The following is a 113,942-nucleotide window of genomic DNA, read 5'->3' as shown; positions in this document are numbered from 1 at the left end:
TCTGTTCGCGCTGCAGGATGTCCAGCGTCGCCAGCGCCACCGCGCAGCTGACCGGATGGGCGGAGTAGGTGTAACCATGCGGGAATTCGAGCTGGTAGTCCGGCTCGCCGCCGTTCATGAAGGTTTGGTAGATCTCCGGCCGCACCACCACCGCGCCCATCGGCTGCGCGCCGTTGGTCACCTGTTTGGCTATGTTCATGATGTCCGGCGTGACACCGAACGCCTCGGCGCCGGTCATCGCGCCGCAGCGGCCGAAGGCGGTGATCACTTCGTCGAAGATCAGCAGAATGTCATGCTGGGTACAGATCTCGCGCAGGCGCTGCAGATAGCCGACCGGCGGCACGATCACCCCGGCGGAGCCGGAGAACGGTTCGACGATCACCGCGGCGATCGTCGAGGCGTCGCGCAGCGCGATGATGCGGTTGAGCTCTTCCGCCAGCTCCGCCCCCTGTTGCGGCATACCGCGCGAAAAGGCGTTGCCGGCCAGCAGAGTGTGCGGCAGATGATCCGCCTCGGCGCCGGCGCCGAACGCCTTGCGGTTGCCGGCGATGCCGCCGACCGAGATACCGCCGAAGTTAACGCCGTGATAGCCCTTTTCCCGGCCGATAAAGCAGGTTTTTCCCGCCTGGCCTTTGGCGCGCCAGTAAGCGCGCGCCATTTTCAGCGAGGTGTCCGCCGCTTCCGAGCCGGAGCCGGTGAAGAACACGTAATCCAGCCCCGCCGGCGTCAGCGCCTTGATTTTGTTGGCCAGCTCGAACGACAGCGGGTGGCCGAACTGAAACGCCGGCGAGTAATCCAGCGTCGCCAACTGGCGCTGGGCGGCGTCGGTGATTTCCTGCCGGCCGTGCCCCAATCCGCAGCACCACAATCCGGACAGGCCGTCGAAAATCTTTCTGCCGTCGTGGCTGGTGTAATACGCCCCCGCGGCTTGAGTAATGATGCGCGGCTGCGCTTTAAAATTGCGGTTGCCGGTAAAAGGCATCCAATGGGCCTCTAATCCTGCGGCATCGAGGTTATTTAGCGGGTGATTTTCAGCGGCCATGTTTTCCTCCGAACAGGAAAATAAGAGCGATTAATGAAATAAACTGAGTTGTTAACGAATTGTTGTGCGAAATTGACTATGTACCGCTTGTTCTCTACTGTGAATAATCATATGTCGAAACTTACTTAAGGTTTTATGCAAGTAAAAAAGCGCGCGCTGTTAGGACAATTGTCGGATATGGATCTGCGTTTGCTGCGGGTATTCAAGGCCGTGGTCGACTGCGGCGGCATGAGCGCCGCCGAACTGGAGCTGAATATCAGCCTGTCGACCATCAGCAAGCACATCAAGGATCTGGAACAGCGGCTGGGCCTGACGCTGTGCCAGCGCGGGCGCGAGGGCTTTGCGGTCACCGACGAGGGGCTGATTATCTACCAGGAAACCGTCAACCTGCTGGCGGCCACCGAGGCGTTCCGGCGCGGGGTGGACGAGGTGCACCAGCGCATGGGCGGGCAGCTGCACGTGGCGATATTCGACCATACGGTCAGCAATCCGCAGGCGCAGATCGGTCCGGCCATCGCGTTATTCAGCGAGCGCGCGCCGGAGGTTTCTTTGCAAATGTACGTGGAGCCGATTAATACCATTGAACGCGGCGTTATTGACGGGCAATTTCAGGTTGGCGTTATTCCCATGCACCGCAGCGCGGAAAGTTTATCTTATCATTCGTTATTCAGTGAGAGGATGTTCTTATATTGCGGCGCGCAGCATGAATTATTTTCCGCCCGCCATGAAACATTAAATTGGGATCTGCTGCACAATTATGCCTTCGCCGGATTAGGCTACCATTCGCCGAATATGGAACTGAGCCTGCAGCAACATTTGCATCGCAAGGCGACGGGGTTCGCGCAGGAGTCGATCGCCACGCTGATCCTGTCCGGCAAATACGTCGGCTTTTTGCCGGATCACTACGCGGCGTTTTTTGTGGCGCAGAACCTGATGCGGGCGATCAAACCGGCGCTGTTCCGCTATCACTGCGAGTACTCCAGCGTGCTGCGCCGCTCGCCGGTGCCGCAACGGGTGGTGAAGCTGTTCCATGAGTGCCTGCTGGCGGCCCACGGAACAGCGTGACGCTTACTGCTCTTTCTTCTTGCCGAAGATTCTGATCAGCGCGCCGACCAGGATGCCGACCGCGATGCCGGCGAAGATCCAGCCGATGATGCCCATTTCCTTACTCCTGCTAGTGCGTTGATCTAATTATACCCGTCATACTTGAAACTGCATCTGTGTTGGCTGCGAGTGCGTACGCCAGTCACTTACTTGAGTAAGCTCCTGGCGAGCCACCTCTTGCCGCCGGGATGCAGCTCCAACTATTTAGGGTAGAAATAATCATTCGACGCGAAACGCCTCTTCGATCATCCGTTGCCGCTGCGCCGGCGCATAGTCGATCCAGGAATTCTTGCTGTTGGATTTCTCCAGCGCCACCGCCAGCTCCTGGCCGGAAATCGGCAAATCGTCCTGCCAGAACGGCGCGATGGCGTGGCGGGTGATGAAATCGCTCAGGTAGCTCTCCGGGCTGCCCTGCCAGTGCGGGTACAGTCTGGCGGCCAGCTCGGCCATCAGCGCGCGCTGCTGCGGCTGTTCGCTGCTTTCCAACAGGGCGAGGAACGGCAGCAGCAGGCGACCGCAGACCTGCCCGTGGTGGTAGTCGCGCAGCGCGCCGATCTCGCCGGCGATGCCGTGAATGACCCCCAGCCCGGCGGCGCTCAGCGTCAGTCCGCCGAGGTAGGAAGCCTGCATAATGGCTTCGCGCGCCGCGTCGCTGCGGTTAAGCGCCGGCCAGGCGGCGAGGAAGTGGCGGATGCCGCTCAGCGACATGTCGCGCGTCATGGCGCCGGCGGTTTTCGACAGATAGGCCTCGAACAGGTGGGTGAAGGCGTCGATGGCGCAGTAGGCCAGCACCTTGTCCGGGGCGCCCGCCAGCAGATGCGGATCGAGAATGGCGGTGTGCGGCACGAAGTTGTTATGACGCAGCGAGGCTTTCACCTTGCTGACCTGGGTATCGGTGATCACCGCGTTCTGCGTCACCTCGCTACCGGTGCCGGCGGTGGTGGGAATGGCGATCAGCGGCAGGGTGGCGCCGCTGATTTTGCTGTCGCCCACCTTTTCCATATAGCGCAGCGTTGGCAGCGGGTGCTCAACCAGCGCGGAGAACGCTTTGGCGGCGTCCAGCACGCTGCCGCCGCCGATGGCCACCACGCGCCGCGCCTGGCCGCGCCAGCGCGCCACCCAGGCGTCGATTTCCTGCGGCGACGCCTCGTGGCTGACGATTTCGGTGCCGATGAGCAGCGGCGCCAGCGCTTCGCGCAGGCCGGCGTACACCGGGCCGTTGAGAAAAGAGCGGCAGCTGAACAGCAGCGTCGGCTGCGGATCGGCAAGCAGCAGCGGCGGCAGCTGCTGGATGCTGCCGTGGCCGAACCAGGTCTGGCGGTTGGCGATGATGTGGCTGACGGACATGAAGTCTCCTTGACGGCGTTGCAGGTCGCGATGCCACAGCATAAGCCAGCGGGCGCGGAGCGGCCACCGCTTTCCCCGCCGCGGCAACCTGTGAGTTGTTTAACATGTAAACGATCGCGCTCTTGCATTTCGGCGCTGCGGATGCTTTTTTTAACAGTACCGGCCGTCGTGCGGCCAACCCCATCCGAAATCGGTAGATTGTTAATGTGTTAATAATGGCGAGGCGGGTATGGAAATTCAGGTTGAACGCTTGTCTGCGGTGATCGATGCGGTGGCCAGCCCACGCTTTTATCCCAGCCTGTTGAACTGGCTGGAAGGGTTTTTCGCCTTCGACAACGCCATCGTCTATGCCTTCGAACGCGGCCGGCCGCCGCGCTGCCTGATTAAAACCGAGCGCGAAAACAGCGACGCGGTCAATCAGCTCTACCAGCAGGGCGCCTACCTGCAGGATCCGTTTTACCGCGCGCTGAACGACGGCGGCGAAGGTGAGGTGCTCACGCTGCGCCAGCTGGCGCCCTGCGGGTTTTATCACAGCGACTATTACCGTAACTTTTATCGCAAGACCGGCTGGCACGACGAGGCCGGCGTGCTGCTGCAATTGACGCCGGAGCGCGGGCTGGGGGTATTTTTCGGCTCGGCGCGCCGCACGGTGGCGGTGCGCTACCCGCAGCGGGCGGATCTGCGCAGCGCGTTGACGCTGGTGAAAAGCGTGGCGCGGCTGCACGGCGAAGTGGTGGCGGCGCCAGCCGAGGCCGCGACGGTGAACGATGACGGCGCCCAGGCGCGCTATCTGCTGACGCCGCGCGAGCGCGAGATTGTCGATCTGATCCTCGCCGGCTGCGGTTCGCAGCAGATTGCCGACCGGCTGTTCATCAGCCTCGGCACGGTAAAAAACCACCGCAAGAACATCTACGGCAAGCTGAACATCGGTTCGCAGGCCGAACTGTTCAGCCTGCTGCTGGCCGCCCCGCAGCGGCGCAGCGCGTGAATGTATCGATCTATCCCCTATAGCTTTCAAGCTACAGCTAGGCGGCCAGGACGAGCGTCCCCAGGAGCTTACTTAGGTAAGTGACTGGGGTGAACGTCAGCAGCCAACAACGCTGTAGTTTGAAAGATGAAGGGGACGAATGTCCCTAAGGGGACATAGCGAACGATCCCACCGCTCCCGATAATCCGATGTCATGGCATAGGCAATCGGGAGTGCGGCAGTGAACAACGAAATCGAGTCCTTAACCTACTACGCGGCGACCAAAAAATACGATCTGCGCTTCCCGACGCTGGAAGAGGATCTGGACGTTGACGTGGTGATCATCGGCGGCGGCTTCTCCGGCATCAACACCGCGCTGGAGCTGGCGGAGAAGGGCATCACCAACATCGCCATTCTCGAGGGTCGTTATCTGGGCTACGGCGGCACCGGGCGCAACGGCGGCCAGGTGATGGCCGGCATCGGCCACGATCTGGAGAAGATCAAACGCCACGTCGGCCCGTCCGGGCTGGAAACCATCTTCAAGATCAGCAACCTCGGCGCCGGCATTATCCGCGAGCGCATCAAGAAATATGACATCGACGCCGACTTCTGCTTCGGTTACGGCTACCTCGGCAGCAACGCACGCCAGGAGAAGACCCTGCGCGGCTGGCTGAAGGAGTTCAGGGCGGTGGCGCCGCAGGAAGAGATCGAACTCTACACCGGCGCGGAAGTGAAGCAGGTGGTGGGCTCCGACGCCTACACCTGCGCGCTGAAACACATGGGCGGCGGCCATGTGCATTCGCTCAATCTGTTGCTGGGCGAGGCCAAGGCGCTGAGCGGCTATGGGGTGAAAATCTTCGAGAACAGCAGCGTGCTCGACGTGGAGTATGGCCCGCGCATCACGGTGCGCACCGCCATGGGCTCGGTGCGCGCCAACAAGATGCTGTGGGCCTGCAACGGCTTTCTCAACGGCATGGAGCCGCAGATCTACCGCAAGACTATCAATACCTACGCCTTCCAGCTGGCCACCGAGCCGCTATCTGACGATCTGATCCGTCAGATCAGCCCGATCCGCGGCGCCTACAGCGACATCCGCCCGGTGATCGACTATTACCGGGTGACCAACGAGAACCGGCTGCTGTTCGGCAGCGCCACCCGCCTGATCGAATACTTCCCGTCGGATCTCAAGGCCTGGAACCGCAACCTGATGCTGAAGGTGTTCCCGTACCTGAAAGACGTGAAGATCGATCTGGCCTGGGGCGGCCCGCTGTGCTGCAGCGCCAACCTGTTCCCGCAGATCGGCACGCTGCCGGATCGCGACAACGTGTTTTACGTGCAGGGCTACTCCGGCTTCGGCGTGACGCCGAGCCACATCGTTTGCAAGGTGCTGGCGGAGGGCATGAGCGAAGGATCCGATCGTTACGATCTGATGAGCTCGATCCCGCACGTCAACATTTTCGGCAAGGACAAGCTGCGGCGGGTGATGACCACCGCCGGCAAGGTTTGGCACCAGACATCCGGCTACTGGAAAGGCCGCCGTTAACCCTCAGAGGAGAATCACATGAAACCGTTACTGCTTAAACAACCGCTGCCGGAACTGCTGGAGATCGGCAGCGTCAGCAACCTGGGCGCCACGGTGATCGCCGGCACGCCGAACGTCGGCGTGGCCAGCATCTTCGGCGAACCGACCGACAACCTGAACTGCGGCGTGTTCAGCTGCACCCGCGGCAGCTTCGTGATGGAGTACCCGTTCGCCGAGCACGCCACGGTGTGGGAAGGCAGCGCCACCCTGACCAACGAACGCACCGGCGAGTCGGTGCAGTATCAGGCCGGCGACTCCTGGTTCGTCGAGAAGGGCACCCCGGTGCGCTGGGACATCACCTCGGATCGCTTCGTCAAACACTACCTCGCCATCGTCGAGGGCTGACGCTTTTATGCCCCCTCAGCATGCTGAGGGGGAACGCCTTAGCCCAGCGCCCGCGCAATAAAATCGGTCACCCGCTTGAGGATCTGATCCTTATTGGTTTCGTTAAAGCTCTCGTGCCGCCCGCCTGCATTGATCAGCTGTTCGAAGTCGTCGCCCTGCAGACGATCGAGCGCGGTTTGCGTTTCACTCATCAGCACCAGCCGATCGTCGTCGCCGTGGATCCACAGCGTGGGCAGCGCGCCGAAGCCCGGCCCGGCGTTGATGGCGGCGAGCATCCGCTGCATGGCGCGCAGGGTGGGGCGCTTGAACGGCCCGTGCCACACCAGCGGATCCTCCTGATAGGCCGCGCCGACCGCCGGATCGCGCGCCAGGGTGGCGGTATCCAGCGGCGCGTCGGGGATCGTCGGCAGTTCGGCCAGATCGGAAATCGCCGTTCTGTCGCCGAGCAGCGGGCCGGACAGCACCAGCGCGCTCACCTCCTCGCCATGGCGCTGCACGTAGCGGGTGGCAATCATGCCGCCCATCGAGTGGCCGATCACCACCAGCGGCAAGGTGGGATATTGCTGCCGGAAATGGCTGACCACGCGCTGCACGTCGTCGACCACGGCGTCATAATCTTCGATCAGCACGCGTTCGCCCTGTGACAGGCCGTGGCCGAGATGGTCGGGGCCGAACACCCGCGCGCCCTGCGCCTGCAGCGTGCGCGCCACGTATTGATAGCGGCCGAGGTGCTCGCCGTAGCCGTGCACCAGCAACGCCAGATAGCGCGGCTTGTCGTTTCCCCAGTCGTGCACGGCGATGTCGCCGTGACGGCCTTTGATAAAGCTGACGGTTTGTTCGGACATGTTATTGTTCTCATTGTGGTAGGGTTGCCCTTCAGCGTAGCGGCTGGCGGCGAGGTTGTCAGGGGCGCCGGGTGCGGCGCCCGCAGAGAGGGGGGTTACAGGCCGAACTGGCGTGCCAACGCGTCGAGCGCTTCACGCTGGAAGCGGTTGAACGCGTCGCGCGGCTGCTGTTGCTGGATGAACGCCAGCAACGGATCCTGCACTTCCGTGCGCACGCCGCTCAGCTGTTCCATCACCGCCAGCCCGCAGAACGGCACGTAGGATTCGGCGTAGCCGCCTTCATGCACCATCACCAGTTTGCCGCCGCACAGCCGGTCGGCGGCCTCCTGCACCAGCGCGGTCATGGCGCGGAAGCTGTCGCTGTGCAGCTGCATGCGCGCCAGCGGATCGAGCGCGTTGGCGTCGTAACCGCAGGCGACGATGATCATCTCCGGCTCGAATTTTTCCAGCGCCGGGATGATGATGCGCCGCATGGCGTGCAGGTAGCCGTCGTCGCCGGCGCCGGCCAGCATCGGCACGTTGACGTTGCAGCCCGCCCCGTCGCCTTCACCGCGATCCCGTTCGCCGGAATAGCCCGCCGGGAAGCAGCCGTCCTGATGCAGCGACAGCGTCAGCACGTCGCCGCGCCGCCAATAGATGTGCTGGGTGCCGTTGCCGTGGTGCACGTCCCAGTCGAGCACCGCCACTTTTCCGAGGCCATAACGGGCCTTGGCGCGCTCGATGGCGATCGGGATATTGGCCAGGAAGCAGAAGCCCATCGATTGATCCGGCAGGCAGTGGTGGCCCGGCGGGCGCGACAGCGCATAGGCATTATCCAGCTCGCCCTGCAACACTGCCTCCACCGCCGCACAGGCCAGCCCGGCCGAGAGTTTGGCGATTTCATAGCTGCCCGGCCCCAACGGCGCCTCTTCCCCCAGCAGGCCGCCGCCGCTGTCGCTCACCTGTTTGAAGCGCTGCAGATAGTGGGCGGGGTGGATGCGCAGCAGGTCTTCTTCCGTCGCTGGTTCGGCGCTCAGCAGGGTGAGCTGGCGTGACAGGCCGGACACGTCCATCAGGTTCTTCATGCGCCGTTTGGTTTCCGGCGATTCGGCATGGCCGGCGCCCGAGGGCGGTTGCACCCAGCCGCCGACCGGCAGGGTGGTGGCGTGCAGGCCGGTGCTGTGCCAGAAACAGCGTTCATCAAACAAGAAACCGGTTGTTCTTTTCACCTTTCTCCTCCTGTTATATGGCGCGGTGCGCGCGGTGCAACCAGCGAAATCAACAGCAGCGACAGCAGCGCGCAGCCCAGCGCGCCGAACAGCAAGGCGTTGAAACCGCCGGAAGATTCGATCAGATAGCCGGCCAGCGTCGGGCCGATGGCCATGCCGCCGCCGATCACCAGGTTGATGCCGTTCATCAGCTTGCCGTCGTTATCCAACCCGGCGACCCGCGCCAGAATGAACGGCAGCACGAAGGTCCAGGTGAATTTGAACAGCAGGGCCGCCAGGGCGAAGCGCAGCAGCAAGGGTTGACCCGCCAGCAGCGCCACGCTGGCCAGCAGCAGGGCGTAACCGAGCGCGATCGGGCGCCCGCCGCCGAAGCGCGTGCCGATCAACGCTGCGGCGCCGGCGCCGACGATGCCGAGCAAGGTGGCGACGGCCAGCACCTGGCCGCTGTGGGCCGGCGACAGCCCGGCACCGGCGGCGATGCCGCCGATAAAGGTCCAGACCGCGCTCAGGCTGATGTAAAAGGTCAGCACCGCCAGCACGGCGCACAGCTTGCGCGTCGGCGAGGCGGCGGCTCCGCTGCGGGCGCTGCGCGCGGCGGTGAAACCGTTGGGAAACGCCGGGATGAGCGGCAGGCAGCACAGCATGATGGCGGCCAAAATCAGGTAGACCGCCATCAGGCCGAAGTGCGCGAACAGCGGCGGCAGCGCCAGCAGCCCCACCGCGCCCAGCACCAGCTGGCCGAGCACCCAGAAGGCATAGACCCGGCTGGGATTGGCGGTGCCGGCGGCGCAGGTGATGCACAGGATCATCAGGGTGCCGCCCGCCAACGAGGCGATAAAGCGCAGCGGCAGCAGCAGGGTGAAATCCTGCACCAGCGCCGAAGCCAGGTTGCCGGCGATAAACACCAGCGCCGACAGCGCAGCGACCCGCCGCCAGTTGATGCGCCCGATCCACCACCACGCCGGCAGCGTGGCCAGGCTCATGGCGCCGAGTTCGGTGGAGAACAGGCGGCCGATCTGCGCCGGGCCGAGCTGCCACTGCGCGGCGAGCTGGGCGGCCACGGCGGGGGCGGTCATCAGAATGCCCGGCGCGATGGCGGCGAAGACGATAATGGCGGTCAGCAGCCGCGGTGGGCAGGGGAGCGCCGCGCCGGCGGCGGGCGCGGAAACTGAATCACTGGACATAAACCTTATTCCCCAAGCGTTGAGTGACGATGAAATATCCCGCCCGGCCCGATTGCGGGCAGGGGGGAGCCGCGCCATAAATGGCGAATACGTTTTGGCGTTATTTTCCGGCCGCCGGCAGCGGCGGCCGTTATCGGACGTTAACCGTGGGCGAGAAAGCCGCCGGCGACCAGTTCGGTGCGGTTCACCACGTCGGTTTTGGCGAAAATGTTGCGCATATGGGTTTTCACCGTGGACAGCGAAATGCCCAGCTTCAGGGCGATGCGCTTATTGCTGGCGCCTTCGCGCACCAGGTTGACGATCTCTTGTTCCTTGGCGGTCAGCAGCTGCGCCTCGCTGTCGGGCAGCAGATCGCGCGTCGCCAGCTCGATCAGCGGCAGCACCGCGCGCAGGCGGCCGCGCTCCAATTCGGTAAACGGCGTATCGCGGATCAACGACACCCCGGCGACGATGCGTTTGCGTTGGCGAATGAAAATCTCCGTCATGTCGCGCATGTCGTTCGGCAGCATAAAGTCGTGGTAATAGCGGCGGTTGTCGGCGATCGCCGCCGGACTCATGCCGACCATGGTGATGTCTTGCCGATGGAAGTTGGCCGGCTGCAGCGGGTCTATTTGCTGGAAGTGGTTCAGGTATTGCTGATGCGTTTTATCGGGCATGCCGTGCAGGATGTAGTGATCCGGCCGCAGGTCGCGATCGACCAGATAAAACACCCCGGCGGACACCGGGATCAGGTGCGTGATGGTCGCCAAACAACTGTTGATAAAGGCATCGGATGCTGTGCTGTGCATGATTCGTATTCCTCCCTTTATCGTTCAATCTGGAGAATGTTGGCGGTCAATATATGAACGATACAAGCATAGTTGTAGCAATTTGGCAACACAATAAAAACATATTAACAACGTGAGGCCGATTGCAATAAAACACAGAAATAACAAGATGACACTGCGTTAATCAGGGCTTTTTTGTTCGGATTTATCGCGATTTTCATTAATAGGTTAATGAAATAATTCGACGTTTTTCTCGCTGAATTTACAACGCTTTTCAACGCCTGCCCGGGGGAGGCCATCGCCGCTGCGCGCGTGCTACAGCCGACGTCGCTTCCGCTGCCCCTCGTTCTTAAGAACGATGGCCAGGCTTTTCCGCCGTTGCGCATTGAAGATAGCGCCAGTCGGCGCCAAACGTATAAGACGAAAAAATGATGACCTTGCTTGGGCTGAGCCGATCCGCTTCATGCTGAGCGAGCGCGCCGCCGTGAGCGCGGCCGCAGGTTGAAACCGTCTCGTCCTTAAGGACGATAGTCAGCATTTTCCTTTCCTCTCTATAGTGAGATGACCGCCGCTGGCGGTGAAAAACCTGCAAGCACCTGCATGCATCAGGCCAAAACTATAAGAGGAAATAACCATGAACCTGTCGTCGCGGTTGCACGCCCACCTGGCTCGAGGCAAGGTCGGCTTTCCCACCACCCTGGCCAGTTCGGTCGGGGTGATCATGGCCAGCCCGGTGATCCTGACCGTTACCAGCGGCTTTGGCATCGGCGGCGACACCTTCGCGCTGGCGATGCTGATCGCTTTCGTCATGATGCAGGCGCAGCTCACCACCTTCTCCGAAGCGGCGGCGCTGCTGCCGACCTCCGGTTCCGTTTACGACTACATTTCCTGCGGCATGGGGCGCTTTTTTGCCATCACCGGCGCGCTGTCGGCCTACCTGATCGTGCATATCTTCGCCGGCACCGCCGAGACCATTCTCTCCGGCATTATGGCGCTGGTGAACTTCGAACACCTCAACACCCTGATGGAAAGCCACAACGCCTCCTGGATGGTCGGCGTCGGGCTGGTTGTCGTGTTCGGCCTGCTCAACGCGTTCGGTATCGAGGCCTTCGGCAAGGCGGAGATCGTGCTGACCTTCGCCATGTGGAGCACGCTGGTGATTTTTGGCATCGTCGGGCTGCTGTCGCCGCATGCGGTGCCGCTCGAAGGCTGGTTCGGCAGCACGTTGAACCTGAACGATCCCTTTGCGGTGTTCAGCCTGATCGGCATGGCGATGTTCATGTTCGTCGGCTGCGAGCTGGTGACGCCGATGGCGCCGGAGATCAAACGCTGCGATCGGGTGATCCCGCGGGCGATGGCGCTCGGGCTGTGCGGCGTGGCGGTGTGCATGGCGCTGTACGGCGCGGCGCTCAGCCACCAGGTGGAAAACGTGGTGATCGACGCCGCCAGCGGCACGCGCCTGCTGGAAACGCCGATGGCCATCCCGGCGTTCGCCGGCCAGGTGATGGGCCAGTTCGGCAAGTACTGGTTGGGCGTCGGCCTGCTGCTGGCGGGCGCGGCAACCATCAACACGCTGATGGCGGCGGTGCCGCGCATTCTGTACGGCATGGCGCTGGACGGCGCGCTGCCGCGCATGTTCGCCTATCTGCACCCGCGCTTTAAGACGCCGGTGGTCGGCATTCTGGTGGCGGTCTTGATCCCCTGCGTACATGCCTTCGCCATTCAGGGCAACCTCGACAAGATCATTCCGCTAGTGCTGGCGGCGGTGTGCGCCTGGGGCGTGGCCTACCTGCTGGTGACCTGCTCGGTGGTGATCCTGCGCCTGCGCCGCCCCGATCTGCCGCGTGCCTATAAATCGCCGTGGTTCCCGCTGCCGCAGATCGTCTCCAGCGTCGGCATCGTGCTGGCCATCGTCTACATCACGCCGCCGGGGATGAACCCGCGCGACGTCTACATTCCCTTCGGCTGGATGATCGGCCTGACCGCCGCCTATGCGCTGTTCTGGACGCTGTGCGTGCAGAAAGTGAATCCGTTCAAGCCGGTGCCGGTCGAGCAGGTGCTGGAGAACGCGTTCGCCAAGGGTGAAAACGAGGAGGCGCAGTTTGATCGGCTTACTTCCCTCACTTAATCGCGCCTGGCGGCGAGCGCCATCGGGCTATCGGCCGGGCGCCGCGCTGGATCGTCTGGCGCGCAACCTGGAACCCTACGCGTGCGAACGCCTGGCGCCGGGCCTGCTGCGGCTGACGCTGCCGCAGGGGCCGCAGATCGAGGTCAGCGAACAGGTGCAGGGGCTGTTTATGGCGCATATCGTCAGCCACCGCTTTCGGTTGCAGGGCACGTGCACAGCGCAGCCTCCGCTGACGCTGGACGTGGTGACCGGCGGCTGGCTGCGGCGGCGCGGAGTGCGCTATCTGCTGCGCCAGCGCCATGCGGCCGCGCAGCGGCTGTTGGACGGCCTGCTGCGCTACCCGCAGATCGGCGAGACGCTGGCGCAGCTGGATTTTCGCCGCGTGCGGCTGACGGTGAACGACGGGCGCTGGCAGGCGGATATCGAGCATTTCGCCGCCTCGGAGGTGGTCAGCCGCGTGCCGGCCGGCCGCCGCTATCTGCGGCTGGATGCCGAACAGCGGCGGCTGCTGTTGAGCAGCCTGCTGATGATCGGCCAACTGATGGAGAAGCTGAATCATGAATAGAGTGGTTGTGATTACCGGCGGCGGCACCGGCGTTGGCGCCGCCTGCGCCCGTTTGCTGGCGGCGCAGGGCGATCGGGTGTTCATCATCGGCCGCCGCCCGGAACCGCTGGCGGCGCTGGCGCAAGAGATCGGCGCGCAGGCGCTGGTGGGCGACGCCGCCAGCGGCGAGAGCTGGGCCCACACGCTGCTGCCGGCGATTCTGCGCGACGCCGGGCGCATCGACTGCCTGATCGGCAGCGCCGGCGGCATGGGCTTCAAGCGCATTACCGAGATGAGCGACGCGCAGTGGCAAGGGGCGATGGACAGCAACCTCAACAGCGCTTTCGCCAGCGCGCGCGCCTGCCTGCCGGAGCTGATTAAAAGCGGCGGCAACCTGCTGTTCGTGGCCTCTATCGCTTCGCTGGCCGCCGGGCCGGAGGTCTGCGGCTACGTCACCGCCAAGCACGCGCTGATCGGCCTGATGCGCTCCATCGCCCGCGACTATGGCCCGCTGGGCGTGCGCGCCAACGCGGTGTGCCCGGGCTGGGTGACCACGCCGATGGCGGACGAAGAGATGCAGCTGTTGATGGACGCCCATCAGATTTCGCTGGAGCAGGCTTACCAGATGGTCTGCCGCGACGTGCCGCTGCGCCGGCCGGCCAGCGCCGAGGAGATCGCCCGCGTCTGCCGTTTCCTCTGCTCCAGCGAAGCTTCAATCATTACCGGCGCGACGCTGGTGGCCGACGGCGGCTCCACCATTGTCGATGTGCCGACCCTGGCTTTCACTTCCCTATAAGGAGCATTCCATGAGTTCAGAAGCGGTATTCATTCAGGTTGGCGCGCTGGCGGAAGGCTTTGCGCCGCACAGCAATACGCTGGAACGCCAGCACGGTCTGGCGGGCACCACGCTGACGCTGCGTTTCAGCGACGGCGCGACGCAGCGCTGTCGGTTTACCGATGCGCAGACGCTGGAGTGGGGGGAGCGGCGCGGTATCGCCTATCGCGCCACCAGCATTCGCCCCGGCGTGCTATTCATCGATTTTCTCGATCCCGCCCGCGCCAACGCCAGCATTACGCTGGTATGCGACCGCAATCAGGGCAACTTCACTGCGGTATACGGCCAGCTGCCGGACGAAGCGCAGGCGCGGCTCGACGCCTTTAGCCGGGTGGAGCAGGGGCTGCCGCTGACCGCGGTCGAGGCCGAATTCCGCTTCGGCACGCTGGATGACGCCGACGCGGCGCCGCCGGGCTTTACCGATGAGCTGATCGGCATGCGCAACATGTACACCTACAGCCCGACCGAACGGTACGAGCACATCTACCTGAACGACAACTTTTACGCCTGGCAGTGTCTGGACGGAGTGGAGAAGGGGCTGGCGGACGTCGATCGCTGCCACTACGTGAAGGTGGCGGAGCAGCTTTATCTGTTCGTCTGGCGCGAGAAGATCATTCCGACGCTGGGCGTGGTGATGATCGATCTGCAGGGCATGCGCACCGACGGCAAGATCCTCGGTTATCAGGGCAGCGATTTCAGCGCGCTGAGCAACTTTGCGGTCGGTGCCCACGCACAGGTGCTGAACACCACGCGCCACCCGCGAGGATAGGCCGATGAGCGCAACCTATGCGGCCGAGGCCTTCGCCGGGCAGGCGGTGCTGGTGACCGGCGGCGCGCAGGGCATTGGGCTGGCGATCGTCAGCGCCTTTGCCCGGCTGGGCGCCGAGGTGACGATCGCGGACGTGCAGCTGCCGCAGGCGCAGGCGGCGGCGCAAACGCTGCGGGGCGAAGGGGGGAACGTACAGGCGCTGGCCTGCGATCTGGCCGAGCCGGGGCAGATTGCCGAGTTGGTGGCGGCGGTGGGCGAGCGGCACCAACGGCTGGACGTGGTGATCCACAACGCCGCCTATTTTCCGCTGACGCCGTTCGCCGCCATCGACGCGGCCCTGTTGCAACGCACGCTGAGCGTCAATCTGATGGCGCCGTTCTTTCTGGCGCAGGCGGCGCTGCCGTGGATGCGCCGCGCCGGCGGCGGCAGCCTGCTGGTGACCTCGTCGGTGACCGGCCCGCGGGTGGCGTATCCGGGGCTGGCGCATTACGCCGCCTCCAAGGCCGGGGTAAACGGCTTTATTCGCGCGGCGGCGCTGGAGTTGGCGGCGGAGAACATTCGCGTCAACGGCGTGGAGCCGGGGATGATCCGCACGCCGGCGATGGCCAACCTGGGCGACGCGCAGGTGAATCAGGCGATCGCCGCCGCGGTGCCGCTCGGGCGGCTGGGGGAACCGGAAGACATCGCCGCGGCGATGGTGTTTCTCGCCTCGCCGGCGGCGGCCTACATCACCGGCCAGACGCTGGTGGTGGACGGCGGCGCGCTGTTGCCGGAAACGAATGCTCACCGCTGATTTATAAGATTTTTTATGTATACAAATAAACCCCTTTTAAGGGGTTTATTTGTTAAGATGTTATTGTTATTGTATCTATACATAATCACCCCCAAATCGGGGAGGTTAGCAGGAGCGATACTGTGGATAAAATGACAGCCATCAATACGCTGGATAAATTCAGCAGGTTGGGAAAGCACATTTTTCTTACTCAAGATCTCGCCACCCTTTTCCCTGCCGAGTCGCCGCGAACATTGCAAAAATCAGTCGATCGTTTAGTGGCTGCCGGTATCCTTACGCGAGTGGCGAAGGGCGTTTATGCGAACGGCCGGGCTTCTCTGGGGGGGTACCCTCTTGAGAGCATCGCGATCAACCTCCGGCGGGGGGAATACAATTATATCAGCTTGGAATCTGCTTTATCTCAGTACGGCGTCATCTCACAGATTCCTATCGATAGACTCACTATCATGTCTACCGGCCGTTCTGGTGAATTCGTCACGCTCTGGGGCGTTATCGAAATCACCCATACCAGCAAGAAACCCATCGATATTCTTCGAGGCAGCCTTGAAGGCCGGGGCCCGCTCCGCATCGCGACGAAAGAAACGGCGATAAAAGATCTGTTTCGGGTCGGGAGGAATACGCACCTCATTCAACAGGGAGAGCTGACTGATGTCTGATTCCGTCGATTTTAATCAGCTGGTCGATGACATCGTCAGGTCAGGTAATCTGGCGTCCGTCAGGCCCGTGGTGGAAAAGGAGCTGTTGCATTATGACATTTTGTACGCGCTCGCGAATGCGGGATTCTTAAAGTCTCTGATATTTCAGGGGGGCACGTCGCTGCGCCTGTGCTACGGCTCTAACCGCTTCAGCGAGGACTTGGACTTTGCGGGAGGCCGTCATTTCTGCTCTGCAAACATGAAGGAAATTAAGGCGTGCATTGAGCGCTATGTCGGAAGTCGGTATGGCCTGGCAGTGACGGTTAAAGAGCCTGCGGAACTGAGACGGGAGCCTGACTACGTTGATGTTACCGTGGACAAATGGCAGATGTCGGTGACGACGTTCCCGGAACGAAAAGAATTACCGAAGCAACGTATCAAAATCGAGATAGCCAATATTCCAGCCTATACGAGCGATCCACGGATGCTGATAAGGAATTATTCTCAGTTGCCGGACGGTTATTCTGATTTGATTGTTCAGGTTGAGACATTGAATGAAATTATGGCTGACAAACTCGTTTCCCTGCCTGCGACTACGCGCCGCATCCGCTATCGCGACATCTGGGATCTGGCTTGGTTAAAGCAGCAAAATGTGGATGTTGATGCGGAGCTGGTGGCAAGAAAGCTGGCCGATTATGGCCTGGGTCCCAAGTTTGAAGCGCTGCTACAGGCTCGCATCGGTACCTTAAACGTCATTATCGAAAGCAGGGAACTCCAGGCTGAAATGAGGCGATTCCTGCCCGTTGAGGTTTATGAGCGCACCATCAGTCAGCCGCAGTTTATGCAATATCTTGAGACTACGTTGCGCGAGTTGCTGACTACCGTGCAAAGGCAACTCTACGATAAGCCTGCGGCTGTCCCACCGTTCAAAATGTAACGGCAATTTATCCCTCTAAGCCCGACGAGTTCGGGCTTTTTCTTGGGTAAAGGTTAGCCGCATAGTCAGTTGTCAATGGCGTATTCCGGCCAGTGGCGTCACTTCTTGGCGGGATGCGCGGTGACGTTGGCGGGCAGGCTGTCGCCCAGGGTGATCAGCTCGTCCAGCAACGTCATCAGCTGGTCCATTTTTTGCCGCGAAAAGGCGGATTCAATCTCGGCGTAGCCTTGTTCCACCTGATGGCGCGCCACTTCATACAGCTCCTGACCCTGCTGGGTCAGCGACACGTACAGCTTGCGCTGATCGTTGACCGGTTTAAGGCGGAAGATCAGCTTATCGCGCTCCATGCGCGACAGAATGCCGGTCAGGCTGGGACGCAGGATGCAGGTTTCCGCCGCCAGTTCGTGGAATTCGATCGAACGGCTGTTGGCCAGCACGCGGATGATGCGCCACTGCTGCTCGGTGAGATTGTGGCTTTTCAGGATCGGGCGGAAGAACCCCATGGCGGTTTCACGCGCCTGCAGCAGGGCGATGGTTAACGATTCATGCATAAGTTTGGCCTTAGCTATCAAGGTGTTCGTTGTTACGGCGCTCGTTATGGGGGCGCCTGCCCCGCAAAGCCCGATTTTGTTAATAACTTAATAGTAGCCAAAGTTACCCGTAGGGATAAAGCAAAAATGCGAGGCGCAGCTAAAAATGGCGTGAAAAATGGTTAATGCATTGAATAATCACGCTAATGTTCGTAATTTGTGAATATTTTGTTATCACGATCACAAATCACTCCAAGCGCGTTGCGTAAAAGCTGCACAGCGTATAAAAGTAATCATTAATATATTAATGAATGCCGGTTGTCATGTTTTTGCCATTGGAGGAGTTCGCATGAAAGGCACCGTATTTTCCGTTGCGCTGAACCACCGCAGCCAACTGGACGCCTGGGATCAGGCGTTTCACCAGCCGCCGTATCAAACCCCGCCCAAAACCCCGGTGTGGTTTATCAAACCGCGCAATACCCACCTCGCCAACGGCGGGGCGATCCCGTTTCCGGCCGGTGAAACCGTGCAGAGCGGCGGCACGCTGGCGGTGATCATCGGCGACACCGCGCGCAAGGTGCCGGCGGCGCAGGTGAGCCGTTATCTGGCCGGTTACGCGTTGGCCAACGACGTCAGCCTGCCGGAGAGCAGCTTCTATCGCCCGGCGATCAAGGCCAAATGCCGCGACGGCTTCTGCCCGCTGGGGGAGATGGGGCAGTTGGAGAACGCCGATCGGCTGGAGATCGTCACCGAGATCAACGGCGTGGAGCAGGATCGCTGGTCCACCGCCGATCTGGTGCGCTCGGTACCTGAGCTGATCGCCGCCATCAGCGATTTCATCACCCTGCAGCCGGGCGATGCGGTGCTGATCGGCACCCCGCACCAGCGGGTGGCGATCAAACCGGGGGATGAGGTGACGGTGCGCGCCGCCGGCCTGCCCACGTTGACCAACCGCGTCACTCAGGCAGGAGCCGCATCATGAAACATGCCCGTATTCGCCATCATGGCCAGATCGTCAACGTTCAGGTAGACGACCAGCTGCGCGTCACGCTGCCGAACGGCGAGGTGCTGCAGGAGCGTGAAGTGGAATGGCTGCCGCCGGCGCAGGGCACGGTGTTCGCCCTGGGGCTGAACTATGCCGACCACGCCAGCGAGCTGGAATTTAAAGCACCGGAAGAGCCGCTGGTGTTCCTCAAGGCGCCGAACACCCTGACCGGCCACCGTCAGGTGTCGGTGCGTCCGGCCGGCGTGGAGTACATGCATTACGAAGCCGAGCTGGTGGCAGTGATCGGCAAGACCGCGCGCAACGTCAGCCGCGAGCGCGCCATGGAGTATGTGGCGGGTTACACCCTGTGCAACGACTACGCCATCCGCGACTACCTGGAGAACTACTACCGGCCGAATCTGCGGGTGAAGAGCCGCGACACCCTGACGCCGATCGGGCCGTATATCGTCGATCGCGACGACGTCGCCGATCCGCATCGGCTGGCGCTCAGCACCTACGTCAACGGTGAGCTGCGCCAGCGCGGCAGCACCGCCGACATGATTTTCGACATTCCGTTCCTGATCGCCTACCTGAGCGAATTCATGACGCTGCAGCCGGGCGACATGATCGCCACCGGCACGCCGAAAGGGCTGGCCGACGTGCAGCCGGGCGACGAAGTGGTGGTGGAGATCGAAGGTATCGGCCGTTTGGTTAACCACATTATCAGTGAAAAAGATTACGAGGAGAGCCTGCGATGAAAACCATCAACCACTGGATCAACGGTAAGAACGTCGCCAGCAAAGAGTATTTCACCACCACCAACCCGGCGAACGGCGAGGTGCTGGCGGAAGTGGCCTCCGGCGGCCAGCTGGAGATAGACCAGGCGGTGGCCGCAGCGAAAGAGGCGTTCCCCAAGTGGGCGAATACGCCGATGAAAGAGCGCGCGCGCCTGATGCGCCGTTTGGGTGAACTGATCGACCAGAACGTGCCGCAGATCGCCGAAATGGAAACCGCCGACACCGGTCTGCCTATCCATCAGACCAAAAACGTGCTGATCCCGCGCGCCTCGCACAACTTCGAATTTTTCGCCGAGGTGTGCCAGCAGATGAACGGCAAGACCTACCCGGTGGACGACAAGATGCTCAACTACACGCTGGTGCAGCCGGTGGGGGTATGCGCGCTGGTGTCGCCGTGGAACGTGCCGTTCATGACCGCCACCTGGAAAACCGCGCCTTGCCTGGCGCTGGGCAACACGGCGGTGCTGAAAATGTCCGAACTGTCGCCGCTGACTGCCGATCGCCTGGGCGAGCTGGCGCTGGAAGCCGGCATTCCGGCCGGGGTGCTGAACGTGGTGCAGGGCTACGGCGCCACCGCCGGCGACGCATTGGTGCGCCATAAAGACGTGCGCGCGGTCTCCTTCACCGGCGGCACCGCCACCGGCCGGCGCATCATTGAAAGCGCCGGGCTGAAGAAATTCTCCATGGAGCTCGGCGGCAAGTCGCCGGTGCTGATCTTTGAAGACGCCGACATCGAGCGGGCGCTCGACGCCGCGCTGTTCACCATCTTCTCGATCAACGGCGAACGCTGCACCGCCGGTTCACGCATCTTCATTCAGGAGAGCATCTACCCGGAATTCGTCAAACGTTTCGCCGAGCGCGCCAACCGTCTGCGCGTCGGCGATCCGCAAGATCCCAACACCCAGGTGGGTGCGTTGATCAGCCCGCAGCACTGGGAAAAAGTCTCCGGCTATATCCGCCTCGGGGTGGAGGAAGGGGCGACCCTGTTGGCCGGTGGCCCGGATAAACCGGCCGGCTTGAGCCACGGCAACTTCCTGCGCCCGACGGTGCTGGCGGATGTCGACAACCGGATGCGCGTGGCGCAGGAGGAGATCTTCGGGCCGGTGGCCTGCCTGCTGCCGTTCAAATCAGAAGAAGACGGCCTGCGCATGGCCAACGACGTGGAGTACGGCCTGGCGTCGTACATCTGGACGCAGGATGTGAGCAAGGTTCTGCGCCTGGCCCGCGGCATTGAAGCGGGCATGGTTTTCGTCAACACCCAAAACGTACGCGATCTGCGCCAACCGTTCGGCGGCGTGAAAGCCTCCGGCACCGGCCGCGAAGGCGGGGAATACAGCTTCGAAGTGTTCGCCGAGATGAAGAACGTGTGCATTTCCATGGGTGATCACCCGATCCCACGCTGGGGTGTTTAATCAGACCCCGGCATCGTTCACGGAATCATTTTTGTTTCATGTGAGGACTTATGGGTAAGTTAGCGTTAGCCGCCAAGATTACACATGTGCCATCGATGTATCTGTCGGAAATCCCTGGGAAAAACTTTGGCTGCCGGCAGGCGGCCATCGACGGCCATAAAGAGATCGGCGCGCGTTGCCGCGAGATGGGCGTCGACACCATCGTGGTGTTCGACACCCACTGGCTGGTGAACAGCGCCTATCACATCAACTGCAGCGCGCATTTCTCCGGCGTGTACACCAGCAACGAGCTGCCGCATTTCATCCGCGACATGACTTACGACTACGACGGCAACCCGGCGCTGGGCCAGCTGATCGCCGATGAAGCCTGCAAGCGGGGCGTACGCGCCAAGGCGCACGACATCCCGAGCCTGAAGCTGGAATACGGCACGCTGGTGCCGATGCGTTACATGAATGCCGACAAGCATTTCAAGGTGGTGTCGATCTCGGCGTTTTGCACCGTGCATGACTTCGCCGACAGCCGCCGGCTGGGCGAGGCGCTCAAAAGCGCCATCGAGAAATACGACGGCACCGTGGCGGTGCTGGCCAGCGGCTCGCTGTCGCACCGCTTTATCGACGATCAGCGCGCCGAAGAGGGCATGAACAGCTACACCCGTCAGTTCGACCAGCAAATGGACGAACGGGTGGTCAAGCTCTGGGAAGAGGGGCGCTTTCGCGAGTTCTGCGAAATGCTGCCGGAGTATGCCGATTATTGCTACGGCGAAGGCAACATGCACGACACCGTGATGCTGCTGGGCCTGCTCGGCTGGGACAAATACGACGGCAAGGTGGAGTTCATCACCCCGCTGTTCGCCAGTTCCGGCACCGGGCAGGTCAACGCCGTGTTCCCTTTGCCCGCTGAAGCCTGAGGTGTGTGAATGCCCCATTTTTACGCTGAATGTACCGACAACATCCGCCGCGAGGCGGATTTGCCCACCCTGTTCGCCAAGGTCAACGAGGCGCTGGCGGCGACCGGCATCTTCCCGCTGGCCGGCGTGCGCAGCCGGGCCATCTGGCTCGATACCTGGCAGATGGCCGACGGCAAGCAGGATTACGCCTTCGTGCACATGACGTTGAAAATCGGCCACGGCCGCAGTCTGGAAAGCCGTCAGCAGGTGGGCGAGATGCTGTTTGCGCTGATCAAGGAACACTTCGCCGCGCTGATGGCGCAGCGTTACCTGGCGCTCTCTTTCACCATGGAAGAGCTGGATCCGGTGCTGAATTACAAACAGAACAATGTCCACGCGCTGTTCAATAAAGCGTGAATAAGGGGTCGTAAATGCTGGATAAAGAGCAGGTTAACCGCGCCGTGCAGCGCCTGCATCAGGCGGAAAAGAGTCGTGAGCAGATCCGCGCGCTGTCGCTCGATCATCCCGAGATCACCATCGAAGACGCCTACGCCATTCAGCGGCAGTGGGTGGCGCTGAAGATCGCCGAGGGGCGTGCGCTCAAAGGCCACAAGATCGGCCTGACGTCGCGCGCCATGCAGGTCAGCTCACAGATCACCGAACCGGACTACGGCGCGCTGCTGGACGACATGTTCTTCAACGACGGCAGCGATATTCCGATCGATCGCTTCATCGTGCCGCGGGTGGAGGTGGAGCTGGCGTTCGTGCTGGCCAAGCCGCTGCGCGGGCCGAACTGCACGCTGTTCGACGTCTACAACGCCACCGACTACGTCATTCCGGCGCTGGAGATCATCGACGCGCGCAGCCACAACGTCGATCCCGAGACGCAGCGGCCGCGCAAGGTGTTCGACACCATCTCCGACAACGCCGCCAACGCCGGGGTGGTGATGGGTGGGCGGCCGATCAAGCCGGATGCGCTGGATCTGCGTTGGATCTCTGCGCTGCTGTACCGCAACGGCGTGATTGAAGAGTCCGGCGTGGCGGCGGCGGTGCTCAATCATCCGGCCAACGGCGTGGCCTGGCTGGCCAACAAGCTGGCGCCGTATGAGGTGGAGCTGGAAGCGGGGCAGGTGATCCTCGGTGGTTCTTTCACCCGGCCGGTGCCGGCGCGGCGCGGCGATACTTTCCACGTCGATTACGGCCCGATGGGCTGCATCAGCTGCCGCTTCGTCTAATAAGCAGGCTCGGCGAACCGAGCCGCAATAACCGGGCGGGGGCCACGCGCCGCGCCCGCTTGTCAGGGAGAATACGATGTTAACTAACCACTTCAAGCGAGCGCTGCAGGAAAAACGCCCGCAGATCGGGCTGTGGCTCGGGCTGTGCAGCAGCTACAGCGCCGAACTGTTGGCCGGCGCCGGTTTCGACTGGCTGCTGATCGACGGCGAACATGCGCCCAACAACGTGCAGACTGTGCTGGGGCAGCTGCAGGCGGTCGCCCCTTACCCGAGTCAGCCGGTGGTGCGTCCGCCGTGGAACGATGCGGTGATCATCAAGCAGCTGCTGGACGTCGGCGCGCAAACCTTATTGATCCCGATGATTCAGAACGCCGAACAGGCGCGCGACGCGGTGCGCGCCACGCGCTATCCGCCGCATGGCGTGCGCGGCGTCGGCAGCGCCCTGGCGCGCGCCTCGCGCTGGAACCGGGTGCCCGATTACCTGCAGCAGGCCGACGAGCAGATGTGCGTGCTGGTGCAGATTGAAACCCGCGAGGCGGTGAAAAACCTGGAGGCGATCCTGCAGGTGGAAGGGGTGGACGGCGTGTTTATCGGCCCGGCGGATCTCAGCGCCGACATGGGCTTCGCCGGCAATCCGCAGCATCCGGAGGTGCAGCGCACCATCGATGACGCCATTGCGCGCATCCGCGCCGCCGGCAAGGCGCCGGGCATTTTGATGGCCAACAAGGCGCTGGCGCAGCGCTATCTGGAAGCCGGTGCGCTGTTCGTCGCGGTAGGGGTGGATACCACCCTGCTGGCGCGGGCGGCGGAAGCCCTGGCGAACGAGTTCAAACAGGGCGGGGCGCAAGCGCCTTCATCGGGAGTCTACTGAACCATGAACCACGTCGATTCGCTGCCGCCGGCCAACCCGGCGCAGCAACATAAAGCGTTAACCGCCGCCGAGCAATCGGTGATTAAAAAGTTGTTTCGGCGCCTGATTATTTTCCTGTTCGTGTTGTTTGTTTTCTCTTTCCTCGACCGCATCAACATCGGCTTCGCCGGGCTGACGATGGGCAAGGATCTCGGCCTCAGCTCGACCATGTTCGGGCTGGCGGCGACGCTGTTCTACGCCACCTACGTGATCTTCGGCATTCCGAGCAACATGATGCTGAGCCGGGTCGGCGCGCGGCGCTGGATCGCCACCATCATGGTGCTGTGGGGCATCGCCTCCACCTGCACGATGTTCGCCACCGGGCCGACCAGCCTGTATGTGCTGCGCATGATCGTCGGCATCACCGAGGCCGGCTTCCTGCCGGGCATTCTGGTGTACCTCACCTACTGGTTCCCGGCGTTTTACCGCGCCCGGGCCAACGCCTTGTTCATGATCGCCATGCCGGTGACCATGGCGATCGGTTCGCTGGTCTCCGGCTATATTCTGGCGCTGGACGGGGTGATGAACCTGAAGGGCTGGCAGTGGCTGTTCCTGCTGGAAGGGATCCCGTCGGTGCTGTTGGGCGTGGTGGTGTGGTTCTACCTCGACGACACCCCGGCCAAGGCCAAGTGGCTGACCGACGAGGAAAAAGCCAGCCTGAAGGCGATGATGGAGGCCGACAAGCTGCAGCTGGTGCAACCCAACGGGCCGAGCAGCCACCGCGCGCTGCAGCAGCGCAGCCTGTGGCGCGAGATCTTCACGCCGATCGTGCTGATGTACACGCTGGCCTATTTCTGTCTGACCAACACCCTGAGCGCGATCAACATCTGGACGCCGCAGATCCTGCAGAGCTTCAACCAGGGCAGCAGCAACGTGACGATCGGCATTCTGGCGGCGATCCCGCAGATCTGCACCATCGCCGGCATGGTGTGGTGGAGCAAACGATCCGACAGGCTGCAGGAGCGTAAGCATCACACCGCGCTGCCGTATCTGTTCGCCGCCGCCGGCTGGCTATTGGCTTCCGCCACCGATCACAGCCTGATCCAACTGCTGGGGATCGTGATGGCGTCGGTCGGTTCCTTTACCGCCATGGCGATCTTCTGGACCACGCCGGATCAGTCGATCAGCCTGGAAGCGCGGGCGGTGGGGATCGCCGTGATCAACGCCACCGGCAATATCGGATCGGCGCTCAGCCCGCTGTTGATCGGCTGGTTCAAGGACATGACCGGCAGCTTCAACTCCGGGCTGTATTTCGTCTCGGCGCTGTTGATCGTCGGCGCCGTGCTGGTGTGGCGCATCCCGATGAAGGATTCGCGCCCGAGAGCGACGCCTTGATACGCAGATAGGCAGGATTGCAGGAGGTAATGAGGTGCGGAAAAGTACCGGTTTTATCGCCAACATCGATATTTGCAAAGAGTATGACGCGCGCTACGCCGCCGACGAGGTGCACTACGAAACCTTCGCCGGGCTGGCGGCGTTCTTCGGCCGCGACATGCAGGTGCACTGGCACGACTGCTTCTTCCAGGTGCATTTTCTGGAGACCGGCAAGATAGAGCTGCAGCTCGACGATCAGCACTATTCGGTGCAGGCGCCGCTGTTCATCCTCACGCCGCCGTCGGTGCCGCATGCGTTCTTTACCGAACCGGACAGCGACGGCCACGTGCTGACGGTGCGTCAGGAGCTGATTTGGCCGCTGCTGGAGCGCCTGTATCCCGGCAGCAATCTGGCGCTGGACATGCCGGGCATCTGCCTGTCGCTGGCCGATGCGCCGCAGGAGCTGACGGCGCTCAGCCACTATTGGGCGCTGATCCGCCGCGAGTTCGCGCAGAACCTGGCCGGGCGCGAACAGACGCTGGCGCTGTTGGCGCAGGCGGTGTTCACGTTGCTGCTGCGCAACACCGCGCTGGAAGACAGCGCCAACAGCGGCGTGCGCGGCGAACTGCAGCTGTTTCAACGCTTCAACAAGATGGTGGACGAGCGTTTCCGCGAGCATCTGCCGGTGCCGGAGTATGCGCAGGCGTTGGGCGTGACCGAATCGCGGCTCAACGACCTGTGTCGGCGCTTCGCCAACCGGCCGCCCAAGCGGCTAATCTTCGATCGATTGCTGCGCGAGGCTAAGCGCATGCTGCTGTTCAGCGCCTGCACGGTGCATGAAACCGCCTACAGCCTCGGCTTCAAGGATCCGGCCTATTTCGCCCGTTTTTTCAATCGGCTGGAAGGCTGTTCCCCTTCAACCTACCGCGCGGCGCAACACGCCCTTTCGTAACCGCGATCACAGTTTGCCGCGAAAGCGGCAAACTGACCTGAAAAGTACCGGCGATTGCCGCAAAAGTCTCTTCTCGAAACCGGCTTTGGCAGCTTCAATTAAGCAACCAAAAGAAAACATTATTTTAACAAATGGCCGACTCCACGGCCTGAAAAATGCCGATTACGAGGAAGACCCGATGAAACCAGAAGACTTTCGTGCCGACAGCAAGCGTCCGTTCACCGGCGCCGAGTACCTGAAAAGTTTGCAGGACAGCCGCGAAATCTACATTTACGGCGAACGCGTAAAAGACGTCACCACCCACCCGGCGTTCCGCAATGCGGCGGCCTCGGTCGGCCAGCTGTACGACGCGCTGCACGATCCGGCCAGCCAGGATCGCCTGTGCTGGAATACCGACACCGGCAACGGCGGTTACACCCACAAGTTCTTCCGCTATGCCCGCAGCCCGGAAGAGATGCGCCAGCAGCGTGACGCCATCGCCGACTGGTCGCGCCAAAGCTACGGTTGGATGGGGCGCACGCCGGATTATAAGGCGGCCTTCGGCTGCGCGCTGGGCGCTTATCCGGAGTTCTACGGCCAGTTCGCCGACAACGCGCGCCACTGGTACAAACGCATTCAGGAAACCGGGCTCTATTTCAACCACGCTATCGTCAACCCGCCGATCGATCGTCATAAGCCGGTCAACGAGGTGAAGGATGTCTACATTCAGGTGGAGAAAGAAACCGACGCCGGCATCATCGTCAGCGGCGCCAAAGTGGTGGCTACCAACTCGGCGTTGACCCACTACAACTTCATCGGCTTCGGTTCGGCGCAGGTGATGGGCGATAATCCGGACTTCGCGCTGATGTTCGTGGCGCCGATGGACGCCGAAGGGGTGAAGCTGATTTCGCGCGCCTCCTACGAGCTGGTGGCCGGCGCGACCGGTTCGCCGTTCGACTACCCGCTGACCAGCCGCTTCGACGAGAACGACGCCATCCTGATCATGGATCATGTGCTGATCCCGTGGGAAAACGTGCTGATCTACCGCGATTTCGACCGCTGTCGCCGCTGGAGCACCCAGGGCGGTTTCGCCCGGCTGTTCCCGCTGCAGGCCTGCGTGCGCCTGGCGGTGAAGATGGACTTCATCACCGCGCTGCTGCAAAAGAGCCTCTCGTGCACCGGCGTGCTGGAGTTCCGCGGCGTACAGGCCGATCTGGGCGAAGTGGTGGCCTGGCGCAACCTGTTCTGGTCGCTGAGCGACGCGATGTGCGCCGAAGCCACGCAATGGGAAAACGGCGCTTACCTGCCGGATTCCGCCGCGCTGCAAACCTACCGCGTGATGGCGCCGATGGCCTACACCAAGGTGAAACACATCATCGAAAAGAACGTCACCAGCGGCCTGATCTACCTGCCGTCCAGCGTGCGCGACATGAACAACCCGGAGATCGACAAGTACCTGGCGCGCTACGTGCGCGGATCGGACGGCATGGATCACGTCGAGCGCATCAAAATCCTCAAACTGATGTGGGATGCGATCGGCAGCGAGTTCGGCGGGCGCCACGAGCTGTATGAGATCAACTACGCCGGCAGCCAGGATGAGATCCGCCTGCAGTGCCTGCGCCACGCGCAGGGATCCGGCAACATGGATCGCATGATGCAGATGGTCGACAAGTGCCTGGCCGATTACGATCAGCACGGCTGGAAGGTGCCGCACCTGCGGAACAATGACGATATTAATCAGTTGGATAATCTGCTGAAGTAATTCAGGAGGAGGTTGTATGTCTCAGGAAAATGAACAGCGGCTGCGCTTTCGCGACGCCATGGCCAGCCTGTCGGCGGCGGTGAATATCGTCACCACCGACGGCCCGGCGGGGCGCTGCGGCATCACCGCCACGGCGGTGTGTTCGGTGACCGATACGCCGCCGACGCTGCTGGTGTGCATCAACCGCAACAGCGCGATGAACCCGGTGTTTCAGGAAAACCGCAGGCTGTGCGTCAACGTGCTTAACCACGAGCAGGAGCTGATGGCGCGCCACTTCGCCGGCATGACCGGCGTCAGCATGGAAGATCGTTTCCGGCTGGAAGAGTGGCAGCTCGGCGCGCTGGGGCAGCCGGTGCTGCGCAATACCCTGGCCAGCCTGGAAGGGGAGATCGAGCAGATCCAGAGCATCGGCACCCACCAGATGTACCTGGTGCAGATCAAGCAGATCGCGCTGAGCGAAGCGGGCAACGGCCTGATCTACTTCAAGCGCAACTTCCATCCGGTGATTCATCAGATGGCGGTGCCGGCCTGACGCCTGGGGGCGCAGCCAGCTGCGCCCCTCATCTCAACTCTTGTTGGCCGCCAGATCGCTCACCAGGCGGTTGACCGGATCGCTCATGTTGGTGAACTTGCTCAGCTCCGAACGGGTCACCACCACGAACACCCCGACGTTTTTCGCCGGGATCATCGCCATGTAGGTGATGAATCCGCCGCCGCCGCCGGTCTTCTGAATGATGCCCGGCAGCCCGTCCTTCGGCGCCATATACACCCAGCCCAATCCCAATGCATCCGCTTGCCCCGGCACGTCCATGCCCTTCAGCGACACCAGATCGTGGCGCTGGAAGTACATGGTTTGCTCGCTGGCGGCGGTGGCTTTGCGCGGGCCGCTGGCACTGGAGGAGAGGAACTGCTGCATCCAGCGCTGCATGTCGCGCGGGGTGGAGTAGACGCCGCCGCTGCCGGCCGCGGCGGTGGTGTCGCGACAGGCGCTTGGGCCGGCCGCCGCCACCATCAGGCGCGAGCATTGTTCAGGGCTCGGCGTCAGCGTGGTGTCGACCATGCCGAGCGGTGCGGTGATTTTCTCTTTCAGCAGCGCGTTGTATGGCTTGCCCGCGGCGCGCGACAGCGCGTCGGCCAGCAGATCATAGGCCAGGTTGGAATACGTGGCGTGCACGCCCGGCGGCGTCGTGATGTTGGCATGCGCCAGCCACTGCCAGCGCTGGGCCTTGGTCGGCCAGGTGAACACCGGCGTTTTCGGCGGCTTCTTGCCCGGCTGCTCGCGCGGCAGCGCGCTGGTGTGGGTCGCCAGGTTCAATAAGGTGATCGGCTGGCCGGCGTTGTAAGCCGGCACATAGGCGCCCTTGGGGGCGTATTTGCGCAGCGGGTCGGTCAGCTTGACCTGGCCTTCCGCCGCCATCTTCACCATCACTTCGCTGGTCATCAGCTTGGTGATCGAGGCGATGCGGATCAGCGAATCCGGGCGCGGGCGCAGGTTGTTGCCGGGCTTGGTGTCGCCAAAGCTGCGGTTAACCACTTGATTGCCGTCGATCACCACCAGCGCCATGCCGGTGGCGCCGCTGTTGTAGAAAATATGTTCGGCATACTGGTCGACGATTTGCGAAGCCAGCTGCGGGGGCGCGGCCTGCACGGCCAGCGGCGCGGCGCACAGGCCCAGCGCCAGCAATAAAGCGGAGACAGAGTTCTTCAACGGTCGTTATCCATTTAACAATGCAGCGGGAAAGGGCGTTATTCGTCGCCCAGTGTAATGCCCCCAGGCCCCTGCTGCATGTAGAAAAAAGAGCGGTGGCGATAAAAATTTTTAACCGCCGCGGCCTATTGCGCGCGGGCGAAAATGGCGATCACTTCGTCCAGGTGTGCCTTCATCGCCTTGCGGGCGCCGCGCACGTCGCGCGCTTCAATTGCTGCCAGGATCGCCCGGTGTTCCAGCTCGGAACGGTGCGGCATGTCGTCCGGCGTATAGTGGCGCTGCAGCACGCGGAACATGCTGCCGTAACGGTGGCCGAGCAGGTGCCCGATGATGAACGCATAGGCCGGGTTGCCGCTGGCCTGGGCGATGCGGATGTGGAACAGCCGATCGCCGGGGTGGGTGGCGGAGCCGGCCCGGTTATCGCGGCAGTTCTGCTCATAGGCGGCGCGGATGCCCGCCAGCTCTTCGTCGGTGGCGTGGCGCGCGGCCAGCGCGGCGGTCTCCGGTTCGATCAACAGGCGGGTTTGCAGCAGTGAAAACGGCGGCAGCTCGGCGTTGAAATCCAGCTCGATATTCAGTTCGTCGTCGATTTCCGCCCACTGGTTGCGGCCGGCCTGGGCCATGACCGGTTCTTGCGACGCTGGCGGCGGCGTTTGCGAACGCACGATCACCCCGTTGCCCACCTTGACGTCCACCAGGCCAATCACTTCCAACGCGATCAGCGCCTCGCGCACCGACGCGCGGCTGACCTGCAACTGCTGGGCAAGATCGCGCTCCGAGGGCAGGCGGCTGCCCGGCGGAAATTCGTTGTTCTCGATAAGACGTTTGAGCTGGTCAGCTATCTGTCTGTAAATCCTTGGGTTTTCCAGTCGGGTAATCGGCATTTTTGACCTTTGACGATTCGGCGTTCAGTGATTTGGCGCACAATTATGCGACAAGGCGCTTGAGTAATCGTTATTCAAGTGTAAAAAAATGGTTAATTGAAATGCGGTTTCAAGGCTGTTTTTATTAACTTCTTCCCCCAACGATAACGCGTAAAGCGTCTTTTGTCATGTTAGAGGCCTGACCTTTAACCGCCTTTAGTGGCCTGACCATTAGACCTTTAGGCCGAGGAGTCAAGATGGATTTAACCGGGAAACGCGTACTGATCACCGCCGCCGGGCAAGGGATCGGATTCACCACCGCCAGGCTGTTCGCCGCCGCCGGCGCCGACGTGATCGCCAGCGACATCAACCTCGAGCGCCTGCAGGGCTGCGCCGGGATCCGCGCGCTGGCGCTGAACGTCACCGATCCGGCCGCCATTGCGGCGGCGGCGGAAGCGATCGGCCCGATCGACGTGTTGTTCAACTGCGCCGGTGTGGTGCACAGCGGATCGATCCTCGATTGCAGCGAGGATCAGTGGGCGTTCGCGCTCGATCTCAACGTGACCGCAATGTTCCGCATGATCCGCGCCTTCCTGCCGGGCATGTTGGCGCGCGGCAAAGGCTCGATCATCAACATGTCCTCGGTGGCCTCGAGCGTGAAAGGGGTGCCGAACCGCTTCGCCTACGGCGCCAGCAAGGCGGCGGTGATTGGCCTGACGCGCTCGGTGGCGGCGGATTACGTCACCCAGGGCATCCGCTGCAACGCCATTTGCCCCGGCACGGTGGAATCGCCGTCGCTGCGTCAGCGCATCGCCGAGCAGGCGCGCGAGCAGGGGCGTAGCGAGCAAGAGGTGTATCAGGCGTTCGTCGCCCGCCAGCCGATCGGGCGCATCGGCACCACCGAGGAAATCGCCCAGTTGGCGCTGTATCTGGCCTCCGACGCCAGTTCGTACACCACCGGCACGGTGCAGATCATCGACGGCGGCTGGAGCAACTGAGCCGCCATTTTTGAGAGAGGAACGCATGAAACTTTTACGTTACGGGGAACCCGGGCAAGAGCGCCCCGGCATGTTGGATGCGCAGGGCCGCCTGCGCGATCTGTCGCAGCATATCGCCGACGTGGGCGGCGCCGCGTTATCGCCGGCGTCGCTCGCCAAACTGCGCGCGCTGGACAGCGCCGCGTTGCCGCTGGTCGAGGGGCAGCCGCGCCTCGGCGCCTGCGTCGGCGGCATCGGCAAGTTCATCTGCATCGGCCTGAATTACGCCGATCACGCGGCGGAAACCGGCGCGGCCATTCCTGAAGAACCGGTGGTGTTCAACAAATGGACCAGCGCGGTGGTCGGCCCCTACGACCGGGTGGAGATCCCGCGCGGCTCGCAGAAAACCGACTGGGAAGTGGAGCTGGGCGTGGTGATCGGCCAGGGCGGGCGCTACATCAGCGAAGCGGACGCGATGTGCCACGTCGCCGGTTACTGCGTGATCAACGACGTCTCCGAACGCGAATATCAAATTGAGCGCGGCGGCACCTGGGACAAGGGCAAAGGCTGCGACACCTTCGGGCCGATCGGCCCCTGGCTGGTGACCGCCGACGAAATCGCCGATCCGCACAGCCTGAACCTGTGGCTGGAGGTGGACGGCAAGCGCTATCAGGACGGCAACACCAGCACCATGATCTTCCGCATTCCGCAAATCGTCAGCTACCTCAGCCGCTTTATGAGCCTGCAGCCGGGCGACGTGATCTCCACCGGTACGCCGCCGGGCGTCGGCATGGGGCAGAAACCGCAGCCCGTCTATCTGCGGGCGGGCCAGACGATGCGTCTGGGCATCGAAGGGCTGGGCGAACAGCGCCAGCAAACCGTACAGGCTTAACCGGGAGCGCCGCCATGACCACCATTACCGCACTGCGGGTTGAAGACATTCGCTTCCCCACCTCGTTGGGGCTGGACGGATCCGACGCCATGAATCCGGATCCCGATTATTCCGCCGCCTACGTGATCCTGGAGACCGATCGCACGGATCTCAGCGGCCACGGGCTGACGTTCACCATCGGCCGCGGCAACGAGATCTGCTGCGCGGCGATCCGCGCGCTGGAGCATCAGATCGTCGGCGAGCGGCTGGAGGATATCGCCGCCGACATGGGCGCCTTCTGGCGGCGCTTCACCAGCGACAGCCAGCTGCGCTGGATCGGGCCGGACAAAGGCGCCATTCACCTGGCGACCGGCGCGGTGGTCAACGCGGTGTGGGATCTGTGGGCCAAATCGGTCGGCAAGCCGGTGTGGCGGCTGGTGGCAGAGATGACGCCGGAGGAACTGGTGCGCTGCATCGACTTCCGTTACATCACCGACTGCATCACGCCGCAGGAAGCGCTGGCGCTGCTGAAACAGCGGGCCGAGGGCAAAGAACGGCGCCTGGAGCGGCTGCTGCAGGAAGGGTACCCCTGTTACACCACCTCCGCCGGCTGGCTGGGTTACCCGGATGACAAGCTGCGCCGTCTGTGCCAGGAAGCGGTCGACGCCGGTTTCTCCTACCTGAAGCTGAAGGTCGGGCGCGATCTGGAAGACGACATTCGCCGGGTGCGCATCGCCCGTGAGGTGATCGGCCCGGATCGCCGGCTGATGATCGACGCCAACCAGGTGTGGGAGGTGGGCGAAGCCATTCCGTGGGTGAAACATCTGGCGTTCGCCAACCCCTGGTTTATCGAAGAACCGACCAGCCCGGACGACGTGGAAGGGCATCGCCGCATCCGCGAAGGGGTGGCGCCGGTCAAGGTGGCCACCGGTGAGATGTGCCAGAACCGCATCATGTTCAAGCAGTTCATCATGCGCGGCGCGGTGGACGTGGTGCAGATCGACGCCTGCCGTCTCGGCGGCGTCAACGAAGTGCTGGCGGTGATGCTGATGGCGGCCAAATACCAGCTGCCGGTCTGCCCGCACGCCGGCGGCGTCGGGCTGTGCGAATACGTGCAGCACCTGTCGATGATCGACTACCTGTGCATCGCCGGCACCCACGAAGGGCGGGTGATCGAGTACGTCGATCATTTGCATGAACACTTTGTCGATCCCTGCGTGATCAACGGCGCGGCCTACATGCCGCCGAGCCGGCCCGGTTACTCGATCGAGATGCACCCGTCGTCGATCGAGCAGTATCGGTTCCGCGGGTGAGGCGGGAGGATCGCATGCCGCGCATCGACGCTCACCAGCACTACTGGCGCTACCACCCGCAGCACTACCCGTGGATCGACGAGCGGATGCGCGTGCTGCGACAGGATTTCGATCCGCCCCGGCTGCGGCCGCTGTTGCAGGAACACGGCTTCGACGGCGCGCTGGCGGTGCAGGCGCGCCCCAGCGAGGACGAGACGCTGGCCCTGCTGGCGCTGGCTGAGCAGAGCGAGGGCGTATGCGGCGTGGTGGGCTGGTTGGATATCGCCGCGCCGCAGCTGGCGCAGCGTCTGGAGGCCTGGCGGCCTTACAGCGCGCTGCGCGGGGTGCGTCATCAGGTGCAGGACGAAGCGGATCCGGCGGCCTGGCTGGCGCGGCCGGAGGTGGATCGCGGCATGCAAACGCTGCAGCGCGCCGGGTATGTGTACGAGATCCTGGTGACGCACCGGGATCTGGCGGCCGCGGCGGCGTTTGCCGGCCGCCACGACCAACACTGGCTGGTGCTGGATCACCTCGGCAAGCCGGACATCGCGCGCGGCGCGCGGCACTGGGCGCAGCAAATCCGGCCGTTGGCGGCGCTGCCGCACGTGGCCTGCAAGCTCTCGGGGCTGATCACCGAGGCGCCGGGTGGCCGGTGGCGCGCGGAAGAACTGCTGCCGTTCTTCGATGCCGCGCTGGAGGCGTTCGGCCCGCAGCGGCTGATGTTCGGCTCCGACTGGCCGGTGTGCCTGCTGGCCGGCGACTACCGCCAGGTGGTGCAACTGTGCGAACGGGCGCTGGCGACGCTGGGGGCCGCCGAGCAGGCGGCGATTTGGGGCGACACCGCCTGGCGAATTTACGGGTTAACGGAGTCTGGTTATGGATCTGTATCTGCAAGATAAGGTGGTGCTGGTCACCGGCGGCGGTGCCGGCATCGGCGCGGCGATTGCTCATGTGCTGGCCGAGGAAGGGGCGATCCCGGTGCTGGTTACCAACGCCGCGCCGGAGGCGGCGCTGCTGGCTGATTTGCAGCGGTTGCAGCCGCGCACCGGGGTGATCCTCACCGAATTGTGCGACGAGGCGGCCTGCCGCCGGGCGGTCAGCCAGACGCTGGCGACCTTCGGCCGCATCGACGGACTGGTGAATAACGCCGGGGTCAATGACGGCGTCGGGCTGGAGGCGGGGCGCGAGGCGTTCGTCGGCTCGCTGGAAAAGAACCTGGTGCACTACTACCTGATGGCGCACCTGTGCCAGGCGGCGCTGCGGGAGAGCCGGGGCGCCATCGTCAACATCGCCTCCAAGACCGCGCTCAGCGGCCAGGGCGGCACCAGCGGCTACACCGCCGCCAAGGGCGCGGTGCTGGCGCTGACGCGCGAATGGGCGGTATCGCTGCGCCATGAGGGGGTGCGGGTGAACGCGGTGGTGCCGGCGGAGGTGATCACCCCGCAGTACCAGCGCTGGCTCAACACCTTCGCCGAGCCGCAGCGGCAGATGGAGAAAATCACCGCGCGCATTCCGCTCGGACAGCGCATGACCACGCCGCAGGAGATCGCCGATACCGTGGCGTTTCTGCTGTCGTCGCGGTCATCACACACCACCGGACAGTGGCTGTCGGTGGACGGCGGCTACCTGCATCTCGATCGGGCGCTGACGTGAGCGGCGCGGCGGCAGGGCGGCGCCGTTTCTGCCAGGCGCTCGATCTGATTGACTCGCCGGCGCTGATTGCGGAGTACCAGCAGCATCATCAGCGCATTTGGCCGGGCATCGCCGCGCATTTGCGCGAGCACGGCATTCTGGACATGGAGATTTACCGGTTGGGCACCCGGCTGTTCATGATCGTGGAGGTCAGCGCCGATTTCGACGCCGCGCGTTTTGACGCCGCCAGCCTGAACAACCCCGAAGTACAGCGATGGGAAGCGCTGATGTGGCACTACCAGGCCGCCACCCCCTGGACGCCGCAGGGCGAAAAATGGGTGGAAATGGCGCGGATTTTCTCTCTGCAACAGCAATAACGCCAACATCATCATCGCCAAACGATACGAGGGTATCACCATGCTTGCTGAAAAAAGTGCGGCCTCCGCGCAGCCGGGCGTCCCCGTGACCGCCAATCTGCGCTGGGCCTTTATCCTGGTCACCAGCCTGTTCTTCATGTGGGGGCTGTCCTATGGCCTGCTGGATGTATTAAACAAACATTTTCAGGAGACGTTGCACGTCACCAAGGCGCAGTCGGGGCTGCTGCAGGCGGCGTACTTCGGCGCCTATTTCCTGGTGGCGCTGCCCGCCGGGTACTTTATGGATCGCAAGGGCTATAAGGCGGGCATTCTGGTCGGGTTGTGCCTGTACGCACTGGGCGCGCTGCTGTTCGTGCCGGCGGCGTCGGCCAACAGCTTCGGCGTCTTCCTGTTCGCGCTGTTCGTTATCGCCAGCGGCCTGGGCTGCCTGGAAACGGCGGCCAACCCGTACGCCACGGTGCTGGGCGACGCGCAGGGCGCCGAACGGCGGCTCAACCTGGCGCAGTCGTTCAACGGCCTCGGGCAGTTTATCGGCCCGCTGATCGGCGGCACGCTGTTCTTCTCCGCCGGCCAGTCCGTCGGCGGCGGCGATCAGAGCGCGGTGAAGATGACCTATGTGGCGATCGCCGCGCTGGTGTTGCTGATCGCGCTGTTGTTCAGCCGCACCCGGCTGCCGGCGATCCGCGAAGAGGAAAAACCGGTGCACGGTGTGATAGCGCAGGGGGTGTGGCAGCATCCGCATTTCGTCGGCGGGGTCATCACGCAGTTTTTCTACGTGGCGGCGCAGGTGGGCGTGGGGGCGTTCTTCATCAACTACGCCACCGAGCACTGGCGCGAGGTGTCTAACCAGAGCGCCTCTTACCTGCTGTCGATCGCCATGATCTGCTTTATGGTCGGGCGCTTCTTCAGCACCTGGCTGATGGGACGGGTCAAACCGGCGACGCTGCTGGCGGTCTATGCGCTGATCAACATTGCGCTGTGCGGTGTGGTAATGCTGAGCGTCGACGGCGTCTCGGTGGTGGCGCTGATCGCGGTGTTCTTCTTTATGTCGATCATGTTCCCGACCATTTTCGCCCTGGGGGTGAAAAATCTGGGCAAGCACACCAAGCGCGCCAGCTCGTTCATGATCATGGCGATCGTCGGCGGCGCCATCATGCCTTACTTTATGGGGGCGCTGGCCGACCGTTACAGCACCGCGCTCTCTTATCTGCTGCCGCTGTTGTGTTTCGCGGTGGTGTTGGTTTACGGCCTGCGGCAGCGCCGCGCCTGATTCACCCCGGCGGCGAATCGGCTTTCGCCGCCGTTTTCGGCCTCTGCCGCCGGGTCCCCATCAGGATGGCCAACGCCAGCAGCAGCACCAGGCCGGACAGCGCGCCGTTTATCGTCAGGCCGCCGGCATCCACCACCAGCCCGCCCACCAGCGAACCGCAGGAAATCGCCAGGTTAAACAGCGCGATATACAGTGAAGAGGCGACCTCGGCCGCATCGGGCGCCGCCTTGAGCATCCACGCCATCAGCGCAACGGAAACGCCGCCGTAGGCGATGCCCCACAGCAGCAGGAAGGCGCCGCCGCTCAGCGGCGTGTGGCCCAGCAGCGGCAGCAGCAGGACGGCGAGCGCCAGCCCGAGGGCGATCAGCGCCAGGGTGCGGCGCAGTCGTTTGGCGGCGGCCTGGCCGGCGATAAAATTCCCGACGAGGCCGGCGATGCCGTAGGCGAACAGCAGCGGCCCCACCCAGCGGCTCTCGATGCCGGAGACCGTCTGCAGCAGCGGACGGACAAAGGTGTAAGCCATAAAGTGACCGGCGACCAGCAGAAACGTCAGCAGCAGCCCGGTCAGCAGCCGGCGATTCGTGCGTTGCGCGGTGAACGACCGCCAGCCGATCGCCTGCGTGACCGGCAGCGGCGGCAGCACGCACACCAGCAGGAGCAGGGTCAGCGCCGCCAGAACGGCGACCGCCAGAAACGCCATGCGCCAGCCCAGCGCTTCGCCGAGGAATACCCCGAGCGGCACGCCGAACACCGAGGCCGCCGCTACGCCGCCGAAGATGATGGACAGTGCCAATCCGACGGAGGCCGGCGGCACCAGGCGTTCCGCCAGCCCGCCGGCGATGGCCCAGATACCGCCGATGCAAAAGCCCAGCAGGATGCGCGCAGCGAACAGCAGCGCCAGGGAGGTGGCGGCGGCGGCCAGCAGGTTAGCGGCGATCAGCAGCAGCAGAAAGCCCGCCAGCAGGTTGCGGCGGTCCGTGCGCCGGGCACCCAGCACCACCAGCGGGGCGAACAGCGCGGCGAACAGGGCCGGCAGGGAAATCAGCAGCCCGGCGCGGCCGATAGATGCGTTCAGGGTGCTGACGATCGGGGTCAGCAGCCCGACGGGCAGCATTTCTGCGGTGACGACGGTAAAGGTGGACAGGCCGACCGCGAAGGTCGCCAGCCACGCTTTTGCGCCGCCGTCGGCGTGTAAGGCACTCATAATGACTCTCCCAACAGATGAAGAACCCCAGTGTATCCGCGCCAAAATGGCTGATAAACTGGCCTGAATGCGCAACATTGGGGACAAATCGTGGCTAATTTACCGCCTATGCCGTTGGATAACCTGACCGACCTGCTGGTATTCATTCGCGTCGCCGACGCCTGCAGCTTCACGCTGGCGGCCGAGAGACTGGGCATCTCCCGATCGGCGGCGGGCAAATGCGTGAACCGATTGGAGGCGCGATTGGCGACCCGGCTGCTGCAGCGCACCACGCGCAGCGTCAGCCAGACCGAAGACGGCGCGGTGTTTTACGAATATGCGCAGCGCATCCTGTCGCAGGCCGAAGAGGCAGAAGCGGCGCTCAATACGCGGCGGCAAACCCCGCGCGGGCGGCTGCGGCTGGATGTGCCGGTCTCGTTGGGGCGGTTGCATATTTTGCCGATTCTGCGGGAATTTTTGGCGCAGTGGCCGGAGGTGGACGCCGACGTCAGCTTCTCCGACGATTACAGCGATTTGGTACGCGACGGTATCGACGTGGCGATCCGCGTCGGCGGCAGCGACGACAGTCGGCTGGTGCGGCGGGTGCTCGCGCCGCACCGCCTGATCACCTGTGCGGCGCCAGACTATCTGGCGCGCTACGGCACGCCTGCGACACCGGAGGCGCTGGGCGATCACGAGACGCTGGTCTTCAGCCACCAGGGATTGCCGGCGCCCTGGCGCTATCGGGTTAACGGCCAACTGCACGAACAGCCGGTGCGCGGCCGGATGCGTTTCAACAACGTCGAGGCATTGCGGGATGCGGCCGTCGCCGGGGGCGGTCTGTGTCAGGTAGGGGCGTTTCTGGTCGGTGAACAGATGGCGGCCGGCACGCTGGTGCCGGTGCTGGAACGCTATTGTCGCCCGGGGCCGCCGATCTGCGCCGTCTATCCCAGCCGACGCCATCTTTCCCCCAAAGTGAAACTGTTTCTGGCGGCGATCGAACGGCGCTGGCAGGGCAAGGCGATTTGGGAAACCGTTTAGCGTGTCAATTCCTGCGGTTGCAGCAGGGCGGGCTCGACGTTTTGCGCCAGCTGAATATTGTTGCGGCCGCTGTGCTTCGCCAGATAGAGCGCGGCGTCGGCTGCGCCTATCGCCGATTCGATGTCCAGTTTTTCCAGCGCGGAGATGCCGGCGCTGAGCGTCAGCGTGCCGCTGTGCTGCGGACTGGCGCCGTGCGGGATGTTCAGCTCCGCCACGCGCTGGCGTACCCGTTCGGCCAGCTGCGCCGCGTAGCCTTCGTGCACATTGGTCAGCAGCACCAAAAATTCTTCCCCGCCGTAACGCACCACGATGTCGCGCGAACGCACCGCATCGCGGATGGCGACCGCTACCTGCACCAGCGCCCGATCGCCCATGGCGTGGCCGTAGCTGTCGTTATAGACCTTGAAGTGGTCGATATCCAGCAACAGCACGTAATGGCGGCCGGTTTGCGGTTCCAGCAGCATCGTGATCTTATTCTCCAGCCCACGCCGGTTATAAAGGCCGGTCAGAGGATCGATCATGCTCAAATTATTGAATTTATCTCGCTCGTTATACAGGTTGGCCACCAGCGCGTGAGTAAAGATTTCACTGCGTTTCAACATCAGGTGGTGGATGGAGAAAGCGATAATAGGTAATAGCGTGGTGAATAATATCCGCAGGGTATTATGCATGCCGTCTAAAGCCAGGATCACCATTGCGGAAGGCACGGCGTGTAAACAAAAGGCGGTAAAGTTGTCCGTCAGGGAAATAGCGCTGATAAAAAAGATGCTAAACAAACTAATTAATAAAAAATCTTGGTTATTCGGTAGGCAATATTGACTTTTAACGTAAATATGTGCGGCCCAGAGCAGGCCGAGCACGCCGGCGAACAGGTTGAGTTTGCACAAGTACTTGCGTGGCGTTTGCAGGGACAATAGCGCTGCTGCCAGACAAAATAGTGGTATACATAATAAAGGTAGGGTAAATGAGGGCGTATCCCTAAAAGGGAACAATAATGTAAATACGGAAGAGGCGGCATTCATTATCAGAAAAAGAAATAATGCCAGGCGCTGCTTGCTGTTCAGTAATTCCTGATAAGAACGGGCGTTCATACGGAGGTCACTCTTTGCAAAGTCGTTCTGTCGAATAATTAAGGTTGAGAAGCATTCCTTTGGCGCGAATATCCACTTGAATTGCATGGTTGAGGATTGTGATTATTATCATGCAAACAGGACTAGGAATTTTCTTATGTCAAATTATCATTTTTTCATGCTGGTGTCATCTGGGTTTGGTTAGCGCAGTGAAAATGATGCGGCGGCCAAAAAAGTGTTATATGATATTGGTTATCATTATCACTTGAAGGGGGTTGTCATGCTCACCGCCATGATTGCCGCGTGCGGGCTGTGGGGCGTCAGTTGGTGCCTCGGGGATCGCCTGGCCAGCGCCTGGGGCGTTTTGCTGCCTTGTGCGCTGATGCCGCTGCTGGCCTTGATCGACCTGGATATGGTGCAGTTACGCACCCTGATCGTGATAGCGATGTTGGCCACGCTGGTGATGCTGTTCAACAGCCGGCTGCGCCACTATCTGCTGCTGCCTTCCTGTATGGCGCTGGCGGGCGGCCTGGCGGCTGTCAGTCTGAACTTCAGCTTCGGGTGAAACGCCGGAAACGGCAAAACCACGCTTAAGCGTGTGATTCATCAATGCGTTGGGATTTTTTCGAGGATACTGCCAGGGAGATCATCAATTGGTGCGAAGAGAGGGACTTGAACCCTCACGTCCGTAAGGACACTAACACCTGAAGCTAGCGCGTCTACCAATTCCGCCACCTTCGCACAGTCGATGTTGTTGCTTTGATTTATATTACGTCGCCAGCGTGGTGCGAAGAGAGGGACTTGAACCCTCACGTCCGTAAGAACACTAACACCTGAAGCTAGCGCGTCTACCAATTCCGCCACCTTCGCATCGATGCTGAGTGCAATATAAATCATGTGGTTATTTGGTGCGAAGAGAGGGACTTGAACCCTCACGTCCGTAAGGACACTAACACCTGAAGCTAGCGCGTCTACCAATTCCGCCACCTTCGCGTACCAGAAACATTACCGGAGTAACGTTACCACGGAGGCGAATTCTAGAGATTTTGGCGGACACGTCAACAGTTATTTCCCCGCTTTGCGGGCGTTTGCTGGAAAAACAGCCATATCGCCGCTTTTCTGCTGGTCAAACAGCCAAATCAGCCAATCAATCAACACTCTGACCCGCGGCGCCAGGAAACGGCCGGGCGGATACATGATGTAAATCGGCATCGGCGGAGGCGGCGTTTCCGCCAGCACTTCCACCAGTTCGCCCTGTTCCAGCCAAGGGGCAAGCGAATAGCGCGCCGCCTGTATCAATCCCATGCCGGCGCGCGCGCCGGCGATATAGGCGTCGGCGCCGCTGACGCTCAGCCGGGCGGGCAGTTCGCGCAGTTCCAGCTTGCCGCCGCGGCAAAACTCCAGCGGGTAATCGCGGTTGCTGGCCAGCGAAAAATACCCCACCGCGCGGTGCGGCGTCAGGCTATCGATGTCGAGCGGCGTACCGTGGGCCTGCAGGTAAGCGGGAGAAGCGCAGGTGACCTGCGGCAACTGGGCGATGCGCCGCGCCACCAGGCTGTCGTCTTCGGTTTCCCAGGCGCGCAGCACGCAGTCCACGCCTTCGCGCAGCAGATCGACGTGGGTGTCGTTGGCGCCCAGCGCCAGCGTGATGTCGGGATAGCGCCGGTAGAAGTCGTCCAGCGCCGGAATGACGACTTCGCGCGCCAGCGAATGGGGCATATCGATGCGCACTTTGCCGGACGGCTGCAGCTTATGGTGGCTGAACAGCGTGTCCGCCTCCTCCAGCGCGCCCAGCAACTGCACGCAGCGTTGATAGTAGAGACTGCCTTCGCTGGTCACCTGCACCTGGCGGGTGGTGCGGATCAGCAGGCGTACGCCCAGCCGCTGTTCCAGCCGTTTCAGCGCGTTGCTGACCGTGGCGCGCGGCAGCTGCAGGCGTTCGGCCGCCCGGCTGAAGCTGCCCAGTTCGACGATGCGGGTAAAAATGCGCATGGCTTGAACCTGATCCATGTCCACTCCGGATTGTTGGTGATTTTTGAACAGTGATGTGCAATCTGCATTATTTATCTTTGTCGCGTAAACAACCAGACTTTGCTGCGTTATCCATTCACCGCATGAGGGCAGCACAATGCAACAACGTAAACTCGGTTCCCACGGTCCCGTCGTCTCCGCCCTGGGGTTGGGATGCATGGGCATGAGCGACTTCTATTCCACCGGCGCCGATCGGCAGGAAGCCATCGCCACGCTGCACCGGGCGCTGGAGCTGGGCGTCACGCTGCTCGACACCGCCGACATGTATGGCCCGCACACCAACGAAGAGCTGGTGGGGGAAGCGATCAAAGGCAAGCGGCAACAGGTGTTCCTGGCCACCAAGTTCGGCATCCTGCGCGATCCGGCGGATCCTTCGGCACGCGGCGTCAGCAGCCGGCCCGAGTATATCCGGCGCTCCGTCGAGGGCAGCCTGCGGCGCTTGGGCGTGGAGGAGATCGATCTTTATTATCAGCACCGGGTCGATCCGCAGGTGCCGATCGAGGACGTCGTGGGCACGATGGCGGATCTGATCCGCGAAGGCAAGATCCGCCACATCGGCCTGAGCGAGGCGTCGGTCGCCACGCTGGAGCGGGCGCACAAGGTGCATCCGATCACCGCGCTGCAGACCGAATATTCGCTGTGGACGCGCGACGCCGAGCAGGGCGTGCTGGCGGCCTGCGAGCGCCTGGGCATCGGCTTTGTGCCCTACAGCCCGTTAGGGCGCGGTTTCCTCACCGGCGCTATCCAGCGGCCGGAGGATCTGGCCGAGGACGACTTCCGCCGCAGCAACCCGCGCTTCCAGGGGGAAAACTTCAGCCGCAATCTGGCGCTGGTGGAGAAGGTGAGCGAGCTGGCGGCGCAGAAGGACGTTAAACCTTCGCAGCTGGCGCTGGCCTGGGTGTTGGCGCAGGGGGAACACATCGTGCCGATCCCCGGCACCAAACGCCGTCGTTACCTGGAAGAGAACGTCGCGGCGGCGGAGATAACGCTGAGCGCGGCTGAGCTGGCGGCGATTGAAGCGGTGTTCCCGCTGAGCGCGGCGGCCGGCGATCGCTACGGCGCGGAGTCGATGACCTACATCAACGGTTAAAAAAAGCGCGGCCTGCAGGCCGCGCTCTGTCGTTTTCCGCCAACGGCGAATTATTTCTTCTTCGGCGCGCGCGGCGGACGGCCGACGGTCGCCTGGTACACCTTGAAGCGGCCGTTCTGCGCCAGCACTTCGTGGCTGCCGAAGGTGGCGTCCAGAATGTCCGGGTATGGCAGGAAGGCGTTGGCGACAATGCGCAGTTGGCCACCGATCGGCAGGTGCTTCACCGCGCCGCGGATCAGGGTTTCGGCGGCGGTCAGGCTGGTCTGCAGCCCGTCGTGGAACGGCGGGTTGGAGATGATCATGTCGAAACGGCCGGTGATGTCGGAGTAAACGTTGCTGACGATCACTTCCCCTTCGATGCCGTTGGCGGCCAGCGTCGCGCGGCTGGATTCCACCGCGGCGGCGTTGACGTCGCTGAGGGTCAATTTGACTTTCGGCGACAGCTTGGACATTACCGAGGCCATGACGCCGGCGCCGCAGCCGATGTCCAGCACCTTGCCTTTCATGTGTTTTTCCAGCGTCGACAGCAGCAGCGAGCTGCCGACGTCCAGACCGTCGCGGCTGAATACGCCCGGCAGCGTTTTCACTTCCAGATCGTGCAGCTGATAGCTGTCCCACCAGTCGTTCAGGTCGAACTCGGTCTGCGCGTCCAGACGGCCGTGATACAGGCCGCAGCGGCGCGCGCTGTCGATTTTCACCAGCGTGACGTGGCCTTCCAGCGTTGGCTCGGCGCTGCGCACGCCGCTGCGGTTTTCACCGACCACGAACACGTCCGCGCCCACCGGCAGCAGCGCCAGGAGGTTGCACAGCTGGAATTGCGCTTCCTGCTTGCTCTTCGGCCAGTAGTAAACCAGCGTGTCGCAGTCGGCGACGAAAGCGGGATCGACGGTCAAACCGAACTGCACGTTATCGCCCATCGTCCGGTTCAGTAACTGCCAGTGATGGTATTGCTGAGTGTGGACGCGCACGTCCGCGGCCTCGAATTGGGCCGGCAGGCTGTCCTGCAGGTCGCCGGCAAACAGCACGCGGCGTTCGATAAATTCATCACTGTGGCGCAGCATGACTTCACTGGCGGGGGTTAATGCAGACATCAGATATTGGCTCCTGGAAATGAGACCGGGGATTATAGAGCTTTGTGGCGATATGTTCGACGGGTTTGTTGGCGCGGGCTGCGCGGGTTTGTTAGCATAGCGCGGCGCATGGCAGGCATGGCGCACCACAACGGGTAGGAATCGGCATGGCATCAAAACGCGACTGGCTGTTACAACAACTGGGTATTACGCAGTGGACATTGCGCCGCCCGGGCGTGTTGCAGGGCGAAGTGGCGGTCAGTCTGCCGCCCGAGACGCGCCTGCTGGTGGTGGCGCAGACGCTGCCGGCGCCCGACGATCCGCTGTTTTGCGACGTGCTGCGCAGCCTGGGGCTGACGCCGGCGCAAACCTACAGCCTGACGCCGGAACAGGTGGCGATGCTGCCTGAAGAGACCGCATGCAACAGTTGGCGGCTGGGCGTGACGGAACCGCTCGCGGTCGCCGGCGCGCAGCTACACAGCCCGGCGCTGGCCGAGCTTTCCCAAGACGCGGGGGCCAAACGCGCCCTCTGGCAGCAGATTTGTCATCATGAACACGATTTCTACCCTGACGGCGGCCGACCTGGCCACGGCCTTCAACATTGAGCAAGCCAGCCACGCTTTCCCCTGGACGGAAACCACCTTTGCCAGCAATCAGGGCGATCGCTACCTTAACCTGAAGCTGAGCGCCGATGGGGAGATGGCGGGGTTCGCCATCACGCAGATCGTGCTGGACGAAGCCACGCTGTTCAACATCGCCATTCATCCGCAGCACCAGCGCCGGGGCTTTGGCCGCCTGCTGCTCAACGCGTTGATCGAACAGCTGGAGAGCCGCGGCGTGGTTACGCTGTGGCTGGAAGTCCGCGCCTCCAACCAGGCGGCGATCGCGCTGTATGAAGATCTCGGTTTCAACGAAGTCACCGTGCGCCACAATTATTACCCGAGCGCCCACGGCCGCGAAGACGCGATCGTGATGGCGCTGCCGTTGGGGTAATCAGCCCGGCCGGAAAAAGCATTGATTGTCACCGGTTGGCAAATCGGCGAAAATGCCCGGCTGTTATCTTTTATTCACCGCTTTGCCCGGCGCCGCGATCGGCGCGTTCTGATGATGTCGCAGGGCGGACTAACCGTAGAACCTGAAAACCATGTCTCCTAGTGAATTTGCCCGCGAAGTCTCCAAAAGAAGAACTTTCGCCATCATCTCGCACCCCGATGCCGGTAAAACCACCATTACCGAAAAAGTGCTGCTGTTCGGACAGGCGATCCAGACTGCCGGTACGGTAAAAGGCCGCGGCTCCAGCCAGCACGCCAAATCCGACTGGATGGAAATGGAAAAGCAGCGTGGGATCTCGATCACCACCTCGGTGATGCAGTTCCCGTATCGCGACAGCCTGGTCAACCTGCTGGATACCCCGGGGCACGAGGACTTCTCCGAAGATACGTATCGCACCCTGACCGCCGTGGACTGCTGTCTGATGGTGATCGACGCCGCCAAGGGCGTTGAGGATCGCACCCGCAAGCTGATGGAAGTCACCCGTCTGCGCGACACGCCGATCCTGACCTTCATGAACAAGCTGGACCGCGACATCCGCGATCCGATGGAAGTGATGGACGAAGTCGAGCGCGAACTGAAAATCGCCTGTTCGCCTATCACCTGGCCGATCGGCTGCGGCAAGCTGTTTAAAGGCGTTTACCACCTGTACAAGGATGAAACCTACCTGTACCAGACCGGTAAAGGCCACACCATTCAGGAAGTGCGCATCGTCAAAGGCCTGAACAACCCGGAGCTGGATGTCGCCGTAGGCGAAGATCTGGCGGCGCAGCTGCGCGATGAGCTGGAGCTGGTGCAGGGCGCTTCCCACGAGTTCGATCAGGCGGCGTTCCTGAGCGGCGAGCTGACCCCGGTGTTCTTCGGTACCGCACTCGGCAACTTCGGCGTGGATCATATGCTGGACGGCCTGGTGGCCTGGGCGCCGGCGCCGATGCCGCGCAAAACCGACACCCGTGAAGTGACGGCGGCGGAAGAGAAATTCACCGGCTTTGTGTTCAAGATCCAGGCCAACATGGATCCGAAGCACCGCGACCGCGTGGCCTTTATGCGCGTGGTGTCCGGCCGTTACGAGAAGGGCATGAAGCTGCGTCAGGTGCGCACCGGCAAAGACGTGGTGATCTCCGACGCGCTGACCTTTATGGCCGGCGACCGTTCGCACGTGGAAGAAGCCTATCCGGGTGACATCATCGGTCTGCACAACCATGGCACCATCCAGATCGGCGATACCTTCACTCAGGGTGAAGACATGAAGTTCACCGGCATCCCGAACTTCGCGCCTGAACTGTTCCGCCGCATTCGCCTGCGCGATCCGCTGAAGCAGAAACAGCTGCTGAAGGGGCTGGTGCAGCTGTCGGAAGAGGGCGCGGTGCAGGTGTTCCGCCCGATCGCCAACAACGATTTGATCGTCGGCGCGGTCGGCGTGCTGCAGTTCGACGTGGTCGTGGCGCGTTTGAAGAGCGAGTACAACGTGGAAGCGCTGTATGAGTCGGTCAACGTGTCGACGGCGCGCTGGGTCGAATGCGACGACGTGAAGAAGTTCGAAGAGTTCAAGCGCAAGAACGAGATCAACCTGGCGTTGGACGGTGGGGACAACCTGTCCTATATCGCGCCGACCATGGTGAACCTCAACCTGACGCAGGAACGCTATCCTGACGTGACCTTCCGCAAGACCCGCGAACACTGATACATCGGCAGGGCGCCCGGTGCGCCCTGCCAATTCCCCGTATTCTCACTCCGCTAATTAATAAATCTTCCTCATATTTTATCCTGCGAATCGATGTCGCCCAGGCGAGACGCGATTGGCCTGCGTTTTCCGCCGCATGGTCTATCTTTAACGAGATGTCCGCACATTGCTTGAGAGTAAATCACTGTAATACGCTGATTGTTTGGTGAGTTATTCTGATGTGTTGCCGATAGGAGACAGTCTGTTTCCTTAAATATCAATGAGATGACTGTTTTATCGTTTCGTGTCACTTGGTCTGTCGTCAATAGGCGACAGTTTTTTGATTAAAAATCCGACTCAACGCTTTTTTTGTTTGATTTTTAAGGTGTTTATGGAGTTGGCACGGCGGTTGCAATATTCCTGTCGTGAACGCTTAATCGTATAGCGATGATGAAGTATTTACCGAGAGGCCGCGTGAAGGCGGCTGAAGGGTTCCGGCGCTCTGGCGCTAGGGCCCCCAACAAAAGGAAGAGATCGATGAAAAAGACCAAATTTGCACACTCGCTGATGGCTGTTGTTTTGGGTTCTGCTTTGGTGAGCGGCACTGCGCTGGCCGAAGACAGTCTGCTCAACAAGGCGTCTAACGCCGCGGACAGTGCCGGTGCCAAAATCGATAGCTCCATGAAAAAAGTTGACGGTTACATGGATGACAGCGCGATAACGGCTAAAGTTAAAAGTGCATTGGTGGACGATAAGAGCATCAAAAGCACTGACATTTCGGTGAAAACCGAAAAAGGCACCGTGATCCTGAGCGGGTTTGTCGGCAGCCAGGCGCAGGCAGAGCATGCGGTTGCGGTTGCCGGCAAGGTGGAAGGCGTCAAAACCGTCAGCGACAAGCTGCACGTGAAAGATGAAGCCAACCAGTCGATCAAATCGTATGCCGGCGACACCGCCACCACCAGCGAGCTGAAAGCCAAGCTGCTGGCCGATGACATCGTGCCGTCGCGCAATGTGAAAGTGGAAACCACCGATGGCGTGGTGCAGCTTTCCGGTGAAGTGAAAACGCAGGCGCAGTCTGAGCGTGCCGAAAGCATCGCCAAGGCTATCGACGGCGTGAAAAGCGTGAAAAACGACCTGGTGGTCAAGCAGTAATCCCGCCAGGCGCCCGTAACAAGTAACAACAAGCCGTATCTGTCGGGCCGTCAAGGCGGCCCGACGTGTACCACCAAAAAAAGAAACTGATTTGCCGTCGATGTCCCGTTGTCGGGGCGGTAGACGGCAGCGAATTTTTTCACAATGGTAAGGAGAAGCTTATGTTTCGTTGGGGCATTATCTTTTTAGTCATCGCGCTTATCGCTGCGGCACTGGGGTTCGGTTCGCTGGCGGGCACCGCCGCCTGGGCCGCCAAAGTCGTGTTCGTTGTCGGCATCATCCTGTTCCTGGTCAGTCTGTTCACCGGCCGTCGGCGCCCTTAGCCGGCCGGCATTTTCCTGCAAACTGTAACAAAGCTTAATTCCTTTTCTCACGTCGGGGAGGGCCGGCCATGAACAGCGACATCATCGTCGGGCGCTGGAAACAGCTGAAAGGTCAGGTATGGCAGGCTTGGGCCGAATGGTCCGGCAGCGATGGTGCCTGGTTGGCCGGCAGCAATGATTTCCTCGTCGGCGTGCTGCAAGAGGATTACGGAAGAGAGCGAGACGCGGTATCCTCGGAGAAAACGTCTCACTGAGGATGCCAAGTTGGGATACAGAATACCCATCACGCTCGGCAATATAGAACCGCTGGCGTCTAAACCTTTTCGACCAGGAAAAATGGCGTTGGTCTGCGAAGGCGGCGGCCAGCGCGGCATTTTCACCGCCGGCGTGCTGGACGAGTTTCAGCGCGCGGGCTTTAACCCTTTCGATCTGCTGATCGGCACATCGGCCGGCGCTCAGAATCTGTCTGCCTATATCTGCGGGCAGATGGGCTACGCGCGCCGGGTGATCACCCGTTACACCACTTCGGCACAGTTCTTCAATCCGCTGCGCTTCGTGCGCGGCGGGCATCTGATCGATCTCGATTGGCTGGTTGATACGGCGGCGGCGCAGATGCCGCTGGCGATGGACGTGGCGGAACAGCATTTTACCGACGGGCGCGAATTCCTGCTGTGCGCCTGCCGCAGCGACGATTTCGAACCGACCTATCTGCCGGCGCAGCGCGAACGCTGGCTGCCGGCCATCAAGGCGTCCAGCGCCATTCCCGGCTTCTACCGTCAGGGCGTGGAGTTGGACGGCGTCAGCTATCAGGACGGCGGCATCAGCGATGCGATCCCGGTGGAAGAGGCCTATCGCCGCGGCGCCGACACCATCGTGGTGATCCGCACCGTGCCTTCGCAAATGTACTACACCCCGCAGTGGATGAAGCGCATGGAGCATTGGCTGAGCGACAGCAGCCTGCAGCAGATGGTGCGCATCCTGCAGCATCACGAGCAAAGCTATCACCGCATCCAGCGCTTTATCGAAAAGCCGCCGGGCAAGCTGCGCATCTTCGAGATTTTTCCGCCGAAGCCGCTGGCCAGCAATGCGCTGGGTAGCCGATTGGGGGCGCTCAATCAGGATTATCACCTGGGGCGCCGCTGCGGCCGCTACTTCCTGGCCACCGTCGGCCAGTGGATGGCGCAGCAGGAGCCCGACGGCATGAAGGTACGAAAAGCGTTGTCGCGCCGCCTGATCCAGCCGGAGAACGTCAGAATGCCTTCGCCGATCGTGACCGACATCGCCATGCCCACCGAGCGGGCGGCGCAGCCGGAGGCCGCGGTAGCGGCGCCGAAAATCATCCTGCCGGGCGATCTGCCGCCGGGTGAAGGGGGCGCGCTGTGAGTTACGCCTTTACCGACACCCACTGCCATTTCGATTTCCCGCCCTTTACCGAGCATGAGGCCGAGAGCCTGGCGCGGGCGGCAAGCGCCGGCGTAAAGCGCATCATCGTCCCGACGGTCACCGCCGATCGCTTCGCGCGGGTGTTGCGGCTGGCGCAGGAGCATGCGCCGCTGTTTGCCGCACTGGGGCTGCACCCGCTGTATATCGCGCAGCATCATGAGCCGCAGTTGGAACAGTTGGCGGCGCTGCTGGCCGAACGGCCGCACAAGCTGGTGGCGGTGGGGGAGATCGGGCTCGATCTGTATATGGATAACCCACAGTTCGAGCGGCAGCAAAGCGTGCTGCTGGCCCAACTGAAGCTGGCGAAACAGCATGACCTGCCGGTGATCCTGCATTCGCGCCGCACCCACGACCAGCTGGCCGCCGCGCTGCGGCGCATGCAGTTGCCGCGCCGCGGCGTGGTGCACGGCTTTGCCGGCAGCCTGTCGCAGGCGCAGGCGTTTATCCGCCTCGGCTATTACATTGGCGTGGGCGGCACCATCACCTATGAGCGGGCGCAGAAAACGCGCGCCGTGATGGCACAGCTGCCGCTTGAGGCGCTGCTGCTGGAGACCGATGCGCCGGACATGCCGCTGGCCGGCTATCAGGGGCAGCCGAACCGCCCCGAGCGCGCCGCCGAGGTGTTTCACGCGCTGTGCGAACTGCGGCCGGAACCGGCCGACGAGATCGCCGCCCACCTGCAACGCAATACCCAAGCGCTGTTCGCCATGCCGAATTGAGGTCTGCATAACGTGACTTGCGTCACGTTATAAGATTTTCATTTGCGTCTCGTTGTATACATTTGTGACATAAATCGGTGCGAGGGTGACCTCGCTCAGTATAATCCCCCCGAAACACTCCAATAGCAGACCTCTCTTCATGAGCAGGGATGTATTTTATTTTTTGCAACAGGGAAACTTTGCATGCAACTCATCATGAGTCTGGTCGGGATGGCGGTGCTGATCGCCATTGCGGTGCTGCTCTCCAGCAACCGTCGGGCCATCAAACTGCGCACCGTGGTGTGGGCGTTCATCATTCAGGTCGGTATCGGCGCGCTGGTGCTGTACGTGCCGCTGGGCCGCAGCATCCTCGGCAGTATGTCTAACGGCGTGGCAAACGTTATCGCTTACGGAAATCAGGGCATTTCGTTCATCTTCGGCGGGCTGGTGTCCGACAAGATGTTCGAAGTGTTCGGCGGCGGCGGCTTCGTGTTCGCGCTGCGCGTCCTGCCGGTGATCGTGTTCTTCTCCTCGCTGATTGCGGTGCTGTACTACCTCGGCATCATGCAGTTGGTGATCCGCGTGCTGGGCGGCGGCCTGCACAAGCTGCTGGGCACCTCGCGCACCGAATCGCTGTCGGCGACCGCCAACATTTTCGTCGGCCAGACCGAAGCGCCGCTGGTGGTGCGTCCGTATATCGCCACCATGAGCCAGTCAGAACTGTTCGCCGTGATGTGCGGCGGCCTGGCTTCGGTGGCCGGTTCGGTGCTGGCGGGATACGCGCAGATGGGCGTGCCGCTGGAATACCTGATCGCCGCGTCCTTCATGGCCGCGCCGGGCGGGCTGCTGTTCGCCAAGCTGATGGTGCCGGAAACCGAGCAGACCCACGATAAAGACGATGCGATGAAGCTGATCGCCGAAGAGGATCGTCCTGCCAACGTGATCGACGCGGCGGCTTCCGGCGCGGCTTCCGGCATGCAGCTGGCGCTGAACGTCGGCGCGATGCTGCTGGCGTTTATCGCGCTGATCGCCTTGCTCAACGGCATTCTCGGCGGCATCGGCGGCTGGTTCGACTACCCGCAGCTGTCGCTCGAGCTGATCCTCGGCTGGGTGTTCTCGCCGATCGCCTTCCTGATTGGCGTGCCGTGGAGTGAAGCGATGACCGCCGGTTCGTTTATCGGCCAGAAGATCATCGTCAATGAGTTTGTCGCCTATATGAACTTCGGCGCCTATCTGCGCCCGGACGATGTGGTGGCGGCGGAAGGCCTGCAGGTGCTGTCAACGCACACCAAGGCGATCATCTCCTTTGCGCTGTGCGGTTTTGCCAACCTCTCCTCGGTGGCGATCCTGCTGGGCGGTTTGGGCAGCATGGCGCCCAATCGTCGCCATGACATCGCGCGTTTCGGTCTGAAGGCCGTGGCGGCGGGCACGCTGTCCAACCTGATGAGCGCCACCATCGCCGGCTTCTTCCTGGCGCTGTAAGCCCTCGCTGAGCCCGCGACGGCGCGACCGATCGCGGGACTCCGCCTATACTCTAAGCAACGCGGGTGTTCGCCGCATCCGCGATCTTCAGCCGCTTCTTTAGCGAATTTGTGAACGATATCGCGTTATTTTGTGATGTTCTTCACATATAATTCCGGTCTGTTACAGTGCTATTTCATATAGTGTGACGATGAACGCGAATCGCCCCCGGCATTCGTGTTCAAATAGCTATTACTGGCCGGCCGCAAGGCGGGTGGCCATGTGCGGTGAGAAGGATCTCAGTTGCCGCCGCGGGAACGCCGTTCCCCTGCGCTATCTTCATGGAACCAAGTCCGCTCGCCAACACCCAGGTACTCAGTTGGAGAGTTTTATGACCGAATTAACCGCAGCAGCGCAACGTGCGCTGAACTTGATGGATTTAACCACGCTGAACGATGATGACACCGACGAGAAAGTGATCGCCCTCTGTCGTCAGGCCAACAGCCCGGCCGGCCACACGGCGGCCATCTGCATCTACCCGCGTTTTATCCCGGTGGCGCGTAAGGCGCTGCGCGAGCAAGGCACGCCGGACATCCGTATCGCCACCGTGACCAACTTCCCGCATGGCAACGACGATATCGACATCGCGCTGGCGGAAACCCGCGCGGCCATCGCCTATGGGGCGGATGAAGTGGACGTGGTGTTCCCTTACCGCGCGCTGATCGCCGGCAACGAACAGGTCGGTTTCGAGCTGGTGAAACAGTGCAAACAGGCTTGCCAGGCGGCTAACGTGCTGCTGAAAGTGATCATCGAAACCGGTGAGCTGAAGCAGGCCGATCTGATCCGCAAGGCGTCCGAGATCGCCATCAAGGCCGGCGCCGACTTTATCAAGACCTCCACCGGCAAGGTGCCGGTCAACGCCACCCTGGAGAGCGCCGAGCTGATGATGTCGGTGATCCGCGATATGGGCGTGGCGAAGACGGTGGGCTTCAAGCCGGCCGGCGGCGTGCGCACCGCGGAAGACGCGCTGCATTATCTGCAACTTGCCGATCGTATTCTGGGCGAAGGGTGGGCCGACGCGCGGCATTTCCGCTTTGGCGCTTCCAGCCTGCTGGCCAGCTTGCTGGCCGCGCTGGGCCACCAAACCCAGACCGCCGGCGGCGGCTACTGATCGATATCGTTGGCGGGTGCCAGGCGCGCCCGTCTGCACCGACTCTCGGCGACACAGGGGGATGCCTTGTTCCTGGCTCAAGAAATTATTCGTAAAAAACGCGACGGCCAGCCGTTAAGCGAAGCGGAAATCCGCTTTTTCATCAACGGCATTCGCGACAATGTGGTGTCGGAAGGGCAGATCGCCGCGCTGGCGATGACCATTTATTTCCATGACATGAGCATGCCGGAGCGCGTGGCGCTCACCATGGCGATGCGCGATTCCGGCACCGTGCTGGACTGGAAGAGTTTGGCGCTGAACGGCCCGATCGTCGACAAGCACTCGACCGGCGGCGTGGGCGACGTGACTTCGCTGATGCTCGGCCCGATGGTGGCGGCCTGCGGCGGCTATGTGCCGATGATCTCCGGCCGCGGCCTGGGGCATACCGGCGGCACGCTGGACAAACTGGAAGCCATTCCGGGCTTCAATATTTTCCCGGACGATAACGCCTTCCGCAAAATCATTCAGGACGTCGGCGTGGCGATCATCGGCCAGACCAGCTCGCTGGCGCCGGCGGACAAGCGTTTTTACGCCACCCGCGATATCACCGCCACCGTGGATTCTATCCCGCTGATCACCGCCTCCATTCTGGCCAAGAAGCTGGCGGAAGGGTTGGATGCGCTGGTGATGGACGTGAAGGTCGGCTCCGGCGCCTTTATGCCGACCTATGCCCTGTCGCAAGATTTGGCGCAGGCGATCGTCGGCGTGGCCAACGGCGCGGGCTGCAAGACCACCGCGCTGCTGACCGACATGAATCAGGTGCTGGCTTCCAGCGCCGGCAACGCGGTGGAAGTGCGCGAAGCGGTGCGCTTCCTGACCGGCGAATACCGCAACCCGCGCCTGCTGGAAGTGACGCTGGCGCTGAGCGTAGAGATGCTGTTGTCCGGCGGCCTGGCACAAGATGAGGCCGACGCGCGCGCCAAGCTGCAGGCGGTGCTGGATAACGGCAAGGCGGCGGAGGTGTTTGGCCGCATGGTGGCGGCGCAGCAGGGTCCGATAGACTTCGTCGAACGCTACGATAGCTATCTGCCGGCGGCAACGCTGAGCAAGCCGGTGTATGCTGAAAAGCCGGGCATCATCAGCGCCATGGATACCCGTGCGCTGGGCATGGCGGTGGTGTCGTTGGGCGGCGGCCGCCGTCGGGCGAGCGACGCCATCGATTACAGCGTCGGCCTGACCGAGATGGCGCGCCTGGGCGATACGGCGGATTCCCAGCAGCCGCTGGCGATGATCCACGCCAACGATGAAGAGAGCTGGCAGCAGGCGGCCGATGCGGTGCGCAGCGCAATGACGCTGAGCGATAAGGCGCCGGAGGCGACGCCGGTGGTGTATAAGCGCATCACTCAAGCGTGATGACCCTCGTCTTTCAAGCCGTAGCGTTGTTGGCTGCACGCGTGCACCCCAGTCACTTACTTGAGTAAGCTCCTGGGGATACACGCGCTAGCCGCCTAGCTACAACTTGAAATCCATTGGGTATAAATTTAGAGAATAAGGGCGATTGCAGTTTTGCGGTCGCAATAGCGTGAGAACACGCAGGAGAGCACAGATGAAACGCACATTTATTATGGTATTGGACTCCTTCGGCATCGGCGCCAGCGAAGACGCCGAACGTTTTGGCGATCAGGGTTCCGACACCCTGGGCCACATCGCCGAGGTTTGCGCGCGCGGTGAGGCCAACGTGGGCCGTCAGGGCCCGCTGACGCTGCCTAACCTGAGCCGTCTGGGCCTCGGCAAAGCGGCGGAAGAGTCGACCGGCAACTTCCCGCAGGGGCTGGATCGCAACGCCGACATCATCGGCGCCTACGGCTACGCCAGCGAGCTCTCTTCCGGTAAAGACACGCCGTCGGGCCACTGGGAAATCGCCGGCGTGCCGGTGCTGTTCGACTGGGGCTACTTCAAGGACGAGCACAACAGCTTCCCGCAGGCGCTGCTGGATAAGCTGGTGGAGCGCGCCAATCTGCCGGGCTACCTGGGCAACTGCCACTCATCCGGCACCGTGATCCTCGATCAGTTGGGTGAAGAGCACATGAAAACCGGCAAGCCGATTTTCTACACCTCCGCCGACTCGGTATTCCAGATCGCCTGTCACGAAGAGACCTTCGGCCTGGAGCGCCTGTATGAGCTGTGCGAAATCGCGCGTGAAGAGCTGACCGAAGGCGGTTACAACATCGGCCGCGTGATCGCGCGTCCGTTCGTCGGCGACAAGCCGGGCCACTTCCAGCGCACCGGCAATCGCCACGATCTGGCGGTAGAGCCGCCGGCGCCGACCGTGCTGAAAAAGCTGGTGGACGAGAAGGGCGGCGAAGTGGTGTCGATCGGTAAAATCGCCGACATCTATGCCAACGTCGGCATCACCAAGAAGGTGAAGGCGACCGGCATCGACGCGCTGTTCGACGCGACCCTGATCGAAATGGAAAAGGCCGGCGACAACACCATCGTGTTCACCAACTTCGTGGACTTCGACTCCTCCTACGGTCACCGTCGCGACGTGGCGGGCTACGCCGCCGCGCTGGAGCTGTTCGACCGCCGCCTGCCGGAACTGCTGAAGCTGGTGAAAGACGAAGACATCATCATCTTCACCGCCGACCATGGCTGCGATCCGACCTGGAGCGGCACCGACCACACCCGCGAGCACATTCCGGTGCTGGTTTACGGCCCGAAAGTGAAACCGGGTTCACTGGGCCACCGCGAGACCTTCGCCGACATCGGCCAGACCGTCGCCAGTTACTTTGGCCTGTCGCCGATGGATTACGGTAAGACCCTGTTCTAAGCCCTGTCTTTCAAGCCGCAGCGTTGTTAGCTTCACGCGTGAACCCCAGTCGCTTACTCAAGTAAGCTCCTGGGGATTCCCCCGCCAGCTGCCTGGCTGCAACTCGAAATTCAAGGCTTGGACGTTTGACGTTTTTATTAAATAAGATTTCTAAAGGAAGAAAATTATGGCTACGCCGCACATTAATGCTGAGATGGGTGATTTCGCTGACGTAGTACTGATGCCGGGCGACCCGCTGCGCGCAAAATACATCGCCGAAACCTTCCTGGAAGGCGCGGTGGAAGTGAACAACGTGCGCGGCATGTTGGGCTTCACCGGCACCTACAAAGGCCGCCGCATCTCCGTAATGGGCCACGGCATGGGCATTCCGTCCTGCTCCATCTACGCGCGCGAGCTGATCGCCGAATTCGGCGTGAAGAAGATCATTCGCGTGGGGTCCTGCGGCGCGGTGCGTGACGATATCAAACTGCGCGACGTGGTGATCGGCATGGGCGCGTGCACCGACTCCAAGGTGAACCGTCTGCGCTTCAAGGACAACGACTACGCGGCGATCGCCGACTTCGACATGGTGCGCAACGCGGTCGACGCGGCGGCGGCGCAGGGCATCCCGGCGCGCGTGGGCAACATCTTCTCCGCCGATCTGTTCTACACCCCGGATCCGGACATGTTCCAGGTGATGAAGAAGTACGGCATCCTGGGTGTGGAAATGGAAGCGGCCGGCATTTACGGCGTGGCGGCGGAGCTGTACGAAGAGTTCGGCTGTAAGGCGCTGACCATCTGCACCGTGTCCGACCACATCCTGCGTCACGAAGCGACCACGGCGGCGGAACGCCAGACCACCTTTAACGAAATGATCGTTATCGCGCTAGAATCCGTGCTGCTGGGCGACAAAGCGTAATACCGCGGCGGGCGTCGTCATGGCGACGCCCGCCCGTCAATCTATTCACTCCGCACGGCCGTTTTTGGCTAACGATTTACCTTTCAATTGGATGTGGAGCCCGTTGTTACGGACAATCTATTCAGCGAAAGGACAAGAAAACGGCACGAACGCATTCAACGCCTGGCCTGAATTACCCCTGCTTAGGCGCTTCCTGTTTTTTCTCCGGCGTATCGTCTTCATCGTCTTCCACCGTATTGCCTTCTTCCAGTGGTGTGTTGGCGGTCAACAGGTAGGGCGACTGCTGCCAGCGGCTGCGGCGGTGTTGCAGCAGGGTACGCGCCAGAATGATGCCGATCGCCAGCGCCAGCAGGATCATCAGGCGCAGCAGGTTGGTGGTGTTGTCCACCTGTTTGGATTCGGTCGCCAGCACGTGGGTGTCGAGGGTGATGCGGATAAAGCCGATCGGGCCGTCTTTGCCCTGAATGGATTCGACCAACTGGTGGTTGAAGTAGCTGCCGGCGCGTTTGCCGTCGAGCGACAGGCGATCGCGTATACTTATCTGTTCCCCGGCGTGGGAGACCAGCGTGCCGTCCAGCTGATACACGCTGACGTCGAGAATGCGGCTGTGATCGGTGAGCTGCTTGAGGATGGCGTCGATGCGCGGATTGTTGCCGTCGTCGTCCAGCAGCGGCGCCAGGCTGTAGGCGACCTGTTTGGTCAGCGTCTGCGCCAGCTCTTCAACCTGCTCGGATCGCGCCATTTGGTGACTCAGGCTAAAATAAGAGGCGCCCTGCATCAGCAGCACCAGCAAAGCCAGGCAAATCAGGATAATAGCGGTGCGGTGCAGGCGAAATTTCAGTTTAGCGCGAGCCATGCAGGTTCCTTGGGCATCGGGGACACTTTATGTTGCCAGAACCGCTGGCGATAGGATAGCTTGATGCGTCGTTTTATCATGCAGCGTTTTTGTCCATTCAGGAGTCAATGATGTCAAACAGTCTGACCTATTGCGATCTTCCGGCGGAGATCTCTCAATGGCCGGGTCTTCCCCTTTCGCTCAGCGGCGACGAAGTGATGCCGCTGGACTACCGGGCGGGCAATACCGGGTGGCTGTTATACGGCAGGGAGCTGGACAAGGCGCGCATTACCCAATTCCAACGCAAACTGGGCGCGGCGATGGTGATCGTCACCGCCTGGGGCGTGGACGACTATCAGGTGGTGCGGCTGGCGGGCACCTTGACGCCGCGCGCCAAGCTGCTGGCGGCGGAGAGCGGGCTGGATGTGGCGCCGCTCGGCAAAATCCCGCACCTGCGCACGCCGGGGCTGCTGGTGATGGACATGGATTCAACGGCGATCGAGATCGAGTGCATCGATGAGATCGCCAAGCTGGCGGGCGTCGGCGAGCAGGTGGCGGAAGTGACCGAACGCGCGATGCGCGGCGAGCTGGACTTCACCGCCAGCCTGCGCCAGCGCGTCGGCACGCTGAAAGGGGCCGACGCCAACATCCTTAAGCAGGTGCGCGACGAGCTGCCGCTGATGCCGGGGCTGACCAGCCTGGTGGGCAAGCTGCAGGCGATGGGCTGGCATGTGGCGATCGCCTCCGGCGGCTTCACCTATTACGCCGAATACCTGCGCAACCGGCTGCGGCTGGTGGCGGCGGCGGCCAACGAGTTGGAGATCCGCGACGGCAAGCTGACCGGCGAAGTGCTGGGGCCGGTGGTGGACGCGCAGTTCAAAGCCGATACGCTGCTGCGGCTGGCGGAGAAGCTGGAGATCCCGTTGGCGCAAACCGTGGCCATCGGCGACGGCGCCAACGACTTGAAAATGATGCAGGCGGCGGGGCTGGGCATCGCCTACCACGCCAAACCGAAAGTGTATGAAAAAGCGCAGGTGGCGATCCGGCATGCGGATTTGATGGGCGTGCTGTGTATTCTCACCGGCAGCCTGAAACACGAAGTGCGATAACGAAAGATTGAGGTAAGACGTGGCAAAAGCGGCAAAACGGGCATTTGTGTGCAATGAGTGCGGGGCGGACTATCCGCGTTGGCAGGGGCAGTGCAGCGCCTGCCATGCCTGGAACACCATCACGGAAGTGCGTTTGGCCGCGTCGCCCACTGCGGCGCGCAACGATCGCCTCAGCGGCTATGCCGGCGACGCCGGTGTCAGCAAAGTGCAGAAGCTGTCGGAAATCAGCCTTGAGGCGCTGCCGCGCTTCACCACCGGCTTTCTCGAGTTCGATCGCGTGCTGGGCGGCGGTGTGGTGCCCGGCAGCGCGATTCTGATCGGCGGCAACCCCGGCGCCGGCAAGAGCACCCTGTTGCTGCAGGTGCTGTGCAAACTGTCCGAACAGATGAAAACCCTGTACGTCACCGGCGAGGAATCGCTGCAGCAGGTGGCGATGCGCGCCCACCGTCTGGGGCTGCCGACCGGCGGCCTGAACATGCTGTCGGAAACCAGCATCGAGCAGATCTGCCTGATCGCCGAGCAGGAACAGCCGAAGCTGATGGTGATCGACTCGATTCAGGTGATGCACATGGCGGACATTCAGTCTTCGCCGGGCAGCGTGGCGCAGGTGCGGGAAACCGCCGCCTACCTGACGCGCTTCGCCAAGACGCGCGGCGTGGCGATCGTGATGGTCGGCCACGTCACCAAAGACGGCTCGCTGGCCGGGCCGAAAGTGCTGGAACACTGCATCGACTGTTCGGTGCTGCTGGATGGCGACGCCGATTCCCGCTTTCGCACCCTGCGCAGCCACAAGAACCGCTTCGGCGCGGTCAACGAGCTGGGGGTATTCGCCATGACCGAACAGGGGCTGCGCGAAGTGAGCAACCCTTCGGCTATCTTCCTCAGCCGCGGCGACGAAGTGACCTCCGGCAGTTCGGTGATGGTGGTGTGGGAAGGCACCCGGCCGCTGCTGGTGGAGATCCAGGCGCTGGTGGATCATTCGATGATGTCCAACCCGCGCCGCGTGGCGGTGGGGCTGGAGCAGAACCGGTTGGCGATCCTGCTGGCGGTGCTGCACCGGCACGGCGGGCTGCAGATGTCGGATCAGGACGTGTTCGTCAACGTGGTCGGCGGGGTGAAGGTCAGCGAGACCAGCGCCGATCTGGCGCTGCTGATGTCGCTGGTCTCAAGCCTGCGCGATCGGCCGCTGCCGAACGATTTGGTGGTGTTCGGCGAAGTGGGGTTGGCGGGGGAGATCCGTCCGGTGCCGAGCGGCCAGGAGCGCATCTCCGAAGCGGCCAAGCACGGTTTCAAACGCGCCATCGTGCCGCACGGCAATATGCCGAAAAAGCCGCCGGCCAATATGCAGGTGTTCGGGGTCAAGAAGCTGGCGGACGCGCTGGACGTGCTGGAAGGGTTTTATTAATGTCGCCGACGGCGAGAAAGATATGCTATTTTGTTTAGCATACTAAACGGAGGTGGCCATGCCGCAATTTGATTACCTGAAGACGTCCATCAAGCAAAAGGGCTGCACGTTGCAGCAGGTGGCGGATGCCAGCGGCATGACCAAAGGCTATCTCAGCCAGCTGTTGAACGACAAGATCAAAAGCCCGAGCGCGCAAAAGCTCGAGGCGCTGCACCGTTTTCTCGGGCTGGAGTTCCCGCGCAAAGAGGTCAAAGTCGGCGTGGTGTTTGGTAAATTTTACCCGCTGCACACCGGCCACATCTATCTGATCCAGCGCGCCTGCAGCCAGGTGGATGAGCTGCACGTTATCTTGTGCCACGACGAGCCGCGCGACCGTGAGCTGTTCGAGAACAGTTCGATGTCGCAACAGCCGACGGTCAGCGATCGCCTGCGCTGGCTGCTGCAGACCTTCAAGTACCAGAAAAACATCCATATCCACTCGTTCGACGAGCAGGGCATCGAACCGTACCCGCACGGCTGGAACGTGTGGAGCGACGGCATGAAGGCCTTTATGGAACAGAAAGGCATCGTGCCGAGCTTCATCTATTCCAGCGAAGCGCAGGATGCGCCGCGCTACCGCGAGCATCTGGGCATCGAAACCATTTTGGTCGACCCCGAACGCTCGTTCATGAACATCAGCGGCAATCAGATCCGTCAGGATCCGTTCCGTTATTGGGATTACATCCCGACCGAGGTGAAACCGTTCTTCGTGCGCACCGTGGCGATCCTCGGCGGCGAGTCGAGCGGCAAATCGACGCTGGTCAACAAACTGGCCAACATCTTCAACACCACCAGCGCCTGGGAATATGGTCGCGATTACGTGTTCTCGCACCTGGGCGGCGACGAGATGGCGCTGCAGTACTCCGACTACGACAAAATTGCCCTCGGGCAGGCGCAATACGTAGATTTCGCGGTCAAGTACGCCAACAAGGTGGCGTTTATCGATACCGATTTCGTCACCACCCAGGCGTTTTGCAAAAAGTACGAAGGGCGTGAGCATCCCTTCGTGCAGGCGCTGATCGACGAATACCGCTTCGATCTGGTGATCCTGCTGGAAAACAACACGCCGTGGGTGGCGGACGGCCTGCGCAGTCTCGGCAGCACCGCCGATCGCCTGGCGTTCCAGCGCCTGCTGGAGGAGATGCTGCGCGCCAACAACATCGAGTACGTGCACGTTGAGTCCAGCGATTACGAAGAGCGCTTCCTGCGCTGTGTCGAGCTGGTGCAACAGCTGCTGGCGGCGGACGCCGGCCGGCTGGCGAATGCGCCCGCCCAGCGCCACGCCGCAGGCTGAGAAAAATTAGCGTAATGTGCGATCGCGCGGCAGAAACGGCCGCTCGGACGCACATTTAAAGGCTTGTTTAAACATGGTTCATTCGGTAGCGACTAAGTTAAGATTTTCTTTACAATAACGCTCAGAAGAAGACATGTCTTATCGCTTACTCGCTCTCTGGTTGATCTGCTATGCCGCAGCCTGGACGCTGCTGACCGTTCATCTCGATCCTACCCTGCCTTACGACGCCGTCGAGGCGCTCAATTGGGGCCTCAACGGCGAGTGGGGCTCACCGAAAAATCCTTGGTTGGTCGGTGCGGCGATGCAGCCGGCGATCTGGCTGTCGTGGCTGCCGCTGAACGTTTACTGGTACGGCGGGCACTTCATCGCCATCGCCATCGGCATGTTGGGCGTCTGGCTGCTGGCGCGACGTCTGAGCGGCAGCACTTCGCTAGCCTGGATGGCGCTGCTGACGCTCAACCTGTCCGGCATCATCAATTTCGACATCATTCCCTACAACGACAACTACCTGTTGGTGATGCTGTGGCCGTGGATGGCGCTGTTCTTCCACATGGCGATTTCCCGTTCGGCCAACTGGTGGCCGGCCTTCGCGTTGGCCGCCGGTCTGGCGATGATGGCGAAGTATTCGACCTTCGCCTTCGTCTATTTCGCGGCGCTGTCGACGCTGTTCGTGCCGCAGATCCGTCGCTGCTATCGCCAACCGCAGTTCTATCTGGCGGTGGCGATCTGGCTGGCGCTGGTGTTGCCGAACGTATTCTGGCTGTGGAACCACGACTTCGCCGCCTTTAAGTGGGTGGATTCGCAGATCAAGATGCAGCTCAATCTCGACATGCTGCAGTCGCTGCTACTGGTGTTCTATCCGTCGCTGGTGCTGTGGTGGATCCTGCGCCGCAGCGGGGCGGTGCTGGCCTGGCCGAAAGCCTTGCCGATGCGGGTGCTGCTGTGGATCTACCTGCTGCCGCTCGGCATCATCACCTTCTGGTTCTCCTTCAACGTCGGCGGCCGCTTGACCGAGTGGCTGCAGCCGTTCTTCATGCTGGCACCCGCGCTGCTGGTCGGCTGCGTGCGTCAGCCGCCGGTGCGTTCGCTGCGGGCGGCGACTATTGGGCTGATGTGCGCGGCGCTGGCGGTCTATCTGGGGTATGCCGCGGTGATGCTGGGCAACGTGCGCAATGCCGGTCAGAAGATGGTGGGCATCAAGGCGTTCAGCGCCGGGGTGGAACAGCTGTGGCAGGAGCGGTATGGCGTCAGTCTGCGTTACGTCGGCGGCGAATACCTGTCGCAGTGGATGACGGTGTATGCCGGTTCCCGGCCGCAGACCATTACGCGCTGGTCAAATCATACGCGGCCGAACATCTACAACGTCAACATCAGCTATCCGCAGATTGCGCAGCATGGCGTCGCCTTGTTCGGTCGGTTGGGTGAAGACTGCGCGCACAGCGACTTCGGCGGCGAACTGGCCCACTGGCCGAAGATGCGCCTCGACTGGCAGCAGACGCTGACGTTCCGCGCCGATCCGCAGAGCGACAAGCAGGTGCTGTGCGTCGGCTTCGTTCGCCCGCAGTAACGGCGGCGCAGAACGCCGCCGCGATGCGAACTCAGTAAGCGATAACCAGCTTGCCTTGCATATGGCCGCCGAGCAGCTGTTGGTGCGCGGCGGTCAGCGTGTCTACCGACAGCCCGTGCAGGGTTTCGCTCAGCGTGGTGCTCAGCTTGCCGTCGTCCAGCAGTTGCGCCACCTGCTGCAGGATCCGGCCTTGCTGCGCGATGTCCGGGGTGGTGAACATGCTGCGGGTGAACATGAATTCCCAGTGCAGCGCGGCGCTTTTCAGCTTCAGCGCGTTTTGATCCAACGGCTGCGCGTTCTCGACGATGGTGCAGATATGGCCGAGCGGCGCGATCAGTTCGGCCATCGCCGGCCAGTGGCCGTCGGTATCGTTCAGACAGAGGATGTAATCCACCTGCTCGATGCCGTGTTGCGCCAGGTTGCCCTTCAAATCGCGGTAGTCCACCACCAGGTCGGCGCCCCGCTCGCGGCACCAGGCGGCGGATTCCGGCCTGGACGCGGTGGCGATCACTTTCACCTTGCTGCGCAGCGCGGCCAGCGGAATGGCCAGCGAGCCGACCCCGCCGGCGCCGCCGATGATCAGCAGCGTCTTGTGCTCGGGCGCATCCTGAATGTTCAGGTGCTCGAACAGCGCTTCCCAGGCGGTGAGGGCGGTGAGCGGCATGGCGGCGGACTCCGCCCAGTTCAGGCTGCGCGGTTTGTGCGCGGCGATGCGCGAGTCGATCAGTTGGTGGCTGCTGTTGCTGCCGGGCCGGGTGATGTCGCCGGCGTACCACACTTCATCGCCGGGCTTGAAGCCGCTGACGCCGCTGCCCACGTCCAGCACGATGCCGCTGGCGTCCCAGCCGAGGACACGCGGCTGCTGCAGGCCGCTTTTCTGCAGACCGGCGTGTACTTTGGTATCCACCGGGTTGACCGAGGCCGCTTTCACTTCCACCAGCAGATCGTACTGGCCGGGCACCGGCATCTCCGGTGAGATTTCGATGAAACCGGCGGGGTTCTGCGGGTCTACGGCAATGGCTTTTATCGACATGATTGTGCTCCTTTCAAATGATGTCCCCAGTGTAGACCCGCAGCAGTGGGGTGATAAGATGGACAATATCTAACTGAGTGTTCGTCAGAGGTGAACAATGGAGTTCAAACAGCTGCAGGACATGGCGCTGTTCGCGCTGGTGGCGGAGTGCGGCAGTTTCACCGCCGCCGCGCAGCGTGTCGGGTTGCCGAAGTCCAGCGTCAGTCAGCGCATCAGCCAGCTCGAACAGACGCTGGGGCTGCGTTTGCTCAACCGCACCACGCGCCAGTTGAACCTGACCTTCGCCGGCGAGCGCTATCTGGAACATTGCCAGGCGATGATGTCCGCCGCCGAGCGGGCCGATCTGGCGCTGCAGCGGCTGCGCGACAACCCGAGCGGCCGCCTGCGCATCTCGACGCCGGCCGGGTTGGGGGCAACCCTGGTGGCGCGGCTGGCGGCGGATTTTCAGCGCCAGTACCCGGACGTATCGCTGGAGGTGTCGGTATCCGACGCCATGGTGGATCTGGTGCAGGAAGGCTTCGACGCCGCGCTGCGCACCGGCAAGCCGCAGGATTCTTCGCTGATCGGCCGCCGCCTCGGGTATGCGCCGCGCTATCTGCTGGCTGCGCCGTCCTATCTGGCGCAGCACTCGCCGATCGAGCACCCGCAGCAGCTGCAGCAACATCGCTGTATTGCCCACCGCGCCTGGACGGCCTGGAACCTGCGCTGCGGCGACGATTATTACCGCTGGCAGCTGCCGCTGGCGCACACCACCGACAATCTGCTGTATGCGCGCGAATGCGCTATCGCCGGCGCGGGGATCACGCTGCTGCCGGCGTTTCTCAGCCGCGAGGTGGTGGCGCAGAAGCTGTTGGTGGAGGTGTTGCCGGCCTGGCGCGCAGAAGGGAATGAACTGTATCTGGTCTACCCGAGCCGCAAGCTGAATTCCCCGGCGCTGGCCTGTTTCATCGATGTGGTATTGCAGCACCCGGCGTTTGACGACTACGCGCGCGAGCTGACGCGGGAGTAGGCCTGGCAGATGACGCCGACGCCTAATTTCTGTCGCCATCGTCCTAAAACCTTTGGCTGGAGCATGGCGCGGGCTATGCTCATGAAAGGGGCTTAGGGGGAGAGGGTATGGATCCGTTATCGGAAGTGCTTGCGCCATTGAACAGCCAGAATGCGTTTTTCGGCGGCCTGAAGGCCGGCGGCGACTGGGCCGTTCATTTTCCTGCGCCGCAGAGCGGGAAATTCAACGCGGTGGTGCGCGGCGGCTGTTGGCTGGCGGCGGAAGGGTTGGCCGAACCGCTGCGGCTGGCGGCCGGCGACTGCTTGCTGCTGACCCGCAGCCTGCCGGTCACTGTCGGCAGCGATCTGTCGCTGCCGGCGCTCGATGCTGACGTACTTTATCTGCAGGCGAAAAATGGTGTGGCGAGCTGCGGCGAGGCGGAGGATTGCCTGTTTATCGGCGGGAGTTTTACCTTCGGTGAGGAAGTGGAGCGGTTGTTGGGGAGTTTACCGGCGTTGATGGTGATCCGAGGCGGCACCGAAGAGGCCGCCGTGTTGCAATGGGCGTTGCAGCGGCTGGCGGACGAGCTGTTAAAGTCTTCGCCGGGTAGCGCGCTGATGACGCATCACCTGGGGCAAATCATGTTGACCCAGGCGCTGCGGATTTACCTGACGGGGGAGGAGGGCGCGGCCTCCGGCTGGCTGCCCGCCTTGTTCGATCCGCGCATCGGCACCGCGATGCAGGCAGTACACGCCGATCCAGCCCGTCGCTGGACGGTGGCGTCATTGGCCGATGCGGCGAGCGTTTCCCGTTCGACGTTGGCGCTGCGCTTCAAGCAGAAGGCGGGAATGGCGCCGCTTGAGTATGTGTCGCGTTGGCGCATGTTGCTGGCTGCGCGGGCGCTGCGTACCGGTGTTGAACCGGTATCCATCATCGCGCAACGTTTGGGGTACGATTCCGACAGCGCGTTCAGCCATGCTTTCAAGCGCGTGATGGCGTGCTCACCGCGCGATTATCGCCGGACGCGGGCATAAAAAAAGGCGCCGCATGCGGCGCCTTGGGGATTACTTGGCGATCTTTTTGTACTTGATGCGGTGCGGTTCGAGCGCATCGGCGCCCAGCGTACGCTTCTTGTACTCTTCGTACTCGGTGAAGTTGCCTTCGAAGAATTCCACCTTGCCCTCGTCCTGGTAGTCCAGGATGTGGGTGGCGATACGGTCGAGGAACCAACGGTCGTGCGAGATCACCATGGCGCAGCCTGGGAATTCCAGCAGGGCGTTTTCCAGCGCGCGCAGGGTTTCGATATCCAGGTCGTTGGTCGGTTCATCGAGCAGCAGCACGTTGCCGCCAACCTGCAGCAGCTTGGCCAGGTGCAGACGGCCACGCTCACCGCCGGACAGCTCGCCCACGCGTTTACCCTGATCGATGCCCTTGAAGTTGAAGCGGCCGACATAGGCGCGGCTCGGCATCTCGGTGTTGCCGATGCGCATGATGTCCTGCCCGCCGGAGACCTCTTCCCACACGGTTTTCGAACCGTCCATGCTGTCGCGGAACTGATCGACGGACGCCAGCTTGACGGTATCGCCCAGCACGATGCTGCCGGAATCAGGCTGCTCCTGACCGGACATCATGCGGAACAGCGTGGATTTACCCGCGCCGTTCGGGCCGATGATGCCGACGATCGCCCCTTTCGGCACCGAGAACGACAGGTCGTCGATCAGCAGGCGGTCGCCGTAAGACTTGCGCAGGTTGCTGACTTCGACCACTTTATCGCCCAGGCGCGCGCCAGGTGGAATGAACAGTTCGTTGGTTTCGTTACGTTTTTGGTATTCGGTGTTGTTCAGCTCTTCAAAGCGGGCCAGACGGGCCTTGCCTTTGGACTGGCGGCCTTTGGCGCCCTGGCGCACCCACTCCAGCTCTTTCTCGATCGACTTGCGACGAGCGGCTTCGGCGGACGCTTCCTGCGCCAGACGCGCGTCTTTCTGCTCCAGCCAGGACGAGTAGTTGCCTTCCCACGGAATGCCTTCGCCGCGGTCCAGTTCGAGGATCCAGCCGGCCACGTTATCCAGGAAGTAACGGTCGTGGGTGATCGCCACGACGGTGCCTTCGAAGTCGTGCAGGAAGCGTTCCAGCCAGGCCACGGACTCGGCGTCCAGGTGGTTGGTCGGTTCGTCCAGCAGCAGCATGTCCGGCTTTTCGAGCAGCAGGCGGCACAGCGCGACGCGGCGGCGTTCACCCCCGGACAGATGGGCGATTTTGGCGTCCCAGTCCGGCAGGCGCAGCGCATCGGCGGCGCGTTCCAGCTGCGCGTTGAGGTTGTGACCGTCGTGCGCCTGAATGATCTCTTCCAGGCGGCCCTGTTCAGCGGCCAGCTTGTCGAAGTCTGCGCCTTCTTCCGCGTACAGCGCGTACACTTCGTCCAGGCGTTTCAGCGCGCCGACCACTTCCGCCAGCGCTTCTTCCACCGACTCACGCACGGTGTGTTCGAGGTTAAGCTGCGGCTCCTGCGGCAGATAACCGATCTTGATGCCCGGCTGCGGGCGCGCTTCCCCTTCGATATCGGTATCGATGCCGGCCATGATGCGCAGCAGGGTGGACTTACCGGCGCCGTTCAGGCCTAGTACGCCGATTTTTGCCCCAGGGAAGAAGCTCAGGGAGATGTTTTTCAAAATATGACGCTTCGGCGGTACCACTTTGCCGACGCGGTGCATGGTATAGACGTATTGAGCCACGTTGCTCTAAGCCTCTCTATATCAGTATTTATAGGATGTCTGGCGGCATGAGTGTAGCCCGTTTCGATCTTGGATCCCAGACATCGCTCAGCGATCGCTAAGTATAACCGTTTATGCGCCGATAAAGGCGCATATTGGTGGCTTATGGCGTGACGACGATCGCGACGCGGCGGTTTTCCGCGCGGCCGCTGGAGGTGCGGTTGTCGGCGACGGGATCGCGCTTGCCCATGCCGCGGGTTTCGATGTTGGCGCGCGGAATACCGACGCTGGCCAGCAGATCGGCGACCGCATCGGCGCGGCGCAGGGAGAGCTGATCGTTATAGCTGTCTTCGCCGTAGTTGTCGGTATGGCCGTCCAGACGGAACTTGGTGATGCCGACGCTCAGCAGCGCGCGGCCCATCTTCTGCACCGTCTCGGTGCTTTCCGGGTTCAGCTTGCCGATGTTGTTGCCGAACAGCACTTTATCCGACAGGCCGAATTCCCAACCGTTGTCGGTCAGTTTGAAGCCCTGCGATTGCAGCAGCGCAACCTGCTCGGGCGTCAGGCCTTGCGGCTTGCTCTGGCAACCGGCGAGCGCCAGCAGGGCGACGAACGCCATCGTCAGCAGTGAAAAACGACCTTTAAACAGTTGCTGTATCATAGTCAAAATCCCTAGTTCAAGTGTTATAGCCGGGGCTCTTATTTATGTATAGCCAGCCGCCAGCCTCCGTTATAACGATGCTTTGCCTGATACATCGCATCGTCAGCTTCGTGCAAAAGACCCTGAGGCGTCGACGCGTGATCAGGGTACAGCGCAATGCCGATACTCAGAGAGGTAATGATCGTCTCGTCGTTCGGTAAAATAACCGGTTGCGTCATGCAATCGATGATGTTGTCGGCGATCTGCAAGACATCTTCCGTGCTGTGCACCGGCGCCAGCAGCACGGCGAATTCATCTCCTCCCAGGCGTGCGACCAGATCGGTTTCGCGCAGCTGCGCGCGAATGCGTCCGGCAATGGTGGTCAGCACCGCATCGCCCGCGGCGTGACCGTAACTGTCGTTCACTTCCTTGAAGCGATCGCCGTCGATAAACAGCACCGCCAATTTCGCCGGCGGCGCGATATCGCCCAGGGCGCGGCTCAGCCGGCCTTCGAAGAAGGCGCGGTTCGGCAAGCCGGTCAGGCTGTCGTGCGTCGCCCGGTGGGCCAGCGAGTCGTTTTCCTGCTTCAGATGGGCCTGCCAGGCCTCCAGTTCATCGAGCAAGCCATTGAAATCATTGCTGAGCTCATGCAGCTCGGCGATCGGCGCCGAGGGCACCCGCAGGCCGAAGGTGCGATCTCGCCGCACCGCATGCGCCACGTTGGCGATGTCGTCCAACGAACTGACGATGCCGACCAGCATGCGGCGCGACAACACCAGGGCGCACAGGGTACTGAGCACCATGCAGGCGATCATGCCGACCAGCCCGCGCAACAGGAAACGCAACAGGCTGCCGCCGTTGCCGCTCAGCCAGACCTGGCCGACCTGTTTGCCCTCGTGGGAGATAGGCAGGATGACCGGCTCGGGCAGTGCCCAGTGGGCGATAACCTGCTCCATGCCGTGCAGTGGGCCATCTTTGGGACGATGCCAACTGACCAGCACGTCACCGGCGTTGTTCAGAATTTTGGCCTCCGACACCTCTTCTTTGGCGGCGATCAGCACCATCGCCTCGCGAATGTAGGGGCGATCGCCAAACACCACTGCCGCTTCAACCGTATAGCTGATGGAGCGCGCGATCAGGTGCAGGTTGTGGTTGGCATAGGCGCGCAGCGCGAACAGCGCCACCAGCGTCAGAAAGATGCCGGCGGTGCCGACGGCGATCAATGCCAGCCCAAGATGCACCCGCTGCAGCACCCGGCCCAACGTCGGGCGCGCATTGCCGGAACGGTTTCTACGCAACAGCCTCATAGCGGCGGCGCCTGTTTGCGCGCCAGCTGCAGCACGTTGGGGTGAACGCGCACGCCGCTGCGCGCCAGGGCGTCCAGGTTGACCTTGAAGCCGGCCTGGTCGCCGTTGATCTGCAGGCAAAATGCGCTGCCGGCGGAGCATTCGCTATCGTTCTCGCTGATGCTGAGAATGGAGTTGCCGGAAATGCGCTGCATGAAATTTTGTCTCTGCGCGGCGTTGATGTTCCCTAAATAGATGACATCGCAGCCGGTACTCAGCGTCGGGCTGTCGAACGGCACGCGTTCGGTTTTAATCGGACGCGGCGCGCTGAGCAGGATCGGATCGAACAGCCCCTCGGCATACTGGGTGGGTGCGGTCACGCACAACCGGATCGGATTGGGTTCACGTGACCAGCGGGCGTAGCTGATGATGCCTACCACCACGGTCGTCACGGCGTGCGTGCGCTGTTGATAGGGATCATCGGCGGCGCGCGCAGGCCCGGGCAACGTCAGCAGCGCCAACAAAACGATCAGCAACAGGCGGCCGATATTCAGGCGTGCGGCAAGGAAGCCCGGCACGGGGCTTTTTGCGCAACGCATCGTTATCGCGGTATTACTCGCCATCTTCACCCGCCATTCCGGCCTGATCCACCGCCCGCAGGCCGTGGCCCGACAAGTAAAAATCCGGCCCGCTTGAAGGGACAATCGTTTTGCTGAAAGCTGTCAGTCGCACTGCCTAATGAACACTATCTACCCATAATTGGCGCGGATTGTATTATAAGATGTCTTCGTTGGGCGCTTTATGTGCTGTTTTCTCGGAATTATCCTACTTATTTTTGATAGTATAAAAATGCCCTCTCGGGTTTGCCACCGCTTTTCTGCAAAGTTGGCGCGTTTGGCCAGCTGTCAGGCGATTTGCGCAACGCCGGCGCTATCTCTTAAATGCAATAGTGTGATAACTAATAATTAGAAAGTATTTTACTTTTCCAATAAACGCCGTTGCGGCTAATAAAAATCCGGCCGGCGATAATATCCCGCCGCCCTGATTTGTCAGCCAAAGTAAACGTTTTTTACCTGGCTCCGATCATGGCGATACACTTCTTCTTCTACAGTATTGAATGGATGAGCGATTGCGCTGTCTATGGTAGATATCTGCGTCCGGGCCGTGCGCCCGGTTTTATTTTGTTCTGCGGCGCCGTGGCGCGGCGGTCACCGGGGAGCTGGGCGGCTCCCGCGGCACAATCAGTGAGGAAAGAGCGAGGATGGTCAAGGTGGACAAGCGACGGCTGTTGGCGATGGGGCTGTGCCTGACGGCGTTTTCCGGCGCGGCGCTGGCGGATTCTCTGGATGCGCAACGTCAGCGCTACCAGCAGATCAAGCAGGCGTGGGACGGCAATCAGATGGACGTGGTGGCGCAGCTGATGCCGACGCTGCGCGATTACCCGCTTTATCCTTATCTGGAATACCGCGAGCTGACTCAGGATCTGAGTCAGGCGGGGTTCTCCGAAGTGAACGACTTTATCAAACGCAACCCGACGCTACCGCCGGCGAAATCGCTGGCGCCGCGCTTCGTCAATGAACTGGCGCGGCGCGAAGATTGGCGTACCCTGTTGGCCTTCAGCCCGCAGCCGCCCAAACCGGTGGCGGCGCGCTGCAACTATTACTACGCCAAATGGGCCACCGGCGATCAGCAGGCGGCCTGGAGCGGCGCCGACGAGCTGTGGCTGAACGGCAAAACGCTGCCGGGCGCCTGCGATCGGCTGTTCAGCGTCTGGCGCGGCGCAGGCAAGCAAACGCCGCTCGATATTCTGGCGCGCATGAAGCTGGCGCTGAAAGAGGGCAACAGCTCGCTGGTCAGCAACCTCTACAGCCAGTTGCCGGCCGACTATCAAACCATGGGCAACGCTCTGGTGCGCTTGCAAAACGATCCGACCACCGTGGAAGCCTTCGCCCGCAGCGTAGGGCCGACCGACTTTACCCGTGCCGCCACCGGCATCGCCTTTGAGCGCCTGGCGCGGCAGGATGTGGAAAACGCGCGGGCGATGATCCCGACGCTCGCGCGGCTGCAGAAAATGAGCGACGAGGAGCGGCTGGGGCTGGAAGAGGCGGTGGCCTGGCGCCTGATGGGCAGCGACGCTACCTATGAACAGGCGCAGTGGCGCGATCAGGTGATTCTGCGCAGCCGTTCGCCTTCGCTGCTGGAGCGTCGGGTGCGTATGGCGCTGGGCAACGGCGATCGGCAGGGCGTCGCGACCTGGCTGGCTCGCTTGCCGGAAGAGTCGCGCAACAAGGATGAGTGGCGCTACTGGCGCGCCAGTCAGCTGATGGACGAAGGCAAACGCGCCGAAGGCGAGGAGATGTTGCGCAACCTGATGACCGAACGCGGCTTCTATCCGATGGTGGCGGCGCAGAAGCTGAACGCAACCTATCCGGTGATGGTGGCGGTGGCGGCCAAGCCGCGCGCGTCGCTGACCGACGGGCCGGAAGTGGCCCGAGTGCGCGAGCTGATGTACTGGAATATGGACAACCTGGCCCGCAGCGAGTGGGGTTCCTATGTCGCCAGCCGCAGCCGGCCTGAGCAAGAGGCGCTGGCGCGTTACGCCTTTGAGCAAAAATGGGCCGATCTGAGCGTACAGGCGACCATCGTCGGCAAGCTGTGGGATCATCTGGAAGAGCGTTTCCCGGTCGCCTGGCCGCAGGAGTTCCGCCGCGCCACCGATGACAAAGGGATCACCAGCAGCTATGCGATGGCGATCGCGCGTCAGGAGAGCGCCTGGAATCCGAAGGCGCAGTCGCCGGTCGGCGCCTCCGGCCTGATGCAGGTCATGCCGCGCACCGCGCAGCATACGGTGCAGATGTACAATATTCCCGGCTACGTCGGGCCGAGCCAATTGTTCGATCCGCAGACCAACATCACCATCGGCACCAGCTATCTGGAGTCGGTCTATCAGCAGTTCGGCCGCAACCGCATTCTGTCGAGCGCCGCTTATAACGCCGGCCCGTCGCGAGTGAACACCTGGCTGGGCAACAGCGCGGGGCGGATCGATCCGGTAGCGTTCATCGAAAGCATTCCGTTCTCGGAAACCCGCGGCTACGTCAAGAACGTGCTGGCTTACGATGCGTTTTACCGCTATCTGACGCACCGGCCGGCCAAGGTGCTGACCGACGCCGAGTGGCAGAGACGTTATTGATTTTGACGGCCCTATGGTATGCTGCTGTACTAGTTAAATAGTATGGTGGCTGCCATGACGCAATTATCGTTAAACGACCCCGCTCTTTCAGAACAAGGCAATGAGGATTGGCTGCGCTTCGTCGCGCTGCTGCAGAATTCGTTTGCGCAAGAACTGCATCAACCGCTGTTGCAATTGATGCTGACGCCGGACGAGCGCACCGCGCTGGGCACCCGGGTGCGGATCATTCAGGAACTGATGCGCGGCGAGATGAGCCAGCGCGAGCTGAAAAATGAACTGGGCGCGGGGATCGCCACCATCACCCGCGGTTCTAACAGCCTGAAAGCGGCTTCACCCGCGCTGAAACAGTGGCTTGAGCAGCAGTTGCTGCACGACGCGCCCTAGCAGACTCTGCGTTATTGCTGATAGATGGCGTTGTGGAACGGCACCAGCGCCAGCAGCAGCGCCTGATGATAAACGCTGGTGCGGCTCAGCCGGCCGTCGGTGAAGACGCCGATGGCGCCGCCCTGGCGCTTCACCTCGGCGTTGCCGGTGATCGTCGCCATTTCGCTGCCCAATTCGCGGCCTTCGCGAATACCTTGTAAGATGACTTCCGGCAGCATCAGGCTCGCCGAGCGGGATTCGCCGCGGATGGACGGGTTCTCGATGGTCATCCAGGCGAAGGTCATATTCTCTTCAATCCCGGCTTCCACGCCGACCCAAAAATCGGCCTCGGGCCTGACCTGGCGCGCTTCCATCACGCGTTGACGCGCACCTGTGCGCGTTTCGTGATTGCCTATCGGCTGCAGCGAAACGCCGCTGGCGACGTCGACGGGTTCAATGCGGTATTGGCCTGCGCCGAAGACGTCATCGAAGGCCAATTGAATAGCCTTGATCTTTGCCGGGTTGGTAGTTGCAGCGACAACATGGTACATAACGGGTTTGATATCCTTCTGGCCGATACGCCGGGCAGCGGCAAAAGCGCCGCCGGGCCGGGGATAAACGCAAATTTCACGCAGTATAACGGAAAACAAAAATGTTACAGGTATACCTCGTTCGCCACGGCGAAACGGAATGGAACGCGGCTCGCCGCATCCAGGGTCAGTCCGACAGCCCGTTAACCGCCATGGGGGAACACCAGGCCCGTCTGGTCGCCAGGCGCGTCAGCAAAGAAGGCATTACGCATATCATTACCAGCGACCTGGGGCGCACGCGCCGCACCGCGCAGATCATCGCCGAAGCCTGTGGCTGCGAAGTGATTGGCGATCCGCGTTTGCGTGAGCTGCACATGGGGGTTCTGGAAGAACGCCTGATCGACAGTTTGACGCCGCAGGAAGAACAGTGGCGCAAACAGATGGTCGATGGTACTCCTGACGGCCGTATCCCTCAAGGCGAATCCATGGAGGAGCTGGGCGAGCGCATGCGCGCCGCGCTGGAGAGCTGCCTGATGCTGCCGGAGGGCAGCAAGCCGCTGCTCGTCAGCCATGGCATCGCGTTGGGGTGTTTGATCAGTACGGTGCTCGGGCTGCCGGCCTATGCGGAACGCCGCCTGCGCTTGCGCAACTGCTCACTGTCGCGCGTCGATCACCAGCAGAGCCCGTGGCTGGCTTCCGGCTGGATCGTCGAAACGGCGGGCGATGTCACGCATCTGGACATGCCCGCGTTGGACGAACTGCAGCGTTAACGTCGAATCGGGATCAGGTAATCGCACTTGATCTCGGTAGGCGCCTGATGCGGACGGCGCTCGCCTTTCGGGTAGAAGCGCTCGATGTCGTGCCCTTTGCGGCGCGTCAGTTTGAGCTCCGGCAGGCAAGTGCCGTAGACCGTCAGGATAAAGTCCTGCAGGCCTCCGATGGGCCCTTCATAGCTGAACATTGCAAATTCGCCGCCCGGCAGCACCAGCGGTTGAACTTCCTGCACTTTATCAGGCACCTGATCCGGCTCCAGCGCCGTGGTGTACAGCACTTCCTGTTCGTCGTCCTTCTCCTGGCTCGGACGCGAGTGGTGCAACCCGTATAGCACCGGCGGCAAGGTTTCGACTTCGCCGAGGAACTGGCGCCAGAACTGCGAGCGCAGCTCGGTGCGCACGGTGGTGATCTGTTCCAGCGTGCAGGAGTAGCTTTGGGTCAGGCCGACCAGATGCTTATCCGGCAACGAGAGGAACTCGGGCTGCGGCAGAGTGAAGGCCCCCAGACGGATCGGCGGGCAGATGCCGAACGCGTTCCAGTCTTCGGCGCGGCGGTACAGCGCCGGCGTTTGCGCAAACTGTTTCTTGAAGGCGCGCGTGAAGGTCTGCTGCGAGTCGAAGCGATATTGCAGAGCGATATCCAAAATCGGCCGGCTGGTCAGGCGCAGCGCGACGGCGGCCTTGGACAGCCTTCTTGCCCGGATGTAAGCACCGATGGCATTACCGGTAATATCTTTGAACATCCGTTGCAGGTGCCATTTGGAGTAGCCGGCCTTGGCCGCCACGTTATCCAGCGACAAGGGTTGGTCCAAATGGCTTTCCAGCCAGCTAAGCAGATCACGAATGATACCGGCTTGATCCATAGATCTTCCTCGTAAAGCTTGGGGGTAGGAACCCGAACTGTTGATTCGTCACGCTGGTGCTGCGCTATCAGACCGATCCATGAGCCATTATGCGTTGCACTCTTTGCCTCTGCTGCGCATGCCGCGCCAGAGTTGGATTGGGGTACACCGTAGTGGGCGCAAAGAAATAACGACGCCGCATCATAGCAATTTTTTTCCTCCGCGACTCTCAAAGATTTTTGTCACGCTCTGTGCTAAAACGGACGGTGCGGACCCGTAAAAACCCGATTCCGTGAGCTTAGACATAAATAATGGTGATCGCCGAGCCCATTTTCGCGGCAAGGTTATATCGGAGTTAAGTAAATGAAAAAAAGCTGGATATTTTTATTCGGTTTGGTTTGCGCAACCGTGGGAAGCGCACAGGCGGAGCAAGTGGGTTCCGTTGATACGGTGTTTAAATTGTTGGGGCCGGACCACAAAATCGTGGTCGAAGCGTTCGACGATCCGGATGTTAAAAATGTAACTTGTTATATCAGCCGCGCCAAAACCGGCGGCATCAAAGGCGGGCTGGGCCTGGCGGAAGATACCGCCGACGCGGCCATTTCCTGCCAGCAGGTCGGGCCTATCGAGCTGAGTGACAAGATCAAAAACGGCAAGGCGGAAGGCGATGTGGTGTTCCAGAAACGCACGTCGCTGGTGTTCAAGAAGCTGCAGGTGGTGCGCTTCTACGACGCCAAACGCAATTCGCTGATCTACCTGAGCTACTCCGACAAGGTGATCGACGGCTCGCCGAAGAATGCGCTGAGCGCGGTGCCGATCATGCCGTGGGCTGAGGCAAAATAAAAAAACGGGGTTCAGCATGCTGAACCCCATTTTCATGACGGCAGGCTGGAATTACTCTTCCAGATCGCCGCAGAAGCGGTAGCCTTCGCCGTGGATGGTGGCGATGATTTCCGGCGTGTCCGGCGTCGATTCGAAGTGCTTGCGAATGCGACGGATGGTGACGTCCACGGTGCGGTCATGCGGCTTCAGCTCGCGGCCGGTCATCTTCTTCAGCAGTTCGCCGCGGGACTGGATCTTGCCCGGGTTTTCGCAGAAGTGCAGCATGGCGCGGAATTCGCTGCGCGGCAGCTTGTACTGTTCGCCGGCCGGGCTGATCAAAGAGCGGCTGTTGATGTCCAGCTCCCACCCGTTGAACTTGTAGCTCTCGACCAGGCGGCGCTCTTCGCCGAGGCTGCCCAGATTCATGGTGCGCGACAGCAGGTTGCGTGCGCGGATGGTCAGCTCACGCGGGTTGAACGGTTTGGTGATGTAATCGTCGGCGCCGATTTCCAGGCCGAGGATTTTATCCACCTCGTTATCGCGGCCGGTCAGGAACATCAAGGCGACGCTGGCCTGTTCACGCAGTTCGCGCGCCAACAGCAGGCCGTTTTTGCCTGGCAGATTGATGTCCATGATGACCAGATTGATATCATTTTCAGACAGGATATTGTGCATCTCTGCACCATCATTGGCTTCATGAACAATGTAGCCTTCCGCCTCGAAAATGCTCTTCAGGGTGTTACGAGTGACTAACTCGTCTTCGACAATCAGAATGTGCGGGGTCTGCATATTTGCTACCTAAAATTGCCAACAAAATAGAAAATAGGAAGTACAGAAGTCTCTGTTTTCTTAGAGGAGGGCAGAGATAGCGCCACGTTCCCTCTCAGCAAATGACTAAAGTACGTAAACTCGTTCTTGATGCACTTTCCATCTCATGTCAACAAGATCGCTAGCCTGGTGGGGATGCCGTTCCCTACAACCCCTTGGGTGCCAAAACGGCGCATATCCTAACCCCATTAACAGCAATATAACAGCGCGTGCCGAATTCATCACCCAACAAAACTACGCTTTGTTGACATATATCAAATTCAATTGTAGCACGTTAACAGATTTGTGAAAAACACTTACAGAAATGCCAGTTTAAGTCACAGAACCTCAAATTCTGTGAACGATTCAGCATTATCCGGCCCGATAGGATACAATTATTCACTTATTGATCATCGCGTTGTTTTAACTCATTGATAAATAAATGCAGTAAAACATAAGCATGAATAATGACTATTACGACAGGTTTATTAGCTCAACGAGCCGTTTAATCTTGTTTGTTGCTATTAACGCGTTTATTGTTACGCAATTGTAAATACATGCGGGCGCTGCGCTATCGTCAAAAACGCAGGCCCGCCTTCGGTGGAAGAGTGATGCAGCTTCATATTGTTCTAGTGGCTCCGGCGCGGCCGGAAAACGTCGGCGCGGCGGCGCGCGCGATGAAAACCATGGGTTTCGCTTCGTTGCGCATTGTCGACAGCGAGGCGCATCTGCAGCCGGCGGCGCGCTGGGTGGCACATGGGGCCGGCGAGATCCTCGACGGCGTGCAAACGTTCGCCACGCTGGAACAGGCGCTGGCGGATGTGGATTTCACCGTCGCCACCACCGCCCGCAGTCGCGCGCGTTTTCACTACTACTGCACGCCGCCTGAGCTGCTGGAACAGCTGAGTGAGCGTAAGCAGTGGGTCGGCCAGGCCGCGCTGGTATTCGGCCGCGAAGATTCCGGCCTGACCAACGAAGAGCTGGCGCTGGCGGATTTGCTGACCGGCGTGCCGATGCAGGCGGACTATCCGTCGCTCAATCTGGGTCAGGCGGTGATGGTGTACTGCTACCAGTTGGCGAGCCTGATGGGCGTCAACGCCGCGCCGCAGGAGGCTGCGGCGCCTGAAGGGCAACTCAGGGCGTTGCGCCGCCGCGCCGATGCTTTGTTGGATGCCCTGGAGGTCGGCGATGACCAAAAATTGCGCGACTGGCTGCACCAGCGCCTCGGTGCGTTGCCGCAGCGAGATACGGCGATGCTGCATACGCTGCTGCACGATATCGAAAAAAAACTCGCCAAGTGATAGCGGCTCCAGCAGGCGGTTACTCAGTGTGATCCACTATTAAACCGGCTTTAGGTTGTTTTTTTGTTCTGTCATTTTGCTTTTCACCTGTTGCATCGCGCATTACCGCCGCTGAACGGAAAATAAGCAAAAAAAAGAAATCGTTTGACTTGGGATAGCGATTGCTTTAACCAATAGAGGGGACAGAGTATTTCATGAGACAGACAGACAACATGCGCAATATCAGCCTGACTACCACAATTATTACCACCACCGATACCACAGGTAACGGGGCGGGCTGACGCGCACAGGAAACACAGAAAAAAGCCCGCACCTAATCAGTGCGGGCTTTTTTTTCGGCTTAAATTCGGAGAGATCACAAATGCGAGTGCTGAAATTTGGCGGAACCTCGGTAGCGAATGCGGAACGTTTTCTGCGCGTCGCCGACATCATGGAGAGTAACGCGCGTCAGGGACAGGTAGCCACGGTCTTGTCCGCCCCCGCAAAGATCACCAACCATCTGGTGGCGATGATCGACAAAACGGTGGCGGGCCAGGACATTCTGCCGAATATGAGCGACGCCGAGCGGATCTTTGCCGACCTGCTGAGCGGGCTGGCGCAGGCGCTGCCGGGCTTTGAATACGACAGGCTGAAAGGCGTGGTCGATCAGGAATTCGCGCAGCTCAAACAGGTGCTGCATGGCGTCTCGCTGCTGGGGCAGTGCCCGGACAGCGTGAACGCGGCGATCATCTGCCGTGGCGAAAAGCTCTCCATCGCCATCATGGAAGGGGTGTTCCGCGCCAAAGGCTATCCGGTCACGGTGATTAACCCGGTGGAGAAACTGCTGGCGCAGGGCCACTACCTGGAGTCCACCGTGGACATCGCCGAGTCTACGCTGCGCATCGCCGCCGCGGCGATCCCGGCCGATCATATCGTGCTGATGGCCGGTTTCACCGCCGGTAATGACAAGGGCGAGCTGGTGGTGCTGGGCCGCAACGGCTCCGACTATTCCGCCGCGGTGCTGGCCGCCTGCCTGCGCGCCGACTGTTGCGAGATCTGGACCGACGTCGACGGCGTTTATACCTGCGATCCGCGCACCGTGCCGGACGCCAGGTTACTGAAATCGATGTCGTACCAGGAAGCGATGGAGCTTTCCTATTTCGGCGCCAAAGTGTTACACCCCCGCACCATCACTCCTATTGCCCAGTTCCAAATCCCTTGCCTGATTAAAAACACCTCCAACCCGCAGGCCCCCGGCACGCTGATCGGCAAAGACAGCACCGATGCCGATATGCCGGTGAAGGGCATCACCAACCTGAACAACATGGCGATGATCAACGTCTCCGGCCCGGGCATGAAAGGCATGGTCGGCATGGCCGCACGGGTCTTCGCCGTGATGTCGCGCGCCGGCATTTCGGTGGTGCTGATCACCCAATCCTCTTCCGAATACAGCATCAGCTTCTGCGTGCCGCAGGGTGAACTGCAGCGCGCTCGTCGCGCGCTGGAAGAGGAGTTCTATCTGGAGCTGAAAGACGGCGTGCTGGATCCGCTGGACGTCATGGAACGCCTGGCGATCATCTCGGTGGTCGGCGACGGCATGCGCACCCTGCGCGGCATTTCCGCACGCTTCTTCTCCGCGCTGGCGCGCGCCAACATCAATATCGTCGCCATCGCCCAAGGGTCTTCGGAGCGTTCCATTTCGGTGGTGGTCAGCAATGATTCCGCCACCACCGGCGTGCGCGTCAGCCACCAGATGCTGTTCAACACCGATCAGGTGATCGAAGTGTTCGTCATCGGCGTCGGCGGTGTCGGCGGGGCGTTGATCGAGCAGATCTATCGTCAGCAGCCGTGGCTGAAGCAAAAACATATCGATCTGCGGGTGTGCGGCATCGCCAACTCGCGCGTGATGCTGACCAACGTGCACGGCATCGCGCTCGACAGCTGGCGCGACGCGCTGGCCGGCGCGCAGGAGCCGTTCAATCTCGGCCGTCTGATCCGGCTGGTGAAGGAATATCATCTGCTGAACCCGGTGATCGTCGACTGTACCTCCAGCCAGGCGGTGGCCGATCAGTACGTGGACTTCCTGGCGGACGGTTTCCATGTGGTGACGCCGAACAAAAAGGCCAACACCTCGTCGATGAACTATTATCAGCAGCTGCGCGCGGCCGCGGCCGGCTCGCACCGCAAGTTCCTGTACGACACCAACGTCGGCGCCGGTCTGCCGGTGATTGAGAACCTGCAAAACCTGCTGAACGCCGGCGATGAACTGGTGCGTTTCTCCGGCATCCTGTCCGGCTCGCTGTCCTTTATCTTCGGCAAGCTGGACGAAGGGCTGTCGCTGTCGGCGGCGACCCTGCAGGCCCGGGCCAACGGCTACACCGAGCCGGATCCGCGCGACGATCTGTCCGGGATGGACGTGGCGCGTAAGCTGCTGATCCTGGCGCGCGAGGCCGGTTATAAACTGGAACTGAGCGATATCGAGGTCGAGCCGGTGCTGCCGCCATCCTTCGACGCGTCGGGCGACGTGGACACCTTCCTGGCGCGGTTGCCGGAGCTGGATAAAGAGTTCGCGCGCAACGTGGCCAACGCCGCCGAGCAAGGCAAGGTGCTGCGCTATGTCGGCCTGATCGACGAAGGGCGCTGCAAGGTGCGCATTGAGGCGGTGGACGGCAACGATCCGTTGTATAAAGTGAAGAACGGCGAGAACGCGCTGGCCTTCTACAGCCGCTACTATCAGCCGTTGCCGCTGGTGCTGCGCGGCTACGGCGCCGGTAACGATGTGACCGCAGCGGGCGTATTCGCCGATCTGCTGCGCACACTGTCATGGAAGTTGGGAGTTTAATATGGTTAAGGTGTATGCACCGGCCTCGATCGGCAACGTCAGCGTCGGTTTCGACGTGCTGGGCGCGGCGGTTTCGCCGATCGACGGCACGCTGCTGGGCGACTGTGTCAGCGTCGAAGCCGCCGAGACGTTCAGTTTGCAGAATGCCGGGCGCTTCGTCAGCAAGCTGCCGGCCGAGCCGAAAGAGAACATCGTTTATCAATGCTGGGAGCGCTTCTGCCAGGAGATCGGCCGCGAAGTGCCGGTGGCGATGCGTTTGGAAAAGAACATGCCGATCGGATCGGGGCTGGGTTCCAGCGCCTGTTCGGTGGTCGCCGGGCTGATGGCGATGAACGAATTCTGCGATCGCCCGTTGGATAAGACGACGCTGCTCGGCCTGATGGGCGAGCTGGAAGGGCGCATTTCCGGCAGCGTGCATTACGACAACGTGGCGCCTTGCTATCTGGGCGGCCTGCAGCTGATGCTGGAAGAAGAAGGCATTATCAGCCAGGAGGTGCCGTGCTTTGACGATTGGCTGTGGGTTATGGCCTATCCGGGCATCAAAGTGTCCACCGCCGAAGCGCGCGCCATTTTACCCGCGCAATACCGTCGTCAGGATTGCATCAGCCATGGCCGCTATCTGGCCGGCTTTATTCACGCCTGCCATACCCGGCAGCCGCAGCTGGCCGCCAAATTGATGCAGGACGTGATCGCCGAACCGTACCGCACCCGGCTGCTGCCGGGCTTCGCCGAAGCGCGCAAGGCGGCGCAGGAGATCGGCGCGTTGGCCTGCGGCATCTCCGGCTCTGGCCCGACGCTGTTCGCCGTCTGCAACGACGGCGCCACCGCGCAACGCATGGCCGCCTGGCTGCAACAACACTATCTGCAAAACGACGAAGGTTTTGTTCATATTTGCCGTCTGGATACCGCAGGCGCTCGACTACTGGGATAACGCATGAAACTGTACAACCTTAAGGATCACAACGAGCAGGTCAGCTTCGCGCAGGCGATCAAACAAGGCCTGGGCAAGCAACAGGGGCTGTTCTTCCCGCTGGAGCTGCCGGAGTTCGAACTGACCGAAATCGACCACCTGCTGGAGCAGGATTTTGTCACCCGCAGCAGCCGCATTCTGTCGGCCTTTATCGGCGAAGAGGTGCCGGAAGCGGCGCTGAAGAAACGCGTGCAGGCCGCCTTTGAGTTCCCGGCGCCGGTGGCGAAAGTGACCGATGACGTCTCCTGCCTGGAGCTGTTCCACGGCCCGACGCTGGCGTTCAAAGACTTCGGCGGCCGCTTTATGGCGCAGATGCTGGCGGAAGTGGCCGGCGAGCAGCCGGTGACCATTCTGACCGCCACCTCCGGCGACACCGGCGCCGCCGTGGCGCACGCCTTCTACGGCCTGAAAAACGTGCGGGTGGTGATCCTGTATCCGCAGGGCAAAATCAGCCCGCTGCAGGAAAAGCTGTTCTGCACCCTGGGCGGCAACATTCACACCGTGGCGATCGACGGTGACTTCGATGCTTGTCAGGCGCTGGTGAAGCAGGCGTTCGACGATCAGGAATTGAAAGACGCGCTGCACCTGAACTCGGCCAACTCGATTAACATCAGCCGTTTGCTGGCGCAGATTTGCTACTACTTCGAAGCGGTGGCGCAGCTGCCGCAGGAAGCGCGCAATCAGCTGGTGATTTCGGTGCCGAGCGGCAACTTCGGCGATCTGACCGCCGGGCTGCTGGCCAAATCGCTGGGCCTGCCGGTGAAGCGCTTCATCGCCGCCACCAACGCCAACGACACCGTGCCGCGCTTCCTGACCAGCGGCCAGTGGCAGCCGCACGCTACGGTCGCGACGCTGTCCAACGCCATGGACGTCAGCCAGCCGAACAACTGGCCGCGTGTGGAAGAGCTGTTCCGTCGCAAGGTCTGGCAGTTGAAGGAGCTGGGTCACGCGGCGGTCAGCGACGAGACCACCAAAGACACGATGCGTGAGCTGGCCGAGCTGGGCTATATCTCCGAACCGCACGCGGCCATTGCCTACCGTGCGCTGCGTGACCAATTGCAGGAAGGGGAGTTCGGCCTGTTCCTCGGCACCGCGCATCCGGCCAAGTTTAAAGAGAGTGTGGAAGCGATACTCGGCCAGGAGTTGCCGTTGCCGAAAGCGCTGGCGCTGCGGGCTGAGCTGCCGCTGCTGTCGCACACGCTGCCGGCCAACTTCGGCGAGCTGCGCAAGTTCCTGATGGGGTTGCCGGCCTGAAGTTCGGCAGGCTAAAATGCGAAAAGCCGTCTTGCGACGGCTTTTTTTTTATGCCTGCTCCGGGCGTTTGAACACCAGTTCATTGCCTTGCGAGGCGGCTTCGTCGAAGGCGTAGCCTTCCAGGTTGAAGTCCGCCAGCTGCTCGCTGCGCGTCAGGCGGTTTTTGATGATAAAGCGGCTCATCAACCCGCGCGCTTTCTTGGCGTAGAAGCTGATGACCTTGAACTTGCCGTTCTTCTCGTCGAGGAACACCGGTTTGATCAGCGAGCCGTGCAGCTTGGCCGGCTTCACCGCTTTGAAATACTCGTCTGACGCCAGGTTGACCACCACGTTGTCGCCCTGTTGCTCCAGCGCTTCGTTGAGCTTTTTGGTGATCTGATCGCCCCAGAAGCTGTACAGATCTTTGCCCTTCGGGTTTTCCAGCTTGATGCCCATCTCCAGCCGGTACGGCATCATCAGATCGAGCGGGCGCAGTACGCCATACAGGCCGGACAGCATGCGCAGATGCTGCTGGGCGAAGTCGAAATCGGCTTCGTTGAAGTCCTGCGCCTGCAGGCCGGTATATACGTCGCCCTTGAACGCCAGCAACGCCTGACGGGCGTTGTCCGGGGTAAATGTCGGTTGCCATTCGCTAAAGCGCGCGGCGTTCAGCCCGGCCAGCTTGTCGCTGATGCTCATCAGGCTGGCGATTTGCGCCGGCGTCAGCTCGCGGCAAATGTTGATAAGCTGCTTAGACTTGTTCAGCAGTTCGGGCTGCGTGAAGCGTTTTGTCGCCAGCGGGCTGTCGTAATCGAGCGTTTTTGCAGGTGAAATAATAACGAGCATGGCCAGATCCTGTTTATCTAAGTGCGCATACTGTAGCAAAAAGCGCGGGAAAAAGGGGCTATCGGTCCAATAGGCGGGGCGCGCATCGCACGCGCCCCGGAATACTCAGCGCGGCGGCTGCTTGTCGTCCCACACGCCCGGCTCCAGCTGCGATTTCAGCTCCGGGTAACGGTTGGCGTCGAAGGTCGGCAGCTTGCCCAGGCGGCGCTGGCGATGGTAGTCGTCGGCCAGCTTCAGCGCGACCCGCGACAGCAGCAAGATAGCCGTCAGGTTGGTGATCGCCATCAGCGCCATGGAGGTATCCGCCATTTTCCACACCAGCGGCAGCTCCGCCAGCGCGCCGAACATCACCATGCCCAGCGCCACGCAGCGGAAAATCAACAGGCCGCCCGGGTGGTTGTGCTCGAGGAACACCAGATTGCTCTCGGCATAGGCGTAGTTGGCGATGATCGACGTAAAGGCGAAGAAGAAGATGGCGATGGCGACGAACGGAGTCCCCCAACTGCCGACGGCGGTCGACAGCGCGCGCTGGGTCAGATCGATGCCGCTGATGCTGTCGGTCGGCTGATCGAGAATGCCGGAAGAGAGGATGATCGCCGCGGTGGCGCTGCAGATGACGATGGTGTCGATAAATACCCCGAGCATCTGCACGTAGCCCTGTGAAGCGGGATGCGGCGGATAAGGCGAGGCGGACGCCGCCGCGTTGGGCGCCGATCCCATGCCGGCTTCATTGGAGAACAGGCCGCGCTGCACGCCCTGGGTCATCGCCTGGGAGATACCGTAACCGACGGCGCCGGCCGCGGCTTCCTGCAGGCCGAAGGCGCTTTTGAAGATCAGCGCCAGGATCGCCGGCATGTGCTCGATGTTATGGCCAATCACCCAGAGAGCCAGCAGCAGGTAGGCGCCGGCCATCAGCGGCACCACCAGCTCGGCCACTTTGGCGATGGAGCGGATGCCGCCGAAGATCACCACGCCGCTCAGCAGCACCAGGCCAATACCGACGTGCAGCGGCTGTAAATGGAAGGCGACGGCGGAGGCCTGCGCGATGGAGTTGGCCTGTACGGCGTTGAACACCAGGCCGAAAGCGATGATCAGGAAAATGGAGAACAGCACGCCCATCCAGCGCATGCCGAGTCCCTTTTCCATGTAATAGGCCGGGCCGCCGCGGTAGTTGCCGTTGTCGTCTTTGGTTTTGTAGAGCTGAGCCAGCGAGCTTTCCACAAATGACGTGGCCATGCCGATAAACGCCACCACCCACATCCAGAAGATGGCGCCGGGGCCGCCGGCGGTCAGGGCAATGGCGACGCCGGTCAAGTTGCCGGTGCCGACGCGCGCCGCCAGCGTGGTGCACAGCGCCTGGAAAGAGGAGATGCCGGCGCTGTCGCTTTTATTACTGTTTTTCAACACCGAGAACATGTGGCTGAAGTGGCGGAGCTGGATAAAACGGGTGCGCAGCGTGAAGTAAATGCCGGTGCCGAGCAGCAGATAAATCAGCACCGACCCCCACAAAATGTTGTTTATAAAATTCATCAGGTCCGTCAAGGGATCCCTCCTCCTTATCGAAATGTCATGCGCACCTGGCAGCATCCACCGCAGGTGAGAAATATTGGCCTATTTTTTACAAGAGCTTAGCTGGAATCGGTCCGGCGTCAGGCGATTAAGATTTTTCGCAGATTGGCGGACGAATTGCATCAATTTTTTCGAATTTAACATAATTTATTCGGGCGATAGCACGTTATTGCCTTTCCATCCGCTCGGTAATGGCGAAAGATATTGGCGTAAACGGTTGCTCGCCCAAGGATAAAACAGATGCTTGCGCGCCGCGGTTTTCCAGCCTTGCGCCGGGCTTGGCGCATGTTATTATCAGGGCAGGGCATGGTTGAACAATGCCAAAAGTTCATGCACAAACGATGAGATAATGCCAACATGACCGACAAATTAACTTCCCTGCGCCAGCTGACTACAGTGGTTGCAGATACGGGTGATATCGCGGCAATGAAGCTGTATCAACCGCAGGACGCCACAACCAACCCTTCGCTGATCCTCAATGCAGCCCAAATTCCTGAATACCGCAAACTGATTGACGAAGCCATCGCCTGGGCGCGCGGCCAGAGCAGCGATCGCGAGCAGCAGATCGCCGACGCCGCTGACAAGCTGGCGGTCAACATCGGTCTGGAGATCCTCAAACTGGTTCCGGGCCGCATCTCCACCGAGGTTGACGCGCGTCTGTCTTACGACACCGTCGCCAGCGTGGCCAAGGCCAAGCGCCTGATCAAGCTGTACAACGAAGCCGGCATCAGCAACGATCGCATTCTGATCAAACTGGCCTCGACCTGGCAGGGCATCCGCGCGGCGGAGCAGCTGGAGAAAGAAGGCATCAACTGTAACCTGACGCTGCTGTTCTCCTTCGCTCAGGCTCGCGCCTGCGCCGAAGCCGGCGTTTACCTGATCTCGCCGTTCGTCGGCCGTATCCTCGATTGGTACAAAGCCAACGGCGACAAGAAAGAGTTCGCACCGCACGAAGATCCGGGCGTGATCTCCGTGACCGAGATTTACCAGTACTACAAACAACACGGTTACAACACCGTGGTGATGGGCGCCAGCTTCCGCAACGTCGGCGAAATCATCGAGCTGGCCGGCTGCGACCGCCTGACCATCGCCCCTGCGCTGCTGAAAGAGCTGGCGGAGAGCGAAGGCGCGCTGGAGCGCAAACTGTCTTACACCGGTGAAGTTAAGGCGCGTCCTGCCGCACTGACCGAACCTGAGTTCTACTGGCAGCACAACCAGGATCCGATGGCGGTCGAGAAACTGACCGACGGCATCCGCAAGTTCGCCGTAGACCAGGGCAAACTGGAAAAAATGATCGCCGACCTGCTGTAATTCCCGCAGATCGCGCAGTAAAAAGGTGGCTCAGGCCACCTTTTTTTATGCCCGACGCTCCCGCCGGCGGGGGAAGCCCTTATACTCTCGGCAATGACAACAGAACGGGAGACGAACCCGTTCGGACCCCATCAGGCTGTAGAGGTTACGCATGGATATTTTACGTATTGGTTTGGTTTCCGTTTCTGACCGCGCTTCCGGCGGCGTTTACCAGGATAAAGGCATTCCGGCGCTGGAGGAGTGGCTGGCCGGCGCGTTGGCGACGCCGTTCAAGCTGGAAACCCGGCTGATCCCCGATGAGCAGACGCAAATTGAGCAAACGCTGTGTGAGCTGGTGGACGAAATGGGCTGCCATCTGGTGCTGACCACCGGCGGCACCGGGCCGGCGCGTCGCGACGTCACCCCCGACGCCACGCTGGCGATCGCCGATCGCGTGATGCCCGGTTTCGGCGAGCAAATGCGTCAGATCAGCCTACACTATGTGCCAACGGCAATTCTTTCTCGCCAGGTGGGGGCGATCCGCAAGCAGGCGCTGATCATCAATCTGCCCGGCCAGCCAAAGTCGATCAAGGAAACGCTGGAAGGGGTGAAGGACGAGCAGGGCAATGCGGTGGTGCACGGCATCTTCGCCAGCGTGCCTTATTGCATTCAGTTGCTCGACGGGCCTTATGTCGAAACGCATGCCGCAGTGGTAGCAGCATTTCGGCCAAAGAGCGCGCGTCGCGAGATAAACCTCTAAATTTCAGCAATCTGCGAGATCGGCTTCAGCCCGTTTGGTGTGAAAATAATTTGCCGCTATAGTAAGGATTCTTTTACAGAAAGCCTGCGGCTTTTATTTTTACAGCCTTTACCGACGGTGCCCTATGCCTCACGACACTAATCGCCGGCTGAACCGGCAAGACTACAAAACGCTGACGTTGGCCGCGTTGGGCGGCGCGTTGGAGTTTTACGACTTCATCATCTTCGTATTCTTCGCCGCCGTGGTCGGCGATCTGTTCTTCCCGGCGGACATGCCGGAATGGCTGCGGCTGGTGCAAACCTTCGGCATTTTCGCCGCCGGCTATCTGGCCCGCCCGCTGGGCGGCATCGTGATGGCGCACTTCGGCGATCTGGTCGGCCGCAAAAAGATGTTTACCCTGAGCATTCTGCTGATGGCGTTGCCGACGCTGGCGATGGGCCTGCTGCCGACCTACGCCAGCATCGGCATCGCCGCGCCGCTGTTGCTGCTGCTGATGCGCGTGCTGCAGGGGGCGGCGATCGGCGGTGAGGTGCCGGGCGCCTGGGTCTTCGTCGCCGAACACGTGCCGCGCCGGCGCATCGGTTTCGCCTGCGGCACGCTGACCGCCGGGCTGACGGTGGGCATTCTGCTGGGATCGGTGGTGGCGACGGTGATCAACACCACGCTTAGCCCGCAGAGCATTGCCGGCGGCGGCTGGCGCATTCCATTCCTGCTTGGCGGCATGTTCGGCCTGGTGGCGATGTACCTGCGCCGCTGGCTGCAGGAAACACCGATCTTCATCGAGATGCAGGCGCGCAAAGCGCTGGCCGAGGAGCTGCCGCTGAAATCGGTGGTGCTCAACCACAAACGGGAAGTGGCGGTGTCGATGCTGCTGACCTGGCTGCTCTCCGCCGGTATCGTGGTGGTGATCCTGATGACCCCGACCTATCTGCAAAAACAGTTCGGCATTGCGCCGGCCCTGACGCTGCAGGCCAACAGCATCGCCACCATCATGCTGATCGCCGGCTGCATCGTCGCCGGTTTGTCGGCCGATCGCTTCGGCGCCAGCAAAACGTTGGTGGTCGGCAGTTTGCTGTTGGCCGGCTGCAGCTGGCTGTTCTATCAGACGGTGGGCGTGCGCCCGGAAATGCTGTTCGCCTGCTATGCGCTGGTGGGTTTCAGCGTAGGCGTGGTGGGGGCCGTGCCGTACGTGATGGTGCGGGCTTTCCCGGCGGAAGTGCGGTTTACCGGTATCTCGTTCTCATATAACGTCTCGTACGCTATTTTTGGCGGTTTAACCCCTATTTTTGTGACGCTGATCATGAAATTAACCCCGTTAGCGCCCGCTTACTATGTGCTGGCGCTGTCGCTTATCGGGCTGCTGCTCGGTGTCTACCTGCATCGCGACCTGAACAGCGAAGCCAGCGAGCGGCGAGCCGGTTCCTACAGCTAAAAAAAAGCCCTGCATTGCAGGGCTTTTTCGTCAGGGGCGGGCGATTACGCCGTGACCGGCGATGCCGCGACGCGGGCCGAGGCCGGTTCGCCAATCGGCAGCACGGTGCGGCCGTATTGCTCGTTGAGCACTTCGGCCATCGCCAGGTAGATGGCGCTGGCGCCGCAGATGATGCCCTCATAACCGGCGAAGGTCAGCAGCGCGTGGTTGCCGGTGATGTTGCCGACGGCCAGCAGGGCGAACAGCAGCGTCAGGCTGGCGAACACGAACTGCAGCACGCGGTTGGCGCCCAGGGTGCCGAAGAACATGAACAGGGTGAAGACGCCCCACAGCGCCAGGTAGATGCCCAACACGTGCGCCTCGGTGGCTTCCGCCAGGCCCAAACGCGGCAGCAGCAGCAGGCCGACCAGGCTCAGCCAGAAGCTGCCGTAGGCGGTGAATGCGGTCATGCCAAAGGTGTTGCCCTTCTTGTACTCCAGCAGACCGGCCAGGATCTGGGCCAGGCCACCGAAGAAAATCCCCATGCTGATGATGGCGGAGTTCAGTGGGAAAAAGCCCGCGTTGTGCAGGTTCAGCAAGACGGTGGTCATCCCGAAGCCCATCAGGCCGAGAGGGCCGGGATTCGCCAACTTGTTGGTGTGCATAAGTCCTCTGCGATAACAGAAAATTAACGGAAACAGCGAAGTAAAATCATAAATGGTCTGAATGGCCAAAAAATCGAAGTTTTCCATCAGAGCGCGCGCATCATAATGATCCCCGCAGCCGGAAACAATGATCTGAATGACGATAAAAAAAGAAATTTTTTTTGCCTTGCCCCTTGATGCCGAGCTGGATGGCCCCATCTTATTTGCAACCGCAGCTGCTAACCGCGGGTCGCACTGAGATATCGGGCAGTTGAAAAGCAAAAAATCGCCCGCATATAGGTTAGCAACCTGACTGACTTATGAATTTTTTAGTGGAGACGTTTAGATGGGCAAAATTATTGGTATCGACCTGGGTACTACCAACTCTTGCGTAGCAATTATGGATGGTGCCAAGGCACGCGTGCTGGAAAACGCCGAGGGCGACCGCACCACTCCTTCTATTATCGCATATACCCAGGACGGTGAAACTCTGGTTGGCCAGCCGGCTAAGCGTCAGGCAGTGACCAACCCTGAAAACACCCTGTTCGCCATCAAGCGCCTGATCGGCCGCCGCTTCCAGGATGAAGAAGCGCAGCGCGACAAAGCGATCATGCCTTACAAAATCATCGAAGCCGACAACGGCGACGCCTGGCTGGAAGTGAAAGGCCAGAAAATGGCTCCGCCGCAGATCTCTGCGGAAGTGCTGAAGAAAATGAAGAAAACGGCGGAAGATTACCTGGGCGAACCGGTAACTGAAGCGGTTATCACCGTACCGGCTTACTTCAACGACGCCCAGCGTCAGGCGACTAAAGACGCCGGCCGCATCGCGGGTCTGGAAGTCAAGCGCATCATCAACGAACCGACCGCGGCGGCTCTGGCCTACGGCCTGGACAAAGAAGTCGGCAACCGCACCATCGCGGTTTATGACCTGGGCGGCGGTACTTTCGATATCTCCATCATCGAAATCGACGACGTTGACGGCGAAAAAACCTTCGAAGTGCTGGCGACCAACGGTGACACCCACCTGGGCGGCGAAGACTTCGACAGCCGTCTGATCAACTACCTGGTGGAAGAGTTCAAGAAAGATCAGGGCATCGATCTGCGCAACGATCCGCTGGCGATGCAGCGTCTGAAAGAAGCCGCCGAGAAAGCGAAGATCGAACTGTCTTCCGCTCAGCAGACCGACGTTAACCTGCCGTACATCACGGCAGACGCGACCGGTCCAAAACACATGAACATCAAAGTGACTCGCGCCAAACTCGAGTCGCTGGTTGAAGATTTGGTGGCGCGCTCCATCGAGCCGCTGAAAGTGGCGCTGAAAGACGCAGGCCTGTCGGTTTCCGACATCCAGGACGTGATCCTGGTGGGCGGCCAGACCCGTATGCCAATGGTGCAGAAGAAAGTCGCAGACTTCTTCGGCAAAGAGCCGCGTAAAGACGTGAACCCGGACGAAGCGGTTGCCGTGGGCGCTGCGGTACAGGGCGGCGTGTTGGCCGGTGATGTGAAAGACGTTCTGCTGCTGGACGTTACCCCGCTGTCGCTGGGTATCGAAACCATGGGCAGCGTGATGACGCCGCTGATCACCAAAAACACCACGATCCCGACCAAGCACAGCCAGGTGTTCTCTACTGCGGAAGACAACCAGTCTGCGGTCACCATCCACGTGCTGCAGGGTGAGCGTAAGCGCGCCAGCGATAACAAATCTCTGGGCCAGTTCAACCTGGACGGCATCCAGGCGGCACCGCGCGGCATGGCGCAGATCGAAGTCACCTTCGACATCGATGCCGACGGCATCCTGCACGTGTCTGCCAAAGACAAGAACACCGGTCGTGAGCAGAAGATCACCATCAAGGCGTCTTCTGGCCTGAACGAGGACGAAATCCAGAAAATGGTGCGCGACGCCGAGCTGAACGCTGAAGCTGACCGCAAGTTCGAAGAGCTGGTACAGACTCGCAACCAGGCGGATCACCTGATCCACGGCACGCGCAAACAGCTGGAAGAAGCGGGCGACAAACTGCCGGCGGAAGACAAAACGGCGATCGAAGCGGCGCTGAAAGATCTGGAAGCGGCGGTGAAAGGCGAAGATAAAGCCGAGATCGAAGCGAAGACCCAGGCGTTGGTGCAGGTTTCCGGCAAGCTGCTGGAAATGGCTCAGGCGCAGCAGGCTCAGCAGGGTGCTGACGCCGGCGCGGACAACGCGGCGCAGAAAGAAGACGACGTGGTTGACGCCGAGTTCGAAGAAGTTAAAGACAAAAAATAATCGCCCTTAAGCGGGCACGGGGCGGCGGAGATGCCGCTCCCGGAAACCAGCACGGGCGTCGAGGCAACTCTGCGCCCGTGCACGCATGTTAAGGGTAAGCGAAAGAATGGCGAAGAAAGACTATTACGAGATTCTCGGCGTCAGCAAGACGGCGGATGAACGTGAGATCAAAAAGGCGTACAAACGCCTGGCGATGAAATACCATCCTGACCGCAACCAGGAACAAGACGCCGAAACCAAGTTTAAAGAAGTTAAAGAAGCTTACGAAGTCCTGACCGACGACCAGAAACGCGCGGCTTACGATCAGTACGGGCACGCGGCCTTTGAACAGGGCGGCATGGGCGGCGGCTTTGGCGGCGGCGCCGACTTCAGCGATATCTTTGGCGACGTGTTTGGCGACATCTTCGGCGGAGGCCGCCGTCAGCGCGCCAGCCGCGGTTCCGATCTGCGCTATAACATGGAGCTGACCCTCGAGGAAGCGGTACGTGGCGTCACCAAAGAGATCCGCATCCCGACGCTGGAAGAGTGCGACGTCTGCCACGGCAGCGGCGCCAAGCCGGGCAGTTCGCCGGTCACCTGCCCAACCTGTCATGGTCAGGGCCAGGTGCAGATGCGTCAGGGCTTCTTCACCGTGCAGCAGGCGTGTCCGCATTGCCATGGCCGCGGTCAGATCATCAAAGATCCGTGCAACAAATGCCATGGCCACGGCCGGGTAGAAAAATCCAAAACGCTGTCGGTGAAAATTCCGGCCGGCGTGGATACCGGCGATCGCATCCGCCTGGCGGGTGAAGGCGAAGCCGGCGAGCACGGTGCACCGGCGGGCGATCTGTACGTTCAGGTGCAGGTGAAGGCACACCCGATCTTCGAGCGTGAAGGCAACAACCTGTACTGCGAAGTGCCGATCAACTTTGCCATGGCGGCGCTGGGCGGCGAGATTGAAGTGCCGACGCTGGACGGCCGGGTGAAACTGAAGGTGCCTTCGGAGACCCAAACCGGCAAGCTGTTCCGCATGCGCGGCAAGGGCGTGAAATCGGTGCGCGGCGGCAGCCAGGGCGACCTGCTGTGTCGCGTGGTGGTGGAAACCCCGGTCAATCTGAACGACAAGCAGAAGCAGCTGTTGCGTGAGCTGGAAGAGAGCCTGGGCGGCCCGTCCGGCGACAAGAACAGCCCGCGTTCGAAGAGCTTCTTCGACGGGGTGAAAAAGTTCTTTGACGATCTGACTCGCTAACCTTCTGTTTCTGTTAGCTTATGCGCGAACCCCGGGCTTCTGTCCCGGGGTTTTTATTTGCGCGCCAAACCGCTAATCCCCTATATAAATGTGACTTATTCGTGCTTTATGTCGGTTTTTTCGAGCTGTTTAGCATTTATAAACTTATTTTTTCGAACTAAAACGCCCTCTATACTCACTTCATGACTGTGCTTCGCAGGGCGCTACGCCTTGCTCAGATTTGGAGAGACGTATTGTGACCAACATCATTCGTCAATTTTTACGTCAGGAAGCCGCGGGCGGCATCATCCTGATCGCGGCGGCGATCGTCGCTTTGATCATGGCCAACAGCCCGGCGCAGGGGATCTACCAGGCATTCCTTAACCTGCCGGTGATGGTGAAGGTAGCTTCGCTGGAGATCGCCAAGCCGCTGCTGCTGTGGATCAACGACGGGCTGATGGCCATCTTCTTCCTGGTGGTGGGGCTCGAGGTCAAGCGCGAGCTGATGCAAGGCTCACTGTCCGGGCGTGACAAGGCGGTGTTTCCGGCGATCGCCGCACTGGGCGGCATGCTGGCGCCGGCGCTGATTTACCTGCTGTTCAACGGCGCAGATGAAGTCACTCGCCAGGGTTGGGCGATCCCGGCCGCGACCGATATCGCCTTCGCGCTGGGCGTGATGGCGTTGCTGGGCAATCGCGTGCCGACCAGCCTGAAAGTGTTCCTGTTGGCGCTGGCGATCATCGACGACCTCGGCGTGATCATCATCATCGCGCTGTTCTACACCCACGAAGTGTCGATGATCGCGCTGGGGGTGGCGGCGGCGGCGACGGTGCTGCTGGCGGTGATGAACTGGCGCGGCGTGGGCAAAACTTCGCTGTATATGATGGTCGGCCTGGTGTTGTGGGTGGCGATCCTCAAGTCCGGGGTGCACGCGACGCTGGCCGGGGTGATCGTCGGCTTTATGATCCCGCTGAACGTGAAGAAGGGGCCATCGCCGTCGGAGACGTTGGAGCATGAGCTGCACCCGTGGGTGGCGTTCATGATCCTGCCGCTGTTCGCTTTCGCCAACGCCGGGGTCTCTCTGCAGGGCGTATCGCTGGAGGGATTGACCTCGCTGCTGCCGGTCGGGATTGCGGCTGGCTTGTTTATCGGCAAGCCGCTGGGGATTTTCCTCTTCAGCCTGCTGGCGGTGAAAATGGGCATCGCCCGCTTGCCTGAGGGGATCGGCTTCAAACAGGTGTTTGCCGTTTCGGTGCTCTGTGGTATTGGTTTCACCATGTCGATTTTCATCGCCTCGCTGGCGTTCGGCGAGGCCGATGCGGCGCTCAGCACCTATTCCCGTCTGGGGATCTTGTTGGGCTCCACCGCCGCGGCGGTGGCGGGGTACGGATTACTGCGTCTGGCGTTGCCGCGCGTGCGTTAATCCTGTCGGTGCCCGGCAGGGGCGCACAATAAAATGGCTGGTCGGAGCTGTGCGGTATAAAATATGTGCAGCTTCGGCCGTTCTTCGTTGGGACTAATGGGGCTATACGTTGTCTGAAGCAGGGAAAGGAAGTTTGTCGCTCGTCACGGCACACCGTTTGCCGCTGCGAAACGTTGTTAAGGAGAGCCGCTCGTGAGGATGTCGCATATCAACTTTAATCACCTTTACTATTTCTGGCAGGTCTGCAAGGCCGGTTCCGTGGTCGGCGCCGCTGAAGCGTTGTTTCTGACGCCGCAGACCATCACCGGCCAGATCAAGGCGCTGGAAGAGCGGTTGGACGGCAAGCTGTTCAAGCGCCAGGGGCGGGGGTTGGTGCCTTCGGAGCTGGGGCAGTTGGTGTTCCGCTATGCCGACAAGATGTTTATGCTCAGCCAGGAAATGCTGGATATCGTCAACTACCGCAAAGAGTCGAACCTGCTGTTCGACGTCGGCGTGGCGGATGCGCTGTCGAAGCGGCTGGTCAGCCAGGTATTGGAAACGGCGGTGGTGGTGGACAACGAGCAGATCCACCTGCGTTGTTTTGAATCGACGCACGAGATGCTGCTGGAGCAGCTCAGCCAGCACAAGCTGGATATGATCCTGTCGGATTGCCCGGTGGACTCCAGCCAGCAAGAAGGGCTGTTCTCGCTGAAGCTGGGCGAGTGCGGCATCAGCTTCTTCTGCCGCCAGCCGGCGCCGGAGTTGCCGTTCCCGGCCTGCCTGGAGCAACGTAAGTTGCTGATCCCCGGCCGCCGCTCGATGCTGGGGCGCAAGCTGCTTAACTGGTTCAATACGCAGGGCATTCAGGTGGAGATCCTGGGCGAGTTCGACGATGCGGCGCTGATGAAGGCCTTCGGCATGTACCACAACGCGATTTTCGTGGCGCCGACGCTGTATGCGCAGGATACCTACAACGATGACAACGTGGTGGAGATTGGGCGCATCGACAGCGTGCAGGAGGAGTATTACATTATCTTCGCCGAGCGCATGATCCAGCATCCGGCGGTGCAGCGGGTGTGCAACAAAGACTTCTCGGCGCTGTTTTCCTGCTAGCGGTTCACTGAACGCAGGGCGTAAAAAAACCGGCCTGAGCCGGTTTTTTTATCAAGCAGATAACGAAATGCTTATTGCATTGCGTTGATGCGTGCAGTCAGGTTTGACTTATGACGCGCTGCTTTGTTTTTGTGGATCAGGCCTTTAGCTGCCTGACGGTCCACCAGTGGCTGCATTACCAGGAATGCATTTTGTGCTGCTTCTTTGTCGCCAGCTGCGATAGCTGCGTCTACCTTCTTGATGAAGGTACGCACCATTGAGCGACGGCTTGCGTTATGCTTGCGGCGTTTCTCAGACTGTACGGCGCGTTTCTTAGCTGATTTGATATTAGCCAAGGTCCAACTCCCAAATATATTCTATTGAGGACAATTCAAAGGCCGAGGAATATGCCCTTTTAGCCTTCGTTTGTCAATGGATTTGTGCAAATAAGCGCCGTTTGTACAGGCGGCACTCGCTACGTTGTGATGGCGCAGGATTTTACCAGCTTCGCTCTTGGGAATACAGTGTTTCGCGAGAAAATTCGCCAATGATTTGCCGCGGCGGGCGCAAGCCGTTGGCCGCGGTCGAGAATCGGCCCGGCGGCGCGGGATAAACTGCGGTGAAGCCGTTTCACGCGCAGATTATCTCCGGTATGGTATGTCTATTACATAAAGGCACCAATCGCGGGTTAACCTTACCGGCTGTACAAGGTATAATCCGCCGATTTCCACTGTTTTGAGCCAGCTATGGAGCTAATTCGCGGCATTCACAATATCCGGGCGCGCCACCATGGTTGCGTGCTCACCATCGGCAACTTTGACGGCGTACACCGCGGTCATCAGGCGCTGCTGGAGCAGTTGAAGCAACAAGGGCAACGCCTCGGGCTGCCGGTGATGGTCATGATCTTTGAGCCGCAGCCGCTGGAGATGTTCGCCGCAGACAAGGCGCCGGCCCGTTTGACGCGCCTGCGCGATAAGGCCAACTATCTGGCGCAGGCGGGCGTTGATTACCTGCTGTGCGTCAAGTTCGATCCGCGTTTTGCCGCCAACACCGCGCAGGCGTTCGTCGCCGAGCTGCTGGTGGAGAAGCTCGGCGTCAAATTCCTGATGGTGGGGGATGATTTTCGCTTTGGCGCCGGGCGTCAGGGCGATTTTCCGCTATTGCAGCAGGCCGGAAAAGAGTACGGCTTCGACGTGGTCAGCACCCCGACCTTCCGCGAGGGCGAGCGGCGCATCAGCAGCACCGCGATCCGCACCGCGCTGAGCGAGGACGATCTGCCGCTGGCGGAAACCCTGCTGGGTCACCCTTACAGTATTTCAGGGCGGGTGGTGCACGGCGACGAGCTGGGGCGCACCATCGGCTTCCCGACCGCCAACCTGCCGCTCAAGCGCCTGGTGGCGCCGGTGAAAGGGGTCTATGCGGTGGAGGTGTATGGCCTGGGGCCGCAGCCGCTGCCGGGCGTGGCCAACATCGGCACGCGCCCGACCGTCGCCGGCGTGCGCCAGCAGCTGGAAGTGCATCTGCTGGATGTCACAATGGATCTTTACGGGCGCCATATTGAGGTGGTGCTCCGCGCAAAATTGCGCAATGAACAGCGGTTTGCTTCGCTCGATGCCCTGAAGCAGCAGATCGCCAATGATGTGGTGACGGCCCGGAAGTTCTTCGGGCTACAGACACCGGTTTAATCTCTATAGCCGAAAACGGAACCGAGAATCTAATGAGTGACTACAAGAATACCCTGAACTTGCCGGAAACAGGGTTCCCGATGCGCGGCGATCTCGCCAAGCGCGAGCCTGGCATGCTGCAACGTTGGTATGAACAGGATCTGTACGGGATTATTCGTACTGCCAAAAAGGGCAAAAAAACCTTCATTTTGCATGACGGCCCTCCGTATGCGAACGGCAGCATTCACATTGGTCACTCGGTTAACAAGATTCTCAAAGACATTATCATCAAGTCGAAAGGGATGGCCGGCTTCGACTCGCCTTATGTGCCGGGTTGGGATTGCCACGGCCTGCCTATCGAACTGAAGGTTGAGCAGCTGTACGGCAAACCGGGCGAGAAGCTGACGGCGGCCGAGTTCCGCCAGAAGTGCCGCGAATACGCGGCCGAGCAGGTTGAAGGCCAGAAGAAGGACTTCATCCGCCTGGGCGTGCTGGGCGACTGGGATCGTCCATACCTGACCATGGACTTCAAAACCGAAGCCAACATCATCCGCGCGCTGGGCAAGATCATCAGCAACGGCCACCTGCTGAAAGGCGCCAAGCCGGTTCACTGGTGCACCGACTGCGGCTCGTCGCTGGCGGAAGCGGAAGTGGAGTATTACGACAAGACTTCGCCGTCGATCGACGTGTCCTTCCATGCGGCCGACGCGGCTGCCGTGGCGGCCAAGTTCGGCGTGAGCCACTTCAACGGCGCCATCTCGCTGGTTATCTGGACCACCACGCCGTGGACCTTGCCGGCCAACCGCGCGATCTCGCTGCACCCGGACTTCACCTATCAACTGGTGCAGGTTGACGGCCAGTGCCTGATCCTGGCGGCCGAACTGGTGGAAAGCGTGATGAAACGCGCCGGCATCACCGAGTGGACGGTGCTGGGCAGCTGCAAAGGCGCCGATCTGGAGCTGCTGCGCTTCAAACACCCGTTCATGGACTTCGACGTGCCGGCAATCCTCGGCGAGCATGTGACCCTGGACGCCGGTACCGGTGCGGTACACACAGCGCCGGGTCACGGCCCGGACGACTTCGTGATCGGCCAGAAATACGGCCTGGAAGTGGCCAACCCGGTAGGGCCGAACGGCTGCTACCTGACCGGCACCTACCCGCTGCTGGACGGCAAGTTCGTCTTCAAGGCCAACGATCTGATCGTCGATCTGCTGCGCGAGAAAGGCGCGCTGCTGCACGTCGAGAAGTTCCTGCACAGCTATCCGTGCTGCTGGCGCCACAAGACGCCAATCATCTTCCGCGCCACGCCGCAATGGTTCATCAGCATGGATCAGAAAGGCCTGCGTCAGCAGTCGCTGGAAGAGATCAAGGGCGTGCAGTGGATCCCGGATTGGGGCCAGGCGCGCATCGAAATGATGGTGGCCAACCGCCCGGACTGGTGCATCTCGCGTCAGCGCACCTGGGGCGTGCCGATGTCGCTGTTCGTGCACAAAGAGACCGAGCAGCTGCACCCGCGTACCGTTGAGCTGATGGAAGAAGTGGCCAAGCGCGTCGAGCAAGACGGCATTCAGGCCTGGTGGGATCTGGACGCGGCCGACATCCTCGGCGCGGAAGCCGCCGACTACGTGAAAGTGCCGGATACGCTGGACGTGTGGTTCGATTCCGGTTCTACCCACGCCTCCGTTGTCGACGTGCGTCCTGAATTCAACGGCCACGGCGCCGACATGTATCTGGAAGGCTCCGACCAACACCGTGGCTGGTTCATGTCATCGCTGATGATTTCCACCGCGATGAAGGGCAAGGCGCCGTACAAGGAAGTGCTGACCCACGGCTTCACCGTCGACGGCCAGGGCCGCAAGATGTCCAAGTCGATCGGCAACACCGTCAGCCCGCAGGACGTGATGAACAAGCTGGGCGGCGACATTCTGCGTCTGTGGGTGGCGTCGACCGATTACACCGGCGAGATCGCGGTGTCCGACGAGATCCTCAAGCGTTCCGCTGACTCTTACCGCCGCATCCGCAACACCGCGCGCTTCCTGCTGGCCAACCTGAACGGGTTCGAGCCAAGCACCGATTGCGTGGCGCCGGAAGACATGGTGGTGCTGGATCGCTGGGCGGTCGGCCGCGCGCTGGCGGCGCAGCAGGATATCGAGCAGGCTTATGCCAACTACGATTTCCACGAAGTGGTGCAGCGCCTGATGCAGTTCTGTTCGGTCGAGATGGGCTCCTTCTACCTGGATATCATCAAGGATCGTCAGTACACCGCCAAGAGCGACAGCGTCGCCCGCCGCAGCTGCCAGACCGCGCTGTATCACATCGTCGAAGCGCTGGTGCGCTGGATGGCGCCGATCATGTCGTTCACCGCAGACGAGATCTGGGGCTTCATGCCGGGCAAACGCGCGCAGTACGTGTTCACCGAAGAGTGGTACGACGGCCTGTTCGGGCTGGCGGAAGGCGAGCCGATGAACGACGCTTTCTGGGCTGAGCTGCTGAAAGTGCGCGGCGAAGTGAACAAGGTGCTGGAGCAGGCGCGTGCGGACAAACGCCTCGGCGGTTCGCTGGAAGCGGCGGTGACGCTGTATGCCGACAGCGAGTTGGCGGCGCGTCTGAACAGCCTGCAGGATGAGCTGCGCTTTGTGCTGCTGACCTCTGCGGCAAGCGTTGCGCCATTGGCGGAGGCGCCGGCCGACGCGCAGGCCTCCGAGCTGCTGAAAGGGCTGAAGATCGCCTTCAGCACGGCGCCAGGTGAGAAGTGCCCGCGCTGCTGGCATTACACCACCGATATCGGCCTGGTGGCGGAGCATGCAGACATCTGCGGCCGCTGTGTGAGCAACGTCGCCGGTGACGGCGAGAAGCGTAACTTTGCCTGAGAACTTGCGCCTGATGAGTAAACCAATTTGTTCGACCGGCCTGCGTTGGCTGTGGGTTGTAGTGGCGGTGCTGGCGCTGGATTTCGGCAGCAAACAGTGGATCCTCGCTAACTTTACGCTGGGCCAGTCCCAGCCGTTGATCCCGTCGTTCAACCTGTTTTACGCGCGCAACTACGGCGCCGCGTTCAGCTTCCTGGCCGATCATGGCGGTTGGCAACGCTGGTTCTTCGCCGGCATCGCCATCGCCATCGTCGCGGTGCTGCTGGTGATGATGTACCGCAGCGCGGCGCAGCAGAAGCTGAACAACATCGCCTACGCCTTTATCATCGGCGGGGCGTTGGGCAACCTGTTCGATCGCCTGTGGCACGGCTTCGTGGTCGATTTCATCGACTTTTACGTCGGTGACTGGCACTACCCGACCTTCAATCTGGCGGACAGCTTTATCTGCGTGGGCGCGGCGATGATCGTGCTGGAAGGTTTCCTGTCGCCGGCGAACAAAGGCGCAAAGAGCAAAGGTGAGTAATATGACGGCTCAGGTTATCAGTGACAGCGCGGTGCTGGTTCACTTTACGCTGAAACTGGAAGACGGTTCGACCGCCGAATCCACCCGCAGCAGCGGCAAACCGGCGCTGTTCCGCCTGGGTGACGGCAGCCTGTCGGCGCCGCTGGAAGAGCAGCTGCTCGGCCTGCGCGCGGGCGACAAGCGCGCCTTTACCCTGCAGCCGGAAGCGGCGTTCGGCGCGGAGAACCCGGATCTGGTCCAGTTCTTCTCGCGCCGCGACTTCGCGGAAACCGGCGTGCCGGACGTGGGCACCATCATGCTGTTTACCGCGATTGACGGCAGCGAAATGCCGGGCGTGGTGCGCGCGGTGGCGGAAGATTCGATCACCGTCGATTTCAACCATCCGCTGGCGGGCCATCCGGTTACCTTCGACATCGAAGTGCTGGAGATCGATCCGCAGCAGGAGGAGACGCATGCAAATATTGCTGGCTAACCCGCGCGGCTTCTGCGCCGGGGTTGATCGTGCGATCAGCATCGTGGAACGCGCGCTGGAGCTGTATGGCGCGCCGATCTACGTACGGCATGAAGTGGTGCACAACCGCTACGTGGTCGACAGCCTGCGTGAGCGTGGCGCCGTGTTTATCGAAGAGATCGCCGAAGTGCCGGACGGCTCTATCCTGATCTTCTCGGCGCACGGCGTGTCTCAAGCCGTGCGCGCCGAAGCCAAGGCGCGCGATCTGACCATGCTGTTCGACGCCACCTGTCCACTGGTGACCAAGGTGCATATGGAAGTGGCGCGCGCCAGCCGCCGCGGCACCGAAGCGATTCTGATCGGCCATGCCGGGCACCCGGAGGTGGAAGGCACCATGGGCCAGTACAGCAACCCGCAGGGCGGCATGTACCTGGTCGAATCGCCGGAAGACGTGTGGAAGCTGCAGGTGAAAGACGAAAACAACCTGTGCTTCATGACGCAGACCACGCTGTCGGTTGATGATACCTCGGACGTGATCGACGCGCTGCGTCAGCGCTTCCCGAGCATTATCGGTCCGCGCAAGGATGACATTTGCTACGCCACCACCAACCGTCAGGAAGCGGTGCGTAACCTGGCCGGCGATGCGGACGTGGTGCTGGTGGTGGGGTCGAAGAACTCTTCCAACTCTAACCGTCTGGCCGAACTGGCGCAGCGCGTGGGCAAACCGGCTTATCTGATCGATTCGGCGGCGGATATTCAGGAAAGTTGGCTGAGCGAAGCGCGCAACATCGGCGTCACCGCCGGCGCTTCAGCGCCGGACGTGCTGGTGCAGGAGGTGATCTCTCGCCTGAAAGCGTTGGGCGGCGTCGACGTGCATGAAATCAGCGGGCGTGAAGAGAACATCGTGTTCGAAGTGCCGAAAGAGCTGCGCGTTGACGTCCGGCAGATTGACTGAGGTGAGTGAGCGAATGACAACGGGGAGCTTAGGCTTCCCGTTTTTTTTGGAATGCCAGCGGCATTAAAAATAAAATGCTGAGCATATTCAAATTTTCTGCTAACTAAAGCCAAATTTATTCTGAGTATTTGAAATAGTGGTGGCGTTATTAATTATATAGGCTGAATGAAGTCATTAAATAGAATATCATTAGGCTGCGATCTAAATAGGGCCTGGTGTCGTCAACGTGATTACAATAATTACAATAGTGGTCTTGCAGATGTTTCTTATTTTATTCTTGTCGAATCTGTTCTAGGTCGTTTAATCCTTTCTCCTTTAAATAGAGCTTCATATGCTCCAGCAATCGCCGGACTTTTTATGGCTGGATCTCCCGTCGCGGCATAATGGCATAGCAATTAATTTCCGGTAATCGCCAGTCGGGCAATATTTCAATCAGCTCGCCGCTGTGCAACTCTCGCTCGACGTTGGCGAAGAAATTGCGAATGATGCCTTTGCCGGTCAGCGCCAGCTCCTTCATCGCCATGCCGCTGTTGGTGAACAGTCGCCCGGTCATGCGCATGCGGTGCTCGCCGCCGTCGCGATGGATCAGGCGAACAAACTGCGGATTGCCGAGCGGCGTAAAGGTGACCCAGTGATGTTGCGTCAGCGCCTGCGGCGAATCCGGCACCCCGTAGTTCGCCAGGTAGGCCGGGGAGGCGCACAGCACTTCGCGGCAGCGCGCCAGCCGCGTGGAGACGTAGCTGGAGTCAGCCAGCGCGCCGCCGCGTATCGCCAGATCGATGCGTTGCGCGATGAGGTCTATTCTCTCATCGTGGATTTCCAACCGCAGCGTGATGCGCGGGTGTTCGTCGAGGAAGCTCTGCAGCGCCGGCACCAGATAATGGGTGGCGAATTCGGTCGAGGTGGCGACGCGCAGTTCACCGACCAGCTCGCCGCGCAGCGCGGCGATCCGCTGTTGCCCGCGCTCGGCGGCGTGGATCATCAGCAGACAATCTTCATAAAAGCACAATCCGGCTTCGGTCAGGCTCAATGAGCGCGTCGATCGTAACAGTAATTGAATACCCAGATGTTCCTCCAGCTGGCGAATATGCTGGCTGACGGCCGATGTCGTCATGCCCAATTCTTTTGCCGCCATGCTGAATGCGCCACAATCGACCACTTTTGAGAAAATGGCCATGCGTTTTAAAATATTGCTCATAGTTTGTTAAGCACAACTTAACCTAGATTGTGAATTATACGGGCTAATAATATAGCACCATCTTTCCTATATTGCCTGAAGCATATAAACGCCGGGCTGATTATTATTTTGCATGCGCTTTATCTCTTTTTGATAAATCTTATTGCGCTTGCCAATAATACACCCGCGCCACATCGCAACAGGAGCTCATTGTGGATAGCGCACAGAAAAAAGAAGAGATAGGATTAAAAATCCTACGTGAATTATTGCAATATCGACGTCGCCTCATCGCCGACGATGCTTCTCTGGCTGAAGAGGAGCGGCAGGTCACTCAGGTGCAATTGCCGCGCATTCGGGCATTCATTGAAAACGACCAGCGCATCGAATTCGTGCTGCCGGCTTTTCCGACCAAGTCACCCAACGCCAATAAAGTGATAGGCGCGGTGCCGGACATGGCGGAGCGGCTGTCGCTGATCTTCCTCAACTCGCTGTGCCAGCGCATTCAACTCTATTACCCGCCGGGCGCGCATATCGTTATCTGTTCCGACGGCCACGTGTTCGGCGATCTGATCCGCGTCAGCGACGAAGCGATCAACCATTATCAACGTGAGATTGAAAGCCTGCTGCATGAAGTGGGCGCAACCCACCTGAGCGTGTTCAATCTTGGCGATGTCAAAGGCCTGGCGGAGCATACCGATGACTACGATCTGCTGCGCCGGCTGTTGGTGGACGGTTATGCCGAATCGGAAGAGGCGATCAAGCGTCAGCTGATGCAGGACGAGCAGGGATTAATGCTGTATCGCGCCATCACGCGCTTCTTGTATGAAGACAGCCTCCTGCCGGGCTACAGCGGTTCCAACGCCGCGCTGCAAAAAGACGCCAAACGGCGCGCCTGCGGCGTTATCCAGCGCAGCTGGGCCTGGGGCAACCTGCTGGCCCAGCATTTCCCGGCGGCGATCCGCCTGTCGATTCACCCGCAGCCGGCCGACAGCCTGAAGATAGGCATCCACATGATGCCGACCAAAGACGACTGGCTGACGCCGTGGCATGGCGTGGCGGCCAACGTGAACGGCCAGTTCGTGCTGATGAAGCGTAAAGACGCGCAGAGCCTGGACGGCGAGTTGGTTGAGATCCGCGGCACGCCGAGCCATTACCTGATCGAACAACCGCAGATGGCCTGAGGTCGCTGCATGCTTTTGCGCCCGAAATCCTGACGGGCGCCTTTTTGACGGCACGTTGCCGTGTGAGCAGCACATTCGATGCAAGGAGAATCACCATGAACAACCAACCGCTTAATTGCCACATTCAACCGAACACCCCGTTCGGCGCGATCCTGACGCCGCAGCATCCGGGGCAAAAGGTCAGCGAGCTGCCGGTGGCGGCGCTGCGAGCGCTGGCGCAGGAGCACCACTTGCTGGTGCTGCGCGGATTCGACTCCGGTTTCAGCGAGCCGGAAGTCCTGACTCGCTATGCCGAACAGTGGGGCGAGATCATGATGTGGCCGTTCGGTGCGGTGCTGGACGTGAAGGAACATCCGGACGCCAAGGATCATATCTTCGACAGCAGCTACGTCCCGCTGCATTGGGATGGCATGTATAAGCCGACCATCCCCGAGTTCCAGTTATTCCACTGCGTGGCGGCGCCGTCGCCGGACGAAGGCGGATGTACCACCTTCGTCGACACCACGCGCTTGCTGGCCAATGCGGACGAAGCGTTGCTGGAGCAGTGGCTGTCGGTGTCTATCACCTACCGCATCAAGCAGGTGGTGCATTACGGCGGCGAAGTCTGTTCGCCGCTGGTGGTGCAGCACCCGAACGGCAGAGGATTGATCATGCGCTACAATGAACCGCCGACGGAGGGAAAAAAATTCCTCAACCAGCACGCGCTGGAATATCACGGCGTGCCGGCGCAGCAGCAGGAACAGTTCCACCGTACTCTGCAGCAGCACCTGTACGATCCGCGTCACTATTATGCCCACCAGTGGCAACAGGGTGACGTGGTGGTCGCGGACAACTTCTCGCTGCTGCACGGCCGCGAGGGCTTTACCGCCCGTTCCGCGCGTCATTTGCAGCGCGTGCATATTCAAAGCAATCCGGTGTGCGCCAATCTGGCGCTGAAGCCGGCCAACGCAGAAGCTTAAAAGGAGCATTATGGCAAGGATACTGATGGCGGCGGTCGCCACTCCGGGGCACGTCTACCCGATGTTAGCCATCGCTCGCCACCTGATCGCCCAAGGGCATCAGGTGCGGGTGATGACCGGCGCGCTGTTCCGCGAACGCGCCGAAGCGGCTGGGGCGAGCTTCGTGCCGTTCGACGCACAGGTGGACTTCGACTATCGCCACCTGGAGGCGCATTTCCCCGAGCGCGCCGCGCTGCCGCCGGGCAATGCGCAGATGGCGTTGGCGCTGAAAGATTTCTTCGCCGCGCCGATTCCACTGTTGGATCGTCAGCTGCGTGCGGCCATCGCCGCCGAAAAGACCGATCTGCTGATGGTGGAGAACTGCTTCTACGGCGTGCTGCCGCTGCTGCAGTCCGCCGAACGGCCGCCGGTCTTCGGGATCGGCGTCACGCCGCTGTCGTATTCTTCGCGCGACGCCATTTTCTATGGCCCGCGCATCCCGCCGGCGCTGCTGCCGCGGGCGCTGACCCGCGAGCAATTGGTGGATGAAGCGACGCGGGTGTTGCTTGATGAGGTGCAGCAAAGCTTTGATGCCGCGCTGGTGCATGCGGGCGGGCGGCCGCTGAATCGCCCGTTTACCGATGCGTTGATCGGCGGCTGCGAGCGTTTCCTGCAGTTGGCCACCACGGCGCTGGAATATGAGCGCGATGACCTGCCGAGCGGCGTGCGGTTCGTCGGGCCGCTGCGCAGCGGTGGTCAACCGGCCGCGGAAGAGGCGCTGTGGGAGGAGGACGATCGTCGGCCGCTGGTGATCGTGTCTCAGGGCACGCTGGCCAATGTCGATCTGCATCAGCTGATCGTGCCGACGCTGCAGGCATTGGCGCATCTGCCGGTGCGGGTGTTGGCCACCACCGGCGGGCGGGCGACCGAAGGGCTGATGGACGCATTGCCGGACAACGCCCGAGTGCGGGCGTTTATCTCCTTCGAACACTGGTTGCCGCAGGCGGCGCTCTTGATCACCAACGGCGGTTACGGCTCGATCAACTATGCGCTGGACAGCGGCGTGCCGCTGATTGTCGCCGGCACCGGCGAGGACAAGCTGGAGGCGGCCGCGCGCGTGGTGGCCGCCGGTTGCGGCATCAGCCTGCATACCAGCACGCCAAGCACGGAACAAATACTGGCGGCAGCGACGCGCATTCTGCAACAGCCGATCTATCGCCGGCGCGCGGCGCTGGTGCAGGAGGACTATGCTCGCCACGATGCGCTGACGGCGATAGCCAACGAAGTGGCCGCCATTACCGCTTGACCCCGCCGCACTCCGTTCCTCAGGCGCCGTTTTCGGCGCCTTTTTTCTGCATTTTCTTGCAATGAAAACTGCATGATTATGTACAATCGTCGCAGGCCGCCAAATCGGTTGAATGTTAATCTCACGACAGCGCCGCTGATGAAAGAAGCGCAATATCATAATTTTCTAATTATGAAATGAATCCTCTGGCGGCGCTGCAGCGGGGCAGTTACCCTGAATCGATAGGTTAATGGGATACGCGTTACATCAAGAAGAGAGCAAGCATGAAAGATTCACAAATCCGCATTGCGATTGCGGGCGCCGGCGGCCGGATGGGCCGTCAATTGATCCAGGCGGTGCAGCAGGCGGAAGGCGTGGTGTTGGGGGCGGCGCTGTCACGCCCGGGATCGAGCCTGGTCGGCGTTGATGCCGGCGAGCTGGCGGGCATCGGCGCGCTGGGCGTCAAGGTGAGTGACAGTCTGGATAAAGTGGCGAGCGAGTTCGATATTTTGATCGACTTCACCCGTCCTGAAAGCACCCTGGGCTACCTGGAATTTTGCGTGGCGCACCATAAGGCGATGGTGATCGGCACCACCGGCTTCGATGACGCCGGCAAACAGGCGATCCGCGATGCGGCGCAGCATATCGGCATCGTGTTTGCCGCCAACTTCAGCGTCGGCGTCAATCTGGTGCTGAAACTGCTGGAGAAGGCCGCGCAGGTCATGGGCGACTATACCGATATCGAAATCGTTGAGGCGCACCACCGGCACAAAGTGGATGCGCCGTCGGGCACGGCGTTGGCCATGGGCGAAGCGATCGCCGGCGCGCTGGGGCGCGATCTGAAAAGCTGCGCGGTCTATGCGCGCGAAGGCCATACCGGCGAGCGCGATCCGAAGAGCATCGGCTTCGCCACCATTCGCGCCGGCGACATCGTCGGCGAGCACACCGCGATGTTCGCCGACATCGGCGAGCGGGTGGAAATCACCCACAAGGCCTCCAGCCGCATGACTTTCGCCAGCGGCGCGGTGCGCGCGGCTTCCTGGCTTCGGAGTCGGGATAAAGGTCTATTTGATATGCGTGACGTGCTGAGTTTGGACCGGATATAACTAAACTGAATACCATCGTGATGTGGTTGTGTTGATCATAATGCTATGATAATAGGGCAATAATTTTATTGTCCTTTTTTTTAACATGATAAATATCGTTTTGATGTTGTTTCATTGTCAAGGCTGGTATTTGTTTATGTTTACCTTGCTAGTTATCTGCTTTTTTTCCACCGTCGGCTTTTTTAGCGTCTTTTTTGGTCCATTCCGACGCCGTTTTCCGTCATTCCTCCCCGCAACCGTTTTCCAGCCCCGGTTTTCTGTGTTTTTATGGCAGCTCAAGCCGCTTGGGCATCGAGAACTGCAAAAATAAAACAAAAAATGGCGGTTTGGGTAGACAAGCGGAACACTCATCATTAAAATGCGCCCAATTTGCCAAAAATTGGCCTCGCGGACGGTTTTTGCATTGATTTAGATCGCGATATCTGAATTAATATGCAAATATTGTGATTGATTATTCCTCGGAGGATGTTTTGATAAAGTCAGCGCTATTGGTTCTGGAAGACGGAACCCAATTCCACGGTCGGGCCATCGGGGCAGAGGGAACGGCAGTGGGGGAAGTGGTCTTCAATACGTCGATGACCGGTTATCAAGAAATCCTCACTGATCCTTCCTATTCCCGCCAGATCGTTACTCTTACTTATCCTCATATCGGCAATGTCGGCACCAATGCTTCCGACGAAGAATCCTCCGCAGTACACGCCCAAGGCCTCGTCATTCGTGACCTCCCGCTGATCGCCAGCAACTACCGCAGTGAAGAAAGCCTGTCCGACTACCTCAAGCGTCACAACATCGTGGCGATCGCCGATATCGATACCCGTAAGTTGACCCGCCTGCTGCGCGAGAAGGGCGCCCAGAACGGCTGCATCATCGCCGCCGATTCGCCGGATGCCGCGCTGGCTTTGGCCAAGGCGCAAGGCTTCCCGGGGTTGAAGGGCATGGATTTGGCGAAAGAGGTCACCACTCAAGAGGCCTACAGCTGGCAGCAAGGCAGCTGGACGCTTGAAGGCGACCTGCCGGAAGCCAAAACCGCCGCGGAACTGCCGTTCCACGTGGTGGCTTACGACTACGGCGCCAAGCGCAACATCCTGCGCATGCTGGTGGATCGCGGTTGCCGCCTGACCGTGGTGCCGGCGCAGACCCCGGCCGACGAGGTGCTGAAAATGAATCCGGACGGCATCTTCCTGTCCAACGGCCCGGGCGACCCGGAGCCGTGCGACTACGCCATCGCCGCCATCAAACAGTTCCTGGAAACCGACATTCCGGTGTTCGGCATCTGTCTGGGTCACCAGCTGCTGGCGCTGGCCAGCGGGGCGAAAACCATGAAGATGAAGCTCGGCCACCACGGCGGCAACCACCCGGTGAAGGATCTGGACAACAACACGGTGATGATCACCGCGCAGAACCACGGCTTCGCCGTCGATGAAAACGACCTGCCGGCGAATCTGCGCGTGACGCACAAATCGCTGTTCGACCACACGGTGCAGGGCATTCACCGCACCGACAAGGCGGCGTTCAGCTTCCAGGGGCACCCGGAAGCCAGCCCAGGCCCGCACGACGCCGCGCCGCTGTTCGATCACTTTATCGAACTGATTGAGACTTACCGTTCTAACGCCAAATAATCAGGAGCAGTAAAAAATGCCAAAACGTACAGACATAAAAAGCATCCTGATCCTCGGCGCTGGCCCGATTGTTATCGGCCAGGCGTGTGAGTTCGACTACTCGGGCGCCCAGGCGTGTAAAGCGCTGCGCGAAGAGGGCTACCGCGTCATTCTGGTCAACTCCAACCCGGCGACCATCATGACCGACCCGGAAATGGCCGATGCGACCTACATTGAGCCGATCCACTGGGAAGTGGTGCGCAAGATCATCGAAAAAGAGCGTCCGGATGCGGTTCTGCCGACCATGGGCGGCCAGACGGCGCTGAACTGCGCGCTGGAGCTGGAGCGTCAGGGCGTGCTGGCCGAGTTCGGCGTCACCATGATCGGCGCAACTGCCGATGCCATCGACAAGGCCGAAGACCGCCGCCGTTTCGACGTGGCGATGAAGAAAATCGGTTTGGATACCGCGCGTTCCGGCATCGCGCACACCATGGAAGAAGCGCTGGCGGTAGCCGCTGACGTCGGCTTCCCGTGCATCATCCGTCCTTCCTTTACCATGGGCGGCACCGGCGGCGGCATCGCCTACAACCGCGAAGAGTTCGAAGAGATCTGCGAACGCGGTCTGGACCTGTCGCCGACCAACGAGCTGCTGATCGACGAATCGCTGATCGGTTGGAAAGAGTACGAGATGGAAGTGGTGCGTGATAAGAACGACAACTGCATCATCGTTTGCTCCATCGAAAACTTCGACGCCATGGGCATCCACACCGGCGACTCGATCACCGTTGCGCCGGCCCAGACCCTGACCGACAAGGAATACCAAATCATGCGCAACGCCTCGATGGCGGTGCTGCGTGAGATCGGCGTTGAAACCGGCGGCTCCAACGTGCAGTTCTCGGTTAACCCGAAAACCGGCCGCCTGATTGTCATCGAGATGAACCCGCGCGTGTCGCGCTCTTCGGCGCTGGCGTCGAAAGCCACCGGCTTCCCGATCGCCAAGATCGCCGCCAAACTGGCGGTGGGCTATACCCTCGATGAGCTGATGAACGACATCACCGGCGGCCGCACCCCGGCGTCGTTCGAGCCGTCCATCGACTATGTCGTGACCAAGATCCCGCGCTTCAACTTCGAGAAGTTCGCCGGCGCCAACGATCGCCTGACTACCCAGATGAAGTCGGTCGGCGAAGTGATGGCCATCGGCCGCACTCAGCAGGAGTCGCTGCAGAAAGCGCTGCGCGGTCTGGAAGTGGGCGCCACCGGCTTCGATCCGAAAGTTAGCCTGGACGATCCGGAAGCGCTGACCAAAATCCGCCGCGAGCTGAAAGACGCCGGTTCCGACCGCATCTGGTACATCGCCGACGCCTTCCGCGCCGGTCTGTCGGTCGACGGCGTCTTCAACCTGACCAACGTCGATCGCTGGTTCCTGGTGCAGATTGAAGAGCTGGTGCGCCTGGAAGAGCAGGTGGCAGAAGCGGGCATCAACGGCCTGGACAAAGACTTCCTGCGCACGTTGAAGCGCAAGGGCTTCGCCGATGCGCGTCTGGCCAAGCTGGCCGGCGTCGCCGAGAGCGAAATTCGCAAGCTGCGCCACAGCCACGGCCTGCACCCGGTGTACAAGCGCGTGGATACCTGCGCGGCGGAATTCGCTACCGACACCGCCTACATGTACTCCACCTATGAAGAAGAGTGCGAGTCCAACCCGACCAACGACCGGCCGAAAGTGATGGTGCTGGGCGGCGGGCCGAACCGTATCGGCCAAGGCATCGAGTTCGACTACTGCTGCGTGCACGCTTCGCTGGCGCTGCGTGAAGACGGCTACGAGACCATCATGGTCAACTGCAACCCGGAAACCGTCTCCACCGACTACGACACCTCGGACCGCCTGTACTTTGAGCCGGTGACCCTGGAAGACGTGCTGGAAATCGTGCGCATCGAGAAACCGAAAGGCGTTATCGTGCAGTACGGCGGCCAGACCCCGCTGAAGCTGGCGCGCGAGCTGGAAGCCGCAGGCGTGCCGATCATCGGCACCAGCCCGGACGCCATCGACCGTGCCGAAGACCGCGAACGCTTCCAGCAGGCGGTCAACCGCCTGGGCCTGAAGCAGCCGGCCAACGCCACCGTCACTGCCATCGAGCAGGCGGTCGAGAAGGCGGCGGGCATCGGTTATCCGCTGGTGGTGCGTCCTTCCTACGTGCTGGGCGGCCGGGCGATGGAAATCGTCTATGACGAAACCGACCTGCGCCGCTACTTCCAGACCGCGGTCAGCGTGTCCAACGATGCGCCGGTGTTGCTGGATCGCTTCCTGGACGATGCGGTGGAAGTGGACGTCGATGCTATCTGCGACGGCGAGCGCGTGCTGATTGGCGGCATCATGGAGCACATCGAGCAGGCGGGCGTGCACTCCGGCGACTCCGCGTGTTCGCTGCCGGCGTACACCCTGAGCCAGGAAATTCAGGACGTGATGCGTCGCCAGGTGGAAAAACTGGCGTTCGAGCTGCAGGTGCGCGGCCTGATGAACGTGCAGTTTGCGGTGAAGGACAACGAAGTTTACCTGATTGAAGTTAACCCGCGCGCCGCGCGTACCGTGCCGTTCGTCTCCAAAGCGACCGGCGTGCCGCTGGCCAAAGTGGCCGCGCGCGTGATGGCGGGCAAAACGCTGGTTGAACAGGGCGTGACCGAAGAGATCATCCCGCCGTACTACTCGGTGAAAGAAGTGGTGCTGCCGTTCAACAAATTCCCGGGCGTCGACCCGATTTTGGGGCCGGAAATGCGCTCTACCGGGGAAGTGATGGGTGTGGGCCGCACCTTCGCGGAAGCTTTCTCCAAAGCGATGCTGGGCAGCAACTCGGGCATGAAGAAACAGGGCCGCGCGCTGCTGTCGGTGCGCGAAGGCGACAAGGCTCGCGTGGTCGATTTGGCCGCCAGCCTGCTGAAGCAGGGCTTCGAGCTGGACGCGACCCACGGCACCGCGGTGGTGCTGGGCGAAGCGGGCATCAACCCGCGCCTGGTCAACAAGGTGCACGAAGGGCGTCCGCACATTCAGGACCGTATCAAGAACGGCGAGTACACCTACATCGTCAACACCACGGCAGGCCGTCAGGCGATTGAGGACTCCAAGCTGATTCGCCGCAGCGCCCTGCAGTACAAGGTGCACTACGACACTACGCTGAACGGCGGCTTCGCCACCGCGATGGCGCTGAAAGCGGATCCGACCGAGCAGGTTACATCGGTGCAGGAAATGCACGCGCGTATTGGTAAGTAACCGCGCGCGAACGCTACGCCAGGGCGCTGCAGATGCAGCGCCCTTTTTTATTCAGTGAATTTGTAGGCTGGCGTTAAAAATTTCCGCTATCAATCAGTGGGCAAACTGTCACTCTGTGTGATTGGTATATGCTTGGTGTATTGGCAAGGAACGAAGGAACGACGATAACAATGATTCTGATAATTTATGCTCACCCGTATCCCCGGCATTCGCATGCCAATCACCGCCTGCTGCAGGCGGTGAGGGATCTTCCCGAGGTGGAGGTGCGCTCGCTGTATGAGCTGTACCCCGATTTCAATATCGATATCAACGCCGAGCAACAGGCGCTGGAGCGCGCCGACATGGTGGTGCTGCAGCATCCGATGCAGTGGTACAGCTTCCCGCCGCTGTTGAAGCTGTGGATCGACAAAGTGCTGGAGCACGGCTGGGCCTATGGCCACGACGGCAACGCGCTGGTGGGCAAAGACTGCCTGTGGGCGGTGACCAGCGGCGGTGACGAGCACCATTTCGAACTGGGCGATTTTCCCAACTTCGCCGCGCTGGCGCAGCCGCTGCAGGCCACGGCGATTTATTGCGGCATGAACTGGCAGCCGTACTTCGCCCTGCACAACACCTTTACCTGCAACGAACCGGCGCTGATCGCCGCCGGCGAAGCCTACCGGCAGCGGTTGGTCGACTATCTGATGGAACATGCCGAAGCGGAAACCCGGGAGGCCAGCCATGGATAACCACCACATGATGATCGAGGGGCTGATCTATCTCGGTTCCGCCGCGCTGTTCGTGCCGATTGCGGTGCGCCTGGGGCTGGGTTCGGTGCTCGGTTACCTGATCGCCGGCTGCATTATCGGCCCCTGGGGGCTGAAGCTGGTGTCGGATGCCGAGTCTATCCTGACCTTCGCCGAGATCGGCGTGGTGCTGATGCTGTTTATCATCGGCCTGGAGCTGGATCCCAAG

At 61.2% G+C, this 113,942-nt stretch carries 108 protein-coding genes, 3 tRNA genes and 1 other annotated feature (2 of these 112 running past the window's edge); of the genes, 80 read left to right on the top strand and 31 right to left on the bottom strand.

Translation table 11 applies throughout. The features are described 5' to 3' along the window. Window positions 1-1,042, bottom strand: the 5' portion of a protein-coding gene (locus ACJ8PE_RS12675) for an aspartate aminotransferase family protein (protein ID WP_197793646.1). It extends 299 nt beyond the left edge of the window; the window shows 1,042 of its 1,341 coding nt (coding positions 1-1,042); it begins with the start codon at window positions 1,040-1,042; its stop codon lies off the left edge, out of view. Between the two features lie 135 nt (window positions 1,043-1,177). Here ACJ8PE_RS12675 and ACJ8PE_RS12670 point away from each other — a divergent pair, with 135 nt between their 5' ends. Continuing rightward, on the top strand, window positions 1,178-2,107 hold the full coding sequence (locus ACJ8PE_RS12670; RefSeq protein WP_197793645.1) for a LysR family transcriptional regulator: 930 nt from the start codon (window positions 1,178-1,180) through the stop codon (window positions 2,105-2,107). A 258-nt stretch (window positions 2,108-2,365) separates the two neighbouring features. Here the strand turns inward: ACJ8PE_RS12670 and ACJ8PE_RS12665 are convergent, their stop codons facing one another. Next, window positions 2,366-3,493 (bottom strand): iron-containing alcohol dehydrogenase, encoded by a 1,128-nt coding sequence (locus ACJ8PE_RS12665; protein WP_273873342.1) that lies wholly within the window; start codon window positions 3,491-3,493, stop codon window positions 2,366-2,368. 229 nt (window positions 3,494-3,722) lie between these two features. Here ACJ8PE_RS12665 and ACJ8PE_RS12660 point away from each other — a divergent pair, with 229 nt between their 5' ends. The 3 genes from ACJ8PE_RS12660 (at window position 3,723) to ACJ8PE_RS12650 (ending at window position 6,387) form a co-directional block, all read left to right on the top strand. Then, a complete protein-coding gene (locus ACJ8PE_RS12660) occupies window positions 3,723-4,481 on the top strand; it encodes a helix-turn-helix transcriptional regulator (RefSeq protein ID WP_046898053.1) in 759 nt (252 codons plus the stop codon). Between the two features lie 220 nt (window positions 4,482-4,701). Next, the gene (locus tag ACJ8PE_RS12655) at window positions 4,702-6,003 is read left to right on the top strand and encodes an NAD(P)/FAD-dependent oxidoreductase (RefSeq protein WP_033641752.1); all 1,302 of its coding nucleotides are present in this window, start codon (window positions 4,702-4,704) and stop codon (window positions 6,001-6,003) included. An 18-nt stretch (window positions 6,004-6,021) separates the two neighbouring features. Next, window positions 6,022-6,387, top strand: a complete 366-nt coding sequence (locus tag ACJ8PE_RS12650) for a cupin domain-containing protein (RefSeq protein WP_015376517.1) — start codon at window positions 6,022-6,024, stop codon at window positions 6,385-6,387. Between the two features lie 38 nt (window positions 6,388-6,425). On the opposite strand, the gene ACJ8PE_RS12645 is transcribed toward ACJ8PE_RS12650, so the two are convergent. From ACJ8PE_RS12645 to ACJ8PE_RS12625, 5 genes are all read right to left on the bottom strand, one after another. After that, window positions 6,426-7,232 (bottom strand): alpha/beta hydrolase, encoded by an 807-nt coding sequence (locus ACJ8PE_RS12645; RefSeq protein WP_197761318.1) that lies wholly within the window; start codon window positions 7,230-7,232, stop codon window positions 6,426-6,428. Between the two features lie 95 nt (window positions 7,233-7,327). Further along, window positions 7,328-8,440, bottom strand: coding sequence for a class II histone deacetylase (locus tag ACJ8PE_RS12640; RefSeq protein ID WP_033651377.1), 1,113 nt, complete (start codon window positions 8,438-8,440; stop codon window positions 7,328-7,330). Continuing rightward, complete coding sequence (locus ACJ8PE_RS12635; protein ID WP_404769013.1) at window positions 8,437-9,624, bottom strand: MFS transporter; 1,188 nt, start codon at window positions 9,622-9,624, stop codon at window positions 8,437-8,439. Before ACJ8PE_RS12635 ends, ACJ8PE_RS12640 begins: the two co-directional genes overlap by 4 nt. Before the next feature lie 140 nt (window positions 9,625-9,764). Then, on the bottom strand, window positions 9,765-10,412 hold the full coding sequence (locus ACJ8PE_RS12630) for a helix-turn-helix transcriptional regulator (RefSeq protein WP_033651375.1): 648 nt from the start codon (window positions 10,410-10,412) through the stop codon (window positions 9,765-9,767). A gap of 328 nt (window positions 10,413-10,740) precedes the next feature. Further along, window positions 10,741-10,929 (bottom strand): hypothetical protein, encoded by a 189-nt coding sequence (locus ACJ8PE_RS12625; RefSeq protein ID WP_197761322.1) that lies wholly within the window; start codon window positions 10,927-10,929, stop codon window positions 10,741-10,743. Window positions 10,930-11,025: 96 nt separating this feature from the next. Here ACJ8PE_RS12625 and ACJ8PE_RS12620 point away from each other — a divergent pair, with 96 nt between their 5' ends. The 7 genes from ACJ8PE_RS12620 to ACJ8PE_RS12590 all read left to right on the top strand — a co-directional run bounded on the left by ACJ8PE_RS12620 (window position 11,026) and on the right by ACJ8PE_RS12590 (window position 17,032). Beyond that, complete coding sequence (locus ACJ8PE_RS12620; RefSeq protein ID WP_197793642.1) at window positions 11,026-12,519, top strand: APC family permease; 1,494 nt, start codon at window positions 11,026-11,028, stop codon at window positions 12,517-12,519. Then, entirely contained in the window at window positions 12,494-13,084 is a 591-nt protein-coding gene (locus ACJ8PE_RS12615) for a DUF3156 family protein (protein WP_089192545.1), read from the top strand. The genes ACJ8PE_RS12620 and ACJ8PE_RS12615 overlap by 26 nt, the downstream gene beginning before the upstream one ends. After that, window positions 13,077-13,859 carry an SDR family NAD(P)-dependent oxidoreductase gene (locus tag ACJ8PE_RS12610; RefSeq protein ID WP_046688188.1) on the top strand — a complete coding sequence of 261 codons (783 nt, stop codon included), beginning with the start codon at window positions 13,077-13,079 and terminating at the stop codon, window positions 13,857-13,859. The genes ACJ8PE_RS12615 and ACJ8PE_RS12610 overlap by 8 nt, the downstream gene beginning before the upstream one ends. 10 nt (window positions 13,860-13,869) lie before the next feature. Then, window positions 13,870-14,667, top strand: a complete 798-nt coding sequence (locus ACJ8PE_RS12605; protein WP_033651371.1) for a molybdenum cofactor biosynthesis F family protein — start codon at window positions 13,870-13,872, stop codon at window positions 14,665-14,667. A 4-nt stretch (window positions 14,668-14,671) separates the two neighbouring features. Then, entirely contained in the window at window positions 14,672-15,460 is a 789-nt protein-coding gene (locus ACJ8PE_RS12600; protein WP_404769014.1) for an SDR family oxidoreductase, read from the top strand. Between the two features lie 122 nt (window positions 15,461-15,582). Next, window positions 15,583-16,116: a type IV toxin-antitoxin system AbiEi family antitoxin gene (abiEi, locus tag ACJ8PE_RS12595; RefSeq protein ID WP_197793639.1), complete on the top strand. Its 534-nt coding sequence runs from the start codon at window positions 15,583-15,585 to the stop codon at window positions 16,114-16,116. Then, a complete protein-coding gene (locus tag ACJ8PE_RS12590; protein WP_197793638.1) occupies window positions 16,109-17,032 on the top strand; it encodes a nucleotidyl transferase AbiEii/AbiGii toxin family protein in 924 nt (307 codons plus the stop codon). The genes abiEi and ACJ8PE_RS12590 overlap by 8 nt, the downstream gene beginning before the upstream one ends. A gap of 98 nt (window positions 17,033-17,130) precedes the next feature. On the opposite strand, the gene hpaR is transcribed toward ACJ8PE_RS12590, so the two are convergent. Then, entirely contained in the window at window positions 17,131-17,583 is a 453-nt protein-coding gene (hpaR, locus tag ACJ8PE_RS12585) for a homoprotocatechuate degradation operon regulator HpaR (RefSeq protein ID WP_033651369.1), read from the bottom strand. A 328-nt stretch (window positions 17,584-17,911) separates the two neighbouring features. Between hpaR and ACJ8PE_RS12580 the strand changes: the two genes are divergently transcribed. From ACJ8PE_RS12580 to hpaC, 11 genes are all read left to right on the top strand, one after another. Then, a complete protein-coding gene (locus ACJ8PE_RS12580; protein ID WP_033651368.1) occupies window positions 17,912-18,544 on the top strand; it encodes a fumarylacetoacetate hydrolase family protein in 633 nt (210 codons plus the stop codon). Next, the gene (locus ACJ8PE_RS12575) at window positions 18,541-19,305 is read left to right on the top strand and encodes a fumarylacetoacetate hydrolase family protein (RefSeq protein WP_016929192.1); all 765 of its coding nucleotides are present in this window, start codon (window positions 18,541-18,543) and stop codon (window positions 19,303-19,305) included. Before ACJ8PE_RS12580 ends, ACJ8PE_RS12575 begins: the two co-directional genes overlap by 4 nt. Then, on the top strand, window positions 19,302-20,756 hold the full coding sequence (gene hpaE / locus ACJ8PE_RS12570; RefSeq protein ID WP_033651367.1) for a 5-carboxymethyl-2-hydroxymuconate semialdehyde dehydrogenase: 1,455 nt from the start codon (window positions 19,302-19,304) through the stop codon (window positions 20,754-20,756). Before ACJ8PE_RS12575 ends, hpaE begins: the two co-directional genes overlap by 4 nt. 50 nt (window positions 20,757-20,806) lie before the next feature. Next, window positions 20,807-21,664 (top strand): 3,4-dihydroxyphenylacetate 2,3-dioxygenase, encoded by an 858-nt coding sequence (gene hpaD / locus ACJ8PE_RS12565; protein WP_015376537.1) that lies wholly within the window; start codon window positions 20,807-20,809, stop codon window positions 21,662-21,664. A 9-nt stretch (window positions 21,665-21,673) separates the two neighbouring features. Continuing rightward, the gene (locus tag ACJ8PE_RS12560) at window positions 21,674-22,060 is read left to right on the top strand and encodes a 5-carboxymethyl-2-hydroxymuconate Delta-isomerase (RefSeq protein WP_004933172.1); all 387 of its coding nucleotides are present in this window, start codon (window positions 21,674-21,676) and stop codon (window positions 22,058-22,060) included. 14 nt (window positions 22,061-22,074) lie between these two features. Next, window positions 22,075-22,878, top strand: coding sequence for a 2-oxo-hept-4-ene-1,7-dioate hydratase (gene hpaH, locus ACJ8PE_RS12555; RefSeq protein WP_033641768.1), 804 nt, complete (start codon window positions 22,075-22,077; stop codon window positions 22,876-22,878). Between the two features lie 76 nt (window positions 22,879-22,954). Then, on the top strand, window positions 22,955-23,749 hold the full coding sequence (gene hpaI, locus ACJ8PE_RS12550; protein WP_033641769.1) for a 4-hydroxy-2-oxoheptanedioate aldolase: 795 nt from the start codon (window positions 22,955-22,957) through the stop codon (window positions 23,747-23,749). 3 nt (window positions 23,750-23,752) lie between these two features. After that, a complete protein-coding gene (gene hpaX, locus ACJ8PE_RS12545) occupies window positions 23,753-25,123 on the top strand; it encodes a 4-hydroxyphenylacetate permease (RefSeq protein ID WP_021505400.1) in 1,371 nt (456 codons plus the stop codon). A 34-nt stretch (window positions 25,124-25,157) separates the two neighbouring features. Beyond that, window positions 25,158-26,054, top strand: coding sequence for a 4-hydroxyphenylacetate catabolism regulatory protein HpaA (gene hpaA, locus ACJ8PE_RS12540; RefSeq protein WP_004933161.1), 897 nt, complete (start codon window positions 25,158-25,160; stop codon window positions 26,052-26,054). A 178-nt stretch (window positions 26,055-26,232) separates the two neighbouring features. After that, complete coding sequence (gene hpaB / locus ACJ8PE_RS12535) at window positions 26,233-27,795, top strand: 4-hydroxyphenylacetate 3-monooxygenase, oxygenase component (protein ID WP_004933158.1); 1,563 nt, start codon at window positions 26,233-26,235, stop codon at window positions 27,793-27,795. Between the two features lie 16 nt (window positions 27,796-27,811). Then, window positions 27,812-28,327 carry a 4-hydroxyphenylacetate 3-monooxygenase, reductase component gene (gene hpaC / locus ACJ8PE_RS12530; protein WP_016929186.1) on the top strand — a complete coding sequence of 172 codons (516 nt, stop codon included), beginning with the start codon at window positions 27,812-27,814 and terminating at the stop codon, window positions 28,325-28,327. A 33-nt stretch (window positions 28,328-28,360) separates the two neighbouring features. On the opposite strand, the gene ampH is transcribed toward hpaC, so the two are convergent. Both ampH and ACJ8PE_RS12520 read right to left on the bottom strand, forming a co-directional pair. Further along, window positions 28,361-29,503 (bottom strand): D-alanyl-D-alanine-carboxypeptidase/endopeptidase AmpH, encoded by a 1,143-nt coding sequence (gene ampH, locus ACJ8PE_RS12525; protein ID WP_197793635.1) that lies wholly within the window; start codon window positions 29,501-29,503, stop codon window positions 28,361-28,363. A gap of 125 nt (window positions 29,504-29,628) precedes the next feature. Next, window positions 29,629-30,387: a FadR/GntR family transcriptional regulator gene (locus ACJ8PE_RS12520; RefSeq protein ID WP_033641770.1), complete on the bottom strand. Its 759-nt coding sequence runs from the start codon at window positions 30,385-30,387 to the stop codon at window positions 29,629-29,631. A 236-nt stretch (window positions 30,388-30,623) separates the two neighbouring features. Between ACJ8PE_RS12520 and ACJ8PE_RS12515 the strand changes: the two genes are divergently transcribed. The 7 genes from ACJ8PE_RS12515 to fucP are packed head-to-tail and all read left to right on the top strand — an operon-like array spanning window position 30,624 to window position 36,785. Then, a complete protein-coding gene (locus tag ACJ8PE_RS12515) occupies window positions 30,624-31,364 on the top strand; it encodes an SDR family oxidoreductase (RefSeq protein ID WP_033651365.1) in 741 nt (246 codons plus the stop codon). A gap of 25 nt (window positions 31,365-31,389) precedes the next feature. After that, window positions 31,390-32,235, top strand: coding sequence for a fumarylacetoacetate hydrolase family protein (locus tag ACJ8PE_RS12510; RefSeq protein WP_197793633.1), 846 nt, complete (start codon window positions 31,390-31,392; stop codon window positions 32,233-32,235). 14 nt (window positions 32,236-32,249) lie between these two features. Next, the gene (locus ACJ8PE_RS12505) at window positions 32,250-33,527 is read left to right on the top strand and encodes an L-fuconate dehydratase (RefSeq protein WP_147880115.1); all 1,278 of its coding nucleotides are present in this window, start codon (window positions 32,250-32,252) and stop codon (window positions 33,525-33,527) included. 14 nt (window positions 33,528-33,541) lie between these two features. Continuing rightward, window positions 33,542-34,405 (top strand): amidohydrolase family protein, encoded by an 864-nt coding sequence (locus ACJ8PE_RS12500; RefSeq protein ID WP_197793632.1) that lies wholly within the window; start codon window positions 33,542-33,544, stop codon window positions 34,403-34,405. Further along, window positions 34,383-35,159: an SDR family oxidoreductase gene (locus tag ACJ8PE_RS12495; protein ID WP_197761335.1), complete on the top strand. Its 777-nt coding sequence runs from the start codon at window positions 34,383-34,385 to the stop codon at window positions 35,157-35,159. The genes ACJ8PE_RS12500 and ACJ8PE_RS12495 overlap by 23 nt, the downstream gene beginning before the upstream one ends. After that, window positions 35,156-35,515, top strand: a complete 360-nt coding sequence (locus ACJ8PE_RS12490) for an L-rhamnose mutarotase (RefSeq protein ID WP_015376547.1) — start codon at window positions 35,156-35,158, stop codon at window positions 35,513-35,515. The genes ACJ8PE_RS12495 and ACJ8PE_RS12490 overlap by 4 nt, the downstream gene beginning before the upstream one ends. Window positions 35,516-35,555: 40 nt before the next feature. Then, on the top strand, window positions 35,556-36,785 hold the full coding sequence (fucP, locus tag ACJ8PE_RS12485) for an L-fucose:H+ symporter permease (protein WP_197761339.1): 1,230 nt from the start codon (window positions 35,556-35,558) through the stop codon (window positions 36,783-36,785). A gap of 1 nt (window position 36,786) precedes the next feature. Here fucP and ACJ8PE_RS12480 read toward each other — a convergent pair whose 3' ends face one another. Continuing rightward, a complete protein-coding gene (locus ACJ8PE_RS12480) occupies window positions 36,787-37,989 on the bottom strand; it encodes an MFS transporter (protein ID WP_072626690.1) in 1,203 nt (400 codons plus the stop codon). A 108-nt stretch (window positions 37,990-38,097) separates the two neighbouring features. On the opposite strand from ACJ8PE_RS12480, the gene ACJ8PE_RS12475 reads away from it, so the two are divergent. Beyond that, window positions 38,098-39,009: a LysR family transcriptional regulator gene (locus ACJ8PE_RS12475; protein ID WP_404769020.1), complete on the top strand. Its 912-nt coding sequence runs from the start codon at window positions 38,098-38,100 to the stop codon at window positions 39,007-39,009. Here the strand turns inward: ACJ8PE_RS12475 and ACJ8PE_RS12470 are convergent. After that, window positions 39,006-40,100 (bottom strand): GGDEF domain-containing protein, encoded by a 1,095-nt coding sequence (locus tag ACJ8PE_RS12470; protein WP_197793654.1) that lies wholly within the window; start codon window positions 40,098-40,100, stop codon window positions 39,006-39,008. The genes ACJ8PE_RS12475 and ACJ8PE_RS12470 overlap by 4 nt on opposite strands. A 259-nt stretch (window positions 40,101-40,359) precedes the next feature. Between ACJ8PE_RS12470 and ACJ8PE_RS12465 the strand changes: the two genes are divergently transcribed. Further along, window positions 40,360-40,644, top strand: a complete 285-nt coding sequence (locus ACJ8PE_RS12465) for a DUF1435 domain-containing protein (RefSeq protein ID WP_033641783.1) — start codon at window positions 40,360-40,362, stop codon at window positions 40,642-40,644. Between the two features lie 89 nt (window positions 40,645-40,733). Here ACJ8PE_RS12465 and ACJ8PE_RS12460 read toward each other — a convergent pair. The 4 genes from ACJ8PE_RS12460 to ACJ8PE_RS12445 form a co-directional block, all read right to left on the bottom strand. Continuing rightward, a tRNA-Leu gene (locus ACJ8PE_RS12460) sits at window positions 40,734-40,820 on the bottom strand. A gap of 42 nt (window positions 40,821-40,862) precedes the next feature. Continuing rightward, window positions 40,863-40,949: transfer RNA gene (locus tag ACJ8PE_RS12455), tRNA-Leu, on the bottom strand. 36 nt (window positions 40,950-40,985) lie between these two features. Then, window positions 40,986-41,072 (bottom strand) — tRNA-Leu (locus ACJ8PE_RS12450). A gap of 72 nt (window positions 41,073-41,144) precedes the next feature. Next, the gene (locus ACJ8PE_RS12445; protein WP_033651709.1) at window positions 41,145-42,089 is read right to left on the bottom strand and encodes a LysR family transcriptional regulator; all 945 of its coding nucleotides are present in this window, start codon (window positions 42,087-42,089) and stop codon (window positions 41,145-41,147) included. A gap of 118 nt (window positions 42,090-42,207) precedes the next feature. Between ACJ8PE_RS12445 and ACJ8PE_RS12440 the strand changes: the two genes are divergently transcribed. Then, entirely contained in the window at window positions 42,208-43,200 is a 993-nt protein-coding gene (locus tag ACJ8PE_RS12440; RefSeq protein WP_072626692.1) for an aldo/keto reductase, read from the top strand. A 50-nt stretch (window positions 43,201-43,250) separates the two neighbouring features. On the opposite strand, the gene rsmC is transcribed toward ACJ8PE_RS12440, so the two are convergent. Beyond that, window positions 43,251-44,291 carry a 16S rRNA (guanine(1207)-N(2))-methyltransferase RsmC gene (gene rsmC, locus ACJ8PE_RS12435; RefSeq protein ID WP_060434174.1) on the bottom strand — a complete coding sequence of 347 codons (1,041 nt, stop codon included), beginning with the start codon at window positions 44,289-44,291 and terminating at the stop codon, window positions 43,251-43,253. Window positions 44,292-44,437: 146 nt separating this feature from the next. On the opposite strand from rsmC, the gene ACJ8PE_RS12430 reads away from it, so the two are divergent. The 13 genes from ACJ8PE_RS12430 to deoD all read left to right on the top strand — a co-directional run bounded on the left by ACJ8PE_RS12430 (window position 44,438) and on the right by deoD (window position 56,938). Beyond that, on the top strand, window positions 44,438-44,875 hold the full coding sequence (locus tag ACJ8PE_RS12430; protein ID WP_046688207.1) for a DNA polymerase III subunit psi: 438 nt from the start codon (window positions 44,438-44,440) through the stop codon (window positions 44,873-44,875). After that, window positions 44,820-45,263, top strand: a complete 444-nt coding sequence (gene rimI / locus ACJ8PE_RS12425; protein ID WP_197793630.1) for a ribosomal protein S18-alanine N-acetyltransferase — start codon at window positions 44,820-44,822, stop codon at window positions 45,261-45,263. Before ACJ8PE_RS12430 ends, rimI begins: the two co-directional genes overlap by 56 nt. Window positions 45,264-45,414: 151 nt before the next feature. Then, complete coding sequence (gene prfC / locus ACJ8PE_RS12420; RefSeq protein ID WP_033641789.1) at window positions 45,415-47,004, top strand: peptide chain release factor 3; 1,590 nt, start codon at window positions 45,415-45,417, stop codon at window positions 47,002-47,004. 516 nt (window positions 47,005-47,520) lie between these two features. Next, window positions 47,521-48,135 carry a molecular chaperone OsmY gene (osmY, locus tag ACJ8PE_RS12415; protein ID WP_033641790.1) on the top strand — a complete coding sequence of 205 codons (615 nt, stop codon included), beginning with the start codon at window positions 47,521-47,523 and terminating at the stop codon, window positions 48,133-48,135. 161 nt (window positions 48,136-48,296) lie between these two features. Next, window positions 48,297-48,458: a DUF1328 domain-containing protein gene (locus ACJ8PE_RS12410; RefSeq protein ID WP_004933089.1), complete on the top strand. Its 162-nt coding sequence runs from the start codon at window positions 48,297-48,299 to the stop codon at window positions 48,456-48,458. A gap of 68 nt (window positions 48,459-48,526) precedes the next feature. Then, entirely contained in the window at window positions 48,527-48,712 is a 186-nt protein-coding gene (locus tag ACJ8PE_RS12405) for a CsbD family protein (RefSeq protein WP_004933086.1), read from the top strand. A gap of 10 nt (window positions 48,713-48,722) precedes the next feature. After that, on the top strand, window positions 48,723-49,841 hold the full coding sequence (locus ACJ8PE_RS12400) for a patatin-like phospholipase family protein (protein ID WP_033651706.1): 1,119 nt from the start codon (window positions 48,723-48,725) through the stop codon (window positions 49,839-49,841). Continuing rightward, complete coding sequence (locus ACJ8PE_RS12395) at window positions 49,838-50,620, top strand: TatD family hydrolase (protein ID WP_197761353.1); 783 nt, start codon at window positions 49,838-49,840, stop codon at window positions 50,618-50,620. The genes ACJ8PE_RS12400 and ACJ8PE_RS12395 overlap by 4 nt, the downstream gene beginning before the upstream one ends. A gap of 183 nt (window positions 50,621-50,803) precedes the next feature. Then, window positions 50,804-52,081: a NupC/NupG family nucleoside CNT transporter gene (locus ACJ8PE_RS12390; RefSeq protein ID WP_004933076.1), complete on the top strand. Its 1,278-nt coding sequence runs from the start codon at window positions 50,804-50,806 to the stop codon at window positions 52,079-52,081. 370 nt (window positions 52,082-52,451) lie between these two features. Further along, complete coding sequence (gene deoC, locus ACJ8PE_RS12385; RefSeq protein WP_033641793.1) at window positions 52,452-53,231, top strand: deoxyribose-phosphate aldolase; 780 nt, start codon at window positions 52,452-52,454, stop codon at window positions 53,229-53,231. 66 nt (window positions 53,232-53,297) lie between these two features. Beyond that, a complete protein-coding gene (deoA, locus tag ACJ8PE_RS12380) occupies window positions 53,298-54,623 on the top strand; it encodes a thymidine phosphorylase (protein ID WP_033641794.1) in 1,326 nt (441 codons plus the stop codon). Window positions 54,624-54,816: 193 nt separating this feature from the next. Continuing rightward, window positions 54,817-56,040, top strand: a complete 1,224-nt coding sequence (gene deoB / locus ACJ8PE_RS12375; RefSeq protein ID WP_042783657.1) for a phosphopentomutase — start codon at window positions 54,817-54,819, stop codon at window positions 56,038-56,040. Between the two features lie 166 nt (window positions 56,041-56,206). Further along, window positions 56,207-56,938 (top strand): purine-nucleoside phosphorylase, encoded by a 732-nt coding sequence (gene deoD / locus ACJ8PE_RS12370; RefSeq protein ID WP_004933059.1) that lies wholly within the window; start codon window positions 56,207-56,209, stop codon window positions 56,936-56,938. A gap of 172 nt (window positions 56,939-57,110) precedes the next feature. Here the strand turns inward: deoD and ACJ8PE_RS12365 are convergent, their stop codons facing one another. Then, entirely contained in the window at window positions 57,111-57,794 is a 684-nt protein-coding gene (locus ACJ8PE_RS12365; RefSeq protein WP_197793050.1) for a YtjB family periplasmic protein, read from the bottom strand. A gap of 110 nt (window positions 57,795-57,904) precedes the next feature. On the opposite strand from ACJ8PE_RS12365, the gene serB reads away from it, so the two are divergent. The 4 genes from serB to ACJ8PE_RS12345 all read left to right on the top strand — a co-directional run bounded on the left by serB (window position 57,905) and on the right by ACJ8PE_RS12345 (window position 63,187). Beyond that, the gene (gene serB / locus ACJ8PE_RS12360; RefSeq protein WP_033641797.1) at window positions 57,905-58,882 is read left to right on the top strand and encodes a phosphoserine phosphatase; all 978 of its coding nucleotides are present in this window, start codon (window positions 57,905-57,907) and stop codon (window positions 58,880-58,882) included. A 19-nt stretch (window positions 58,883-58,901) separates the two neighbouring features. After that, entirely contained in the window at window positions 58,902-60,287 is a 1,386-nt protein-coding gene (radA, locus tag ACJ8PE_RS12355; RefSeq protein ID WP_197793048.1) for a DNA repair protein RadA, read from the top strand. 58 nt (window positions 60,288-60,345) lie between these two features. After that, a complete protein-coding gene (nadR, locus tag ACJ8PE_RS12350; RefSeq protein ID WP_033641798.1) occupies window positions 60,346-61,620 on the top strand; it encodes a multifunctional transcriptional regulator/nicotinamide-nucleotide adenylyltransferase/ribosylnicotinamide kinase NadR in 1,275 nt (424 codons plus the stop codon). 133 nt (window positions 61,621-61,753) lie between these two features. Further along, window positions 61,754-63,187: a glycosyltransferase family 39 protein gene (locus ACJ8PE_RS12345; protein WP_197666599.1), complete on the top strand. Its 1,434-nt coding sequence runs from the start codon at window positions 61,754-61,756 to the stop codon at window positions 63,185-63,187. 31 nt (window positions 63,188-63,218) lie between these two features. On the opposite strand, the gene ACJ8PE_RS12340 is transcribed toward ACJ8PE_RS12345, so the two are convergent. Beyond that, window positions 63,219-64,220: a zinc-binding alcohol dehydrogenase family protein gene (locus tag ACJ8PE_RS12340; protein WP_072626700.1), complete on the bottom strand. Its 1,002-nt coding sequence runs from the start codon at window positions 64,218-64,220 to the stop codon at window positions 63,219-63,221. Window positions 64,221-64,317: 97 nt separating this feature from the next. Here ACJ8PE_RS12340 and ACJ8PE_RS12335 point away from each other — a divergent pair, with 97 nt between their 5' ends. Both ACJ8PE_RS12335 and ACJ8PE_RS12330 read left to right on the top strand, forming a co-directional pair. Continuing rightward, complete coding sequence (locus ACJ8PE_RS12335) at window positions 64,318-65,229, top strand: LysR family transcriptional regulator (protein WP_033641801.1); 912 nt, start codon at window positions 64,318-64,320, stop codon at window positions 65,227-65,229. A gap of 107 nt (window positions 65,230-65,336) precedes the next feature. Then, a complete protein-coding gene (locus ACJ8PE_RS12330; protein WP_404769015.1) occupies window positions 65,337-66,242 on the top strand; it encodes an AraC family transcriptional regulator in 906 nt (301 codons plus the stop codon). Window positions 66,243-66,272: 30 nt separating this feature from the next. On the opposite strand, the gene ettA is transcribed toward ACJ8PE_RS12330, so the two are convergent. The 4 genes from ettA to ACJ8PE_RS12310 form a co-directional block, all read right to left on the bottom strand. After that, complete coding sequence (gene ettA, locus ACJ8PE_RS12325; RefSeq protein WP_442518821.1) at window positions 66,273-67,940, bottom strand: energy-dependent translational throttle protein EttA; 1,668 nt, start codon at window positions 67,938-67,940, stop codon at window positions 66,273-66,275. Between the two features lie 142 nt (window positions 67,941-68,082). Further along, complete coding sequence (locus ACJ8PE_RS12320; protein ID WP_033641803.1) at window positions 68,083-68,580, bottom strand: OmpA family protein; 498 nt, start codon at window positions 68,578-68,580, stop codon at window positions 68,083-68,085. 38 nt (window positions 68,581-68,618) lie between these two features. After that, window positions 68,619-69,866, bottom strand: a complete 1,248-nt coding sequence (locus ACJ8PE_RS12315; RefSeq protein ID WP_033641804.1) for a diguanylate cyclase domain-containing protein — start codon at window positions 69,864-69,866, stop codon at window positions 68,619-68,621. Continuing rightward, a complete protein-coding gene (locus ACJ8PE_RS12310) occupies window positions 69,863-70,474 on the bottom strand; it encodes a YfiR family protein (protein ID WP_033651698.1) in 612 nt (203 codons plus the stop codon). The genes ACJ8PE_RS12315 and ACJ8PE_RS12310 overlap by 4 nt, the downstream gene beginning before the upstream one ends. 632 nt (window positions 70,475-71,106) lie before the next feature. On the opposite strand from ACJ8PE_RS12310, the gene sltY reads away from it, so the two are divergent. Next, on the top strand, window positions 71,107-73,035 hold the full coding sequence (gene sltY / locus ACJ8PE_RS12305; RefSeq protein WP_046688214.1) for a murein transglycosylase: 1,929 nt from the start codon (window positions 71,107-71,109) through the stop codon (window positions 73,033-73,035). Window positions 73,036-73,089: 54 nt separating this feature from the next. After that, complete coding sequence (gene trpR / locus ACJ8PE_RS12300) at window positions 73,090-73,419, top strand: trp operon repressor (RefSeq protein WP_016929152.1); 330 nt, start codon at window positions 73,090-73,092, stop codon at window positions 73,417-73,419. 11 nt (window positions 73,420-73,430) lie between these two features. On the opposite strand, the gene yjjX is transcribed toward trpR, so the two are convergent. After that, window positions 73,431-73,949 carry an inosine/xanthosine triphosphatase gene (gene yjjX / locus ACJ8PE_RS12295; protein ID WP_033641807.1) on the bottom strand — a complete coding sequence of 173 codons (519 nt, stop codon included), beginning with the start codon at window positions 73,947-73,949 and terminating at the stop codon, window positions 73,431-73,433. 101 nt (window positions 73,950-74,050) lie between these two features. Here yjjX and gpmB point away from each other — a divergent pair, with 101 nt between their 5' ends. Next, a complete protein-coding gene (gene gpmB, locus ACJ8PE_RS12290) occupies window positions 74,051-74,698 on the top strand; it encodes a 2,3-diphosphoglycerate-dependent phosphoglycerate mutase GpmB (RefSeq protein WP_025305227.1) in 648 nt (215 codons plus the stop codon). Here the strand turns inward: gpmB and robA are convergent. Next, window positions 74,695-75,564, bottom strand: coding sequence for an MDR efflux pump AcrAB transcriptional activator RobA (gene robA / locus ACJ8PE_RS12285; RefSeq protein WP_033641808.1), 870 nt, complete (start codon window positions 75,562-75,564; stop codon window positions 74,695-74,697). The genes gpmB and robA overlap by 4 nt on opposite strands. A gap of 342 nt (window positions 75,565-75,906) precedes the next feature. Between robA and creA the strand changes: the two genes are divergently transcribed. Beyond that, window positions 75,907-76,386 carry a protein CreA gene (creA, locus tag ACJ8PE_RS12280; protein WP_033641809.1) on the top strand — a complete coding sequence of 160 codons (480 nt, stop codon included), beginning with the start codon at window positions 75,907-75,909 and terminating at the stop codon, window positions 76,384-76,386. A gap of 51 nt (window positions 76,387-76,437) precedes the next feature. Here creA and arcA read toward each other — a convergent pair whose 3' ends face one another. Next, entirely contained in the window at window positions 76,438-77,154 is a 717-nt protein-coding gene (gene arcA, locus ACJ8PE_RS12275; protein WP_004933003.1) for a two-component system response regulator ArcA, read from the bottom strand. 629 nt (window positions 77,155-77,783) lie between these two features. Here arcA and ACJ8PE_RS12270 point away from each other — a divergent pair. From ACJ8PE_RS12270 to thrC, 5 genes are all read left to right on the top strand, one after another. Then, complete coding sequence (locus tag ACJ8PE_RS12270; RefSeq protein ID WP_033641810.1) at window positions 77,784-78,473, top strand: tRNA/rRNA methyltransferase; 690 nt, start codon at window positions 77,784-77,786, stop codon at window positions 78,471-78,473. Window positions 78,474-78,667: 194 nt separating this feature from the next. Then, window positions 78,668-78,754 carry a thr operon leader peptide gene (thrL, locus tag ACJ8PE_RS12265; protein ID WP_071845095.1) on the top strand — a complete coding sequence of 29 codons (87 nt, stop codon included), beginning with the start codon at window positions 78,668-78,670 and terminating at the stop codon, window positions 78,752-78,754. Next, window positions 78,693-78,810 (top strand) — a sequence feature (Thr leader region). Its footprint overlaps the gene before it by 62 nt. 24 nt (window positions 78,811-78,834) lie before the next feature. Then, complete coding sequence (gene thrA / locus ACJ8PE_RS12260) at window positions 78,835-81,294, top strand: bifunctional aspartate kinase/homoserine dehydrogenase I (RefSeq protein ID WP_033641811.1); 2,460 nt, start codon at window positions 78,835-78,837, stop codon at window positions 81,292-81,294. Between the two features lies 1 nt (window position 81,295). Further along, window positions 81,296-82,225 carry a homoserine kinase gene (gene thrB, locus ACJ8PE_RS12255; RefSeq protein ID WP_004932993.1) on the top strand — a complete coding sequence of 310 codons (930 nt, stop codon included), beginning with the start codon at window positions 81,296-81,298 and terminating at the stop codon, window positions 82,223-82,225. A gap of 3 nt (window positions 82,226-82,228) precedes the next feature. Then, window positions 82,229-83,518, top strand: a complete 1,290-nt coding sequence (gene thrC, locus ACJ8PE_RS12250) for a threonine synthase (RefSeq protein WP_033641812.1) — start codon at window positions 82,229-82,231, stop codon at window positions 83,516-83,518. A gap of 48 nt (window positions 83,519-83,566) precedes the next feature. On the opposite strand, the gene yaaA is transcribed toward thrC, so the two are convergent. Both yaaA and ACJ8PE_RS12240 read right to left on the bottom strand, forming a co-directional pair. Further along, a complete protein-coding gene (yaaA, locus tag ACJ8PE_RS12245; RefSeq protein WP_108682244.1) occupies window positions 83,567-84,343 on the bottom strand; it encodes a peroxide stress protein YaaA in 777 nt (258 codons plus the stop codon). 105 nt (window positions 84,344-84,448) lie between these two features. Beyond that, complete coding sequence (locus ACJ8PE_RS12240) at window positions 84,449-85,885, bottom strand: alanine/glycine:cation symporter family protein (RefSeq protein ID WP_082997241.1); 1,437 nt, start codon at window positions 85,883-85,885, stop codon at window positions 84,449-84,451. Between the two features lie 384 nt (window positions 85,886-86,269). Between ACJ8PE_RS12240 and tal the strand changes: the two genes are divergently transcribed. The 3 genes from tal (at window position 86,270) to ACJ8PE_RS12225 (ending at window position 89,394) form a co-directional block, all read left to right on the top strand. Continuing rightward, entirely contained in the window at window positions 86,270-87,223 is a 954-nt protein-coding gene (gene tal / locus ACJ8PE_RS12235) for a transaldolase (protein ID WP_004932982.1), read from the top strand. 151 nt (window positions 87,224-87,374) lie between these two features. Next, a complete protein-coding gene (gene mog, locus ACJ8PE_RS12230) occupies window positions 87,375-87,962 on the top strand; it encodes a molybdopterin adenylyltransferase (protein WP_015376607.1) in 588 nt (195 codons plus the stop codon). A gap of 124 nt (window positions 87,963-88,086) precedes the next feature. Continuing rightward, entirely contained in the window at window positions 88,087-89,394 is a 1,308-nt protein-coding gene (locus ACJ8PE_RS12225) for an MFS transporter (protein WP_197793046.1), read from the top strand. A gap of 44 nt (window positions 89,395-89,438) precedes the next feature. On the opposite strand, the gene satP is transcribed toward ACJ8PE_RS12225, so the two are convergent. Continuing rightward, entirely contained in the window at window positions 89,439-90,038 is a 600-nt protein-coding gene (gene satP, locus ACJ8PE_RS12220; RefSeq protein ID WP_033644189.1) for an acetate uptake transporter, read from the bottom strand. Between the two features lie 325 nt (window positions 90,039-90,363). Here satP and dnaK point away from each other — a divergent pair, with 325 nt between their 5' ends. The 4 genes from dnaK to nhaR all read left to right on the top strand — a co-directional run bounded on the left by dnaK (window position 90,364) and on the right by nhaR (window position 95,999). Further along, window positions 90,364-92,277 (top strand): molecular chaperone DnaK, encoded by a 1,914-nt coding sequence (gene dnaK, locus ACJ8PE_RS12215; protein ID WP_033641815.1) that lies wholly within the window; start codon window positions 90,364-90,366, stop codon window positions 92,275-92,277. A gap of 106 nt (window positions 92,278-92,383) precedes the next feature. Beyond that, window positions 92,384-93,505 carry a molecular chaperone DnaJ gene (dnaJ, locus tag ACJ8PE_RS12210; protein WP_197799754.1) on the top strand — a complete coding sequence of 374 codons (1,122 nt, stop codon included), beginning with the start codon at window positions 92,384-92,386 and terminating at the stop codon, window positions 93,503-93,505. A 235-nt stretch (window positions 93,506-93,740) separates the two neighbouring features. Continuing rightward, window positions 93,741-94,907 carry a Na+/H+ antiporter NhaA gene (gene nhaA, locus ACJ8PE_RS12205; protein ID WP_033651695.1) on the top strand — a complete coding sequence of 389 codons (1,167 nt, stop codon included), beginning with the start codon at window positions 93,741-93,743 and terminating at the stop codon, window positions 94,905-94,907. A 192-nt stretch (window positions 94,908-95,099) separates the two neighbouring features. After that, complete coding sequence (gene nhaR / locus ACJ8PE_RS12200; protein WP_004932962.1) at window positions 95,100-95,999, top strand: transcriptional activator NhaR; 900 nt, start codon at window positions 95,100-95,102, stop codon at window positions 95,997-95,999. Between the two features lie 71 nt (window positions 96,000-96,070). On the opposite strand, the gene rpsT is transcribed toward nhaR, so the two are convergent. After that, the gene (rpsT, locus tag ACJ8PE_RS12195) at window positions 96,071-96,334 is read right to left on the bottom strand and encodes a 30S ribosomal protein S20 (RefSeq protein WP_004932960.1); all 264 of its coding nucleotides are present in this window, start codon (window positions 96,332-96,334) and stop codon (window positions 96,071-96,073) included. Window positions 96,335-96,724: 390 nt separating this feature from the next. On the opposite strand from rpsT, the gene ribF reads away from it, so the two are divergent. From ribF to ispH, 5 genes are read left to right on the top strand one after another with little or no spacing between them, the layout of a single operon-like run. Beyond that, complete coding sequence (ribF, locus tag ACJ8PE_RS12190; protein WP_025301522.1) at window positions 96,725-97,663, top strand: bifunctional riboflavin kinase/FAD synthetase; 939 nt, start codon at window positions 96,725-96,727, stop codon at window positions 97,661-97,663. A 32-nt stretch (window positions 97,664-97,695) separates the two neighbouring features. Further along, window positions 97,696-100,512, top strand: coding sequence for an isoleucine--tRNA ligase (gene ileS, locus ACJ8PE_RS12185; RefSeq protein ID WP_033641818.1), 2,817 nt, complete (start codon window positions 97,696-97,698; stop codon window positions 100,510-100,512). Window positions 100,513-100,525: 13 nt separating this feature from the next. Then, complete coding sequence (lspA, locus tag ACJ8PE_RS12180) at window positions 100,526-101,035, top strand: signal peptidase II (protein ID WP_025301524.1); 510 nt, start codon at window positions 100,526-100,528, stop codon at window positions 101,033-101,035. Window position 101,036: 1 nt separating this feature from the next. Then, window positions 101,037-101,507, top strand: a complete 471-nt coding sequence (gene fkpB / locus ACJ8PE_RS12175) for an FKBP-type peptidyl-prolyl cis-trans isomerase (RefSeq protein WP_016929135.1) — start codon at window positions 101,037-101,039, stop codon at window positions 101,505-101,507. Next, window positions 101,488-102,441, top strand: coding sequence for a 4-hydroxy-3-methylbut-2-enyl diphosphate reductase (ispH, locus tag ACJ8PE_RS12170; RefSeq protein ID WP_033641819.1), 954 nt, complete (start codon window positions 101,488-101,490; stop codon window positions 102,439-102,441). The genes fkpB and ispH overlap by 20 nt, the downstream gene beginning before the upstream one ends. A 355-nt stretch (window positions 102,442-102,796) precedes the next feature. Here ispH and ACJ8PE_RS12165 read toward each other — a convergent pair whose 3' ends face one another. Beyond that, the gene (locus tag ACJ8PE_RS12165; RefSeq protein WP_442536763.1) at window positions 102,797-103,618 is read right to left on the bottom strand and encodes a LysR substrate-binding domain-containing protein; all 822 of its coding nucleotides are present in this window, start codon (window positions 103,616-103,618) and stop codon (window positions 102,797-102,799) included. Window positions 103,619-103,830: 212 nt separating this feature from the next. On the opposite strand from ACJ8PE_RS12165, the gene pvcA reads away from it, so the two are divergent. From pvcA to kefC, 8 genes are all read left to right on the top strand, one after another. After that, entirely contained in the window at window positions 103,831-104,799 is a 969-nt protein-coding gene (gene pvcA, locus ACJ8PE_RS12160) for an L-tyrosine isonitrile synthase (RefSeq protein ID WP_312425390.1), read from the top strand. A 95-nt stretch (window positions 104,800-104,894) separates the two neighbouring features. Continuing rightward, window positions 104,895-105,758, top strand: a complete 864-nt coding sequence (locus tag ACJ8PE_RS12155) for a TauD/TfdA dioxygenase family protein (RefSeq protein ID WP_033651693.1) — start codon at window positions 104,895-104,897, stop codon at window positions 105,756-105,758. 25 nt (window positions 105,759-105,783) lie between these two features. Beyond that, window positions 105,784-107,043 carry a glycosyltransferase gene (locus ACJ8PE_RS12150; protein ID WP_117188483.1) on the top strand — a complete coding sequence of 420 codons (1,260 nt, stop codon included), beginning with the start codon at window positions 105,784-105,786 and terminating at the stop codon, window positions 107,041-107,043. Window positions 107,044-107,306: 263 nt separating this feature from the next. Continuing rightward, window positions 107,307-108,128 carry a 4-hydroxy-tetrahydrodipicolinate reductase gene (gene dapB, locus ACJ8PE_RS12145; RefSeq protein ID WP_042783670.1) on the top strand — a complete coding sequence of 274 codons (822 nt, stop codon included), beginning with the start codon at window positions 107,307-107,309 and terminating at the stop codon, window positions 108,126-108,128. 470 nt (window positions 108,129-108,598) lie between these two features. Then, on the top strand, window positions 108,599-109,747 hold the full coding sequence (carA, locus tag ACJ8PE_RS12140; protein WP_197793042.1) for a glutamine-hydrolyzing carbamoyl-phosphate synthase small subunit: 1,149 nt from the start codon (window positions 108,599-108,601) through the stop codon (window positions 109,745-109,747). Between the two features lie 16 nt (window positions 109,748-109,763). Next, the gene (carB, locus tag ACJ8PE_RS12135) at window positions 109,764-112,988 is read left to right on the top strand and encodes a carbamoyl-phosphate synthase large subunit (RefSeq protein ID WP_025301533.1); all 3,225 of its coding nucleotides are present in this window, start codon (window positions 109,764-109,766) and stop codon (window positions 112,986-112,988) included. Window positions 112,989-113,158: 170 nt separating this feature from the next. After that, a complete protein-coding gene (gene kefF, locus ACJ8PE_RS12130; protein ID WP_033641826.1) occupies window positions 113,159-113,716 on the top strand; it encodes a glutathione-regulated potassium-efflux system oxidoreductase KefF in 558 nt (185 codons plus the stop codon). Further along, on the top strand, window positions 113,709-113,942 hold the beginning of the coding sequence (gene kefC / locus ACJ8PE_RS12125) for a glutathione-regulated potassium-efflux system protein KefC (RefSeq protein WP_033651689.1). The gene runs 1,620 nt beyond the window's last position; the window shows 234 of its 1,854 coding nt (coding positions 1-234); its start codon is at window positions 113,709-113,711; its stop codon lies off the right edge, out of view. The genes kefF and kefC overlap by 8 nt, the downstream gene beginning before the upstream one ends.

Origin of the sequence: Serratia sp. CY74737 (assembly GCF_052166775.1) — a bacterium.
Classification (GTDB): Bacteria; Pseudomonadota; Gammaproteobacteria; order Enterobacterales; family Enterobacteriaceae; genus Serratia; species Serratia ureilytica.
The sequence above is the reverse complement of the archived record's forward strand: the minus strand, read 5'-3'. Positions and strand labels throughout refer to the sequence as shown.

Coding starts and splice junctions, on each gene's coding strand:
- ACJ8PE_RS12520 (WP_033641770.1), bottom strand. CDS start 30,387: ATGCCGATTACCCGACTGGAAAACCCAAGGATTTACAGACAGATAGCT.
- ACJ8PE_RS12465 (WP_033641783.1), top strand. CDS start 40,360: ATGCTCACCGCCATGATTGCCGCGTGCGGGCTGTGGGGCGTCAGTTGG.
- arcA (WP_004933003.1), bottom strand. CDS start 77,154: ATGCAGACCCCGCACATTCTGATTGTCGAAGACGAGTTAGTCACTCGT.
- thrB (WP_004932993.1), top strand. CDS start 81,296: ATGGTTAAGGTGTATGCACCGGCCTCGATCGGCAACGTCAGCGTCGGT.
- ACJ8PE_RS12410 (WP_004933089.1), top strand. CDS start 48,297: ATGTTTCGTTGGGGCATTATCTTTTTAGTCATCGCGCTTATCGCTGCG.
- deoD (WP_004933059.1), top strand. CDS start 56,207: ATGGCTACGCCGCACATTAATGCTGAGATGGGTGATTTCGCTGACGTA.
- yjjX (WP_033641807.1), bottom strand. CDS start 73,949: ATGTACCATGTTGTCGCTGCAACTACCAACCCGGCAAAGATCAAGGCT.
- ACJ8PE_RS12605 (WP_033651371.1), top strand. CDS start 13,870: ATGAGTTCAGAAGCGGTATTCATTCAGGTTGGCGCGCTGGCGGAAGGC.
- rimI (WP_197793630.1), top strand. CDS start 44,820: ATGAACACGATTTCTACCCTGACGGCGGCCGACCTGGCCACGGCCTTC.
- ACJ8PE_RS12625 (WP_197761322.1), bottom strand. CDS start 10,929: ATGCTGACTATCGTCCTTAAGGACGAGACGGTTTCAACCTGCGGCCGC.
- serB (WP_033641797.1), top strand. CDS start 57,905: ATGTCAAACAGTCTGACCTATTGCGATCTTCCGGCGGAGATCTCTCAA.
- ACJ8PE_RS12335 (WP_033641801.1), top strand. CDS start 64,318: ATGGAGTTCAAACAGCTGCAGGACATGGCGCTGTTCGCGCTGGTGGCG.
- ACJ8PE_RS12515 (WP_033651365.1), top strand. CDS start 30,624: ATGGATTTAACCGGGAAACGCGTACTGATCACCGCCGCCGGGCAAGGG.
- dnaJ (WP_197799754.1), top strand. CDS start 92,384: ATGGCGAAGAAAGACTATTACGAGATTCTCGGCGTCAGCAAGACGGCG.
- ACJ8PE_RS12225 (WP_197793046.1), top strand. CDS start 88,087: ATGCCTCACGACACTAATCGCCGGCTGAACCGGCAAGACTACAAAACG.
- ACJ8PE_RS12345 (WP_197666599.1), top strand. CDS start 61,754: ATGTCTTATCGCTTACTCGCTCTCTGGTTGATCTGCTATGCCGCAGCC.
- ACJ8PE_RS12510 (WP_197793633.1), top strand. CDS start 31,390: ATGAAACTTTTACGTTACGGGGAACCCGGGCAAGAGCGCCCCGGCATG.
- hpaE (WP_033651367.1), top strand. CDS start 19,302: ATGAAAACCATCAACCACTGGATCAACGGTAAGAACGTCGCCAGCAAA.
- carB (WP_025301533.1), top strand. CDS start 109,764: ATGCCAAAACGTACAGACATAAAAAGCATCCTGATCCTCGGCGCTGGC.
- ACJ8PE_RS12660 (WP_046898053.1), top strand. CDS start 3,723: ATGGAAATTCAGGTTGAACGCTTGTCTGCGGTGATCGATGCGGTGGCC.
- ACJ8PE_RS12620 (WP_197793642.1), top strand. CDS start 11,026: ATGAACCTGTCGTCGCGGTTGCACGCCCACCTGGCTCGAGGCAAGGTC.
- ACJ8PE_RS12150 (WP_117188483.1), top strand. CDS start 105,784: ATGGCGGCGGTCGCCACTCCGGGGCACGTCTACCCGATGTTAGCCATC.
- hpaI (WP_033641769.1), top strand. CDS start 22,955: ATGTTAACTAACCACTTCAAGCGAGCGCTGCAGGAAAAACGCCCGCAG.
- rsmC (WP_060434174.1), bottom strand. CDS start 44,291: ATGTCTGCATTAACCCCCGCCAGTGAAGTCATGCTGCGCCACAGTGAT.
- ACJ8PE_RS12635 (WP_404769013.1), bottom strand. CDS start 9,624: ATGTCCAGTGATTCAGTTTCCGCGCCCGCCGCCGGCGCGGCGCTCCCC.
- ACJ8PE_RS12600 (WP_404769014.1), top strand. CDS start 14,672: ATGAGCGCAACCTATGCGGCCGAGGCCTTCGCCGGGCAGGCGGTGCTG.
- hpaB (WP_004933158.1), top strand. CDS start 26,233: ATGAAACCAGAAGACTTTCGTGCCGACAGCAAGCGTCCGTTCACCGGC.
- ACJ8PE_RS12495 (WP_197761335.1), top strand. CDS start 34,383: ATGGATCTGTATCTGCAAGATAAGGTGGTGCTGGTCACCGGCGGCGGT.
- hpaX (WP_021505400.1), top strand. CDS start 23,753: ATGAACCACGTCGATTCGCTGCCGCCGGCCAACCCGGCGCAGCAACAT.
- ACJ8PE_RS12665 (WP_273873342.1), bottom strand. CDS start 3,493: ATGTCCGTCAGCCACATCATCGCCAACCGCCAGACCTGGTTCGGCCAC.
- satP (WP_033644189.1), bottom strand. CDS start 90,038: ATGCACACCAACAAGTTGGCGAATCCCGGCCCTCTCGGCCTGATGGGC.
- thrC (WP_033641812.1), top strand. CDS start 82,229: ATGAAACTGTACAACCTTAAGGATCACAACGAGCAGGTCAGCTTCGCG.
- ribF (WP_025301522.1), top strand. CDS start 96,725: ATGGAGCTAATTCGCGGCATTCACAATATCCGGGCGCGCCACCATGGT.
- ACJ8PE_RS12445 (WP_033651709.1), bottom strand. CDS start 42,089: ATGGATCAGGTTCAAGCCATGCGCATTTTTACCCGCATCGTCGAACTG.
- ACJ8PE_RS12575 (WP_016929192.1), top strand. CDS start 18,541: ATGAAACATGCCCGTATTCGCCATCATGGCCAGATCGTCAACGTTCAG.
- ACJ8PE_RS12270 (WP_033641810.1), top strand. CDS start 77,784: ATGCAGCTTCATATTGTTCTAGTGGCTCCGGCGCGGCCGGAAAACGTC.
- nadR (WP_033641798.1), top strand. CDS start 60,346: ATGCCGCAATTTGATTACCTGAAGACGTCCATCAAGCAAAAGGGCTGC.
- ACJ8PE_RS12475 (WP_404769020.1), top strand. CDS start 38,098: ATGCCGTTGGATAACCTGACCGACCTGCTGGTATTCATTCGCGTCGCC.
- trpR (WP_016929152.1), top strand. CDS start 73,090: ATGACGCAATTATCGTTAAACGACCCCGCTCTTTCAGAACAAGGCAAT.
- dapB (WP_042783670.1), top strand. CDS start 107,307: ATGAAAGATTCACAAATCCGCATTGCGATTGCGGGCGCCGGCGGCCGG.
- ACJ8PE_RS12560 (WP_004933172.1), top strand. CDS start 21,674: ATGCCCCATTTTTACGCTGAATGTACCGACAACATCCGCCGCGAGGCG.
- ACJ8PE_RS12430 (WP_046688207.1), top strand. CDS start 44,438: ATGGCATCAAAACGCGACTGGCTGTTACAACAACTGGGTATTACGCAG.
- deoC (WP_033641793.1), top strand. CDS start 52,452: ATGACCGAATTAACCGCAGCAGCGCAACGTGCGCTGAACTTGATGGAT.
- sltY (WP_046688214.1), top strand. CDS start 71,107: ATGGTCAAGGTGGACAAGCGACGGCTGTTGGCGATGGGGCTGTGCCTG.
- ACJ8PE_RS12405 (WP_004933086.1), top strand. CDS start 48,527: ATGAACAGCGACATCATCGTCGGGCGCTGGAAACAGCTGAAAGGTCAG.
- ACJ8PE_RS12330 (WP_404769015.1), top strand. CDS start 65,337: ATGGATCCGTTATCGGAAGTGCTTGCGCCATTGAACAGCCAGAATGCG.
- osmY (WP_033641790.1), top strand. CDS start 47,521: ATGAAAAAGACCAAATTTGCACACTCGCTGATGGCTGTTGTTTTGGGT.
- ACJ8PE_RS12630 (WP_033651375.1), bottom strand. CDS start 10,412: ATGCACAGCACAGCATCCGATGCCTTTATCAACAGTTGTTTGGCGACC.
- ileS (WP_033641818.1), top strand. CDS start 97,696: ATGAGTGACTACAAGAATACCCTGAACTTGCCGGAAACAGGGTTCCCG.
- creA (WP_033641809.1), top strand. CDS start 75,907: ATGAAAAAAAGCTGGATATTTTTATTCGGTTTGGTTTGCGCAACCGTG.
- lspA (WP_025301524.1), top strand. CDS start 100,526: ATGAGTAAACCAATTTGTTCGACCGGCCTGCGTTGGCTGTGGGTTGTA.
- ACJ8PE_RS12470 (WP_197793654.1), bottom strand. CDS start 40,100: ATGAACGCCCGTTCTTATCAGGAATTACTGAACAGCAAGCAGCGCCTG.
- ACJ8PE_RS12320 (WP_033641803.1), bottom strand. CDS start 68,580: ATGATACAGCAACTGTTTAAAGGTCGTTTTTCACTGCTGACGATGGCG.
- ACJ8PE_RS12340 (WP_072626700.1), bottom strand. CDS start 64,220: ATGTCGATAAAAGCCATTGCCGTAGACCCGCAGAACCCCGCCGGTTTC.
- ACJ8PE_RS12165 (WP_442536763.1), bottom strand. CDS start 103,618: ATGGCCATTTTCTCAAAAGTGGTCGATTGTGGCGCATTCAGCATGGCG.
- ACJ8PE_RS12580 (WP_033651368.1), top strand. CDS start 17,912: ATGAAAGGCACCGTATTTTCCGTTGCGCTGAACCACCGCAGCCAACTG.
- dnaK (WP_033641815.1), top strand. CDS start 90,364: ATGGGCAAAATTATTGGTATCGACCTGGGTACTACCAACTCTTGCGTA.
- hpaH (WP_033641768.1), top strand. CDS start 22,075: ATGCTGGATAAAGAGCAGGTTAACCGCGCCGTGCAGCGCCTGCATCAG.
- ACJ8PE_RS12500 (WP_197793632.1), top strand. CDS start 33,542: ATGCCGCGCATCGACGCTCACCAGCACTACTGGCGCTACCACCCGCAG.
- hpaR (WP_033651369.1), bottom strand. CDS start 17,583: ATGCATGAATCGTTAACCATCGCCCTGCTGCAGGCGCGTGAAACCGCC.
- thrL (WP_071845095.1), top strand. CDS start 78,668: ATGAGACAGACAGACAACATGCGCAATATCAGCCTGACTACCACAATT.
- fkpB (WP_016929135.1), top strand. CDS start 101,037: ATGACGGCTCAGGTTATCAGTGACAGCGCGGTGCTGGTTCACTTTACG.
- kefF (WP_033641826.1), top strand. CDS start 113,159: ATGATTCTGATAATTTATGCTCACCCGTATCCCCGGCATTCGCATGCC.
- ACJ8PE_RS12440 (WP_072626692.1), top strand. CDS start 42,208: ATGCAACAACGTAAACTCGGTTCCCACGGTCCCGTCGTCTCCGCCCTG.
- ACJ8PE_RS12480 (WP_072626690.1), bottom strand. CDS start 37,989: ATGAGTGCCTTACACGCCGACGGCGGCGCAAAAGCGTGGCTGGCGACC.
- deoB (WP_042783657.1), top strand. CDS start 54,817: ATGAAACGCACATTTATTATGGTATTGGACTCCTTCGGCATCGGCGCC.
- robA (WP_033641808.1), bottom strand. CDS start 75,564: ATGGATCAAGCCGGTATCATTCGTGATCTGCTTAGCTGGCTGGAAAGC.
- ACJ8PE_RS12645 (WP_197761318.1), bottom strand. CDS start 7,232: ATGTCCGAACAAACCGTCAGCTTTATCAAAGGCCGTCACGGCGACATC.
- mog (WP_015376607.1), top strand. CDS start 87,375: ATGGATATTTTACGTATTGGTTTGGTTTCCGTTTCTGACCGCGCTTCC.
- ACJ8PE_RS12670 (WP_197793645.1), top strand. CDS start 1,178: ATGCAAGTAAAAAAGCGCGCGCTGTTAGGACAATTGTCGGATATGGAT.
- ACJ8PE_RS12315 (WP_033641804.1), bottom strand. CDS start 69,866: ATGAGGCTGTTGCGTAGAAACCGTTCCGGCAATGCGCGCCCGACGTTG.
- ACJ8PE_RS12610 (WP_046688188.1), top strand. CDS start 13,077: ATGAATAGAGTGGTTGTGATTACCGGCGGCGGCACCGGCGTTGGCGCC.
- hpaD (WP_015376537.1), top strand. CDS start 20,807: ATGGGTAAGTTAGCGTTAGCCGCCAAGATTACACATGTGCCATCGATG.
- ACJ8PE_RS12505 (WP_147880115.1), top strand. CDS start 32,250: ATGACCACCATTACCGCACTGCGGGTTGAAGACATTCGCTTCCCCACC.
- thrA (WP_033641811.1), top strand. CDS start 78,835: ATGCGAGTGCTGAAATTTGGCGGAACCTCGGTAGCGAATGCGGAACGT.
- fucP (WP_197761339.1), top strand. CDS start 35,556: ATGCTTGCTGAAAAAAGTGCGGCCTCCGCGCAGCCGGGCGTCCCCGTG.
- gpmB (WP_025305227.1), top strand. CDS start 74,051: ATGTTACAGGTATACCTCGTTCGCCACGGCGAAACGGAATGGAACGCG.
- hpaC (WP_016929186.1), top strand. CDS start 27,812: ATGTCTCAGGAAAATGAACAGCGGCTGCGCTTTCGCGACGCCATGGCC.
- yaaA (WP_108682244.1), bottom strand. CDS start 84,343: ATGCTCGTTATTATTTCACCTGCAAAAACGCTCGATTACGACAGCCCG.
- ACJ8PE_RS12650 (WP_015376517.1), top strand. CDS start 6,022: ATGAAACCGTTACTGCTTAAACAACCGCTGCCGGAACTGCTGGAGATC.
- ACJ8PE_RS12365 (WP_197793050.1), bottom strand. CDS start 57,794: ATGGCTCGCGCTAAACTGAAATTTCGCCTGCACCGCACCGCTATTATC.
- ispH (WP_033641819.1), top strand. CDS start 101,488: ATGCAAATATTGCTGGCTAACCCGCGCGGCTTCTGCGCCGGGGTTGAT.
- prfC (WP_033641789.1), top strand. CDS start 45,415: ATGTCTCCTAGTGAATTTGCCCGCGAAGTCTCCAAAAGAAGAACTTTC.
- ACJ8PE_RS12390 (WP_004933076.1), top strand. CDS start 50,804: ATGCAACTCATCATGAGTCTGGTCGGGATGGCGGTGCTGATCGCCATT.
- tal (WP_004932982.1), top strand. CDS start 86,270: ATGACCGACAAATTAACTTCCCTGCGCCAGCTGACTACAGTGGTTGCA.
- ACJ8PE_RS12590 (WP_197793638.1), top strand. CDS start 16,109: ATGTCTGATTCCGTCGATTTTAATCAGCTGGTCGATGACATCGTCAGG.
- ACJ8PE_RS12155 (WP_033651693.1), top strand. CDS start 104,895: ATGAACAACCAACCGCTTAATTGCCACATTCAACCGAACACCCCGTTC.